This is a genomic window from Dysosmobacter sp. HCP28S3_G4, assembly GCF_052065175.1.
Lineage (GTDB): Bacteria > Bacillota > Clostridia > Oscillospirales > Oscillospiraceae > Oscillibacter.
In genome coordinates this window covers 1-98,528 of sequence record NZ_JBQHUP010000003.1, presented here as the reverse complement: position 1 = coordinate 98,528, position 98,528 = coordinate 1, and the positions used below count along the sequence as shown (strand labels likewise).

The 98,528-nt window shown below is 62.2% G+C and carries 83 protein-coding genes and 3 pseudogenes; 22 read left to right on the top strand and 64 right to left on the bottom strand.

The window, feature by feature from the left end:
* Positions 1-98: 98 nt before the first annotated feature.
* The 22 genes from ispG to ACTNBU_RS01720 form a co-directional block, all read right to left on the bottom strand.
* Positions 99-1,136: a flavodoxin-dependent (E)-4-hydroxy-3-methylbut-2-enyl-diphosphate synthase gene (ispG, locus tag ACTNBU_RS01825; RefSeq protein WP_441030129.1), complete on the bottom strand. Its 1,038-nt coding sequence runs from the start codon at positions 1,134-1,136 to the stop codon at positions 99-101.
* A gap of 27 nt (positions 1,137-1,163) precedes the next feature.
* Positions 1,164-2,231 carry a M50 family metallopeptidase gene (locus tag ACTNBU_RS01820; protein ID WP_441030128.1) on the bottom strand — a complete coding sequence of 356 codons (1,068 nt, stop codon included), beginning with the start codon at positions 2,229-2,231 and terminating at the stop codon, positions 1,164-1,166.
* A gap of 15 nt (positions 2,232-2,246) precedes the next feature.
* Entirely contained in the window at positions 2,247-3,395 is a 1,149-nt protein-coding gene (locus ACTNBU_RS01815) for a 1-deoxy-D-xylulose-5-phosphate reductoisomerase (protein WP_441030126.1), read from the bottom strand.
* 14 nt (positions 3,396-3,409) lie between these two features.
* Positions 3,410-4,270: a phosphatidate cytidylyltransferase gene (locus tag ACTNBU_RS01810; RefSeq protein WP_441030124.1), complete on the bottom strand. Its 861-nt coding sequence runs from the start codon at positions 4,268-4,270 to the stop codon at positions 3,410-3,412.
* Positions 4,271-4,459: 189 nt separating this feature from the next.
* Entirely contained in the window at positions 4,460-5,140 is a 681-nt protein-coding gene (gene uppS, locus ACTNBU_RS01805) for a polyprenyl diphosphate synthase (protein WP_441030122.1), read from the bottom strand.
* Positions 5,141-5,214: 74 nt separating this feature from the next.
* Positions 5,215-5,772, bottom strand: a complete 558-nt coding sequence (gene frr / locus ACTNBU_RS01800) for a ribosome recycling factor (RefSeq protein WP_441030120.1) — start codon at positions 5,770-5,772, stop codon at positions 5,215-5,217.
* A gap of 5 nt (positions 5,773-5,777) precedes the next feature.
* Positions 5,778-6,494 carry a UMP kinase gene (gene pyrH, locus ACTNBU_RS01795; protein ID WP_441030118.1) on the bottom strand — a complete coding sequence of 239 codons (717 nt, stop codon included), beginning with the start codon at positions 6,492-6,494 and terminating at the stop codon, positions 5,778-5,780.
* A gap of 183 nt (positions 6,495-6,677) precedes the next feature.
* The gene (gene yihA / locus ACTNBU_RS01790) at positions 6,678-7,271 is read right to left on the bottom strand and encodes a ribosome biogenesis GTP-binding protein YihA/YsxC (RefSeq protein ID WP_441030115.1); all 594 of its coding nucleotides are present in this window, start codon (positions 7,269-7,271) and stop codon (positions 6,678-6,680) included.
* Positions 7,272-7,292: 21 nt separating this feature from the next.
* Entirely contained in the window at positions 7,293-9,725 is a 2,433-nt protein-coding gene (lon, locus tag ACTNBU_RS01785; protein WP_441030113.1) for an endopeptidase La, read from the bottom strand.
* 110 nt (positions 9,726-9,835) lie between these two features.
* A complete protein-coding gene (gene clpX, locus ACTNBU_RS01780; RefSeq protein WP_441030111.1) occupies positions 9,836-11,149 on the bottom strand; it encodes an ATP-dependent Clp protease ATP-binding subunit ClpX in 1,314 nt (437 codons plus the stop codon).
* A 57-nt stretch (positions 11,150-11,206) separates the two neighbouring features.
* Positions 11,207-11,788 (bottom strand): ATP-dependent Clp protease proteolytic subunit, encoded by a 582-nt coding sequence (locus tag ACTNBU_RS01775; protein WP_441030109.1) that lies wholly within the window; start codon positions 11,786-11,788, stop codon positions 11,207-11,209.
* Positions 11,789-12,043: 255 nt separating this feature from the next.
* Positions 12,044-13,435: a trigger factor gene (tig, locus tag ACTNBU_RS01770; RefSeq protein WP_441030107.1), complete on the bottom strand. Its 1,392-nt coding sequence runs from the start codon at positions 13,433-13,435 to the stop codon at positions 12,044-12,046.
* Positions 13,436-13,525: 90 nt separating this feature from the next.
* Complete coding sequence (locus ACTNBU_RS01765; RefSeq protein ID WP_441030105.1) at positions 13,526-14,212, bottom strand: metallophosphoesterase; 687 nt, start codon at positions 14,210-14,212, stop codon at positions 13,526-13,528.
* 785 nt (positions 14,213-14,997) lie between these two features.
* Positions 14,998-16,485: a threonine synthase gene (gene thrC, locus ACTNBU_RS01760; RefSeq protein ID WP_441030103.1), complete on the bottom strand. Its 1,488-nt coding sequence runs from the start codon at positions 16,483-16,485 to the stop codon at positions 14,998-15,000.
* Positions 16,486-16,557: 72 nt separating this feature from the next.
* Positions 16,558-16,920, bottom strand: coding sequence for a YraN family protein (locus ACTNBU_RS01755; protein ID WP_441030101.1), 363 nt, complete (start codon positions 16,918-16,920; stop codon positions 16,558-16,560).
* Complete coding sequence (locus tag ACTNBU_RS01750; RefSeq protein ID WP_441030099.1) at positions 16,917-17,564, bottom strand: ribonuclease HII; 648 nt, start codon at positions 17,562-17,564, stop codon at positions 16,917-16,919. The genes ACTNBU_RS01755 and ACTNBU_RS01750 overlap by 4 nt, the downstream gene beginning before the upstream one ends.
* A gap of 15 nt (positions 17,565-17,579) precedes the next feature.
* On the bottom strand, positions 17,580-17,825 hold the full coding sequence (locus tag ACTNBU_RS01745) for a PF20097 family protein (protein ID WP_441030098.1): 246 nt from the start codon (positions 17,823-17,825) through the stop codon (positions 17,580-17,582).
* Positions 17,822-18,709 (bottom strand): ribosome biogenesis GTPase YlqF, encoded by an 888-nt coding sequence (ylqF, locus tag ACTNBU_RS01740; protein ID WP_441030096.1) that lies wholly within the window; start codon positions 18,707-18,709, stop codon positions 17,822-17,824. Before ylqF ends, ACTNBU_RS01745 begins: the two co-directional genes overlap by 4 nt.
* Positions 18,706-19,374, bottom strand: a complete 669-nt coding sequence (gene lepB, locus ACTNBU_RS01735; RefSeq protein ID WP_441030094.1) for a signal peptidase I — start codon at positions 19,372-19,374, stop codon at positions 18,706-18,708. Before lepB ends, ylqF begins: the two co-directional genes overlap by 4 nt.
* Positions 19,375-19,772: 398 nt before the next feature.
* Positions 19,773-20,114, bottom strand: coding sequence for a 50S ribosomal protein L19 (gene rplS / locus ACTNBU_RS01730; protein WP_441030092.1), 342 nt, complete (start codon positions 20,112-20,114; stop codon positions 19,773-19,775).
* Positions 20,115-20,424: 310 nt separating this feature from the next.
* A complete protein-coding gene (locus ACTNBU_RS01725) occupies positions 20,425-21,516 on the bottom strand; it encodes a PucR family transcriptional regulator (RefSeq protein ID WP_441030090.1) in 1,092 nt (363 codons plus the stop codon).
* A 159-nt stretch (positions 21,517-21,675) separates the two neighbouring features.
* Positions 21,676-22,395, bottom strand: coding sequence for a pseudouridine synthase (locus ACTNBU_RS01720; protein WP_441030088.1), 720 nt, complete (start codon positions 22,393-22,395; stop codon positions 21,676-21,678).
* A 150-nt stretch (positions 22,396-22,545) separates the two neighbouring features.
* On the opposite strand from ACTNBU_RS01720, the gene ACTNBU_RS01715 reads away from it, so the two are divergent.
* Complete coding sequence (locus tag ACTNBU_RS01715) at positions 22,546-23,013, top strand: DUF4830 domain-containing protein (RefSeq protein ID WP_441030086.1); 468 nt, start codon at positions 22,546-22,548, stop codon at positions 23,011-23,013.
* A gap of 305 nt (positions 23,014-23,318) precedes the next feature.
* Here ACTNBU_RS01715 and tuf read toward each other — a convergent pair whose 3' ends face one another.
* The 13 genes from tuf to ACTNBU_RS01650 form a co-directional block, all read right to left on the bottom strand.
* Positions 23,319-24,521, bottom strand: coding sequence for an elongation factor Tu (gene tuf, locus ACTNBU_RS01710; RefSeq protein ID WP_441030084.1), 1,203 nt, complete (start codon positions 24,519-24,521; stop codon positions 23,319-23,321).
* A gap of 102 nt (positions 24,522-24,623) precedes the next feature.
* Positions 24,624-26,744 (bottom strand): elongation factor G, encoded by a 2,121-nt coding sequence (gene fusA / locus ACTNBU_RS01705; RefSeq protein ID WP_441030082.1) that lies wholly within the window; start codon positions 26,742-26,744, stop codon positions 24,624-24,626.
* A 17-nt stretch (positions 26,745-26,761) separates the two neighbouring features.
* Positions 26,762-27,232: a 30S ribosomal protein S7 gene (rpsG, locus tag ACTNBU_RS01700; protein WP_441030080.1), complete on the bottom strand. Its 471-nt coding sequence runs from the start codon at positions 27,230-27,232 to the stop codon at positions 26,762-26,764.
* Between the two features lie 145 nt (positions 27,233-27,377).
* A complete protein-coding gene (gene rpsL, locus ACTNBU_RS01695) occupies positions 27,378-27,794 on the bottom strand; it encodes a 30S ribosomal protein S12 (protein WP_441030078.1) in 417 nt (138 codons plus the stop codon).
* Between the two features lie 98 nt (positions 27,795-27,892).
* A complete protein-coding gene (locus ACTNBU_RS01690) occupies positions 27,893-28,141 on the bottom strand; it encodes a ribosomal L7Ae/L30e/S12e/Gadd45 family protein (RefSeq protein ID WP_441030076.1) in 249 nt (82 codons plus the stop codon).
* A 250-nt stretch (positions 28,142-28,391) separates the two neighbouring features.
* On the bottom strand, positions 28,392-32,141 hold the full coding sequence (gene rpoC / locus ACTNBU_RS01685; RefSeq protein ID WP_441030074.1) for a DNA-directed RNA polymerase subunit beta': 3,750 nt from the start codon (positions 32,139-32,141) through the stop codon (positions 28,392-28,394).
* Positions 32,142-32,195: 54 nt separating this feature from the next.
* Positions 32,196-35,936 (bottom strand): DNA-directed RNA polymerase subunit beta, encoded by a 3,741-nt coding sequence (gene rpoB, locus ACTNBU_RS01680; RefSeq protein WP_441030073.1) that lies wholly within the window; start codon positions 35,934-35,936, stop codon positions 32,196-32,198.
* Between the two features lie 332 nt (positions 35,937-36,268).
* Entirely contained in the window at positions 36,269-36,454 is a 186-nt protein-coding gene (locus tag ACTNBU_RS01675; RefSeq protein WP_441030071.1) for a hypothetical protein, read from the bottom strand.
* Positions 36,455-36,658: 204 nt separating this feature from the next.
* Positions 36,659-37,795 (bottom strand): acryloyl-CoA reductase electron transfer subunit beta, encoded by a 1,137-nt coding sequence (acrA, locus tag ACTNBU_RS01670; protein WP_441030069.1) that lies wholly within the window; start codon positions 37,793-37,795, stop codon positions 36,659-36,661.
* Positions 37,796-37,817: 22 nt separating this feature from the next.
* The gene (gene acrB / locus ACTNBU_RS01665) at positions 37,818-38,621 is read right to left on the bottom strand and encodes an acryloyl-CoA reductase electron transfer subunit gamma (protein WP_441030067.1); all 804 of its coding nucleotides are present in this window, start codon (positions 38,619-38,621) and stop codon (positions 37,818-37,820) included.
* A gap of 22 nt (positions 38,622-38,643) precedes the next feature.
* Complete coding sequence (locus ACTNBU_RS01660) at positions 38,644-39,783, bottom strand: acyl-CoA dehydrogenase (RefSeq protein ID WP_441030065.1); 1,140 nt, start codon at positions 39,781-39,783, stop codon at positions 38,644-38,646.
* 24 nt (positions 39,784-39,807) lie between these two features.
* Positions 39,808-40,647, bottom strand: coding sequence for a 3-hydroxyacyl-CoA dehydrogenase family protein (locus ACTNBU_RS01655; protein WP_441030063.1), 840 nt, complete (start codon positions 40,645-40,647; stop codon positions 39,808-39,810).
* A gap of 57 nt (positions 40,648-40,704) precedes the next feature.
* A complete protein-coding gene (locus tag ACTNBU_RS01650; RefSeq protein ID WP_441030061.1) occupies positions 40,705-41,481 on the bottom strand; it encodes an enoyl-CoA hydratase-related protein in 777 nt (258 codons plus the stop codon).
* 379 nt (positions 41,482-41,860) lie between these two features.
* On the opposite strand from ACTNBU_RS01650, the gene trmB reads away from it, so the two are divergent.
* Complete coding sequence (trmB, locus tag ACTNBU_RS01645) at positions 41,861-42,550, top strand: tRNA (guanosine(46)-N7)-methyltransferase TrmB (RefSeq protein ID WP_441030059.1); 690 nt, start codon at positions 41,861-41,863, stop codon at positions 42,548-42,550.
* A 108-nt stretch (positions 42,551-42,658) separates the two neighbouring features.
* Here the strand turns inward: trmB and ACTNBU_RS01640 are convergent, their stop codons facing one another.
* Entirely contained in the window at positions 42,659-43,573 is a 915-nt protein-coding gene (locus ACTNBU_RS01640) for an NAD(P)-dependent oxidoreductase (protein ID WP_441030057.1), read from the bottom strand.
* Between the two features lie 378 nt (positions 43,574-43,951).
* Positions 43,952-45,040 (bottom strand): 3-phosphoserine/phosphohydroxythreonine transaminase, encoded by a 1,089-nt coding sequence (gene serC, locus ACTNBU_RS01635; RefSeq protein ID WP_441030055.1) that lies wholly within the window; start codon positions 45,038-45,040, stop codon positions 43,952-43,954.
* Positions 45,041-45,322: 282 nt separating this feature from the next.
* Between serC and ACTNBU_RS01630 the strand changes: the two genes are divergently transcribed.
* From ACTNBU_RS01630 to ACTNBU_RS01620, 3 genes are read left to right on the top strand one after another with little or no spacing between them, the layout of a single operon-like run.
* Complete coding sequence (locus ACTNBU_RS01630) at positions 45,323-46,636, top strand: chloride channel protein (protein ID WP_441030053.1); 1,314 nt, start codon at positions 45,323-45,325, stop codon at positions 46,634-46,636.
* A gap of 51 nt (positions 46,637-46,687) precedes the next feature.
* Complete coding sequence (locus ACTNBU_RS01625) at positions 46,688-47,752, top strand: acyltransferase (protein ID WP_441030051.1); 1,065 nt, start codon at positions 46,688-46,690, stop codon at positions 47,750-47,752.
* A 60-nt stretch (positions 47,753-47,812) separates the two neighbouring features.
* Positions 47,813-48,517, top strand: a complete 705-nt coding sequence (locus ACTNBU_RS01620; protein ID WP_441030049.1) for a DUF421 domain-containing protein — start codon at positions 47,813-47,815, stop codon at positions 48,515-48,517.
* Positions 48,518-48,599: 82 nt separating this feature from the next.
* Here ACTNBU_RS01620 and ACTNBU_RS01615 read toward each other — a convergent pair whose 3' ends face one another.
* The 7 genes from ACTNBU_RS01615 to ACTNBU_RS01585 form a co-directional block, all read right to left on the bottom strand.
* A complete protein-coding gene (locus ACTNBU_RS01615; RefSeq protein WP_441030047.1) occupies positions 48,600-48,812 on the bottom strand; it encodes a DUF6774 domain-containing protein in 213 nt (70 codons plus the stop codon).
* Between the two features lie 90 nt (positions 48,813-48,902).
* Positions 48,903-50,114: a 5-bromo-4-chloroindolyl phosphate hydrolysis family protein gene (locus ACTNBU_RS01610; protein ID WP_441030045.1), complete on the bottom strand. Its 1,212-nt coding sequence runs from the start codon at positions 50,112-50,114 to the stop codon at positions 48,903-48,905.
* Entirely contained in the window at positions 50,111-50,320 is a 210-nt protein-coding gene (locus tag ACTNBU_RS01605; RefSeq protein ID WP_441030043.1) for a DUF896 domain-containing protein, read from the bottom strand. Before ACTNBU_RS01605 ends, ACTNBU_RS01610 begins: the two co-directional genes overlap by 4 nt.
* 12 nt (positions 50,321-50,332) lie before the next feature.
* Entirely contained in the window at positions 50,333-50,569 is a 237-nt protein-coding gene (locus ACTNBU_RS01600) for a DUF4177 domain-containing protein (protein ID WP_441030041.1), read from the bottom strand.
* Entirely contained in the window at positions 50,566-51,360 is a 795-nt protein-coding gene (locus tag ACTNBU_RS01595) for an RNA-binding protein (protein ID WP_441030039.1), read from the bottom strand. The genes ACTNBU_RS01600 and ACTNBU_RS01595 overlap by 4 nt, the downstream gene beginning before the upstream one ends.
* 29 nt (positions 51,361-51,389) lie before the next feature.
* A complete protein-coding gene (locus ACTNBU_RS01590; protein WP_441030037.1) occupies positions 51,390-53,138 on the bottom strand; it encodes an ABC transporter ATP-binding protein in 1,749 nt (582 codons plus the stop codon).
* A gap of 239 nt (positions 53,139-53,377) precedes the next feature.
* On the bottom strand, positions 53,378-54,283 hold the full coding sequence (locus tag ACTNBU_RS01585) for an Ig-like domain-containing protein (protein ID WP_441030035.1): 906 nt from the start codon (positions 54,281-54,283) through the stop codon (positions 53,378-53,380).
* Positions 54,284-54,516: 233 nt separating this feature from the next.
* On the opposite strand from ACTNBU_RS01585, the gene udk reads away from it, so the two are divergent.
* Both udk and ACTNBU_RS01575 read left to right on the top strand, forming a co-directional pair.
* Entirely contained in the window at positions 54,517-55,134 is a 618-nt protein-coding gene (gene udk, locus ACTNBU_RS01580) for a uridine kinase (RefSeq protein WP_441030033.1), read from the top strand.
* A gap of 227 nt (positions 55,135-55,361) precedes the next feature.
* Positions 55,362-55,919, top strand: coding sequence for a GNAT family N-acetyltransferase (locus ACTNBU_RS01575; RefSeq protein WP_441030031.1), 558 nt, complete (start codon positions 55,362-55,364; stop codon positions 55,917-55,919).
* A gap of 81 nt (positions 55,920-56,000) precedes the next feature.
* Here the strand turns inward: ACTNBU_RS01575 and ACTNBU_RS01570 are convergent, their stop codons facing one another.
* From ACTNBU_RS01570 to ACTNBU_RS01560, 3 genes are all read right to left on the bottom strand, one after another.
* Positions 56,001-57,242, bottom strand: a complete 1,242-nt coding sequence (locus ACTNBU_RS01570) for a threonine synthase (protein ID WP_441030029.1) — start codon at positions 57,240-57,242, stop codon at positions 56,001-56,003.
* Positions 57,243-57,313: 71 nt separating this feature from the next.
* Positions 57,314-58,789, bottom strand: coding sequence for a pyridoxal-phosphate dependent enzyme (locus tag ACTNBU_RS01565; protein ID WP_441030027.1), 1,476 nt, complete (start codon positions 58,787-58,789; stop codon positions 57,314-57,316).
* Entirely contained in the window at positions 58,786-59,433 is a 648-nt protein-coding gene (locus ACTNBU_RS01560) for a helix-turn-helix transcriptional regulator (RefSeq protein ID WP_441030130.1), read from the bottom strand. Before ACTNBU_RS01560 ends, ACTNBU_RS01565 begins: the two co-directional genes overlap by 4 nt.
* A 275-nt stretch (positions 59,434-59,708) precedes the next feature.
* Here ACTNBU_RS01560 and ACTNBU_RS01555 point away from each other — a divergent pair, with 275 nt between their 5' ends.
* The 6 genes from ACTNBU_RS01555 (at position 59,709) to ACTNBU_RS01530 (ending at position 68,718) form a co-directional block, all read left to right on the top strand.
* Positions 59,709-61,073 (top strand): YgeY family selenium metabolism-linked hydrolase, encoded by a 1,365-nt coding sequence (locus ACTNBU_RS01555; RefSeq protein WP_441030025.1) that lies wholly within the window; start codon positions 59,709-59,711, stop codon positions 61,071-61,073.
* A 78-nt stretch (positions 61,074-61,151) separates the two neighbouring features.
* Positions 61,152-62,342 carry a knotted carbamoyltransferase YgeW gene (ygeW, locus tag ACTNBU_RS01550; protein ID WP_441030023.1) on the top strand — a complete coding sequence of 397 codons (1,191 nt, stop codon included), beginning with the start codon at positions 61,152-61,154 and terminating at the stop codon, positions 62,340-62,342.
* 267 nt (positions 62,343-62,609) lie between these two features.
* Positions 62,610-63,545 carry a carbamate kinase gene (gene arcC / locus ACTNBU_RS01545; RefSeq protein WP_441030021.1) on the top strand — a complete coding sequence of 312 codons (936 nt, stop codon included), beginning with the start codon at positions 62,610-62,612 and terminating at the stop codon, positions 63,543-63,545.
* Positions 63,546-63,787: 242 nt separating this feature from the next.
* A complete protein-coding gene (locus ACTNBU_RS01540) occupies positions 63,788-65,047 on the top strand; it encodes a BMP family ABC transporter substrate-binding protein (RefSeq protein WP_441030019.1) in 1,260 nt (419 codons plus the stop codon).
* Between the two features lie 206 nt (positions 65,048-65,253).
* A complete protein-coding gene (locus ACTNBU_RS01535; RefSeq protein ID WP_441030017.1) occupies positions 65,254-66,621 on the top strand; it encodes a sodium-dependent transporter in 1,368 nt (455 codons plus the stop codon).
* Positions 66,622-66,846: 225 nt separating this feature from the next.
* Entirely contained in the window at positions 66,847-68,718 is a 1,872-nt protein-coding gene (locus tag ACTNBU_RS01530; RefSeq protein WP_441030015.1) for a hypothetical protein, read from the top strand.
* A gap of 64 nt (positions 68,719-68,782) precedes the next feature.
* Here ACTNBU_RS01530 and ACTNBU_RS01525 read toward each other — a convergent pair whose 3' ends face one another.
* Positions 68,783-69,367, bottom strand: coding sequence for a TetR/AcrR family transcriptional regulator (locus ACTNBU_RS01525; protein WP_441030013.1), 585 nt, complete (start codon positions 69,365-69,367; stop codon positions 68,783-68,785).
* A 191-nt stretch (positions 69,368-69,558) separates the two neighbouring features.
* Here ACTNBU_RS01525 and ACTNBU_RS01520 point away from each other — a divergent pair, with 191 nt between their 5' ends.
* From ACTNBU_RS01520 to ACTNBU_RS01500, 5 genes are all read left to right on the top strand, one after another.
* Positions 69,559-72,093, top strand: coding sequence for a hypothetical protein (locus tag ACTNBU_RS01520; RefSeq protein ID WP_441030011.1), 2,535 nt, complete (start codon positions 69,559-69,561; stop codon positions 72,091-72,093).
* A gap of 15 nt (positions 72,094-72,108) precedes the next feature.
* Complete coding sequence (locus tag ACTNBU_RS01515; RefSeq protein ID WP_441030009.1) at positions 72,109-74,244, top strand: efflux RND transporter permease subunit; 2,136 nt, start codon at positions 72,109-72,111, stop codon at positions 74,242-74,244.
* 121 nt (positions 74,245-74,365) lie between these two features.
* Entirely contained in the window at positions 74,366-75,727 is a 1,362-nt protein-coding gene (locus ACTNBU_RS01510; RefSeq protein WP_441030007.1) for an 8-oxoguanine deaminase, read from the top strand.
* A 206-nt stretch (positions 75,728-75,933) separates the two neighbouring features.
* Entirely contained in the window at positions 75,934-76,557 is a 624-nt protein-coding gene (locus tag ACTNBU_RS01505; protein ID WP_441030005.1) for a TetR/AcrR family transcriptional regulator, read from the top strand.
* Positions 76,550-77,941 carry an MATE family efflux transporter gene (locus ACTNBU_RS01500; protein WP_441030003.1) on the top strand — a complete coding sequence of 464 codons (1,392 nt, stop codon included), beginning with the start codon at positions 76,550-76,552 and terminating at the stop codon, positions 77,939-77,941. The genes ACTNBU_RS01505 and ACTNBU_RS01500 overlap by 8 nt, the downstream gene beginning before the upstream one ends.
* 98 nt (positions 77,942-78,039) lie before the next feature.
* Here the strand turns inward: ACTNBU_RS01500 and ACTNBU_RS01495 are convergent, their stop codons facing one another.
* The 4 genes from ACTNBU_RS01495 to ACTNBU_RS01480 all read right to left on the bottom strand — a co-directional run bounded on the left by ACTNBU_RS01495 (position 78,040) and on the right by ACTNBU_RS01480 (position 81,529).
* Positions 78,040-79,116 carry a hypothetical protein gene (locus tag ACTNBU_RS01495; RefSeq protein WP_441030001.1) on the bottom strand — a complete coding sequence of 359 codons (1,077 nt, stop codon included), beginning with the start codon at positions 79,114-79,116 and terminating at the stop codon, positions 78,040-78,042.
* Between the two features lie 136 nt (positions 79,117-79,252).
* Entirely contained in the window at positions 79,253-79,534 is a 282-nt protein-coding gene (locus tag ACTNBU_RS01490) for a Dabb family protein (RefSeq protein ID WP_441029999.1), read from the bottom strand.
* On the bottom strand, positions 79,531-80,733 hold the full coding sequence (locus ACTNBU_RS01485; RefSeq protein WP_441029997.1) for a pyridoxal phosphate-dependent aminotransferase: 1,203 nt from the start codon (positions 80,731-80,733) through the stop codon (positions 79,531-79,533). The genes ACTNBU_RS01490 and ACTNBU_RS01485 overlap by 4 nt, the downstream gene beginning before the upstream one ends.
* Positions 80,734-81,166: 433 nt before the next feature.
* On the bottom strand, positions 81,167-81,529 hold the full coding sequence (locus ACTNBU_RS01480) for a winged helix-turn-helix transcriptional regulator (RefSeq protein WP_441029995.1): 363 nt from the start codon (positions 81,527-81,529) through the stop codon (positions 81,167-81,169).
* 111 nt (positions 81,530-81,640) lie between these two features.
* Between ACTNBU_RS01480 and ACTNBU_RS01475 the strand changes: the two genes are divergently transcribed.
* The gene (locus ACTNBU_RS01475; protein WP_441029993.1) at positions 81,641-82,147 is read left to right on the top strand and encodes a flavodoxin family protein; all 507 of its coding nucleotides are present in this window, start codon (positions 81,641-81,643) and stop codon (positions 82,145-82,147) included.
* Between the two features lie 216 nt (positions 82,148-82,363).
* Here ACTNBU_RS01475 and ACTNBU_RS01470 read toward each other — a convergent pair whose 3' ends face one another.
* The 7 genes from ACTNBU_RS01470 to ACTNBU_RS01440 all read right to left on the bottom strand — a co-directional run bounded on the left by ACTNBU_RS01470 (position 82,364) and on the right by ACTNBU_RS01440 (position 90,092).
* Positions 82,364-85,006, bottom strand: coding sequence for a DNA translocase FtsK (locus tag ACTNBU_RS01470; RefSeq protein ID WP_441029991.1), 2,643 nt, complete (start codon positions 85,004-85,006; stop codon positions 82,364-82,366).
* A gap of 250 nt (positions 85,007-85,256) precedes the next feature.
* Complete coding sequence (locus ACTNBU_RS01465) at positions 85,257-86,090, bottom strand: undecaprenyl-diphosphate phosphatase (protein ID WP_441029989.1); 834 nt, start codon at positions 86,088-86,090, stop codon at positions 85,257-85,259.
* Between the two features lie 151 nt (positions 86,091-86,241).
* Entirely contained in the window at positions 86,242-86,928 is a 687-nt protein-coding gene (gene rnc / locus ACTNBU_RS01460) for a ribonuclease III (RefSeq protein WP_441029987.1), read from the bottom strand.
* Positions 86,929-87,171: 243 nt separating this feature from the next.
* The gene (gene acpP, locus ACTNBU_RS01455) at positions 87,172-87,420 is read right to left on the bottom strand and encodes an acyl carrier protein (RefSeq protein ID WP_441029985.1); all 249 of its coding nucleotides are present in this window, start codon (positions 87,418-87,420) and stop codon (positions 87,172-87,174) included.
* A 113-nt stretch (positions 87,421-87,533) separates the two neighbouring features.
* Complete coding sequence (plsX, locus tag ACTNBU_RS01450) at positions 87,534-88,568, bottom strand: phosphate acyltransferase PlsX (RefSeq protein WP_441029983.1); 1,035 nt, start codon at positions 88,566-88,568, stop codon at positions 87,534-87,536.
* A complete protein-coding gene (trmFO, locus tag ACTNBU_RS01445; protein ID WP_441029981.1) occupies positions 88,565-89,875 on the bottom strand; it encodes a methylenetetrahydrofolate--tRNA-(uracil(54)-C(5))-methyltransferase (FADH(2)-oxidizing) TrmFO in 1,311 nt (436 codons plus the stop codon). Before trmFO ends, plsX begins: the two co-directional genes overlap by 4 nt.
* 4 nt (positions 89,876-89,879) lie before the next feature.
* Complete coding sequence (locus tag ACTNBU_RS01440; protein ID WP_441029979.1) at positions 89,880-90,092, bottom strand: helix-turn-helix domain-containing protein; 213 nt, start codon at positions 90,090-90,092, stop codon at positions 89,880-89,882.
* A 77-nt stretch (positions 90,093-90,169) separates the two neighbouring features.
* Between ACTNBU_RS01440 and ACTNBU_RS01435 the strand changes: the two genes are divergently transcribed.
* Positions 90,170-90,415, top strand: coding sequence for a hypothetical protein (locus ACTNBU_RS01435; RefSeq protein WP_441029977.1), 246 nt, complete (start codon positions 90,170-90,172; stop codon positions 90,413-90,415).
* Here ACTNBU_RS01435 and topA read toward each other — a convergent pair.
* The 5 genes and pseudogenes from topA to ACTNBU_RS01410 form a co-directional block, all read right to left on the bottom strand.
* Positions 90,412-92,808 carry a type I DNA topoisomerase gene (topA, locus tag ACTNBU_RS01430; RefSeq protein WP_441029975.1) on the bottom strand — a complete coding sequence of 799 codons (2,397 nt, stop codon included), beginning with the start codon at positions 92,806-92,808 and terminating at the stop codon, positions 90,412-90,414. The two genes, ACTNBU_RS01435 and topA, sit on opposite strands and share 4 nt — an antisense overlap.
* A gap of 57 nt (positions 92,809-92,865) precedes the next feature.
* Entirely contained in the window at positions 92,866-94,056 is a 1,191-nt protein-coding gene (gene dprA, locus ACTNBU_RS01425) for a DNA-processing protein DprA (RefSeq protein WP_441029973.1), read from the bottom strand.
* A 28-nt stretch (positions 94,057-94,084) separates the two neighbouring features.
* Positions 94,085-94,867, bottom strand: coding sequence for a TrmH family RNA methyltransferase (locus tag ACTNBU_RS01420; RefSeq protein ID WP_441029971.1), 783 nt, complete (start codon positions 94,865-94,867; stop codon positions 94,085-94,087).
* A 336-nt stretch (positions 94,868-95,203) separates the two neighbouring features.
* Positions 95,204-97,375, bottom strand: a complete 2,172-nt coding sequence (locus tag ACTNBU_RS01415; protein WP_441029969.1) for an S-layer homology domain-containing protein — start codon at positions 97,373-97,375, stop codon at positions 95,204-95,206.
* 398 nt (positions 97,376-97,773) lie between these two features.
* Positions 97,774-97,941: pseudogene (locus ACTNBU_RS01410) on the bottom strand (site-specific integrase); the annotation flags it as partial.
* Between the two features lie 256 nt (positions 97,942-98,197).
* Here ACTNBU_RS01410 and ACTNBU_RS01405 point away from each other — a divergent pair.
* A pseudogene (locus ACTNBU_RS01405) lies at positions 98,198-98,362 on the top strand (phage antirepressor KilAC domain-containing protein); the annotation flags it as partial.
* 42 nt (positions 98,363-98,404) lie between these two features.
* Positions 98,405-98,528 (top strand): annotated as a pseudogene (locus ACTNBU_RS01400) (transposase); the annotation flags it as partial.

The window sequence follows — 98,528 nt, the reverse complement described above, 5'->3', positions numbered from 1 at the left end:
GTGTTAAACCCCTTGAAAAAAAGATCTTGTTTCGTAAAAAAAGAGTTTTTTCGACAAGGGGCGGGGCGCCGGACCCCGCCCCGCCATTCTGAATGTCCTTACAGCTTTTCGATCTCCGCCATCAGCGCGTCCACCAGCTGCTCCTGGGGCACCTTATAGAGGATCTCGCCCTTGCGGAACAACAGGCCCTCACCCTTACCGCCGGCAATGCCGATGTCGGCGGCGGAGGCCTCGCCGGGGCCGTTGACGGCGCAGCCCATCACCGCCACGGTGATGTTCTTGTCGCAGTTCTGAAGCCGCCGCTCCACCTCCTCGGCAATGGGGATCAGGTCGATGCGGGTGCGGCCGCAGGTGGGGCAGGCGATGAGGTTCACGCCGGTCTTCCGCAGTCCCGCCGCCCGCAGAATCTTCTGCCCCGCGTAAACCTCCTCCACCGGGTCCGCCGTCAGCGTCACCCGGATGGTGTCGCCGATGCCCAGGCACAGCAGTCCGCCGATGCCCATGGCGGATTTGATGATGCCCATGGAGGGCGTCCCCGCCTCGGTGACGCCCAGGTGCAGCGGATAATCCGTCCGCTCATGGAGCAGCCGGTAGGCCGCCATGGTCAGGGGCACGTCGGAGCATTTAACGGAGATGCAGATGTCGTCAAAGTCGAACTTATTCAGCAGGCGGACGTGGCCCATGGCGCTCTCCACCAGCGCCTCCGCTGTGACGCCGCCGTATTTGGCCCGCAGCTCCTTTTCCAGGGAACCGCCGTTGACGCCGATGCGGATAGGGATGCTCCGGCTGCGGCAGGCGTCCGCCACGGCCTTCACGTTCTCCTCCGCACCGATGTTGCCGGGGTTGATGCGGATGGCGTCGATGCCCCGCTCCGCACACATCAGGGCGTATTTGTAGTTGAAATGGATGTCGGCGATGAGGGGGATGTGGATCTGCTCCTTGATTTTGTCCACCGCCTTCGCCGCCGCCTCATCCGGAATGGCCACCCGGATGATCTCGCATCCGGCGTGCTCCAGCTTTCTGATCTGGGCCACGGTGGCGGCCACATCGTCGGTCTTTGTATTGCACATGGACTGGATGGACACCGGGGCGCCGCCGCCCACGGGCACCTGGCCCACGAAGATTCGCTTTGTCATGGGAAAATGCCTCCCTTGTTCTCCTGTCTATTGAAAGAGTTTGAATACGTCATGGAACGTCACCAGCAGCATGAAGCCCATCAGCAGGGCGAAGCAGGCGCTGTTCAGGGCGTTCTCATACCGGTCGGGGATCTTCCGCCGGAACAGCCGGATGGCCAGAGTGTCCAGAATCAGGAAAAAGATATGGCCGCCGTCCAGCGCCGGGATGGGCAGCAGGTTCATCACCGCCAGGTTCACGGCGATGAGGGCCGCGAAATACAGGATGTTGTCCAGTGCCTGCCGGGCGGTCTCCGACTGCTGGCCCACCTCCGTGATGGTGGAGACGATGCCCACCGGTCCGCTGACGTCGTTCAGCCCCGCCTCGCCGGTGACCAGCATCCGCAGGCTCAGCCAGACAATGCGGGCAAAGTCCACGGTGTTCCGCCAGCTGTACGTCAGCTTGTTCAGCACCGTGGCCGGTTCCGTCCGGGCATTGCGGTAAATGCCGTAGCCGGTGTAGGTTTCCCCGTCCATGGCGGTAAACGTATCCCACGCCAGATCGCTGTACGTGATCTTCTCACCGTCCCGCAGGACCACCAGGTCCAGCGGCGCGCCCTGGTTGAGGCCCAGCAGCAGGCTGACGTCGCTGTAGACGTAGACCCGCTGGCCGTTGATGGCGTAGAACTCGTCGCCCTCCTGGAGCGTGACGCCGTTTTTCTCCTGAAACTCCGGGGCCACCCCCGCGACCTGGGCCACCAGAAACTGCTGGGCGCCGCTGTACAAAATCAGGACGATGACAAAGCCGGTGAGGAAATTCATAAACGCCCCGGCGGCAAAGATGCCGAACTTCTTCCAGAAGCCCTGATTGTTCAGCGCCCGGGGGTTGTCGGACTGCTCCTCCTCCCCCTCCATGGCACAGAAGCCGCCGATGGGCAGCAGACGCAGGGAGTACTGGGTCTCCCCTCTCTTCCGGTCGTACAGGCAGGGACCCATGCCGATGGAAAACTCGTTGACCTGCACGCCGCAGGCCTTCGCCGCCAGAAAATGGCCCAGCTCATGCACCGCGATCAGCAGGCCGAACATCAGGATGGCCGCCAGGATATAAACGATGGTCATACGCAGAAAAACTCCTTATAAATTGCCCTCCAGCACGATCTCGCGGGCCTGCCGGTCCGCCTCCAGGATTGCCTCCAGATCCCCGGCCTGCCGGACAGGCACCGCCTCCCGCGCAGATGCCACCAGTCCGGGGATGTCGTTGAAGCCAATTTGGTCCCGCAGGAACAGGCCCACCGCCGCCTCGTTGGCGCCGTTCAGCACGGCGCAGGCGGTGCCGCCCTCCGTGACGGCCTCCATGGCCAGCCGCAGGCAGGGAAACGCTTCCAGATCCGGCGCGGCGAAGGTCAGCGGCGGACAGGACAGCAAATCCAGGGGTTCCAGCGGACTGTCCGCCCGGTACGGATAGGTCAGAGCGTACCGGATGGGCAGACGCATATCCGGCGTGCCCAGCTGGGCCATCACCGCGCCGTCCCGGAACTCCACCATAGAGTGGACGATGCTCTGGCGATGGATCACCACGGAGACCTGTTCCAGCGGCAGACGGTACAGCCGCATGGCTTCGATGACCTCCAGGCCCTTGTTCATCAGCGTGGCACAGTCCACGGTGATCTTGGGACCCATCTTCCAGTTGGGATGCTTCAGGGCGTCCGCCCTGGTCATGGCCGCCAGCTCCTCAAATTTCATGCCGTAGAACGGCCCGCCGGAGCAGGTCAGCAGGATGCGCCGCACCTCGCTCCGGTCCCGGCTGCCCTGTAAGCACTGGAAAATGGCGGAGTGTTCCGAGTCCACCGGAATGATCTCTGCGCCGCAGCGGGCAGCCTCGGCCATCACCAGCTCTCCGGCGCAGACCAGCGTCTCCTTGTTGGCCAGGGCGATGCGCTTTCCCGCCTGAATGGCGGCCAGCGTGGGCCGCAGGCCGATCATGCCCACCACGGCGGTGACCACGGTGTCCGCCTCCGGCAGCGACGCGGCCTCCAGCAGGCCCTCCATGCCGGAGGATACCCGGATATCCGTGTCCGACAGGCGGCTTTTCAGTTCCTTCGCCGCCGCCGGATCGTACATCACCGCCAAAGCGGGATGGAACTTCCGGGCCTGCTCCTCCGCGCGGTCCACGTTGGAGTTGGCGGTGATGGCCGCCACCCGGGTTCCCAGCTGCTCCGCCACGTCCAGGGTCTGACGGCCGATGGAGCCGGTGGAGCCCAGTATCGAAATCACTTTACTCATAGCAGATCATATCCTCACAGGAACGGAAGTATGCTGATCGTCAGCCACACGAAGGGCGCGACGAAGGTCACGCTGTCAAACCGGTCCAGAATGCCGCCGTGGCCCGGCAGCAGCTTGCCGTAGTCCTTGACGCCGAACTCCCGCTTGATGACGGAGAAGCTCAGATCGCCGATCTGGCTGACAAAGCTGCCGATGATGCCGAACAGCAGGATATGCACCGGCCCCATGAAAGCGTCACGGATGATATGGGTGACGATCACGGTCAGCAGCAGCGCGCCGAACACGCCGCCCACCAGACCGCCGATGGCGCCCTCCACCGTTTTTTTGGGGCTGACATGGGGGGCCAGCTTGTGCTTGCCGAACAGCATCCCGGCAAACAGGGCAAAGGTATCGCTGCCAAAGGCGATGCACAGGGGCAGGAACACCAGCGCCTTGCCGATGACGCCCCCTGTCAACCGCAGCCGCAGCAGGCAGCTGAGCATCAGCGGGAACACCAGTCCTCCAAAGATGGCGGCGGTGACGTCCGCGAAGGGGATGGCAGTCTCCTTGCCGTAGTGCAGGATGGCACAGACAAACAGCAGAAACACGAACACCATGGCCAGCGCCGCCGTCACCGGCAGCACCGGCATGGTCGTCAGTTTCGCGTTCCGCACGCTCTCCTCCAGATAGACGCACACAGGCACCAGCGCCGCCGCAGCCGCCGACAGGGGAATGAGACGCCTACCTTTCTCTCCGGCAGCGGCGTGCATCAGCTCATGGGAGCCGATGGCGCACATGGCCGCTACCAAGGCCATGGTAGCCCAGTCCGGCGCCCAGATCAGCACCAGCAGCAAAAACGGAATGCCCACCACGGCAACCATCACACGTTTGAACATAACACCAGTCCTCTTGTCAAATGGCTTAGAATCTGTATTCACAGCTGGGGGATGATGGGCAGGCGTGAATTTTTCTTGCCAGACAAGGAAATTTTCCGCAGCCATCCTGACGGATCGCAAGGAAAATTGACGCGGTATGGCGGGAAAAAGATCGCCTACGCAGCGTTCAGCGGCTGTGAATACAGGTTCTTATTTCTTTACACCGCCGAATCGCCGGTCTCTGGCCTGATAGGCCGCGATGGCCCGGTCCAGCTCCGCCTCGTCGAAGTCCGGCCACAGCACATCCGTGAAATAGAGCTCCGAATAGGCGCACTGCCACAGCAGGAAGTTGCTGAGCCGCAGCTCCCCGCTGGGGCGGATGATCAGCTCCGGGTCCGGGATTCCCCGGGAGTCCAGATAGGAGGAGAACAGGGCGTCGTCCAGCTCCTCCGGCTTCCGCTCCCCCGCCGTGCAGTCCGCGGCGAACTGCCGCACCGCCCGTAGGATCTCGTCCCGGCCGCCGTAGTTCAGGCACACGTTGGCCTGGAAGGCGTCCTTGGACAGATGCTCCGTGATCTCGTCGGTCTCATGGGCCAGGGCCCGCAGCTCCGGGGAGATGGGCGTCATGTCCCCGAAAAAGTGGAGCCGGATATTGTCCCGCTCCATGGTATCCACCGCTTCCAGCAGATACCGCTTCAGCAGCGCCATGATGGCGCTGACCTCATCGGCGGAACGCTTCCAGTTCTCCGTGGAGAAGGCATACACGGTGAGATACTGGACGCCGATGTTCTTGCAGTAGGTGGCAATGCGGCGGAAGGTCTCCGCCCCGGCCTTGTGGCCGGCGGTGCGGGGCAGTCCCCGGCGGGTGGCCCAGCGCCCGTTGCCATCCATAATAATCGCAATATGGCGAGGCAGGCGTGTCTGATCCACCTGCCCCGCCGTATCGTTTCGTTGGACGGCGGCCATCAGACTGCCATCAGTTCCTTTTCTTTTTTTGCCAGAAGTTCGTCCAGCTTCTTGCAGCTGTCGTCAGTCATCTTCTGGAGGTCCTTCTCAGCCTGCTTCCGGTCGTCCTCGGTGATCTCGGAGGCCTTCTCCTGCTTCTTGAAGGCTTCCATGGCGTCCCGGCGGATGTTCCGGATGGCCACCTTGCCGTTCTCGGCGTACTTGTGAATCTGCTTCACCAACTCCTTGCGGCGCTCCTCCGTCAGCTGGGGGAAAGCCAGCCGCAGGCAGCGGCCGTCGTCCTGGGGATTGATGCCCAGATCGGAGGTCTCAATGGCCTTCTTGATGAGCTTTACGGCTTTGGTGTCCCAGGGCTGGATCACCAGCGTCCGGGGATCCGGAGAGCTGATGGAGGCGATCTGCTGGATGGGGGTGGGGACGCCGTAATAGTCCACCATGATGCGGTCCAGCACGGCGGCGTTGGCACGGCCCGCGCGGACGGAGGCAAAATCCGCAGCCACGGAGTCGATGCTCTTGTTCATTTTCTGTTCGTAGACCTTGTAGGCTTCCTTCAACATGACGATTACTCCTTTACGATCGTTCCGATTTTCTCGCCCCGCAGTACGCGGAGGATGTTCTCAGGGTCTTTCAGGGCAAACAGCAGTACGGGGATGTGATTGTCCATGGACAGAGACGTGGCGGTGGAGTCCATGACCATCAGGTGCTGCGCCAGCACCTCGTCGTAGGTGATGGTGTCGTATTTCACGGCGGTGGGGTCCTTCACGGGGTCGGCGGAGTAGACGCCGTCCACATTCTTGGCCAGCAGAATCACGTCGGCGTTGATCTCCGCGGCCCGCAGCACGGCGGCGGTGTCCGTGGAGAAATAGGGGTTGCCGGTGCCGGCGCCGAAGATGACGACCCGGCCCTTCTCCAGATGCCGGATGGCCTTGGAGCGGATGTAGGGCTCCGCCACGGCCCGCATCTCCACGGCGGTCTGGACCCGGACGTCGATGCCCTTCTGCTCCATCACATCCGCCACGGCCAGGCAGTTCATGACGGTGGCCAGCATGCCCATGTGGTCGGCCCGGGTGCGCTCCATCTTGCCGCCGCTGTTCTTGGCCCCCCGCCAGAAGTTGCCGCCGCCGATGACGATGCCCACCTGGACACCCATGGCCTGGCACTCCTTGATGACGTCGCAGACCCTGCCGATGACGTCGAAATCCAGGCCGGTGTGCTTGTCTCCCGCCAAGGCCTCGCCGCTGATCTTCAGCAGGACCCGCTTGTAAACCGCTTTGTCCATTGGATATTCCCCTCCAGATGAATAGTTTCTCTCTCACCGCTCCTCCGCAGCTTCAGCAGCTCAGAGGGACGGCCATGTTCTTCCTGGTTATTGTACCGTATTTTCCCCTTTTTGCATAGGGGGGAATTGAAAACTTTTTTCCGAAAACAAGGGAGACGTCCGAAAACGCCTCCCTCATCTCGCTTATGAACAGGCCGCCAGCAGCGCCCGGATCAACTCCTCCCGGCCGGTGCCCTTTTCCGCGGAAAAGGGGATCAGCAGGGTGTCCTCCGGTAGCTCCAGCGTCTCCCGGATCAGGGCCAGCGCCGGTTCCACCTGACTCTTCTTCAGCTTGTCCAGCTTGTTGGCCACCACCACGGAGGGGCAGCCGCTGTCCCGGAACCAGCTGTACATGGTGACGTCGTCGGCGGTGGGCTTGTGGCGGATGTCCACAATCTGCACGCCCAGGGTGATGAGTCCGCCCTCGTCCTGGAAATAGGACTCCATCAGCCGGCCCCACCGCTCCTTCTCCGCCTTGGAGACCTTGGCGTAGCCGTAGCCCGGCAGGTCCACCAGATAGGCGCCGCCGTCCACCCGGAAGTAGTTGATCTGGGTGGTCTTTCCCGGGGACGCCCCTACATAGGCCAGGTTCTTCCGGTTCACGATCCGGTTGATGACGGAGGACTTCCCCACGTTGGACCGGCCCGCAAAAGCCAGCTGGGGCAGGCCGTCCCGCAGGAAATCCGACTGCCGGGCGGCAGCCCGGACGAATTCCGTTTTGTTAAAATTCAGAGCCATGGACTCCCTCTTTCTGTCTGATTACTGCCGTAGGACGGCGTCGCCGCCGCTCTGGGCCGCCGGGATGGGGGCGCAGGCCGCGGCGGCCTCCGGCGTCTCCTTCCGCAGGACGGGCAGCTTCGCCGTCTGGGGCACCAGGGCCTCGGAGAGCACCTCGTCCACCGTCTTCACCGGCACGAACCGCAGGGCGGAGCGCACCGTCTGATCGATCTCGTCCAGGTCCCGGACGTTGTCCCTGGGAATGATGACCGTCCGGACGCCGTTGCGCAGGGCGGCCATGGTCTTCTCTTTCAGACCGCCGATGGGCAGCACCCTGCCCCGCAGGGTGATTTCGCCCGTCATGGCCAGATGGGCGTTGATCTTCCGGTCCGTCAGGGCGGAGGTCAGGGCCGTGGCAATGGCGATGCCGGCGGAGGGACCGTCCTTGGGCACCGCGCCCTCCGGGAAGTGGACGTGGATGTCCTTCTTCTTGTAGAACTCCGGGTCGATGCCCAGCTGAACCGCCCGGCTCCGCAGGCAGCTGAGGGCCGCCTGGACGGACTCCTTCATCACGTCGCCCAGATTGCCGGTGAGCTCCAGCTTTCCGGTGCCGTCCATGACGTTGACCTCCACCTCCAGGATCTCGCCGCCGGCCTCGGTCCACGCCAGACCGTTGACCACGCCCACTTCCTCTGTCTCCGTGTGGAGGGCGGGAGGATAGGGGGCGGCGCCCAGGGCGTCGTGCAGGTCCTTTTCCGTCACGGTGATTCGCTTTACATCGCCGGTCAGCAGGCGCATATCCGCCTTCCGGCACACCTTAGCCAGCTGGCGCTCCAGCTGGCGGACGCCGGACTCCCGGGTGTAGTCCCGGATGATGGCCCGGATGGTGTCGTCTCCCAGCCGGAGCTGGGTCTTTTTCAGACCGTTCTCCTTCAGCTGTTTGGGCAGCAGATGCTGCTTTGCAATTTGAAGCTTCTCCTCGTCGGTGTAGCTGCCCAGCTCAATGACCTCCATCCGGTCCAGCAGAGGCCGGGGAATAGTGGAGGTGGTGTTGGCGGTAGTGATGAACATGACGTGGCTCAGATCCACCGGGATCTCCAGGAAGTGGTCCCGGAAAGAGCTGTTCTGCTCGCTGTCCAGCACTTCCAGCAGCGCCGAGGCAGGATCGCCCCGGTAGTCATTGCCCAGCTTGTCGATCTCGTCCAGCAGCATCAGGGGATTCATAGACCCGCAGCGGCTGATGGCCTCGATGACGCGGCCGGGCATGGAGCCTATGTACGTCTTCCGGTGGCCCCGGATGTCCGCCTCGTCCCGGACGCCGCCCAGGGACAGCCGGGCCAGCTTCCGGTTCAGGGCTTTGGCGATGGAGATGGCGATGGAGGTCTTACCCACACCGGGAGGGCCCGCCAGACAGATGATGGGCGCCCGGCCCTCCGGGTTCATCTGCCGCACCGCCAGCGTCTCCAGGATGCGCTCCTTCACCTTTTCCAGGCCGAAGTGATCCTTGTCCAGGGCCTTCCGCACCGCCTCCACGCTGAGCCGCTCCTTCGTCTCCGTGTTCCAGGGCATCTCCAGGCACACGTCCAGATAGTTCCGGATCACCGCGCCCTCGGCACTGCCGAAGGGCTGCTTGGACAGCTTCGTGACCTCCTTCAGCAGGTGATTTTCCGTGTCCTCCGACAGCTTCAGCTCCAGGATGCGGCTGCGGTAGTCCTCCAGCTCGTCGTCATCGTCGCCGGAGTCTCCCAGCTCGTTCTGCATGACCTTGATCTGGGTGCGGAGGATCTGCTCCCGCTGGGACTGCTCCAGATGGGCACGGACCTTTCCCTCCATCTCCCGCTCAAAGCTCAACACGTCGTTTTCGTGGGCCAGGATCCGGTTCAGCCGCTTCAGGCGCAGGTAGGGATTCAGCTCCTCCAGGATCTCCTGTTTGTCCTCCGCCCGGAGATTGATGTTCTGGGCGATGTAATCCGCCAGATAGCCCAGGTCCCGGCTGTCCAGGACCGTGGTCTGGACCTCCTCCGGCACGCCCCCCGCCTGCTGGGCGTACTCGCCGAACAGGTTGATGGTCTGGCGCAGCAGCGCCTCCGTCCGGGGGCTGCGGGTGAAAGACGGAGACTCTTCCTCCTCCGGGATGGCCTCCACGTTGGCCTGGAGATAGGGCGTGGTCTGCCACAGGCGCTTCAGCCGCGCCCGGGTCTCGCCCTCCGCCATAACCCGGACGGAGGTGGGGGAGGTCCGCAGAATCTGGGTGATGCGGGAGACCGTGCCGATCTCATAGAGATCCTGCTCCTGGGGCGCGGACACGCCGATCTCCCGCTGGGTCACCAGAAAAACCTTCTGGTCCGTCTCCATGGCGTGCTCCAGCGCCTGAATGGAGATAAGACGCTCCACCTCGAAGCTCAGGTTCATATGTGGGAAAACCGTCAGGCCCCGGAGGGCCAGAACGGGAATATTCAGGGTTATCGATTCCATGGTGCTCCTTTCCGCGGTGTCCGGCAGGGATGCGCTTGCGCTCCGGACACCCGCCGTATGGCAAAGGAGGGACGCCGCAGGGCGTCCCTCCTGTCATGCACTGGGGAAATTTAAGACGCCGAAGCGGGGGTGGAGGACTGCTTGGACGCCTCTCCCTTGCCGGTGTTCAGCTTTACCGCGTAGTTGATCTTGTTGGGATTGCGGGTTAGTTCGGGTTCTCCCGTGCCCTCCACGCACTCCTTGGTGATGACCGCCTTCTCCACCGTGGGGTCGGAGGGGATGTCATACATGATCTGGGTCAGCAGGCCCTCCATGACGGCCCGGAGGCCCCGGGCGCCGATGTTCCGGGCGATGGCCTTGTCTGCGATGGCCTCCAGCGCCTCGGGCTGGAACTCCAGATCCACATCGTCGTATTCCAGCAGCTTCTGATACTGCTTCACCAGGGCGTTCTTCGGCTCTGTCAGGATGCGGACCAGGTCCTCCCTGCTGAGGCTGTTCAGAGACGCCACCACAGGCAGACGGCCCACCAGCTCGGGGATGATGCCGAATTTCAGCAGATCGTGGGGCTGGACCTGTTTGAACAGCTGGCCCACGTCCTTGTTCTTCTTGCTGGCGATGGGGGCGTCGAAGCCGATGCTCTTCTCCTCCACCCGGCGCTCGATGATCTTGTCCAGACCGTCGAAGGCGCCGCCGCAGATGAACAGAATGTTCTTCGTGTTCACCTGGATAAACTCCTGATGGGGGTGCTTCCGGCCGCCCTGAGGCGGCACGTTGGCGACAGTCCCCTCCACGATCTTCAGCAGCGCCTGCTGCACGCCCTCGCCGGACACGTCCCGGGTGATGGAGGTGTTCTCGCTCTTCCGGGCGATCTTGTCGATCTCGTCCACGTAGATGATGCCCCGCTCCGCCTTCTCCACGTCGAAGTCGGCGGCCTGGAGCAGGCGCAGCAGGATGTTCTCCACGTCGTCGCCCACGTAGCCGGCCTCCGTCAGGGTGGTGGCGTCGGCGATGGCGAAGGGCACCTGCAGAATGCGGGCCAGGGTCTGGGCGAACAGCGTCTTGCCGGAGCCGGTGGGGCCGATGAGCAGGATGTTGCTCTTCTGCAGCTCCACGTCGTCTCCGCCGCCGAAATAGATCCGCTTATAATGGTTGTAGACTGCCACGGACAGGGCGATCTTCGCCTCCTCCTGCCCGATGACATACTGGTCCAGCACCTCCCGGATCTCTCTGGGGGTGGGCAGCTTGTCGGGAATATCGTCCAGATCGCTGCCGGTATCCTCGTAGCCGTCGTTCAGGATGCTCATGCACAGCTGGACGCACTCATCGCAGATGCGCACGCCCGGCCCCTGGATCATTCTGTGGACCTGCTGTTCGTGCTTTCCGCAGAAGGAACAGCGAAGGGACTTCTTACCGTCGTCATTCATGGTACTACCTCAGATTCAACAAGTATTTGCCGTTGGGGCCGCGCCCCTTGTTCCGTCTCAGCGGTGCTGGATGATCTTATCCACCAGGCCGAAGTCCAGCGCCTCCTGGGCGGTCATCCAGTGATCCCGCTCAGAGGCCGCCTTGATCTCCTCAGAGGTCTTTCCGGTATTCTCCGCCAGGATCTCATTCAACCGCTTCTTGATCCGCAGGAAGTGTTCCACGTCGATCTCCATATCCGTCACCTTGCCCTGGGTGCCGGCGGAGGGCTGGTGGATCATGACCTCCGCGTTGGGCAGCAGCAGACGCTTGCCCTTGGCGCCGGAGGACAGCAGGAACGCGCCCATGCTGGCCGCCATGCCCACGCAGATGGTGGACACGTCGCACTTAATATACTGCATGGTGTCATAGATGGCCATGCCGTCGGTGACAGAGCCGCCGGGGCTGTTGATATACAGCTGAATGTCCTTGTCCGGGTCCTGGGCCTCCAGATACAGCAACTGGGCCACCACCAGGCTGGCGGTAGTGGCGTTGACCTCCTCACCCAGGAAGATGATACGGTCGTTCAGCAGGCGGGAGAAGATGTCGTAGGACCGCTCTCCCCGGTTGGTCTGCTCTACCACGTAAGGGACTAAACTCATTAGTTGTGACCTCCTTGAATGAATGCTCTCCAGTTGTTCCTCTCCCGTCCCGGCCACACACGATGGATATGGCAACAGCGCCGCGGTCCCCGGAGGGAGGACTTCCGGCGCTGGAGCCATCCGGGCATCACAGACCGCTCCGGCACAGGACCGGTCCATGATACCACATTGCCTTGCGAGAATTTGTCGAACTCATGTAAAAGCATACCGCGCTTGTATGCCGTTCAGGCTCTCCCGGAATTAGTATGCCCGGAATTATTTGGATTCTTCCGTCTCCTCAGCCTTTTTTTCTTCCGGCTCCTCGGCCTTCTTCTCGGTCTTCTTGGCGGCCTTCTTCTTGGGCTTCTCCTCGCCCTCCTCAGGCTCCTCGGGCTTGGTGGCGATGGCACTCTCGGTGACCACGGCGATGGCCTTCTGGGTCTTCACCTGGTCCTCCACCACCTCGCGGGTCAGGTACTTCTTCACGGTCTCCACGTCCATGCCGTACTTCTCGGCCATGGAGGCGTACTCCTTCTCCACATCCTCGTCGGTGGCCTCAATGTTCTCCACCTTGATGATCTCCGTCAGGGCCACGTCCAGGCGCACCTGCCGCAGGGCGGGCTCCTTGGCGTCCTCGAACAGCTTGCTCTCCTCCATGCCAGTGATCTTCAGATACTGGTCATAGGGGATGCCCTGAGACTGAATCTGCATCTTGAAGTTGTCCACGAAGCGGTGAGCCTGGGTGTCCACCATAGCCTGGGGCACGTCGCAGGTGATGTTCTCCGCCACCTGACGCATCAGCTCGTCCTCAAAGGCCTGCTTGGCGGAGGCCTCCCGCTCCTCAGTGATCTTCTTCTTCAGGTCGGCCTTCAGTTCCTTCAGGGTGTCGAACTCGGACACGTCCTTGGCAAACTCGTCGTCCATGGCGGGGACGTCCTTGGCCTTGACCTCGTTGATCTTCACGTGGAACACCACGGCCTTGCCGGCCAGCTCGGCGTGATAGTCCTCGGGGAAGGTGATGTTGATGTCGTTCTCATCGCCGGCCTTCATGCCGATGAGCTGGTCCTCGAAGCCGGGGACAAAGGAGCCGGAGCCGATCTCCAGGCTGTAGTTCTCGGCGGAACCGCCGTCGAAGGGAACGCCGTTGTCAACACCCTTGTAATCGATGACGGCCACATCGCCGGTCTCGATGGGACGCTCCACGGACACCAGACGGGTATTGCGCTCGGCCAGCTCCTCCAGACGCTTGTTGACGTCGGCGGCGGTGACCTTCACTTCCGCCTTGGGGGCGGACAGGCCCTTGTACTGGCCCAGGGTGACCTCGGGATACACGGGAACGGTGGCCTTGAAGGTAAAGCCGTCCTTGGTGACCTGGCCGTCCAGCTCCACGCTGGGATCGCCCACCACCTGCAGCTTCTCCTCGGTCACTGCGTTTTTATATGCGTCGAACCAAACCAGGTCGATGGCGTCGGCATAGAACACCTCGGCGCCGTACATCTTCTCGATCAGCTGGCGGGGAGCCTTGCCGGGACGGAAACCGGGGACCCGGATATCCTTCCGCTTCTGGCGGTACGCCTTCTCGACGGCGGCCTCAAACTCCTCTGCGCCCACTTCAATGGTCAGAGCGACCTGATTCTTCTCCAGTTTTTCGCAGCTTTTCACACTCATTTTGTTTATTCCTCCGTTCATCATCGGCTCAGAACCGGTGCAACACCTGATTCTAACAGAAAATAATAAAAAAATCTATACTTATTTCGTTTATTCGCAAATTTTTTTTGGGGTAAATTCCAGATAGTCGGCGGAAATCAGGGAAAACATGGTATTGTGCCGCTCTCCCTCGAACCTCCGGCGGATGGCGGGGCCGTGGAGATGGCCGTAGCAGCAGGTCTCCACGTGGTATTTTTCCAGCACCGCCAGGATCTCCGGACACTGGTAGCCCTGGTACAGCGGCGGATAGTGGAGGAAGCACAGCTTCGGCCCCTCCCCCGCCGCCTGCAGGGACATCTCCAGCCGCAGGACCTCCCGGTTCAGGACCTTGGCGTTGTGGGGCTTCTGCTCCTCCTCCAAGAACCAGCCCCGGGTGCCGCAGAGGGCCAGATCTCCGTAAAAGAAGCAGTTGTTGTGGAGGAAGTCCAGGGTCCGGATGCCCTTTTCCTCGAAGAAACGCTTCATTTTGGACACCGTATTCCACCAGTAGTCGTGGTTGCCCTTTACCAGCAGCTTCCGGCCGGGAAACTGATCCAGGAAGCGGAAATCCGCCTCCGCCTCCTCCATGGACATCCCCCAGGAGGTGTCCCCCGCCAGAATGAGGGTGTCCTCCTCTGTCAGGACCGACAGGGACTCCCGGATGCGGTCCACGTAATTTTCCCACGCCGGTCCGAAGACCTCCATGGACTTGTCCGCCGTCAGGGAGAGGTGCAGGTCCCCGATGGCATAGAGGGCCATTTGACCACTCCCTTTCTTGTTTATCCGCTTACGCGGGGATTTTTGGATATGCGCCCCGTCCCGGGGCGTGGGGGCGCCGGGGAAGCCCGGCGGCTTCAAAACCTTTTCCCGTCAGGACGGGGGTGCCGGTGGAGACCAGCGGCTTCAAAACCCCCTTTCTCTTTTCGGTTGCGCCGAAAAGAGAAAGCGCTTTTTGATGGTGTCAAGAGAAAAGACGCTGGCGGCGGCATTTCAGGCTCCGCCTGAAATGCCTTTTTCCGCCTGTTTTACGGGGGTTTTTGTCTGGCAGCGATTCGATGGCTTGGATCACTCAACCATATATGGCAGTTTCGGAAGTTGGGGGAAGTTCCGGATGCTCCCTGCTCCTTTTTTGCTGCCGCACATTGGTGGTTGCGGAAGATTGGCGCTGGGGCGCTCCCGGAGGCTCCCTGCTTCTCTTTTGCTGACGCAGTCCGGTGGCTACGGAAGACTGCCAACTGACGTTTCCGGAGGCTTCCGCGAATGCCGGGGTGCGGCAGCAAAAAAGGAGCAGGGAGCCTCCGGGCGGGACCCGGAGTTCCGTTGATATCAAGGGCTGACGCAGGAGTCCAGGCCCCCGGCTACTACCAGGCCAAAGCCCCCGTAAACAGGGCGGAACAAGGCGTTCCGGGCGAAGCCCGGAATGCCGCCGCCCAAGCCTTTTTCTCTTACACCATCAAAAGGCGCATTCTCTTTTTCCTCTGGAAAAAGAGAATGGGGGTTTTGCCCCGCAGGGGGGACCTGCAATCTCCCGTCCCTGATCGTGATTATTTCAGGAAATCCAGCACCACGTCGTCCATGCCCGCCTTCTCGCAGGTCAGGTCGAACCGCCGGGCCTTGCCCTTCAGGGCCGCCAGACGCTTCGGGGCCGGGACGCCGGTGAGCTCCTGCATCTGGCCGATGCGGTCCAGGCTGTTCTCCGCCGGGGTCTCTCCGATGGCGGTAAGAACGCTGTCGCCGAACTTGTAGGGAGAGGCGGTGGAGACGAACACCGTCACAGTATCGTCGCCGGTGGCGACGCGGTACTGCTCCATGACGTTGGCCGCCACGGCGGTGTGGGTGTCGATGAGATAGCCGTACTCCTTATAATATTTGGCAATGGAGGCGGCGGTGCCCTCCTCGTCGCAGAAGCCGCCCCAGTACAGTTCCTTCAGCTTGCCCTTGATCTCCTCGGACACCTCGTACCTGCCGTCCTTGGACAGCGCGGCCATGTACTCCCGGATCTCGGCGTCGTTCTCCCCGGACAGGTCAAACAGCAGACGCTCCAGATTGGAGGAGATCAGGATGTCCATGGAGGGGCTCATGGTGGTGTGGAAGGGACGGTTCCGGTCGTAGACGCCGGTGCGCAGGAAGTCCGTCAGCACGTCGTTGCGGTTGGAGGCGCAGATCAGCTTGCCCACGGGCAGGCCCATGCGCTCCGCGTAATAGGCCGCCAGAATGTCGCCGAAGTTGCCGGTGGGCACGCAGAAATTCACCTTATCGCCCATGGCGATCTTTCCGTCCCGCAGGAGGTCGCAGTAGGCGGAGATATAGTATACCACCTGGGGCAGGATGCGGCCCCAGTTGATGGAGTTGGCGGAGGACAGGAAAAAGCCCCGGTCCGCCAGCTTCGCCCGGATGGCCTCGTCGGAGAAGATGCGCTTCACGCCGGTCTGGGCGTCGTCAAAGTTGCCCACCACGGCACAGACGCCCACGTTGGCGCCGTCCTGGGTCACCATCTGCAGCTCCTGGATGGCGGAGACGCCGTCCTTGGGATAGAAGACCATGATCTTCGTCTGGGGCACGTCGGCGAAGCCCTCCATGGCGGCCTTGCCGGTGTCGCCGGAGGTGGCCACCAGAATGCAGACGGTCTTGTCCTCGCCGGTCTTCCGCAGGGCGGCGGACAGCAGCTGGGGCAGCATCTGCAGGGCCATGTCCTTGAAGGCGGAGGTAGGGCCGTGCCACAGCTCCAGGCAGTAGGTGCGGTCGTCCACCTTCCGGACGGGGGCCACGGCGGCGGTGTCGAACTTGTCGGGACCGTAGGCGTTGTCCGCAAAGGACTTCAGCTCCGCCTCGGTGTAGTCCGTCAGGTACAGGGACATGATCTTCGCGGCCCGCTCCTGATAGGACGCGGGGACCAGGCTCTCCAGGAAGGCCCGGCCGATCTGGGGAATCTGGCAGGGGGTCAGCAGGCCGCCGTCACGGCTGAGTCCCATCTTGATGGCATCCGCCGCGTCATAGCGCAGGGATACGTCTCGGGTGCTGTAGTATTTCATATTGGGTTCCTCTCTTTCAGGAAGAATTTTCTTATATAATCTCCGCCGCGCCTGCCGCGGACGGTATTTTCCCTATTCAAAGGCAGCGGGCAGGTATTCCAGGCGGATCCCTCCGTCCCCGTCCTGCCAGACCTCCGCCACGTCAAAGCGGACCGGCTCATCCTCCCAGCCATGGGCGGTCAGATAGGCCATGGCCGTCTTCCGCAGCCGCTCCTGCTTGCGGGCGTCCACGAACTCCCGGGGCAGCGCCGCGGAGCGGCTGCTCCGGAGCTTCACCTCCACAAGGCAGAGGACGCCCTCCTTCGTCCGGGCCACCAGGTCCAATTCTCCGTACCGGCACCGCCACTGGCGGTCCAGCACTTCGCAGCCCCGATCCAAAAGATACCGGGCGGCTGCCGCCTCTCCCCGGTCTCCGGCGTCTTTGGTCCGGCTCATGTCCTCCGGTCCTCCCACTTTTTCAGGAAGGTCTGCCGGTGAGCTGGACAGGGGCCGTACTGGTCCAGCATCGCATAGTGGAGCTTCGTGCCGTATCCCTTGTGTTTGGCAAACTGGTACTGGGGATACTGGCAGTCCAGCTCGCCGGACACATACCGGTCCCGGCTGACCTTGGCCAGAATGGACGCCGCCGCGATGGACGCGCTCTTTCCGTCGCCCTTCACGATGGTGAGATGGGGCGTGGTGACGGCGGCGCTCTTTCCGTGGTCCCGGTTGCCGTCGATGAGGGCCAGATCCGGCTGGATGGCAAGACCGTCGATGGCCAGCTGCATGGCCTTCATCCGGGCGCTGAGGATGTCCGTGGCGTCGATCTCCTCCGCCTCCACCCGGGCCACGCTCCAGGCCTCCGCCATGCCGGTGATAACGTCGTAGAAGGCCTCCCGCTGCTTCTCCGTCAGCTGCTTGGAGTCGTTGAGGCCGGGGATGTCCGCCTCCCTGGGCAGGATCACCGCCGCAGCGTACACCGGCCCCGCCAGCGGACCGGCGCCCGCCTCGTCCACGCCGCAGAGGATCCGCACACCCTGCGCCCACTGTTCCCGCTCACAGGCCCATAGGTCCACGGTCTCCTGTTGCTTCCGTCTCATACCCGCCGTCTTCCTTTAATAATCCATGACGATCTTCCGGCAGGACTTGCAGACGTGAGCCGGGATCTCCGTGGTGTTCAGACGGAAGTTGCCGCCGCTGTAAGGGCCGTCCAGCACCAGGCCGCCCCGGTGCTCAATATTTTTGTGGGTGTTGAATATGCGATCCGGCTGCATCCCCTTGGGCATGAAAAACAGGCCGATGCTGTCCGCCGTGGTCACGTTGCCCTCCTCCATGGGATTTCCGCAGAATGGACAATTCATACCGTTTTCTCTCCTTCTCCCGGCAGTTCCAGCGTGAACCGCCCCAGTTTGCCTGCCCGGAACTCGTCCAGCAGGATCTTCGCCATGCGTTCCGTGTCCGTCTCGCCGCCGGAGATGAGAAAGCCCCGCTTTCTCCCCGCCGCCTCCAGCAGACGGTAGCCCCAGGCGATGTCGTTTTCCTCCGGCTGCCGCTCCGGCAGGACCGGCAGCTTATAGGCGCTCTCCAGCGCTGCGGGATACCGATCCCCCAGGTAGGCCATCAGATGGCAGCCCAGGGTCTCCACATCCAGGATGTCGTCCTTCACCGCGCCGGTGTAGGCCAGATTCAATCCCACGCTCTGGTCCTCGAATTTGGGCCACAGGATGCCCGGCGTGTCCAGCAGCTCCAGCCCCCGGTCGATGGGCACCCACTGCTTGGAGCGGGTGACGCCGGGCCGGTCCTCGGTGCGGGCGGTCTTGCGGCCCGCCACCTGATTGATAAAGGTGGATTTGCCCACGTTGGGGATGCCCAGGATCATCACCCGGAGCACTCGGTTCTGTCCCTTTTCCGCGTAGGCCCGCACCTTTTCCGCCAGCAGCTCCCGGACGGCGGCGGCGAACTGCTTCGTCCCCGCGCCGGCCTTGGCGTTGGACTCCAGCACCGCGTAGCCCTTGGCCCGGAACCAGTCCGCCCAGCGGCGGGTGGCGGCGGGATCCGCCTGATCCACCCGGTTCAACACCACCAGCCGGGGCTTTCCCGCCGTCAGTTCATCCACGTCCGGATTCCGGCTGGAGATGGGGATGCGGGCGTCCAGGATCTCGCACACCGCGTCCACGTTTTTCAGCTGCTCCGCAATCATCCGGCGGGTCTTGGTCATATGACCGGGATACCATTGAATATTCATGCCAACGCCCTCTGTGCTCTGGTCAGATCCACGTCCAGCTCATCCGTGCCGTGGATGGGGCCGATGCGGCCGTAGTCCCTCTCCTCTGTCACGCTGTCCGGTCCCGGATACAGCAGGAACACCGCCTTGCCGATGATATACCGGGTATCCACCGTGCCCAGACGGTAATCCCGGCTGTCGTTGGAGCCGTTGCGGTTGTCGCCCATGACAAAGATGGAGCCCTCCGGCACCGTCAGAGGGAATTCCGTTCCCTCCTGCTCGAAGGTCAGCTCCGCGATGTAGGGCTCGTCCAACTCCTCGCCGTCCACGTAGACGACGCCCGCGGTGAAGTCGATGTCCACCGTCTGGCCCTCCGTGGCGATGATCCGCTTGACGATGGGCTCGCTGGTGAAGGTCTGCTTCCGCAGGATCACGATGTCCCCGTACTGATAGTCCCGGTAGAACAGGGAGTTCAGCACCAGCAGCCGGTCCCCGTCCTGCAGCGTGTGCAGCATGGAGTGGCCGGAGACGCCGATGATGCGGATCACGAAGGTGAAGATCAGGACCACCGCCAGCACGGAACAGACCAGGGCCTGCATCCACTCATAGGTGCCCCGGTCCGGAATCTGCTTCTCCTCCCTGCCCGTCTCCGCAGGCTTCTCCTGCTTCTCTGTTTTCTTCCACATACCTTGATCCTCCAAGTGCCGGCGCAGTTCCTCTCCCGTCTCCGCAGCCATAACGGGGATATGGCGCGCCGGCAATCTATAATGACCTGATTTTATAGTATATCAAAAAAAATCCGGCAGAGCAAGGGTTCCCGCCGGAAATCTGATACGAAAACTGATGAAAACGGTTCCAACCGTTTGATAGCACGAAGCGCGTTCAGTTTTTATGATCAGTGAGACTCCAAATCTCTGATTTGGCTCATCGAACTGATGCACAGCAGACGCCGAATGGTGCCTCTGCACAATTCGCGCGTGCGCAGCACGCGGGATTCTTGATGAAACTTTTTCATCAAGAATCAGTAGCAAAAATCGGGCAAAAAGGAAAAAGGAGAGGCCAACGCCTCTCCTTTTCGAGCATTTTACAGCTTTTCCTTGACCTTGGCGCCCTTGCCCACGCGGGAACGCAGGTAGTACAGCTTCGCACGACGGACCTTACCGCCGCGGACCACCTCGATGGTGTCAATGGAGGGAGAATGCACGGGGAAAATCTTCTCCACGCCCACGCCGTAGGAAATGCGGCGGACGGTGATGGTCTCCTCGATGCCGCCGTGCTTCTTGGCGATGACGGTGCCCTCGAAGACCTGGATACGCTCGCGGGAGCCTTCCTTGACCTTCACGTGGACACGGACGGTGTCACCGATCTTGACCTCGGGCATCTCCTTGGCCAGCTGCTCTTTGTTCAGTTCCTTGATGAGATCCATGGATATATCCTCCTAATTAATAGGCGTTCATGACCGTTTTTCAGGCGGGATGGCACACTACAGCCCCCGCACGACAGAGGACCGCCCTTTTTCGCCCTGATAGGATACCATAGAATTCCGCGGAATGCAAGCGTTTTTTCAATTTTTCCCGGTCCCGCCGGTTTTTCTGCCGCGGCGGCGCAGCGCAGGCATTTCCACGGGGCAGTCCGAGGGCGGCGTGTTTGAAAACGCCCTTCTGCGCCCCCCTACTTCTGAAGAAACACGCCTCCGGCTGTGTGCCGGAGGCGTTGGATGTAGTTATGGGAAACGGTCAGGAGTCGATACCCCGTGAGGTCAGATACTTCTTGACCATCAGCGCCACCTTGAAGGTGATGGCGTCGTCGAACTCCCGCAGATCCAGACCTGTCAGCTTCTTGATCTTCTCCAGACGGTACACCAGAGTGTTCCGGTGGACGAACAGCTTCCGGGCGGTCTCAGATACGTTCAGATTGTTCTCGAAGAACTTGTGGATGGTGAACAGGGTCTCCTTGTCCAGGGCGTCGATGGGGTTCTTCTTGAACACCTCCTGGAGGAACATCTCGCAGAGGGTGGTGGGCAGCTGATAGATCAGACGGCCAATGCCCAGATTCTCATAGTTGATGACGTACTTTTCCGTGTCAAAGACCTTGCCCACCTCAATGGCGATATTGGCCTCCTTGTAGCTCTTGGCCAGATCCCGCAGGTGCAGGGCGACGGTGCCGATGCCCACCACCACAGAGCTCTCCGTGCCGTTGCGGAGGGACTCCTCAATGGAGGCGGCGATGCGGTTCAGCTCCTTGACGCCGGTGCCGTCGGCCATTTGGCGGATGAGGACCACGTCTCCCTCGCCCACGGAGAGCACAAAATCATTCTGCCGGTCCGGGAACAGGGACTGGATGGTGTCCGTAGGCACGGACTCTCCCTTTCGCAGAGAGCGGATGACAAAGACTCCCCGGGGCACATCGGCCACCACCCGGAGTTCCTTGGCGCGGATGTAAATATCGCCCAGCATGATATTGTCGGAGATGATGTCCTTGATGAAGGACCCCCGGTCATGCTTCTCCTCGTAATAGGACTTGGCGGCGTTCAGCGCCACCGTGGACATGGAGCAGACGGTCTTGCTGATCTCATTCTCTCCAAAGGCAAAAGCGGCGTAGTCGAACTGATTGCCCCAGCCGTTGAGGGCCTTGAAGGTCTTTCCATCGGAAGTCACCATGGCGCCAGCTGCGTTATTGATGATGCTGACGTGCTCTGCCCAGCGCTGTCCGATCATGGAAAGCTCGCTGCAGGCGATGACGATGCCCTCTCCATCGATCACGCCCACCGTGCGATCCGTGTTCTCCTTGAGTTGCAGGACTACATTTTGAAAAATTCTCCCAGACATAGTCGGCCTCCTCACTCGGAATTCATAAAAATTCTTTGTGCAAATTGTCAATGTCTATATTATATCGGGATTTTTGTCGGATTGCAAGATGTTTTTTCCCTTTTCAACAAAAAAATAGACTGCTTTTTGTCGAACATTTGAAAATCCGGAAAATGCTTTTCACACCTGTCGAAGCAATTCCAACTCCTCCTCTGTCAGGAATCTGTAGTCCCCCGGAGCCAGTTTTATATCCAATGGCAATTTGCCCATCTCCACCCGTTTCAGATAGAGAACGGGCTTTCCGAGAGCGGCCAGCATCCGCTTCACCTGATGGAATTTTCCCTCCCGGAGGGTCACATGGGCCTCGCTGTTCTCTCCTGCCGTCAGGATCTCCAGCTCCGCTGGCATGCAGTGCAGACCGTCTCCCAGGATCATGCCCTCCCGGAACGCCGCCTGGTCCGCCGCCGTCAGCCGTCCGGCGACCCGGACGAAGTACACCTTGTCCACATGGTGCCGGGGAGACAGCAGGTGGTGCGCCAGATCACCGTCGTTGGTCAGAAGCAGCAGACCCTCCGTGTCCTTGTCCAGCCGCCCCACGGGAAAAAGTCCGATGCGCCGCAGCTCCGGCGACAGCAAATCCAGCACCGTCGTGCCCTGCCCGTCCTCCGTGGCGGACAGCACGCCACCGGGCTTGTTCATCATCAGCCATGTGACATCCCGGTAGCCGATATCCTCCCCATCCACGGTCAGTGCCGTGACCGCCGGGTCGTACTTCTCCTCCGGAGATGCGGCGGGCCGTCCGTCCGCCAGCACCCGGCCCTGCCGGACCAGCAGCTTCACCTCCCGGCGGGACCACCGTCCGGTGGACGCTAAGATCTTATCCAGGCGCTGCACAGCCATGGACGCTCTCCCCTCTCCTATTTGAATCGTATCCATCCTATCATAATTCCCGCGGAATTGGAATAAAAACCTTTAGGACATCGTGCAAAACCGCTGCCTGTCTGCCTCCCCGTGCCGGGAACGCTCCATAAGGAAAGGAATGATCCCTCTATGGTCATTTTTACCGCGAAATTCTCCAGAAAAAAGCTCCTGCTGGTCCTGCTGGCCGCTGCGGCAGTCCTTGCGCTGGCCGCCGTCCTGTTCTCCGGCGGCAGAGATGAATCGGAGACGCCCCAGCTCCTCTCCAATGAGGATCGGGTCTCTTATCTGGCGTCCTGGGGCTGGGAGGTAGACAGCGAGCCGCTGGAGACCTTCCAGCTTCTCTTCCCGGACCGTCTGCCAGAGGACTACGCGGAGTACAACGTCCTCCAGAAGTCTCAGGGCATGGACCTGGAGCAGTGTCTGGGCAAACCGGTCACCCGGTATACCTACGCTGTGCGGAACTATCCGGACCGGCCCGACGGCGTCCAGATCAACCTGTACGTATACGAGGAGCATCCCGCCGCAGGAGATCTGGTGGTCTCCGGCGCCGGCGGCTTCCGGGCGGGACTGGCGTTTCCGGAAACGGAGGGCGAATAGACGCAAAAAGGACCGGCTTTGCAGCCGGTCCTCAGGCAGTTGAAAAAGTCCGATGGACTTTTTCAACTGCCTGCATAATGCCTCGCTTTTCTGACCGCGCAGCGGCCCGAAAAGCTGCCGCTGCGCGGCGCAAACGCCTGCTGACGCAGGCTTTTTGCAGGCATTCGATCTCATTCGAGGCGGGCTTCGCCCCCTCGAGCTCCCCCTGCTGTTTCGGAAGTACTTTCCTCTGAAAAAAGGTTTTTCGACAAGCAAAAAGGACCGGCTTTGCAGCCGGTCCTTTTTTATGCAGTTACGATTCGGGATTACTCCTCGATGTCGATAACAACGCCGGAACCAACGGTACGGCCACCCTCACGGATAGCGAAACGCAGGCCCTTCTCGATGGCGATGGGGGTGATCAGCTCGACCTTCATGTCCACGTTATCGCCGGGCATGCACATCTCGGTGCCCTCGGGCAGAGTGATGACGCCGGTAACGTCGGTGGTACGGAAGTAGAACTGGGGACGATAGTTGTTGAAGAAGGGGGTGTGACGGCCGCCCTCGTCCTTGGTCAGAACGTAGACCTGGCCAACGAACTTGGTGTGGGGATGAATGGAGCCGGGCTTAGCCAGAACCTGGCCGCGCTCAACACCGGTACGGTCGATACCACGCAGCAGAACGCCGATGTTGTCGCCGGCCTCAGCGTAGTCCAGCAGCTTGTGGAACATCTCGATGCCGGTGACGACGGTCTTCTTCTTCTCGTCGGACAGACCAACGATCTCGACTTCCTCGGACATCTTCAGGATACCACGCTCCACACGGCCGGTAGCAACGGTACCACGGCCGGAGATGGTGAACACGTCCTCGACGGGCATCAGGAAGGGCTGATCCTCCTTACGGTCGGGAGTGGGGATATAATCGTCAACAGCGTCCATCAGCTCCTTGATGCAGGCATACTCGGGAGCGTTGGGATCGGTGGAGTCGGACACCAGAGCGTTCAGAGCGGAACCACGGATGATGGGGATGTCGTCGCCGGGGAACTCGTACTTGCTCAGCAGCTCACGGACCTCCATCTCGACCAGCTCGATCAGCTCCTCGTCGTCGACCTGATCGCACTTGTTCAGGAACACAACAATGGCGGGCACGCCGACCTGACGGGCCAGCAGGATGTGCTCGCGGGTCTGAGCCATGGGGCCGTCGGAAGCAGCGATGACCAGGATGGCGCCATCCATCTGGGCAGCACCGGTGATCATGTTCTTGATATAGTCGGCGTGGCCCGGGCAGTCAACGTGAGCATAGTGACGCTTCTCGGTCTCATACTCAACGTGAGCGGTGTTGATGGTGATGCCGCGCTCCTTCTCCTCGGGAGCCTTATCGATGCTGTCATAAGCCTCGAACTGAGCCTTGCCCTGCAAGGACAGCCACTTGGTGATAGCGGCGGTCAGAGTGGTCTTGCCATGGTCGACGTGACCGATGGTGCCGATGTTAACATGGGGCTTGGTTCTTTCAAATTTCTGCTTCGCCATTTGAAAATCCTCCTATCAATTTCAATGGATTCGATTTGTGCAGCGCATATCATTCAGCACTGCTTATTTTACCGTAAATGAAACGGAAAATCAATACCCGAATTAGTCCTGGGGCTTGGAGCGCTCAGCCACGATCTTCTCCCGGATGTTCTTGGGCAGCTCAGAGTAGCTGTGGGGCTCCATGGTGTACTGACCACGGCCCTGAGTGCTGGAACGCAGGTCGGTGGCGTAGCCAAACATGTTGGCCAGAGGCACCAGTGCGTCCACCTGCTGTGCACCGGGACGGGCCTCCTGGCCCAGGATCTGACCGCGGCGTGCGGTCAGGTCGCCGATGACGGTGCCCAGATAATCATCGGGAGCGATAACGCTGACCTTCATGATGGGCTCCAGCAGGACGGGATCCGCCTTCCGCATGGCCTCCTTGAAGGCCATGGAGCCGGCGATCTTGAACGCCATTTCAGAGGAGTCGACCTCGTGATAAGAGCCGTCGTACAGGGTGACCTTCACGTCCACCACGGGGAAGCCGGCCACAACACCGGCCTGCAGGGCGCCGCGGATACCGGCGTCGACAGCGGGGATGAATTCCTTGGGAATCGCACCGCCCACAACGGCGTTGACAAACTCGTAACCCTTGCCGGATTCGTTGGGCTCCACCTTGATCTTGACGTGGCCGTACTGACCGGAGCCGCCGCTCTGGCGCTTGTACTTGGTCTCCTGATCCACAGCCTTCTTGATGGTCTCCTTGTAGGCGACCTGAGGGGCGCCCACATTGGCCTCCACCTTGAATTCGCGGAGCAGACGGTCGACGATGATCTCCAGATGCAGCTCGCCCATGCCAGCGATGATGGTCTGACCAGTCTCCTCGTCGGTGTAGGTCTTGAAAGTGGGATCCTCCTCGGCCAGCTTCACCAGCGCCAGACCCATCTTCTCCTGACCAGCCTTGGTCTTGGGCTCGATGGCGACACGGATAACGGGCTCGGGGAAGTCCATGGACTCCAGAATGATTGGGTGCTTCTCATCGCACAGGGTGTCGCCAGTGGTGGTGTTCTTCAGACCCACGGCGGCCTCGATATCGCCGGAGTAGACCTCCTCGATATCCTCCCGGTGGTTGGCGTGCATCTGCAGGATACGGCCAATGCGCTCCTTGATGTTCTTGGTGCTGTTCAGCACGGTGGAACCGGTGGTCAGATGGCCGGAGTACACGCGGAAGAAGCTCAGACGGCCCACATAGGGGTCGGTCATGATCTTAAATGCCAGGGCAGAGAAGGGAGCATTATCGTCGGAGGGACGATCCTCCTCCTCGTCGGTCTTGGGGTTGACGCCCTTGATGGCCGGCACGTCCAGGGGAGACGGCATATAGTCCACAATGGCGTCCAGCATCTTCTGCACGCCCTTGTTGCGGTAGGAAGTACCGCAGACAACGGGGACCATCTCGTTGGCGATGGTGGCCTTACGGATGGCAGCGCGGATCTTCTCCTGAGGAACATCCTCACCGCCCAGATAGGCCTCCATGATCTCGTCGTCGAACATGGAGACGGCGTCCATGAGCTTCTCATGGTACTCGTTGGCCAGGTCCACCATGTCCTCGGGGATGGGCTCCACGCGCATATCCTTGCCCATCTCGTCATAATAGACATCAGCGTCCATTTCGATCAGGTCGATGATACCCTTGAAGGTATCCTCGCTGCCGATGGGCAGCTGGATGGGCACGGCGTTGCACTTTAGACGCTCGTCGATCATGTGCAGCACGTTATAGAAGTCGGCGCCCATGATGTCCATCTTGTTGACGTAGATCATGCGGGGCACCTTGTAGTTATCAGCCTGGCGCCACACAGTCTCAGACTGGGGCTCCACGCCGCCCTTGGCGCACAGCACGGTCACAGAGCCGTCCAGTACGCGCAGGGAACGCTGGACCTCAACGGTGAAGTCCACGTGGCCCGGAGTATCAATGATGTTGATGCGGGTCTTGGGGAACTTGCGTCCCTTGCCGCCAACATTGGAGCCCTCCCAGTAGCAGGTGGTGGCGGCGGAGGTGATGGTGATGCCGCGCTCCTGCTCCTGAGCCATCCAGTCCATGGTGGCAGTGCCGTCATGGGTCTCGCCGATCTTGTAGTTCACGCCGGTGTAGTACAGGATACGCTCCGTCGTGGTGGTCTTGCCGGCGTCGATGTGGGCCATGATACCGATATTGCGGGTGTTTTCCAGAGGTGTTTTTCTCGGCATACTCTGTTTCTCCTAACTTACCAGCGGAAGTGCGCGAATGCCTTGTTGGCCTCGGCAGCCTTGTGGACTTCCTCGCGCTTCTTCACGGCGGCGCCGGTGTTGTTAGCGGCGTCCATGATCTCGCCGGCCAGCTTCTCAGCCATGGTCCGCTCGCTGCGGGCACGGGAGTAAGCCGTCAGCCACCGCAGAGCCAGAGTCTGACGGCGAGCGGGGCGAACTTCCATGGGGACCTGGTAGTTGGCACCGCCGACACGGCGGGCCTTGACCTCCAGGCTGGGCATGATGTTTTCCATAGCCTGGGTGAACACTTCAATGGGGTCCTTGCCGGTCTTCTCCTTGATCTGGTCGAAAGCCGCGTAGACCACCTTCTGCGCCACACCCTTCTTGCCATCCAGCATGACGCTGTTGGTCAGCTTCGTCACCAGGACGGAGCCGTAGATCGGATCGGGCAGAACCTCTCTCTTGGGAACATTACCTCTTCTGGGCACTATGCTTCCCTCCTTCATAATATTCTATGATCTCATAGGTACTCAAAAGGCATATTTCAGCCTTCCGTGAATGCCTGCCAAAGAGGTCTGTATCATACATTTATATATAAACCTATTCGGCAAAGCTTTCAGAATTTTGCAGAACTTACTTCTGCTTGGGACGCTTGGCACCGTACTTGGAACGGGCCTGCATACGGCCGGAAACGCCCTGGGCATCCAGCTTACCACGGATGATGTGATAACGAACGCCGGGGAGGTCCTTGACACGGCCGCCGCGGATCATGACCACGGAGTGCTCCTGCAGGGAGTGGCCCACGCCGGGAATATAGGCGGTGACCTCATAGCCGTTGGTCAGCTTCACACGGGCGATCTTACGAAGCGCGGAGTTGGGCTTCTTGGGAGTGGCCGTTCTCACTGCGGTGCAGACGCCTCTCTTCTGGGGAGAAGGCAGATCGGTGGTCTTGTTCTTCAGGGAGTTCAGACCGCTCTGCAGTGCGGGAGAAGTGGACTTGTAGGTTGCCTGCTGGCGTCCCTTCCGGACCAGTTGGTTAAAAGTAGGCATATGGTTCTCCTTTCTTTGAAAATCTTGGGAGATCGTCTGAGACGTTTCCCTCTATTTTTTGCGGAAAACCTCGCGGTTATTCCGAAAAAACCAAATTCTTACTGCTCATTCAGCAGTACCGCCACAGCGGCGCCCACCGTGATACGGCAGGCCTTTCCGATCTGGGCCATGGTGTGTTCGCTCTCCATGGGGATGCCCCGCGCAGCGCAGTCTTCCTCAATAGGGCCGGTGACAGCAGGGTCGGCATCCGCCGCCAGAAAGACCTTGGCGGCCCGTCCCTCCCGGATGGCCTTGCGGGACTGCTTCACGCCCACGACTCTGTTGGATGAAGCCAATTCCGATACCACGGGAGTCCCTCCTGAAACGCATAGCAAAATTCGCGGGAACAGACCCACGCAGTTGTAGATTATAGCATGAGGGTCCCCCGCCGTCAAGCATTTTTCCCAGGTTTTTTCAAAACTTAACCCGTTTTTCTCTGATTTTTTCGGCGAAAAGAGTCAAAATGGACGTTTCCCATCCCCGCAGGCCGTTTGTCCTCCGAAAGAAGACACAAGGCCGCCCGTCCGGGCGGCCTTGCCTGTTCGTCACGTATCTCTCTCAGTCGTCAAAGCTGGGGATGATGTCCTCGTCAGCCGTCTGCTCCTGCTCGGGGACCAGCTCCTCCGCGAACTCCTTGTAGGCGGTGAGGCCGGTGCCGGCGGGGATCAGCTTGCCGATGATGACGTTCTCCTTCAGGCCCACCAGATGGTCCACCTTGCCCTTGATGGCGGCCTCGGTCAGGACCTTGGTGGTCTCCTGGAAGGAGGCGGCGGACAGGAAGGAGTCGGTGGCCAGAGAGGCCTTGGTGATACCCATCAGCAGACGGGTGCCCTTGGCTTCCCGCAGAGGCTCGCCGTTCTCCTGCCGCTCTCCGGCATCGTTGCGGCGGCGGATCTCCTCGTTGGCGTCCTCCAGCTCCAGAACATCCACCATGGAGCCGTCCAGCAGGTTGGTGTCGCCGGCGTCCTCCAGGCGGGCCTTGCGCATCATCTGGCGGACGATGATCTCGATGTGCTTATCGTTGATGTCCACGCCCTGCTGACGGTACACACGCAGGACTTCCTGGATTAGGTAGTTGTACACCGCGTCCTCGCCGCGGATGCGCAGGACATCGTGGGGGTTCAGCGCGCCGTAGGTCAGGACGGCGCCCTTCTCCACCACGTCACCCTCCTTCACCAGCAGGCCGGTGTGGGGCACGGCGTAGATGCGGGTGTCGCCGTCGTCGGCGGTGATGATGGCGTTCAGCAGGCTCTTGCTGGTCTCCTCAAAGTGGACCTTTCCGCCGATCTCCGCCATCTGGGCCATACGCTTGGGCTTCCGGGCCTCGAACAGCTCCTCGACTCGGGGAAGACCCTGGGTGATGTCGCCGCCGGCCAGACCGCCGGTGTGGAACGTACGCATGGTCAGCTGGGTGCCGGGCTCGCCGATGGACTGGGCGGCGATGATGCCGACCGCCTCGCCGGGACCCACGGGCTGGCGGGTGGCCAGGTTCATGCCGTAGCACTTGGCGCAGACGCCGCTGTGAGCCTTGCAGGTCAGGACGGTGCGGATCTCCAGGCTGGTGATGCCGGCGTCCTCGATCTTCTTGACCTCGGCCTCGCCGATCATCTGGCTGCTGGACACCAGCAGCTCTCCGGTGGCGGGATCCACCACGTCATGGACGGGATAGCGGCCGAAAATGCGGTCAGAGAACTTCTCGATGACCTGGCCGTTCTCGCTGATCTCGGAGACCTTGATGCCGTGTGTGACGCCGCAGTCCTGCTCCCGGATGATAACGTCCTGGGAGACGTCCACCATTCGGCGGGTCAGATAACCGGAGTCGGCGGTACGCAGAGCGGTATCGGCCAGGCCCTTACGGGCGCCGCGGCTGGAGATGAAGTATTCCAGAGCGGTCAGGCCCTCGCGGTAGTTGGCCTTGATGGGGATCTCGATGGTCTTGCCGGCGGTGTTGGCGATCAGGCCGCGCATACCGGCCAGCTGACGGATCTGCTTCATGGAGCCTCGGGCGCCGGAGTCCGCCATCATGAAGATGGGGTTGTAGCGGTCCAGGTTCTTCTGCAGGGCGTTGGAGACGTCGTCCGTGGTCTTCTCCCACTCCTGGACCACCTGCTTGTAGCGCTCCTGATCGGTCATGAAGCCCATCTTGTAGTGGTTCTCGATCTCCAGAACCCGCTCCTCGGTCTTGTGGACCAGCTCGTACTTCTGGGGAGGAACCGTCATGTCCGCGATGGACACGGTGATGGCGGCCAGGGTGGAGTGCTTGTAGCCGGTGGCCTTGATGGCGTCCAGCACTTCGGCGGCCTCGGTGAAGCCATGGTGGCGGATGGTCTTGTCGACGATCTTGCCCAGCTCCTTCTTGCCGCAGGTGAAGGTGATCTCGTAGTCAAAGGCGTGGGCGGGATCGCTGCGGTCCACAAAGCCCAGGTCCTGGAGAATGTTGGCGTTGAAGATGATACGGCCCGGCGTGGTCTCCACCACGCGGGTGGGCTCGTTGGGCGTACGGGGCACGCGGCGGCCGTCCTCGCCCACCCGGGTCACCCGGACGCCGATGGGGCAGTGGGGGCCGATGACGTGGTCGGAGTAGGCCATCATGGCCTCCTCCTCGCTGGCGTAGTAGTGGAGGGGCTTGTAGGTGGGCAGCTTCTTGCCCTCCGCCTTGGCCCGGTCCCGGGCGGCCACGAAGTCGTCGCCGTCCACGATGGACTGGGCGGGCAGGTCGGTGTCGCCGGGGTCCTCGCACCAGATGGTCTCGGCGCCCTTCTCCGCCTTGCCCATGCGCTCCATGGTCAGGTAGTAGGAGCCCAGCACCATGTCCTGGGTGGGGACGGTGACGGGGCCGCCGTCCTGGGGACGCAGCAGGTTGTTGGCGGACAGCATCAGGATGCGGGCCTCCGCCTGGGCCTCAGCGGACAGAGGCACGTGAATGGCCATCTGGTCGCCGTCGAAGTCGGCGTTGAAGGCGGTGCAGTTCAGAGGGTGCAGCTTCAGGGCGCGGCCGTCCACCAGCACCGGCTCGAAGGCCTGGATGCCCAGACGGTGCAGCGTGGGGGCGCGGTTCAGCATAACGGGGTGGTCCTTGATGATGACGTCCAGGGCGTCCCACACGGCGGTGTCGCCCTTATCCACCATCTTCTTGGCGGACTTGATGTTGTTGGCGGTGCCGTCCTCCACCAGCTTCTTCATGATGAAGGGACGGAACAGTTCCACGGCCATCTCCTTGGGCACGCCGCACTGATAGATCTTCAGCTCGGGGCCGACTACGATAACGCTTCGGCCGGAGTAGTCGACACGCTTGCCCAGCAGGTTCTGACGGAACCGGCCCTGCTTGCCCTTCAGCAGATCGCTGAGGGACTTCAGCGCACGGTTGTTGGCGCCGGTGACGGCGCGGCCACGGCGGCCGTTGTCGATCAGGGCGTCCACGGCCTCCTGGAGCATCCGCTTCTCGTTCCGGACGATGATGTCCGGGGCGTTCAGCTGGATCAGGCGCTTCAGACGGTTGTTGCGGTTGATGACCCGGCGGTACAGGTCGTTCAGGTCAGAGGTGGCGAACCGGCCGCCGTCCAGCTGGACCATGGGCCTCAGCTCGGGGGGGATGACGGGCAGCACGTCGATGACCATCCACTCCGGCTTGTTGCCGGAGATGCGGAAGGCGTCCACCACTTCCAGACGCTTGACGATGCGGGCCTTCTTCTGGCCGGAGGCGTCCTTCAGCTCCTTGTGGAGCTGTGCGGACAGGGCCTCCAGATCCACGTCCTGGAGCAGCTTCTTCACGGCCTCGGCGCCCATGCCGGCCTGGAAGTCGTCCTCGTATTTCTCGCGGTAGTCCCGGTATTCCTTCTCGGACAGGATCTGGTTCTTGGACAGGGGCGTCTCACCGGGATCGGTGACGATATAGCTGGCGAAGTACAGGACCTTCTCCAGGATCCGGGGGCTGATGTCCAGCAGCAGGCCCATCCGGGAGGGAATGCCCTTGAAATACCAGATGTGGGACACGGGGGTGGCCAGCTCGATGTGGCCCATGCGCTCGCGGCGCACCTTGGCGCGGGTGACTTCCACACCGCAGCGGTCGCAGATCTTGCCCTTGTAGCGGATCTTCTTGTACTTGCCGCAGTGGCACTCCCAGTCCTTGGTGGGTCCAAAGATGCGCTCGCAGAACAGGCCGTCCTTCTCCGGCTTCAGAGTCCGGTAGTTGATGGTCTCCGGCTTCTTGACCTCGCCGTAGGACCACTCGCGGATCTGCTCCGGAGATGCCATGCCGATCTTGATGGAGTCAAACGCGATGTTGTTGCCGGTATTGTTATCAGTCATTTGGCTGTATCCTCCTTACATGATTCAGAATGTGTCTTTGTCGGCGATTCCAAATCACTCGTCGTCAAAATCCGCGCCGTCGTCGCCCTCGTCGCCCAGGTCGTCCATGCCCACTTCACTGCCGGCATCGTCGGGAGCGTCCTCGATATCGAAGCCGGACTCCTGGAATTCGTTGTCCTCCGCGAAGGCGCGGTGACGGTCGTCCGCGTCCATCCGGGCCAGGTTGAAGGTATCCATGGCGTCCTCGTCTTCCTTCAGCTCGATGGGGTTGCCCTCCACATCCAGCACCTGGATGTCCAGGCACAGGGACTGCAGCTCCTTCACCAGCACCTTGAAGGACTCGGGCACGCCGGGCTGAGGCACGTTGTGGCCCTTGACGATGGACTCGTAGGTCCGGACACGGCCCGTCACATCGTCGGATTTGACGGTCAGGATCTCCTGCAGGGTATAGGCGGCACCGTAAGCCTCCAGGGCCCAGACTTCCATCTCGCCGAAGCGCTGGCCGCCGAACTGGGCCTTGCCGCCCAGCGGCTGCTGGGTGACCAGGGAGTAGGGGCCGGTGGAACGGGCATGGATCTTATCATCCACCAGATGATGCAGCTTCAGGAAGTAGACGTAGCCAACCGTGACCTTGTTATCGAAGGGCTCACCGGTGCGGCCGTCGTACAGCACGCTCTTGCCCTCGGGATCCAGACCAGCCAGACGCAGGGCGTCCTGAATGTCCTCGTAGGTGGCGCCGTCGAAGATGGGGGTGGCCACCTTCCAGCCCAGCTTCTGGGCGGCATAGCCCAGGTGGACCTCCAGCACCTGACCGATGTTCATACGGGAGGGCACGCCCAGGGGGTTCAGCACGATGTCCAGCGGCGTACCGTCGGGCAGGAAGGGCATATCCTCCTGGGGCAGGATGCGGGACACGACGCCCTTGTTGCCGTGACGGCCTGCCATCTTGTCGCCGGGCTGGATCTTCCGGCGCTGGGCGATATACACCCGGACAACCTGGTTGACGCCCGGGCCCAGCTCGTCGCCGCCCTCGCGGGTGAAGACCTTGGCGTCCACCACGATACCGGCCTCGCCGTGGGGCACCTTCAGAGAGGTGTCGCGGACCTCGCGGGCCTTCTCACCGAAGATGGCGCGCAACAGGCGCTCCTCGGCGGTGAGATCGGTCTCGCCCTTGGGCGTGACCTTACCCACCAGGATATCACCGGAGCGGACCTCCGCGCCGATGCGGATGATGCCGTTCTCGTCCAGATCCTTCAGGGCGTCCTCGCCCACGTTGGGGATGTCACGGGTGATCTCCTCGGGGCCCAGCTTGGTGTCACGGGAGTCGATCTCGAACTCCTCGATGTGGACGGAGGTGTAGTAGTCCTCCCGGACCAGGCGCTCGTTCAGCAGAACGGCGTCCTCGTAGTTGTAGCCCTCCCAGGTCATGAAGCCAACCAGGATGTTCCGGCCCAGGGCGATCTCGCCCTGATCGGTGGCGGGGCCGTCGGCCAGGACCGTGGGATCCTCCACCTCGCCGGCGGCGTTGACGCGCTTGCCGTGGACCCGCTCGCCCACGGACACGATGGGCCGCTGGTTGATGCAGGTGCCGTGATTGGAGCGCAGGAACTTGGTCAGCTTGTAGTCCTTGGTATGGCCGTCGTCGTACTTGACGGTGACGTGACGGGCGTCCACAGAGGTGACTTCACCGTCGCCCTCCGCCAGCACCACCACTTCGGAGTCGATGCAGATCTTGTGCTCCATGCCGGTGCCCACGATGGGGGCCTCGGGCCGCAGCAGAGGCACGGCCTGACGCTGCATGTTGGCGCCCATCAGGGCGCGGTTGGCGTCGTCGTTGGGCAGGAAAGGGATCATGGCGGTGGCGATGGACACCATCATGCGGGGGCTGACGTCGATATAGTCCACCAGCTCCTTATCCACCTCCACGATCTCGTCGCGGTGGCGGGCAATGATACGCTGGTTGATCAGGCACCCGTTCTCGTCCACAGGCTCGGCGGCCTGGCCGACGATATAGTTGTCCTCCTCGTCGGCGGTCATATAGGTGATGTCGTTGGCCACACGGAAGGTCTCCTTATCCACCTTGCGGTAGGGAGCCTCGATGAAGCCGTACTCGTTGACACGGGCATAGGTGGCCAGATAGGAGATCAGGCCGATGTTGGGACCTTCGGGGGTCTCGATGGGGCACATGCGGCCGTAGTGGCTGTAGTGGACGTCACGGACCTCCATGTTGGCGCGCTCACGGCTCAGACCGCCGGGGCCCAGTGCGGACAGACGCCGCTTGTGGGTCAGCTCCGCCAGGGGGTTGGTCTGGTCCATGAACTGGCTCAGGGGGCTGGAGCCGAAGAACTCCTTGATGGCGGCGGTGACGGGCCGGATGTTGATAAGGCTCTGGGGCGTGACCACATCCAGGTCCTGGATGGTCATGCGCTCCCGGATGACGCGCTCCATGCGGGAGAAGCCGATGCGGAACTGGTTTTGCAGCAGCTCGCCCACGCAGCGCAGGCGGCGGTTGCCCAGGTGATCGATGTCGTCCTTGTTGGAGATGCCCCGGGCCAGACCGTTCATATAGTTGATGGAGCAGAGGATATCGTCCACGACGATGTGCTTAGGCACCAGCTCATCCTTGTGCAGGCGGATCTGATCCTTCAGGTCCTCCCCACTGTACTGGTTCAGCAGCTCCTGCAGCACCTCGAAGCGGACCCGCTCCTTGATGCCGCACTCCTTCAGGGGGTCGAAGTCCACATAGTGCTTCAGGTCGCACATTTTGTTGGACATGACCTTCAGGGACTCGCCCTCCACGTCAACGAGGACCTCGCCCACGCCCACGGCGTCCAGCAGCTTGGCATCCTCGTTAGAGAGCAGATGGCCCTCGTCGAACAGGATCTCGCCGGTGGCAGGATCCGCCACGGGCTGCAGCAGCTTGTAGCCGGCGATCCGGGCCCACAGGGACAGCTTCTTGTTGAACTTGTACCGGCCCACGGTGGACAGGTCATACCGGCGGGGATCGAAGAACAGGTTGTTCATCAGGGTCTCGCAGGCCTCCACTGTGGGGGGCTCGCCGGGACGCAGCTTCCGGTAGATCTCCAGCATGGCGTCCTCGTAGGACTTGCAGGGATCCTTCTCCAGGGTGGTCATGATGCGGGGATCGTCGCCGAACAGCTCCTTGATCTCCGCGTCGGTCTTGATGCCAAGGGCCCGGATCAGGCAGGTGATGGGCAGCTTCCGGTTCTTGTCGATACGGACCCAGAACATCTCATTGGCATCCGTCTCATACTCCAGCCAGGCGCCCCGGTAGGGAATGACCGTGGAGGAGAGGATGGGCAGATCGGTCTTCAGGTCCAGTTCCTTGCCGAAGTAGACGCCGGGGCTGCGGACGATCTGGGAGACCACCACGCGCTCGGCGCCGTTGATGACAAACGTGCCGGAGTGGGTCATCAGCGGGAAATCGCCCATGAAGATCTCCTGCTCCTTGATCTCCTTGATGGCGCCGTCCTGCTTGGTGTACAGCCGCACCTTCACCTTCAGGGGGGCGGCATACGTGGCGTCCCGGGCCTTGCACTCCTCCACGTCGTACTTGGGAGGCTCATCCATCTTGTAGTCGATGAAGCTCAGCTCCAGGTTGCCCTGGTAGTCGTTGATGGTCCCCACGTCCGCGAAGACCTCACGCAGGCCCGTATCCCAGAACCACTGATAGGACTTCTTCTGGATCTCCAGAAGGTTGGGCATGGGGACGACTTCCTCATGCCGGGCAAAGCACTTGCGGAGAGTGTTTCCGTAATACTTGTCTTTTGCCATCTGTTTTTTCACGCAGCCTTTCTTTTGCCCTTCCGGAGAGACCGACCTCCCTCCGGCAGGCAGAGTATTTTCATCCAACGCGCTCCGGCGCCGCCTGCATTTTTTGACACACGCGGCTTTGTTGTTACATTCCATTCGCTCTGGTATTGCTTTTTCTCGTCAGATGTGCTATCTTGAATGTAGTAAAAAGGATGGATAACTATCATCCCGTCATTAAAAGCGATTAATTATACCATGTTTCAATTGTTCTGTCAATAGATATTGGTGTGCTTTCTGAATAAGCGCACATAAAAAGGGCCGTCCCGTCGGGACGGCCCTTTTGTTATCCTGTTTTATTCGTACAGCTCCTCGTCGTCGTAGTCGTCATACTCAGAGCTGAACTTGCGGCTGAGGCTCTTCTTGATGCCGCTGCCCGCCACGGACAGATCATGCCAGCCGCCGATCAGCAGGCAGACAACCGCGGCGAACGCCAGGCTCGCGCCGATGATTTTCATCACCATACGTGCTGTTTTGCTCATGCTGCGGACCTCCTTGTTCCATATTCTCAATGTGCTGCCACTTCCGCGGACCGTTCGCGGTCCCGTGAGCTTTTGATTATGGAACCTATCATACACTGTTTTTTCCGATTTTACAACTGTTTCATGGGATTCTTTTTCTCCTTGGGCGGAAAAAGCAGAGGGCTGTCCTTTCGGACAGCCCTCTGAAGCACTCAGAGAATATGCTTACTTCGCAGCCTTGGCGGCGCGGATGGCCTCGGTCAGCAGCGGAGTCACCTTGAACAGGTCGCCCACGATGCCGTAATCGGCGATCTCGAAGATGGGAGCGGTCTCGTTCTTGTTGACAGCGATGATGCACTCGGAATCCTGCATGCCAGCCTTGTGCTGAATGGCGCCGGAGATGCCCAGAGCCACGTACACCTTGGGATGCACGGTCTTGCCGGTCTGGCCGACCTGATGGTCGGCGGTCATCCAGCCGGAGTCGATGACGGCACGGGAGCCGCCCACGACGCCGCCCAGCTCGGCAGCCAGTTCCTCAGCCAGCTGAATGCCGCGCTCGACATCCTTGCTGATGCCACGGCCGCAGGACACGATGAAGTCGGCGCCGATCAGGTCGACCAGCTTCTTGGCGGCCTTGACGGTCTCAACGACCTCGGTCTGGATGTCGTCCTCGGTCAAGGTGAAAGCGGGTTTCTCAATGACGCAGGCGTCAGCCTTGGCCTGATCGAAGGGAGCCTTCTTCATAACGCCGGGACGGACGGTAGCCATGGTGGGACGGAAACGGGGGCAGATGATGGTGGCCATCAGGTGACCGCCGAAAGCGGGACGGGTCATCTTCAGGTCACGGGAAACATCGTGCTTCTCGCCCAGAACCATGGCGGAGTTCAGGCCGTCGATCTTGGCCTCGGGCAGAGTGGAAGCCTCCTTCAGGAAGCCCTTGTAGATGCCCATGTCCACGTCCAGATGGGTGCAGTCAGCGCACAGGCCGGTGTGCAGACGGGCAGCGCAGCGGGGGCCCAGGTCACGGCCGATGTTGGTGGCGCCGATCAGGAAGGCCTCGGGCTTCAGCTCCTCGATGACCTGGCAGATGACGTGGGCATAAGCGTCGGTGGTGTAGTCCTTCAGCAGGGGATGCTCGCAGACATAGACCTTGTCGGCGCCATAGCCGCCCAGCTCCTTGGCCAGACCCTCAACGTTGTCGCCCAGCAGCAGGCCGCACAGGTTGACGCCCAGCTCGTTGGCCAGACGACGGCCCTCGGAGATCAGCTCAAAGTCGGTGGGCATCAGCTTGCCCTGACGCTGCTCGCAGAAGACCCACACATCCTTGAAAGCAGCAAGATCAGTGTTATTAAAAGTAGCCATAGTCTTATCTTTCTCCTTTCGATCAGATGATGTGCTTCTTAGCCAGCAGGCTGGCCAGCTTATCGCAGTTCGCCTTGTCGTCGCCCTCGTCCAGCATCATGCCGGCACCCTTCTGGGGAGGAGTAAAGGAGGTCAGGATGTTGGTGGGAGAGCCCTTCAGACCGATGGTGGTGGGATCGATCAGGGGATCGTCCTTCAGAGCGTTGTAGTCGAACACTTCCATGGGCTTGCTGTAAGCCTCGAAGACGCCGCCGACGCTCATGTAACGGGGCTCGTTCAGCTCCTTGATGCAGGTCAGCAGGCAGGGAGTCTGGACCTTGATGGTCATGTAGCCGTCTTCCAGCATACGCTTGACGGTGATGGTGTCGCCTTCCTTATGGATGTCGGCGGCATAGGTCACCTGGGGCAGGTGCAGCTTCTCAGCGATCTGGGGACCGACCTGGGCGGTATCGCCGTCGATGGCCTGACGGCCGCACATGACGATGTCGTCCTGCTCCACGCCGATGCGGTTGATGGCAGCGGCCAGGATCTGAGAGGTAGCGTAAGTATCGGAACCGCCGAACTCACGGCCGGAGACCAGAACGGCCTCGTCAGCGCCGCGGGCCAGGATCTCACGCAGCATGCCCTCCGCGGGAGGAGGACCCATGGTGACAACGATGACCTTGCAACCGGTCTCGTCCTTCAGCTTCAGAGCGGCCTCGACGGCGTTCAGGTCGTCGGGGTTGGTGATGGTCTGCATGGAAGCGCGGTCCAGCGTACCATCGGGGTTCACGGCCACCTTACCGGAGGTATCGGGAACCTGCTTGACACAAACGATAATTTTCATTTCGACCTAAACCTCCTCTTAATTACAGACCCAGGTGCTTGGCGATGACCATGCGCTGGACCTCAGAAGTACCTTCGTAGATCTCGGTGATCTTGGCGTCGCGCATCATGCGCTCCACGGGATACTCACGGGTGTAGCCATAGCCGCCGAACAGCTGAACGGCGCGGCGGGTGACGTCAGAAGCGGTCTCAGCAGCGAACAGCTTGGCCATGGCGGCGGCGTCGCTGTAAGGCTCGTGGTTCTGCTTCTTCATAGCCGCAGCGTACACAACGTACTGGGCAGCCTGAGCGCGGCAGGCCATGTCGGCCAGCTGGAACTGGGTGTTCTGGAACTTGCTCAGGGGACGGCCGAACTGGACACGCTCCTTGGTGTACTTGACAGCCTCGTCAATGGCGCCCTCAGCCAGACCCAGAGCCTGGGAGGCGATGCCGATACGGCCGCCGTCCAGGGTCTGCATGGCGATCTTGAAGCCCTTGCCTTCCTTGCCCAGCAGGTTCTCCTTGGGAACGATGCAGTCCTCAAAGATCAGGTCGCAGGTGGAGGAGCCGCGGATACCCATCTTCTTCTCATGCTTGCCCTGAGAGAAGCCGGGGAAGTCCTTCTCCACGATGAAGGCGGAGATGCCGTGGTTGCCGGCCTTCTTGTCGGTCATAGCGAAGACCACGAAGGTGTCGGCCACGTTGCCGTTGGTGATGAAGCACTTGGAGCCGTTCAGCACATAGTGGTCACCCTCCAGGACGGCGGTGGTCTGCTGGCCGGAGGCGTCGGTACCGGCGCCGGGCTCGGTCAGACCGAAGGCGCCGATCTTACGACCGGAGCACAGATCGGGCAGATACTTCTTCTTCTGCTCCTCGGTGCCGTGCTCAAAGATGGGGGCGCAGCACAGGGAAGTGTGAGCGGAGACGATGACGGCGGTGGTGCCGCAGACCTTGGCCAGTTCCTCCACGCACATGGCATAGGAGAGGACGTCGCCGCCGGCGCCGCCGTACTCCTTGGGGAAGTAAATGCCCATCATCCCCAGCTTGGCCATCTTCTCGACGGTCTCCATGGGGAACCGCTCTTCTTCGTCGATTTCCTGGGCCAGGGGCTTGACTTCATTCTCGGCGAACTCGCGGTACATCTTACGGAGCATCTGCTGCTCTCTAGTCAGATGAAAATCCATACCTTTTACTCCTTCACTATAAAATTACTTCTTGGAATAATCATAGAAGCCCTTGCCGCTCTTTTTGCCCAGGAGGCCGCCGCGGACCATCTTGCGCAGGAGCAGGGCGGGACGGTACTTGGGATCGCCCGTCTCGCTGTACAGGGTCTCCATGATGGCCAGGCACACGTCCAGGCCGATGAAATCACCCAGGGCAAGGGGGCCCATGGGGTGATTAGCACCCAACATCATTGCCTTGTCGATGTCCTCGACAGAGGCGACACCCGTCTCCACCAGGCCGATGGCCTCGTTGATCATGGGGATCAGGATCTTGTTGACCACAAAGCCGGGAGCCTCGGCCACTTCCACGGGATCCTTGCCGATCTCCTTGGACAGGTTGTAGACGAAGTCGAAGGTCTCCTGGGTGGTGTTGGCGCCGCGGATGACCTCCACCAGCTTCATGCTGGGAACGGGGTTGAAGAAGTGCATGCCGATGACAGGATGCTTCAGGCCATTGCCCATCTCCGTCACGGACAGAGAAGATGTATTGGAGGCAAACACGGTCTCCGGCTTGCAGATGGCATCCAGCTCACCCAAAAGCTCCTTCTTCGTGGCCATGTCCTCCTTGACGCACTCGATGACCAGATCGGCATCGGCGGCGGCGGACTTCTCCTCCACCAGGATGTTGTTCAGGATGGCCTGCTTGGCCTCCTCGGTCATCTTGCCCTTCTGAACGCGCTTGTCCAGAGAGGCGGCCAGCTTATCCTTGTGCCGCTGGGCGGACGCGGGGCTGCTGGCATACATGAGGGCGGTGTGGCCCTTCGCTGCGAAGACCTGAGCGATGCCGGAACCCATCGTTCCCGCACCAAAGACTGCTACCTTCATTGCGATTCCTCCTGTGATTAGAATTTAAGGGATGTTTATTTTATAAATGCCGAGAATTCAGCAATTTACAAACGGGTCGTGCTTCCGCTTCTCCACGAAAGCGGTCATGGCATTGCGCTGGTCCTGAGTCTCGAAGCAGGAGCCGAACAGCCCCTCCTCCATGGCGATGCCCTCGTCGATGTCCACCTGGAGGCCGTCGTTGATGGCCTGCTTGCAGGCGCGGACGGCGATGGGGGCGTTGCCGGCGATGCGCAGGGCCATCTTCTCCGCCTGGGCCATCAGCTCCTCGGCGGGATACACAGCCTGGACCAGGCCGCAGGCCAGCGCCTCAGGCGCCTTGATGTTCCGGGCGGTATAGATCAGTTCCTTGGCCTTGCCCATGCCGACCAGGCGGGCCATCCGCTGGGTGCCGCCGAAGCCCGGGGTGATACCCAGGCCCACTTCCGGCTGGCCGAAGACGGCGTTCTCAGAGGCAAGACGGATATCGCAACTCATGGCCAGCTCACAGCCGCCGCCCAGCGCAAAGCCGTTCACCGCGGCGATAGTGGGGATGGGCAGCGTCTCCAGCTTGCGGAACACGTCGTTGCCCAGCTTGCCGAAGGCCTGACCGGCCATCTTGTCCAGATCCTTCATCTGCGCGATGTCCGCGCCGGCCACGAAGGCCTTCTGTCCCGCGCCGGTGACGATGACGCAGCGCACCTCGTTGAGGTCGATGCCGTCCAGCACCTTGTCCAGTTGGGAGATCACCTGGTCGTTCAGCGCGTTCAGCGCCTCCGGACGGTTGATGGTCAGCAGGCCGATCTGGCCCTTGACTTCGAATTCCACAAACGCCATGGGAAGTTCCTCCTCATCGGAAAGATTCACAGAGATCCGGCGCCCGCTTCAGGCTCCGGAGCCATCCCTCCCGCGCCGGTCCCGGCGCGTTTCCCTTATGCCAAAACGGCATGGAATGGCCCTATATACTCACAGAGTTATTATAGTTTTTCGACGCCCAATTATCAAGTCCCATTTCTCTCCCTTTTCGAGGATTTTCTGTTTTTTTACACTTCATACAAAATATCGTTAAAATTTTTGCTATTATGTTAAGGGCTTAACATTCTGTGCTCTCCCGGCATCCGACGGCCCTCCGGAAAAAATCGGCATTTACACGATTCCGAAGCTATGATAAAATAGAGCAGTCGTGAATTTTCAGCAATTATGGGAGGATATCCGAATGCGAATGCGGAAAAAGAAAAATCTGGTGCCCCGGATGGAGCGCTGCGCGGCCTGTCTCATCCAGGAACCCTATGAGATGCCGGGCAAATGGCGGGAGCTGATGCCGGAGGCCCGGGAGCTGCGGGTGGAGCTGGGCTGCGGCAAGGGCCGGTTCACCGCCGGCACCGCCCAGGCGGAGCCGGACGTGCTGTTCATCGCCGTAGAGATGATCCCCGACGCCATGGTGGTGGCCATGGAGCGCTGCACAGCGGCGGAGCTGCACAATGTCTTCTTCGTCAGCGCCAACGCCGATCAGCTGCCCCTGTTCTTCCGGCCCGGTGAGGTGGACCGCATCTATATCAACTTCTGCGATCCCTGGCCCACCAAGCGCCACGCCAAGCGCCGCCTGACCCACGGCAACTTCCTGAAGCTCTACCGGAAGGTGCTGCAGCCCGGCGGAGAGATCCACTTCAAGACGGACAACATGGGGTTGTTCGATTTCTCCCTGGAGGAGTTCCCCCAGTTCGGCTTCACCCTGTCCGAGGTCACCCGGAACCTCCACGAGAACGGTCCCGTGGGCGTGATGACGGACTATGAGGCCAAGTTCCATGAGCTTGGCCAGCCCATCTATCGTCTGGTGGCCACCATGACGGATTGGGAGGAGCCTGCGCAGCCGGCGCCGGAGGAGGCCGGTCCGGAGGAGGCCTGATCCGCTCCCCGGTCCGGAAAATACCACATCATTTATTATAAGGTATAAAGCCCCCGGCGCGGTCCTCCTTTGGACCGTGCCGGGGGCTTCTCTGTTGTATCAGATGTATCAGAAACTGAAATGCTCCACGATGTCCACCAGCTCCGCGCCGATACGCTTCTGGGCCTCTTTGGTGCCCGCGCCGATGTGGGGCGTGCAGCTCACCGCCGGATGGGAGGCCAGTGCCCAGTTGGGATGCTTCTCGTCCATCCAGACGTCCAGACCGGCGGCCCGGAGCTTTCCGCTCTCCAGAGCCTCCAGCAGGGCGGCCTCGTCCACATTGGAGCCCCGGGACACGTTGATGACCACCGCGCCGTCCTTCATTTTGGTGATGGCGTTCTGGTCGATGATGGGCTTTTCGCCGCTGGGAGCGCAGAGGATCACCACATCGGATTGGGAGAGCAGTTCCTCCATGGAAACGAAGTGCATGGTCTCGCACTCACATCCCTCCGGCTTGTTCCGGTGGACGGTGGACAGGACGTTCATCCCCAGGGCCTGGCACTTCTCCCCGGTAAGACGGCCGATGCGGCCGTAGCCGATGATGCCGGCGGTGCTGCCCCGCAGCTCGAACCCCTTGGAATAGGCTTTCTTCTCCCACTTCTCCTGCCGCATGGTGTGTCCGGCGATAGAGATGTTCCGGGCGCAGGAGAACAGCAGCGCCAACGCCAGCTCCGACACGGCGTTGGAGGACGCTCTGGGCGTGTTGCGGCAGGTGATCCCGGCGGCCTCGGCATAGGGAATGTCAATGTTGTCCATGCCCACGCCCGCCCGGATGATGAGCTTCAGCCGTCCGCCCCGGGCGGCGTCGATCTGGGGCGCCTTGATCTTGGTGGCGCTGCGGATGATGACGGCGTCAAACTCCCGGAGGGCTTCGCCCAGCGTGTCGGGCTCGTAGAACTGCTCCACCACCTCATATCCATCGAGCCGGAGCTGTTCCATGGCGGCAGCGTCGCAGCCGTCGGTGACCAGAATGCGGATTGCCATATTCAGTTACCCCTTTCCAAATTTCCCGGCACACCCCAGGGGTGCCAATTGTCGGAAAACGCGGCGTCCGTTGGGGGACAGACGCTTCGCCGCCCTGTGCAGGACGGCGGGGACGGCGGGGCATGCGCCCCGCCCTGCCGTGGATAAATGCCGGCCTCCGTCAGGGCCGGCGGGCCGCAGCCAGGGCCGACGGGCGGATGATATCCACCCCCGCGACCCATTACGGCCCCACGGGCCGTAATTTGCCGGAATCATTTTTCCGGCGACATGCGCGGCGGAAAAATACTTTGACTCAGCCGCCGTGGGCGGCGTCACCAGTGACCGATGTCACTGGTGGTGGGGGATTCTCAAGGGGGAGCCTGCTCCCCCTTGAAGCCGTCAGGCGTGCTCCTCCTCGTACTTCTTCAAAAACTCCACCAGCGCCTCCACGCCCTCCTTGGGCATGGCGTTGTAGATGGAAGCCCGCAGGCCGCCCACGCTCTTGTGGCCCTTCAGGTTGTCGAAGCCCGCGGCCTTGCTGGCAGCCACCACGTCGGCGTCCTGCTCCTTGCTGGGCGTCACGAAGGGCACGTTCATCAGGGACCGGTCCTCTTTGCGGACGGCGGCGGTAAAGAACTTGCTCTGGTCCAGGAAGTCATACAGGATGGCGGCCTTCTCCCGGTTCCGCTGATCCATAGCCTCCAGGCCGCCGTTCTTCAGCAGATACTTGAACACCTTGCCGCAGCAGTAGATAGCCCAGCAGTTGGGAGTGTTGTACAGGGAGTCGGCGTCGGCGTGGGTCTTGTAGTTCAGATAGGTGGGGACGGAGGCGGGCAGATCGTCCCGGATCAGGTCCTCCCGGATGATGACGATGGCCATGCCGGCGGGGCCTACGTTCTTCTGGACGCCGCCCCAGATGACGCCGTACTTGCTGACGTCGCAGGGACGGGACAGGAACATGGAGGACTGGTCGCTGACCAGGATCTTCCCCTTGGTATTGGGCAGGTTGTAATAGGTGGTGCCGTTGATGGTCTCGTTCTCGCAGATGTAGACGTAATCCGCGTTGTCGGGGATGTCCAGATCGGAGCAGTCGGGGATGTAGGAGTAATTCTTGTCCCCAGAGGACGCCACTACCTTGACCTCGCCGAACTTCTGGGCCTCCTTCAGGGCCTTCTTGGACCAGCTGCCGGTGTCGATGTAGCAGGCAACGCCGTTCTTCATCAGGTTCATGGGCACCATGGCGAACTGGACCGTGCCGCCGCCCTGGATGAACAGCACCTTGTAGTTGTCGGGAATGCCCATCAGCTTCCGGAGATCCGCCTCAGCCTCGTCCCGGATCTGCTGGAACACCTTGGACCGGTGGCTCATCTCCATGACGCACATGCCGCTGCCCTGATAGTTCATCATCTCGGCGGCGATCTCCTCCAGGACCTCCTCGGGCATCATGGCGGGGCCGGCGGAGAAGTTATAAGTACGACCGTATTTCATTTCCAATTCCTCCTGTACGTGCAGAATTTTGGTCCGATCAGTTTTCTTCTTCGTTTAGTATACGCCATTGCGCTGTCAGAATCAACCTGGATTTAAAAAATCATTGAGACGAACTAAAAATTTGTCAGGACTTTGTGCAATTCAGCTATAAAATTTCCAAATCCTAGAGAAATCTTGTGCGATATGTGCTTTTCTCCTTAAAAAAGGTGTCAGACTGGCCGTTGCATTTTCTGTCGAATATTCGTATAATCAGAGAAAACGCGGTCACTGGGAGGAACTGGTATGGAATCGGTGCGGAAATTCTTTCACAAGATCTGGCTGTACACGGCGGCCCTGGGCAAATGGCTGATCCTGGCGGCCATCACCGGTGAGATCTGCGGCTTTATCGGCTCGGCGTTCCACATCGGCGTGGGCTATGCTACGGAGCTGCGGGAAGCCCATCCCTGGCTGCTGTACTGCCTGCCGCTGGCGGGTCTGGCGGTGACGGCTGTCTACAAGCTCCTTCGGACGGAGGGGCAGGGCACCAACGACATCATCGACGCGGTGCATCTGGGCAAACCCCTGTCCATTCTGCTGCTGCCCTCCATCTTCATCGGGACGGTACTGACTCACCTGTGCGGCGGCTCCGCCGGACGAGAGGGCGCCGCCCTCCAGATGGGCGGAACCATCGGCTACTGGTCCAGCAAGCTGTTCCATCTGGACGACCGGGACACCCGGACCGCCACCCTCTGCGGCATGGCCGCCTTCTTCTCCGCCCTGTTCGGCACGCCGCTGGCTGCCACCATGTTCGCCATCATGGTCATCAGCGTGGGCAGCTTCTACCACTCCGCCTTCATTCCCTGCTTCGCCGCCTCCCTGGTGGCCTACGGCATATCCCTGTGGATGGGCGTCACCCCCACCCGGTTCACTGTTGCCGTACCGGAAGTGGTGGTGCCGGTGATGCTGAAGGTGGCAGTGCTGGCGGCTCTGTGCGCCTGGGTGTCCGTCCTGTTCTGCAATGTCCTCCACTTCACGGAGCATCAGATGGCGAAGCGCATCCCCAACCCCTGGGTCCGGGCCGTCACCGGCGGCTGCGCCGTCATCGTTCTGACGCTGCTGTGCGGCACCACGGACTACAACGGCGCGGGCATGAGCGTCATCACCGCCGCCGTGGAACAGGGAACGGCCCGGCCCGAGGCGTTTCTGCTGAAGATCCTGTTCACCGCTGTCACCCTTGCCGCCGGATTCAAGGGCGGCGAGGTGGTGCCCTCCTTCTTCATCGGCGCCACCTTCGGCTGCGCCGCCGCTCCCCTGCTGGGACTGCCCGCCGGATTCGGCGCGGCGCTGGGACTGGTCAGCGTGTTCTGCGGCGCCACCAACTGCCCCGTGGCCTCCATCTTTCTGGCCATCGAGCTGTTCGGCGGGGACGGCGTGCTGTACTTCGCCCTGGCCTGCGGCGTCAGCTACATGCTCTCCGGCTACAACGGCCTGTACTCCAGCCAGACCATCCTGTACTCCAAGCTGAAGGCCCAGTACATCAACGTCCACACCAACGCCCACCACGCCGGAGAGAACGGCGAGGACCGTCCCCGGGTCATGGGCAGTCTGAAGAACTGACGGCCCCCCGTTCGGCAGCACGGCCGGGCACCTCTGTGAAAGGAAGCACTCATGGGAAAAGAACCTCTGTCCTCTCGCGGGTCCGGGCGGAACCGGGCCGTGGATCTGGTCAAAACCATCGCCATCTGCGACGTCGTCGTCAGCCACGTGGATGTCCCCGCCTTTTCCGCCGGCACCGTAGGCTCCCCGGCGTGGCTGTGCGCCCTGTTCTGGGCCAGCATCTCCCATGTCAGCGTCTCTCTGTTCCTGATGGCCAGCGGCACCCTTCTGCTGGACCCCGGACGGCCCATGACGCTGAAAAAGCTGTACACGAAAAACTTCCCCCGTCTGCTGGCGGCCCTGCTGTTCTGGGCCTTTTGCTATCATCTGGCGGGCCTGCTGGCCGCCGGACAGCTGTCCGCCGCCAGACTGGCCCAAGCGGTGCGGGATACCCTGCTGTTCCGCCATGAGGAGCATCTGTACTACCTCCACATCATGCTGCTGGTGTACGCCTTCCTGCCGGTCACCCGCCTCATCGCGCAGCACACGGACAGGCGGCAGCTCCGGTACCTGCTGGGGCTGTGGTTCCTGCTGGGCATCGTCTATCCCACGGTGAGGCCCTTCCCGCCCTTCACAGAACTGGCGGGCATCCCCACCCAATGGCTGATGAACATGACCTACGCCTCCATCGGCTACACGCTGCTGGGGTATGACCTGTCCGCCTACGGAAAGACCGTCCGGCGATGGGTCTGGGCGGCAATGATGGCGGCGGGCTTCCTGCTGGCCTTCGGCGGCAGCTGGGCCATGTCCGCCGCGGAGGGCACCCTGAACACCCACTTCCTGGAGGGCATGAGCGTGGGCATCTGCCTTGCCGCCGCGGGCATTTACGGGCTGTGTCTCTCCGCTCCCGTCCCGGAGCGGGCGGGCCGGGGCGCGGCGCTGGTCTCCAGAGCCTCCTTCTGCGTGTTTCTGGTCCACATCTTCTTCCTGAAGTTCTTTGCCCGTTTGGGTCTGACGGCGCTGGCGGGACCCGCCATCGTCTCCGTGCCTCTGGTGTCCCTGCTGCTCCTGCTGTGCGGCGTCGGGACGTGGTGCGTCCTCTCCCGGATCCCCGTCGTAAAAAACTGGCTGGTCTGAAATAAAACGGCGTCTCCCGCGGCATACTGATGGGCAGTATACTGCGGGAGGCTTTTCGTCATGATGAAAACTCTGTCCGAGGCGGGTCTGGTCTGCCTCACTACCCTGCTGAGCATCGCCGCGCTGTTCCTGCTGACCAAGCTCATGGGCGCCAAGCAGGTGTCCCAGATGACCATGTTCGACTACGTGGTGGGCATCACCATCGGCTCCGTGGCGGCGGAGCTGGCCACGGAGCTGGAGAGCCCCGTCCAGCCCCTGACCGCCCTGATCCTCTATGGCGTCGTCGCGTGGCTCATCTCCCTGCTGACCAGCAAATCCGTCAGGGCCCGGGGAATGATCACCGGTAAGCCCCTGGTGCTGCTGGACAACGGCGTCATCTCCAAAAAGAATCTGAAAAAGGCACGGCTGGATCTCAGCGAGTTTCTGACCTACTGCCGCATGAGCGGCTGGTTCGATCTCAGCCAGATCCAGACGGCAGTACTGGAACACAACGGCGTGGTCAGCTTCCTGCCCAGGGAGAAGGACCGCCCCGCCACGCCGTCGGACCTGGATCTGAAGCCCCAACAGTCCCAGGTGCAGGTGCCGTTCATCATGGACGGCAAGCTGCTGACGGACAACATCCGGCAGGCCGGAAAGGAGGACACCTGGGTCCGCCGCGCCCTGCTCCGTCAGGGCTACCGGGACGAGGGCGATGTCTTCCTGGCCCTGTGGGACGGCGGCGAGAAGCTGACGGTGTTTCCCATGGAGCCGCTGCCCAAGAGCTGAGGCGCATCCTCTTTGAAGCCGTCAGGGCCCGGTCCTCCCAAAAGAGGGACCGGGCCCTGACGCCGTTCTGCCGGAACGGTCCTCATCTGATTCGCTCCGTTGATTCCGCCTTCCCGGGAAGGCACTCCCGCCCGCACAGCTGGCGCTGGGCGGCGATGGTGGCCAGGGTATCCCCCAGCTGGGTCAGTGCCGCCGCGGCCAGGTTCAGATCGTCGTCATTCAGCTGGGCGGCGATGGCCGCCGCCAGCGTGTTCAGAGCCGTGGTGAAGGCCAGCGGATCACATCGGCAGTCCATGGCATCCCCTCCCTGCCATTCTATGCGGCGGGGTTCGGTGCGGAACGGAGAGGAAACGTCCCCGGAGCATACGCTCCGGGGACTGCTGCGTCATTCCTCTCTCTGGGCCGCCATGCCGCCCAGATCCACGTCCTGCGCACCGGCGGAGGACGTCTTTTTCTGCTTCCTCAGGCCGAAGTCCTGCTCCACAGTGGCGGTATCCCGGTGGAGCATGGACTCCATCACCCGGATATCGCTGTCCACGTCCATGGCGTCGGCCTTGTACAGCTCGTCCAGCTGATGCTCGAAGCCCGCCACGATGGAGTCCATGGTCCGCTCAATGCGGGCCTTGGCCTGTCTGAGATTCTCCCCCTCCACGCCGGCGGCTTCAAACTGGGCGTAGGAGTCCAGCAGCTTCTGTGTGGTGGGCAGATAGTAGTTCAGGAAGGTGCCGATCTTGTCCCGCTTCTTCGGGTCCTCTCGCACGGCCTTGAAGATCCGGGCGGTGATGTCCTCCAGCCGGTCGATCTTCGCCGACAGCAACGGGTCCGCGATGGCATCGTTGGCCCGGCGGATGTTCCGCAGGATGACGGTGTACTCGTCCGCCGTGTCCTGGGCCGCGGCCTGCTGGGCGGTCTGTTGGGCCTTCCGCTCCCGCTCCGCACGGGCACGCTGGAAGTCCGCGTCCGCCTGGCCGCTGCGGAACAGATACCCCAGCTCCACGTTGAGATAGGCCTTTCCGCCGAAGTAGCCCTTGTCCACCATCTTCTGCAGGTCCTTCTCCACCCGGTTCTCCGGATAGCCCAGGGTCCGGGCCAGCTCCGCGATGGAGACGGCTTCCCGGTCCCCCATGACAGACAGATACTTCCCGTAGCGCTTCACCGCTTTGTCCATGGAGACCCCGGCGCAGAGCATCCCGCCGCCCGCCGCGGCGATGGACAGTGCCTGGAGGAAGTCCAGCAGCCACAGTCCCAGCCAGTCCGAGGACCAGAACAGCGCGTCCAGAGGATCGCCCAGCATCATCAGGCCCAGCACCGCCAGGATGACGCCGATAATCTTCAGCTTCCGGGCGTTGGACTTTTTCACAGTGGGAGACTGGACCACTTTCCGTGCCGCGGCTTTGGCCCTGCTGTCCTCCGTCGGAGCGGTCCGCTGGTTCTCCGTCCGGAGGGGCGGCGCCTGCTCCGTCTGCTTCTTGTCTCTGCCGAACAACTTGAAAAACAGTAAAATCAGGCCGATGGGCCACAGGTCAATGAGAAACAGGAATACGATCAGCGCCCAGGAGCCCCAGTCGCTGTCCTTCTTCTTTCCGGCCACGCTCATTCCCCTTTCGGCTTCAGTTTCCGCTTGTTGCCCTTCTCGTCCATAATATAGGTGTTGTCCAGCTGGCCCCGGAGGCTCCCCAGCACGGAGTCGATATACTCCCGGCGGAGGGCCGCCCGTTCCTCCTCCTCCCACTGAGTCAGTCCCTCGGGGGATTTGGCCTTCCGGGCCAGCTCATTGATGCGGTCGATCTGCTTCTGATCCATATGCTCCTCCTGTCAGGTGCCGGGCGTCTCCCGCTCAAACACCAGGTCTATTGTCTCAATAAATCCGCCGGCCCGCTGTGTCCTGGGGATCCAGCCCACGTACCGCCAGCCCTCCACCGCCCGGCGGAGAATGGTCTCCCGATGCGCGCCGGTCTCCAGTCCCACGCCGCCGAACAAACGGTATCCGGAGGCGTTGTCACAGTCTACCGTCTCAAACTCGTATTCCAGCACGGCGCTTCTCCTCTTCACACGTACCGCTCCACCACAATGGGGATACGGCCCTTCTTCGTGGGAGCACCCACCTCTTTCAGGCGGAACTTGCCCAGTCCCCGGGCGGTGACGGTGTCCCCGGCGGACAGGGGCTTGTCTGGCTTCACGCACTCCCGCCAGTTCACCTGTACCTTTCCGCTCTCAATGAGGGCGGCGGCCTTTCCCCGGGACAGCCGGAAGCCCGTGGACGCCACGGCGTCCAGCCGCACGGTGGCCACGGTGTCCCGGATCTCCTGCACTTGCAGCTTCGGGATGTGCAGCACCTCCGGCCCGATCTCCGTCACGGTGAGCCGGGCCCGTCCGGCGGTGTCCCAGCTCTGCATCAGGAACTCCGCCACGCTGTCCAGCACCACCAGGTCCGCGCTGTCCGGCGTCACCAGAATGTCCCCCACCTTCTCCCGGACGATGCCCAGGCCCATCAGGCTCCCCAGCAGGTCCCGGTGGGTCAGGCTGTACTCCGGCCGGTAGGACGCCCGGAGATACCGCAGGGGCAGCTGGTCCCCGGCGTCCTCCGGTTCCAGCCAGTCCGGCAGGAACAGCAATATCTGCCGCTCCGCGCCGTCGTAGCCACCGAAGGCCAGATAGTCCGCCGGTGACGCTCCGGCCTGACGCAGGATGTCCTCCGCCGCCGTCCGCTGGACGGGAGTCAGAAAATCCGTGGCCGCCGGGATGTTCCGGCTCCGGGCCTGCTCCCACTTGTCCAGCACATGGGCCAGCGTCAGCCGGTCCTCCGGCGAGGCGGCCTTATCCAACAGTTTGCTCTTATCCATACTCCTCCATGCCGCACCGCGGCATTTTCTCAGCTTTTCAGCTCCTGGGTCCGCACCAGGGCCGCGTATTCGCCGTTCTTCTCCATCAGCTCCGTGTGGGTGCCGATCTCCGTGATGCGGCCGTTCTGAATGACGGCGATACGGTCGGCGTTCCGCACGGTGGACAGCCGGTGGGCGATGATGATGGTGGTCCGGCCCTGGGACAGCTTTTCAAAGGTCTCCTGGAGCTTGGCCTCCGTGACGCTGTCCAGGGCGGAGGTGGCCTCGTCCAGGATCAGCACCGGCGGGTTTTTCAGGAAGATGCGGGCAATGGAGATGCGCTGCTTCTGTCCGCCGGACAGAAGGGTGCCCCGCTCTCCCACGTTGGTCCGGAAGCCGTCTGGCATGGCCACGATGTCGTCGTAGATCTCTGCCAGCTTTGCCGCCCGGGCCACCTCCTCGTCAGAGGCGCCGGGCCTGCCGTAGCGGATGTTCTCCAGCACGCTGTCCGCGAACAGGAACACCTCCTGCTGCACCACGCCCACGTTCTGACGCAGGGACTCCTGGGTCACCTCCCGGACGTCCTGCCCGTCGATGCGGACCGCGCCGGAGGTAACGTCGTAGAATCGGGGGATCAGTTGACATAATGTGGACTTTCCGCCGCCGGAGGGGCCTACCAGGGCCACCGTCTCGCCGGGGCGGATGTGGAGGTCGATGTCCCGCAGCACCGCCAGATCCTGCTGATAGGCAAAGCTGACGCTGTCCACATCGATGCGGCCCTGCACATGGGACAGCTCTCTGGCGTCCGGGGCGTCCTGCAGGGACGGCTCCGTCCGCATCATCTCAATGAACCGCTGGAGGCCGGCGGTGCCGTTGGCGAACAGCTCCGCGAAGTTGGACAGCTTCCGCACCGGGTTCACGAAGGCGGTGATATACAGGCTGAAGGTGATGAGGTCGATGGTGTTCAGCTCCCCCTCCATGATGAGCCAGCCGCCCACGGCGATGACCGCGGCGGACAGGGAACACAGGAAGAACTCCATGGAGGCGTTGAACCGGCCCATGGCCCGGTGGAACGCCCGCTTGGAGGTCTTGAAGCTGTCGTTGGAGGAGTCGAATTTCTCAATTTCCGCCCGCTCGTTGGCGAAGGCCTTGGCGGTGCGGATGCCGGACAGGCCGGACTCGATGTCCGCGTTGATGACGGCGGTCTTCTGCTTCACCTGGGCGGAGGCCTGGCTCATGGACCGGCGGCACTTCCAAACAACCAGAACGAACACCGGCAGAATCAGGGTGATGACCAGGGCCAGCCGCCACTGGATGGAGTACATGACCCCCAGCGAGCCGATGATGGTGACGCAGGAGATGAAGATGTCCTCCGGGCCGTGGTGAGCCAGCTCCGTGATGTCGAACAGGTCTGCCGTCAGGCGGCTCATCAGCTGGCCGGTGCGGTTGTGGTCGAAGTAGTTGAAGCTCAGCTCCTGCATGTGGCGGAACAGGTCCCGGCGGATGTCCGCCTCCACCAGGATGCCGAAGGTGTGGCCGTAGTAGCAGATGACATACGTCAGCGCCGCCCGGAAGGCGAAGGCGGCGAACACCACCGCCATGACGGCAAAAAACGTCCGGTAGGCGCTTTCCGGCAGCAGCTCGTACATGCACCATCGGGACACGGCGGGAAATGCCAGGTCGATGAGGGAAATGAGCAGTGCGCAGGTCAGATCCAGAAAGAACAGCTTCCGGTGGGGTCTGAAGTAGGACAGAAAGATCTGGAGAGACGACTTCTCCTGGAATTCCCGTGTGGTCATGGCAGCCTCCATGCGCCCTTTGGCGCGAAATAGATTCAGGGCCTCCTTGGGGAGGGCCGCAGCGGCCGGAGACGGCGCTGACGCCAGACACGCGCGGGATCACTTCAGCGGATCTTGCTCCCAGTGGGCAAGGGTATCATAGCACAAGTTTTTCCGTCCCGCAACACCGCGCGGCAGCTTTTTGCCGGAAACAAACACCGCGCCCCATGGCTTCCCATGGGGCGCGGCAGGACCGGTATTTATCCGGGAACACGGACGATGCAGGTGAGGGACTGGCCGTTGAAGGTGGCGGTGATGGTGGCGTTGCCGGCGCCCACCGCCCGGACGACGCCATCGGCGTCCACCGTTGCCACGCTGGTGTTGGAGCTGGACCATGTGACGCCGCTGGAAACACCCGATACCTTCAGCTGGAAGGGAGGATCGCTCTTGGGCAGGGTAAAGTCCTCCCGGTTCAGGGTGTGGGTGCCGGAGCCGCTGGCGGAGGCCACAGAGCTGCCGGTGTTGGGTACGCCGGTGCCGGCCTTCACGCGGACGACGCACTCGCCCTTACCGTTGCCGTCGGTGACGGTGATGGTGGCGGTGCCCGCCGAGATGGCCACCACCTTACCGGTGTCATCCACGGAGGCGATGCCCTCGTCGCTGCTGGTCCAGGTATACTGTCCGGAGCCGCCGGAGACGGTGAGCTTCACCGGGGGATCGCCCACGGGAATGGTGAAGTCCGTCTTGCTCACGGTCAGGGTATTGGGCAGGCTGGACACGTCCGCAGGCGCCGTGGTCTGGCCGCCGGAGGACGGTGCGGCGGAAGATGCCCCCGCCGGAGAAGACGTGCTGCCGGAGCCAGATACAGTGGGCTTCTCGGCACTGACGCTGCTCTGCTGGGAGGACGCCGACGCGCTTCCGTCGGGCTGCTTGCTCCCGCCGATGGCGTCGCCGAACAGCAGCCACAGCAGGAGTCCCGCCAGGGCGATGATGACCACGATCAGAATGGGGCTCAGCATGCTGGGGCTTTTCTGGGAGCTTCTGTAGCCGCCCCTCTGGCGGCGGCTGGGCGTGTCCCGCAGGGCCGCCTCCTCCTCGCAGAAGGGACAGCGTTTGTATGTATCGGAATATTTCTCCCCGCAGACGGGGCAGCGCTTCATTGCCATGATGTTCCTCCTTGTCCGGAGACCAGTTCAAGTTTATACATTGACATAATACCGGTTTTCCACGCCGCCGTCAATACCGGAACCGTGGATTTTCATGAATTTTCGACACCGCCGCCTTGCTTTTCCGGAAGGTCCCTCCTATAATAGTGATATCCGCTGAATAAACCGCAAAGCGGTTATTTCCGCGGCGGCAGCCGCGCTATTCCACAAAAACAGGTTGGGGAGGTCTCCCAATGAATACGCTTTTCATCGGCATCGCCGGCGGCACCGGCAGCGGCAAGACCACGCTGACACAGCATCTCAAGGACCACTTCGGCGGCGCGGTCACCGTCATCAGCCACGACAGCTACTACAAGCACTACGCGGATATGCCCTTTGAAGAGCGGGTCAAACAGAATTACGACCACCCCAGTGCTTTCGACACGGACCTGCTCATCCGGCATCTCAACGCACTGAAAAACGGCGAGAGCATCCAGCGGCCCGTCTATTCCTTTTCCGACTACAACCGCACCGGCGAGACCGTGACGGTGGAGCCCTCCAGCGTCATCATCGTGGAAGGCGTGCTGATCTTCCAGAATCCCGCCCTGCGGAGCATGTTCGACATCAAGATCTTCGTGGAGGCCGACGCCGACGTCCGCATCCTCCGCCGCTGCCTCCGGGACGTGGAGGAGCGGGGCCGGACCCTCCAGTCCGTGGTGGACCAGTATCTCACCACCGTGAAGCCCATGCATGAGCAGTTCGTGGAGCCCTCCCGGAAGTACGCGGACATCGTGGTCTTGCAGGGCGGGCAGAATCTGGTGGCCCTGGACATGATCATGCAGCGCATCCAGAGCCACATCGACGGAAAGTGAGGGCATATCCCTTACCCAGCGCCGCAGCGCCGTCTCCGCGTCCGAACGCAGAGACGGCGCTTTTGATCTGTTCCCGTTTTTCTTTTCCCGCAGATACTGAAAAGTTTTTCTCCTTGACAGTTTCTCCTTCCTGTGCTATGCTGTATCCATAATTTCATATAAAAGAACCGTCGATGCGGAAAAACGCATAGAAGGGCTTTTAAATATCATTACTGTGAGGTAAGCGTATGGACAAAGCCGCTTCTATTTTTTTACGCGCCGATATCCATCCCGATGATCTCCGCGCCATGGCACACTGGCTCCGTAGCCGCCGCGTCACCCGTTATCTGAATGAAGATGTCTCCGCGCCGGAACAGCTGGAGCAGCTCCTGTTCTCCACCCCCGCTCCCCTTCTGACCTGCCGGATGAATCAGCACGGCCGGTTTTTCCTGGTCTGCCGGGACTGGGACGTCCCCATCGGTTTCGTCAAGCTGACGGAGCAGGGCGCGGGCGTCCATGAGATCGTATTCGCCATCGGCGACGAATCCCTCTGGGGACTGGGATATGGTTCCCGCGCCGTCCGGGCCGCGCTGGATACGGCTTTTCTCTCCCTGCGGGCAAGGAAGCTGGTGGCGCGCATCTACCACGGCAACCAACGCTCCGTCAACACCGTGCTGGGCTGCGGCTTTTCCCTGGAAAAGCGGGGCCGTGGTCTGGACGCCTACAGCATCTCCATGGCGGACTATCTGGAGATGATGAGCGCACCGGAGCAGAACGTCAGGAAACCCTCCGGCTCTCTGGCCTGATCCCGGGCCGGCCAACGAAAACACAGGACCTCCGGCTGAAAGCCGGAGGTCCTGTTCGTTTTTTCGCCGGAAAGCGGCGCTTTACTCCACCGTGATGCCCCGCTCATCGAAGGCCTTCAGCAGCAGGTCCATGCTGCCGGGAATGGAGATCGGCTCGCCGCAGGCTTTAATGGCGTTGGCCACGTCCTTCAGGCCGTTGCCCGTCACCACACTGACTACGGTATCATCCTTTCCGATGATTCCCTGTTCGCACAGCTTCTTCACGCCCGCCGTGCCGGTGACGCCCGCGGGCTCGCCGAACACGCCGCAGGTCTGTCCCAGCAGCTTCTGGGCCGCCATGATCTCCTCGTCGGAGACGTTCACCACCAAGCCGTTGGACTCCCGGATGGCCATCAACGCCTTGTCCGCGTTCCGGGGCACACCCACGGCGATGGAGTCCGCCAGGGTGTTCTCGTCCATGGGATGCCAGGGCTTGTTCTCCGCGATGGCCCGGTTCAGGGGGCAGCAGCCCTCCGCCTGGGCGGAGATCAGCCGGGGCAGACGGTCGATGAAGCCGATGGCGTACAGGTCCTTCAGGCCCTTCCACAGGCCCGCGATGGTACAGCCGTCGCCCACGCTGATGGCGATGTAGTCCGGCACCTGCCAGTCCAGCTGCTCCATGATCTCCAATGCCACGGTCTTCTTGCCCTCGGACAGATAGGGATTGATGGCCGCGTTGCGGTTGTACCAGCCCCACTTGTCGATGGCCGCCTTGCTCAGTTCGAAGGTGTCCTCATAGCTGCCCTGGACGGAGATGACGGTGGCGCCGAAGGTCATCAGCTGGGCCACCTTTCCCTTGGGTGCCCGGGAGGGCACGAAGATGTAGGTCTTCAGCCCCGCCGCAGCAGCGTTGCCCGCCAGGGACGACGCGGCGTTGCCGGTGGAGGAGCAGGCGATGACCTTTGCCCCCGCCTCCCGGGCCTTGGCAACAGCCATGGCGCTGGCCCGGTCCTTCAGGGACGCGGTGGGATTCTGGCCGTCGTCCTTTACCCAGAGCCGCTTCAATCCCAGCTGTGCCGCCAGACGGGGCTCCTCGTACAGCGGGGACCAGCCCACCCGCAGAGGCGTGGGCTCCGTGGCGTCCTCGATGGGCAGCAGTTCCCGGTAGCGCCACATGGTGCGCTCCCCCCGGGCTGCCAGCTTCTCCTTGGTCAGTTGAGATTTGATGTAGTCGTAGTCATAAGTGATATCCAGAATGCCGCCGCACTCGCAGGTGGTCAGGTCCGGCGTGGCCTCGTAAGTCCTGCCGCATTTGACGCACTTGCCGTATAAGACGTGTTTCATTTGGCTCCCTCCCAAGCGGAACAGGGGGCGGGCGAACCGCCCGCCCCCTGTGGATCGTGATGTATTGGATATTACAGTGCTTTCAGTACGCCGGACTCCTCGTTGAACTGGTCGATCAGCGCATCCAAGTCCTTCGCCTGGGCATGGACCGCGTCCCAGGTGCCCTCGGTGTCGTACCACAGGGCGTTCAGCTCCTCGCTGGTCTTGCCCTGCTGCTCCACCCAGGTGTAGTACTTCAGGTTGTGGACCCGCTTGCGGTCCTGATAGGTCAGCTCCAGCATACTGTCGGTCTTCAGGCCCAGCATGTGCAGGTTGTGGTCCAACTCCGCGGCCTGGACGCTGTAGGCGCCGTACATCTCGTTCAGCTCGGCGATGCGGCTGCCGTACATGACGGCGGAGTCCGTCAGGACGGTGCCCACCACGTCGCGGTCCGTGAACTCATAATACTTGGCCATCTTGATGCAGCACAGCAGATTGGCGATGCCGCTGATGCCCAGCCAGGTCAGCTTCTCAATGAGGGCGTCATCCAGATGCAGTTCTTCCTTCAGATACTTCTGTCCCTCGGAGGTGTTGAACAGCCGCAGCAGGCGCTGGGAGTCCTCGTCGTCGATGGCGATGGCCATGTCGGTGTTCTTCACGTTGTGGATCCAGGGGATGTGCTTGTCGCCGATGCCCTCGATGCGGTGACCGCCAAAGCCGTTGTTCAGGATGGTGGGGCACTGGAGCGCCTCGCCCACGCCCAGCTTCAGCCGGGGATACAGCTCCTTCAGACGGTCGCCGGTGGACATGGTGCCGGCGGAGCCGGAGGTGAAGCAGGCGCCGGCAAACCGGTCGCCGGGGCGCTTCACGGCCTCGAACACATCCGCCAGGGCGTTGCCGGTGACGTTATAGTGCCACAGGGGGTTGCCCATCTCCTCAAACTGGTTGAAGATCATGTACTGGGGGTCCTGCTTCAGCTCATTGGTCTTGTCGAAGATCTCCTTCACGTTGGACTCGCAGCCGGGGGTGGCGATGACCTCCGCGCCGATCTCATGGAGCCAGTCGAACCGCTCGCGGCTCATCTCGGCGGGCAGAATGGCCACGCCCTGGGCGCCCAGCAGACGGGAGTTGAAAGCGCCGCCCCGGCAGTAGTTGCCGGTGGAGGGCCACACTGCCTTGTGGACGTCCACGTCGAACTGGCCCGTCACCAGACGGGGGGCCAGGCAGCCGAAGGAGGCGCCGACTTTATGGCAGCCGGTGGGGAACCACTTGCCCACCATGGCCACGATGCGGCAGGGCACGCCGGTGAGTTCGGAGGGGAACTCGATGTAATTGGGCACCGTCTGGAACAATCCGCCGCTCTCCTTGGCCTCGTTCTTCCAGGTGATGCGGAACAGGTTCAGAGGATTCACGTCCCACAGGCCCACGGCCTTCAGCCGCTCCTGGATCTTCTCCGGGATCGTCTCCGGATGCTGCATCTGGGCGATGGTGGGGATGACGATTTTGTTCTCGCGGGCTTTCTGGATATTATGGGCCAGGCCAGTTTTGTTGATAGTCAGATCGATCATGTTGACTGCTTACCCTCCTGTTGTTTATTGTCCTGTTTCGTGTCGATGTACGAATACAGCGTATACTTGGAGATGCCGAAGTATTTGGCGACCTTGTCGCCGGATTTCGTCACCAGAAACGCGCCGTTCTGGTTCAGGAACCGGATGGCCCGCACCTTGTCCTCCTTGTTCATCATGGCCACCGGCTTTCCCACCAGGGCCACCGACTGCTGGATCAGATCCTCCAGCATGTCGCTGATGTTGATGATCTTCTCCGGCTCCGCCGTCTGGGGGTCCTCCGTGGCCACCAGCTCCCGGACCGCCCCCTCCACCATCAGCAGCTTGGAGATGTCATAATTGATGGACAGGATGGCGCTGACCTTCCCCCGGGAGTTGCGGACGTAGATGCTGGAGGATTTCAGGATCTTGCCGTCCGGCGTCTTCGTCAGATAGCGCAGGTGGTCCGAGGGCTGCTGGTCCTGGTGCTCCATCTGCTCCAGGACCACCCGGGACGCGCCGTCCCCCACCTTCCGTCCGGTGACGTGTCCGTTCTCGATGGCCACGATGCACCGGTCGGGGTGCCGGCTCAGGTCGTGGACCACCACTTCACAGTCGCTTCCGAACTGCGCGGCGATGCCCGCCGCGATCTGCTTGAGCAGCTCCAGTTTTCCGGCTTCCGTGTGGTATCCCTCCTCCCGGAGATCTTCCGCGCAGACAGCCGCTCTCCTGGCGTTGTCTGGGAAAATCACCTGAATTTACGTCTCTATCATACCATAAATTCGTGAAAAATCAATCTGTTTTCAAAAGAATTTTTAGTGCTTCAAATTTTTTGTTTGACATCCTTCGTTCTTATGTTATGATAGGAGCAGATCCGTGCGTCCCGCTGACGGACCGGCACGGCAAAAGCATTGTGATAAAATGTTTTTAGGAGGCAATGGATATGGATTTTGAAGCGATCAAAGCTGCCGCCAAGGGCTATGAGGCGGATATGACCCGGTTTCTGCGGGACCTGATCGCCATCCCCAGCGAGAGCTGCGGCGAGGAGGGCGTCATCCGGCGCATTGCCGCCGAGATGGAAAAGGTGGGTTTCGACAAGGTGGAGATCGACCCGGAGGGCAACGTTCTGGGCTGGATGGGCCACGGCCCCCGTATCATTGCCTACGATGGCCATATCGACACCGTGGGTATCGGCAACAAGGACAACTGGAGCTTCGACCCCTACGTGGGCTATGAGACCGACACAGAGATCGGCGGTCGGGGCGGCTCCGATCAGGAGGGCGGTCTGGTGTCCTCCGTCTACGGCGCGAAGATCATGAAGGACCTGGGCCTCATCCCCGAGGACGTCACCATCCTGGTCACCGGCACCGTCCAGGAGGAGGACTGCGACGGCCTGTGCTGGCAGTACATCCACAATGAGGACCACGTGACGCCGGAGTTCGTCATCTCCACGGAGCCCACCGACGGCGGCATCTACCGGGGCCACCGGGGCCGCATGGAGATCCGGGTGGACGTCCACGGCGTGTCCTGCCACGGCTCCGCTCCCCAGCGGGGCGACAACGCCATCTACAAGATGGCCGACATTCTTCAGGACGTCCGTGCCCTCAACGAGAACGGCGACGGCGACTCCTACGCCGTCCGGGGCCTTGTGAAGATGCTGAATCCCGCATTCAACCCCGATCACTACGAGGACGCCCAGTTCCTGGGCCGGGGCACCTGCACCGTGTCCGAGATCTTCTTCACCTCTCCCTCCCGCTGCGCCGTGGCGGACAGCTGCTCCATCTCCATCGACCGCCGCATGACCGCCGGCGAGACCTGGGAGTCCTGCCTGGAGGAGATCCGGAACCTGCCCAGCGTCAAGAAGTACGGCGACGACGTGAAGGTCTCCATGTACCGCTACGACCGTCCCGCCTGGACCGGCCTGAAGTACGAGACCGAGTGCTACTTCCCCACCTGGATCAACAAGGAGAGCGCCCCCCACGTCCAGGCGCTGGTGGACGCCCACAAGGCCCTGTACGGCGAGCAGCGGGTAGGCACGCCCTCCGCGCCGGAGGCTGCCCGCCGCCGGAAGGCGCCCCTCATCGACAAGTGGACCTTCTCCACCAACGGCGTGGCCATCCAGGGCCGGGCCGGTATCCCCTGCGTGGGCTTCGGCCCCGGCGCCGAGTCCCAGGCCCACGCCCCCAACGAGATTACCTGGAAGGAAGATCTGGTGACCTGCGCTGCCGTCTACGCCGCCGTCCCCTCCTTCTACAAGGGCATGGGCGGCGAGGATGTGTGTGAGTACCGGGCCGGCGACGTCCAGTAAACGGTTCCGCCGCTGACGGCGCTTCGTCATTCTTTTGTAAAGAGAGCTTCCATTTCGGAAAGGAGATAACAAATCATCATGTCCAAGACCATTGAACTGGCGCGGCATCTGGAGACGCTGCACATCAACAATATGTACAAGTCCGACTTCTACTGGACCTGGGACAAGACCGACGAGGAACTGGACGCCATCTTCACCGTGGCCGACGCCCTCCGGGACCTGCGGGAGCGGAACAAGTCCACCCGGATCTTCGACTCCGGCCTGGGCATCTCCATCTTCCGGGACAACTCCACCCGGACCCGGTTCTCCTTCGCCTCCGCCTGCAATCTGCTGGGCCTGACCTGTCAGGATCTGGATGAGAAGAAGTCCCAGATCGCCCACGGAGAGACCGTCCGGGAGACCGCCAACATGGTGTCCTTCATGGCCGAGGTCATCGGCATCCGGGACGACATGTTCATCGGTGAGGGCCACAAGTATCAGAAGACCTTCATGGACGCCGTGAAGGAGGGCTACCGGGACGGCATTCTGGAGCAGCAGCCCACCCTGGTGAACCTCCAGTGCGACGTGGACCATCCCACCCAGTGCATGGCGGACATGCTCCACATCATCCACCACTTCGGCGGCGTGGAGAACCTGAAGGGCAAGAAGATCGCCATGACCTGGGCCTATTCCCCCTCCTACGGCAAGCCCCTGTCCGTGCCCCAGGGCGTCATCGGCCTGATGACCCGGTTCGGCATGGACGTGGTGTTGGCCCACCCCGAGGGCTATGACGTGATGCCCGAGGTGGAGGAGATCGCCCGGAAGAACGCCGCGGCCACCGGCGGCTCCTACAAGAAGGTCGCCACCATGGAGGAGGCCTTCGACGGAGCCGACATCGTGTATCCCAAGAGCTGGGCGCCCTTCGCCGCCATGGAGCAGCGGACGAAGCTGTATCAGGCCGGCGACCAGGCGGGCATCAATGCCCTGGAGCAGCAGCTCCTGGCCCAGAACGCCCAGCACAAGGACTGGACCTGCTCCGAGGACATGATGAAGCGCACCAAGGACGGCAAGGCCCTGTACCTCCACTGCCTGCCCGCCGACATCTCCGGTCTCAGCTGCCCGGAGGGCGAGGTGGACCGCTCCGTGTTCGACCGCTATCTGGTGCCGCTTTACAAGCAGGCCAGCTTCAAGCCCTACATCATCGCCGCCATGATCCTTATGTCCAAGGTGAAAGACCCCGTCAGCGCCCTGATGGCTCTGGACGCCGGCGGAAAGCGGAAGCTGTTCTGAGCACCCGGGCCGTTCCATTTATACAGTTTTTCTGTTTTGGCGGGAATATCCTCGGATTTCCCGCCAAAACTATCGGGTAGTCTCCGCGATCCTATCATATCAAAACCTGATCAGACGCCTGAACGATTTCTGACAGCGCAAAGCGCCTCAGGTTTTTATGAGACGGCGCGGCGTGCGCTGCGCACGACGCGGGCGCACAAAGCGCGCGGGATTTCAAATGAAGGCAATTCATTTGAAATTAGTATCAGAAAAGGGGTTACACCGATTATGGGTAAACGCATCGTCATCGCCCTGGGCGGCAACGCGCTGGGGAACAATCTGCCGGAGCAGATGGCCGCCGTCCGTCACACGGCCAAGGCCATCGTGGATCTGATCGAGGAGGGCCATCAGGTGGTGGTGGCCCACGGCAATGGCCCCCAGGTGGGCATGATCAACGCCGCCATGACCACCCTGTCCCGGGAAGACCACCGGCATCCCCTGGCTCCCATGTCCGTCTGCACCGCCATGAGCCAGGGCTATATCGGCTACGATCTTCAGAATTCCCTGCGGGAGGAGCTGCTGGACCGGGGGATCCCCAGACCCGTGGCCACTATCCTCACCCAGGTGGAAGTGGACCCCAAAGATCCGGCGTTCCAGAATCCCTCCAAGCCCATCGGCACGTTCATGACCGAGGCGGAGGCCGAGGAGCTGCGCCGCCGGGGCGACTGCGTCATGGAGGACGCCGGCCGGGGCTGGCGGCGCTGCGTGGCCTCTCCCAAGCCCAAGGCCATCGTGGAGATCGAGACCATCCGGACTCTGGTGGACGCCGGGCAGGTTGCCATCGCCTGCGGCGGCGGAGGCATCCCCGTCTATCCCGACCAGGGCAACCACCTGAAGGGCGCCGGGGCCGTCATCGACAAGGACTTTGCCTCCGAGCTGCTGGCAGAGGAGTTGGACGCGGACACCCTCATCATCCTCACCGCCGTGGAGAAGGTGGCCATTCACTTCGGCAAGCCGGACCAGCAGTGGCTGGATCATCTGACGCCGGAGGAGGCCCGGAAATACGCGGCGGAGGGCGAGTTCGCCCCCGGCTCCATGCTGCCCAAGGTCCAGGCCGCCGTGAAGTTCGCCGAGTCCAAGCCCGGCCGCACCGCCCTCATCACCCTGCTGGAAAAGGCCCGGGACGGCATCGACGGCAAAACCGGCACCGCCGTCCATCTGTGAACATCGGATCGAAGGGGAACGCCGCGCGTTCCCCTTTTTTACAGCTATGTTCCGTGTATTTCCCTTGGATTTGTGGGACTTCCCCAAAAACCTCAAAATTTTCCCTTATAAAATTCTTCATGTAAAGTTACGCAAAATTTAATTTTGCAGTTGAATTTTCATATGGGAACCTGTATGATGTGGATAGACAAGGTCTTCCCTTGTCCATTCTTTGTCTCAAAATTTTAAAGGAGGAAAACAGAATGAAGAAGTTTCTTGCATTGTTGCTGGCCGGCCTGATGACCATGAGCCTGGCCGCCTGCGGCAGCTCCAGCTCCGGTTCTTCCGCCGCTTCCAGTGCCCCCGCAGCCTCCGGCTCCGCTTCCAGCGCCGCCGCCAGCACTGCCGATCCCGCCGCTGACGTGAAGGTCGGTCTCATCTGCGTCCATGATATCCAGTCCGGCTATGACGCCGCTCACATTGAGGGTCTCACCGAGGCCTGCAAGGAGCTGGGCATCGACGTTGACAGCCAGGTGGTGTTCAAGTACAATATCGGCGAGGACGAGACCTGCTACGACATGGCCGTCGAGCTGGCCGAGGACGGTTGCGGCATCATCTTCTCCGACTCCTACGGTCATCAGACCTACATGCAGCAGGCCGCTGAGGACTATCCCGACGTCACCTTCGTCGCCTGCACTGGCGACCAGGCCGCCGGCTCCGGCCTGGACAACTTGAAGAACATCTTCACCAACGTCTATGAGTCCCGCTACGTGTCCGGTATCGTGGCCGGCATGAAGCTGAAGGAGCTGATGGACGCCGGTACCGTCACCGATCCCTACATCGGCTACGTCGGCGCTTATCCCTACGCCGAGGTGGTCTCCGGCTACACCGCCTTCTTCCTGGGCGTCCAGTCCATCGTCCCCGAGGCTCACATGGACGTTCAGTACACCGGCTCCTGGTATGACCCCGTGGCTGAGAACGAGACCGCCAAGGCTCTGATGGCCAAGGGCTGCGTCATCATCGGCCAGCACGCCGACTCCACCGGCGCTCCCAGCGCCGTGCAGGAGGCCTTCGACGGCGGCGCCGTGGTCTACTCCGTGGGCTACAACATCGACATGCTCTCCGTGGCTCCCCAGGCCGCTCTGACCTCCGCTCAGAACAACTGGTCCGTCCTGTACAAGGCCACTCTGGAGAAGTTCATCAACGGTGAGGAGATCCCCGCTGACTACGCCACCGGCGCGAAGGACGGCGCTGTCATGATCTCCGCTCTGGGCGAGAGCTGCGCCGAGGGCACCCAGGAGGCCGTTGACGCCGCTTGGGCCGGCATCAAGGACGGCAGCCTGAACGTGTTCGACTGCGCCAACTTCACCGTTGGCGGCGAGCATCTCACCAGCTACACCGACTCCTACGGCATGAACGGCGCCGAGTGCATTAAGGACGGCATCTTCGAGGAGTCCGTCATCCGTTCCGCTCCTTACTTTGATCTCCGCATCGACGGCATCACCGAGCTGAACAACAACTAACTCTCCGCGTGATAAACGGGGCTGTCCTTTGACAGCCCCGTTTTTTCGCGTTTTGTGCACATTTCGAGAAAAAATTTGCTTCAGTGGAAAACATAGTTCTTTTCAAGCACAGCGGAATATGATACAATAATTAAACTTCTCGTCTCTCCCACTGACGTGCCCCGTGGGAAGCGCGAACATCACAACATCAACAACTGGAGGACATCATGGAGCAAAGAGAAAAGCTGGGTTCCCGGCTGGGATTCATCCTGCTGTCGGCGGGATGTGCCATCGGGATCGGCAATGTGTGGAAATTCCCCTATATCACCGGACAGTACGGCGGCGGCGCCTTTGTGGTGCTCTACCTCTTCTTCCTCATCGCCATGGGCGTGCCCATGGTGACAGTGGAATTCGCCATCGGCCGGGCCAGCCGTAGAAGCCCTCTGATGGCCTGTCAGGTGCTGGAAAAGCCGGGACAGAAGTGGCATCTCCACGGCTGGATGGCCATGGCGGGCAACTATCTGCTGATGATGTTCTACACCACCGTGGCCGGCTGGATGCTCCACTACTTCTATCTCACCGCCGCCGGCGCCTTCGCCGGGGCCTCCACCGCTGAGACGGAGGCCGTCTTCGGCGAGATGCTGGCCAGTCCCGGCGTCATGACCTTCTGGATGGTGCTGGTGGTGGTCATCGGCTTTTTCATCTGTTCCACCGGCGTACAGAACGGCGTGGAGAAGGTCACCAAGGTGATGATGCTGGCCCTGCTGGCCCTGATCGCGGTGCTGGCCGTCCACAGTGTGCTGCTGGAGGGCGGCGGCGAGGGCCTGCGGTTCTATCTGGTGCCGGACATCCGGCGGATGCGGGACATCGGCTTCGGCACCGTGGCCGTGGCGGCCATGAACCAGTCCTTCTTCACCCTGAGCCTGGGCATCGGCGCCATGGCCATCTTCGGCAGCTACATCGGCAAGGAACACGCCCTGTGCGGCGAGGCGGTGCGGGTGGCGGCGCTGGACACCTTTGTGGCCTTCGTCTCCGGCCTCATCATCTTCCCTGCCTGTTCCGCCTTCGGCGTGGACGCCGGCAGCGGACCCCGGCTGATCTTCATCACCCTGCCCAACATCTTCAGCCACATGGCCGGCGGACGGCTGTGGGGCAGCCTGTTCTTCCTGTTCATGTCCTTCGCCGCCTTCTCCACCGTGCTGGCCGTGTTTGAGAACATTCTGGCCTGCTGCATGGATCTCACCGGCTGCTCCCGCCGGAAGGCTTCGGCGGTGAACGCGGTGCTGATGATCCTGCTGTCTCTGCCCTGCGTGCTGGGCTTCAACGTCCTCTCCGGCGTGGAGATCCTGGGCGGGAACATCATGGATCTGGAGGACTTCCTGGTCAGCAACATCCTGCTGCCTCTGGGCTCCCTGCTCTATCTGCTGTTCTGCGTGTCCCGCAGGGGCTGGGGCTGGAACAGCTTCATTCAGGAGGCCAACACCGGCCGGGGCCTTCGCATCTCCAACGGCCTGCGGTTCTACATGACCTACATCCTGCCCTGCGTCATCCTGCTGATCTTCCTGCTGGGAATGTGGGATAAGTTCTTCGCGTGACCGGCAGTCCGCTTCGCCGGACCATCCAAACGGCGTCCCGGCAGCGGGACGCCGTTCCTTCTGTCGCTTTCCAGCGAGTGTCCCGTCCCGGAAAGGCGGGCTTCGGCAGGGAAAATTTTTCAGAAAAACCGGACGGGCCGGAACTTTTTTGCTCCGTTCTCCGTCTGAAGTATTATCAAGACCGCCGTCGCTGACAGGCGGACAAACATCAGGAGGTTTCCCCCAATGAGACGAATCGGAAAACAACTTTGCAGCCTTATGCTGGCCCTGACGCTGGCGGTGTCCTGCGCCCTCCCCGCCCTGGCGGCGGATACCGGCGACGCCCAGCGGCAGGCGGAGGCGCTGAAGGAGCTGAATCTGTTCCGGGGCACCGCCCAGGGCTTTGAGCTGGACCGGACGCCCACCCGGATGGAGGCCCTGGTGATGCTGCTGCGGCTGTCCGGCAAAGAATGGGAGGCCATCTACAGCGGCAGCGACGAGGAGGCGGAAACGCGGCACCCCTTCACCGACGTGCCGTCGGGCTGGGAGAACGCCGACGCCATCCTGGGCTACGCCTATGAGAACGGCCTGACCAAGGGCCGCACCGCCGCCACCTTCGATCCCTACGGACGGGCTACCGCCGCCATGTACGTCACCTTCGTTCTCCGGACCCTGGGTTATACCGACGGCGCGGAGGGCGCCGTCTACGACAACTGGAAGACGCTGGGCAAGCAGGCCGGCATCCTGCCGGAGGGCGTCAACACCGGGGACTTCCTCCGGAGGGACGTGGTTCTGGTGTCCTACGCCGCCCTTGGCGCCCAGCTGCGGGATGGCAGCGGCACTCTGGCCGACGCCCTGCTGGAAAGCGGCATGATCTCCGCCGTGTCCCTGTCCACCGCCCGGGCCATGGCCGGAAGCACTGTCACTCCGGACAGCTCCCTGGTGGATATTCTGGGCGCCGTCTACGCCGGGACCGGGACCCGTACCACCGGCCTCATGACCACGGAGCTGACGGAGGAAAACCTGTCCTTCTTCCTGGGCGTGGAGAAGCTGGACTTCATCGAGGGCGTCGCCTGCGAGCCCATGATGTCCTCCCGTGCCCACTCCGTCTGCCTGGTCCGTCTGAAGGACGGCACGGACGTGGAGCAGGTCAAGCGGGACATCGCCGCCAACGTCAATCCCCAGAGGTGGATCTGCGTGGGCGTGGACCCGGAGAACGTCCGGGTGGAGAACATCGGCGAGCTGGTGCTGCTGGTGATGGACAACACCAGCGCCGACGCCCTCACCGCCAACTTCCGCTCCCTGGGAGAAGCCGGTGACAGTCAGACCGGCGGCTACATCCCGGCGGGCGAGGCCGTGGACGCCAAGTCCGTGACCCGTCTGGCGGAGAAGCTGAAGTCCCTGAAGGCGGATTACTTCCCGGACAGCGAAGCCGTGTACTACGCCGCCATCCCCGACAAGAGCTGGTACGCCGGGACGGCGGACCGTCTGGACCACGGGGCCATCACCGGCCAGCTGAAGGCGGAGCTGCCGGGCTGGAACGCCATCGATCTCACGGACTGCCTGACCCTGGCGGACTACTACTCCACCGATCCCCATTGGCGGCAGGAGTCCCTGCTGCCTGTGGCGGACGCCATCGGCGCGGCCATGGGCTTCACCGTGGACCATGACGCCTTCACCATCCATGCGCAGGACGGCTTCTCCGGCACCTACCGTCTGACGGACGCCTCCCTGCTCACGGAGACCGTCCGCTGGCTTACCAGTGCCTGGACGGAGACCGCTCAGGTGGCGGACATCCAGCATCCCGACGCCCCCGGCGTCTATGACACGTCCCTCATTGACACGGACAGCTCCTACGACCTGTTCCTCTCCGGCCCCACCCCCCTGGTGACCATCGAGAACCCCAACGCCGCCGGAGACCGGGAGCTGGTGATCTTCCGGGACTCCTACGCCAGCAGCCTGGCGCCCCTGCTGTTGGAGGCCTACTCCAAGGTCACGCTGGTGGACCTGCGGTACATGGTCTCCTCCCTGCTGCCCCAGTACGTGGACTTCGAGGGCGCCGACGTGCTGTTCCTGTACGCCGACCGTCTCATCAACAACAGCGCCCTGCTGAAATAACACACGGCAACACATATGACAGGACCGCCGCGAAACAGGTTTGTTTCGCGGCGGTCTTTTCCGTTCATCCCCGTTTGAACCGGGCGCGGCAGATGGTGTTGACGATCTGATCCGCCATGTCCAGCAGCTGCTCCTTGTCCATGCGCATGTCCTCGTCGAACCACTTCTTGATGAGGCCGATGAGGCCGAAGGAGATGAAGCTCAGCACGTACTCCAGCTCCTCCTCCGGCGCGCCGGGATACCGTCCCCGGATGATGCCGGAGCCGTTGCGGTCGATGAGCTCGTTGACCCGGCCCGCAAAGTTGCTGCTGGCGTTGTTGACGAACAGGGAGGTGCACAGCTCCCGGTTCTCCACGATGTAGTCCAGAATGGGGCCGAAGATGGGCCGGAGGGTGGTGTCCTCCAGGACCTCCCCCCGGTGCTGGTCCACCATCTTCTGGGCCTCCTCCATCACGTCGTCCTCCAGGCTCTGGAGCAGGGCGTAGGTGTCCGGATAGTGGAGATAGAACGTGCCCCGGTTCAGATCCATGCGGTCCGTGATGTCCCGGACACTGATGTCGGAGAACTGCTTCTCCAGCAGCAGCTCCTGCAGTCCCTGCTTCAAAAGGCGGCGGCTGCGCTTGGCCCGCCGGTCGTCAGAATTTGTCATATCGGTTCCTCTCTGTCCTCCCCGTCTGGCAGCGTTGCCGCCCGGGAGATAGACATTTTTCAACAAGTGTCTAATTTTGAACAAAGGTCGCTTGATTTTTCTGTTCTCTCATATTATAATCAACCCTGATTGATAAATCAACAACTATTTTTTATAGGACATTTGTTGATAAAATTCAGGAGGCTGATCTTATGAGACAATCCGGCCCGCGCAGGACGCTGCTCCGGGGGATGGCGCTGACCATGGCCGGGGCGCTGGCGATGACCCTCGTCCCCTCCGCCGCCGCGGCGGAACCCATCGGCGACGGCGTCTCCCCCACCTTTGACGAGGCGTATTACGCCACCCTGGACTACTACGGCAACCTGACGGAGGGCAGCGTGGTCAAGAGCTACACCCTCAACGGCGCTTCGTCCATCACCGACTACGGTACTTACGACGCCGTCAACAACCTGACGGACGGCACGGAGCCTGTCACCGGCGGCGACACCACTACCTTCGACTTCGGCGGCGACGCCCCGGACCACTTCTACTTTGAGGGCAAGACCACCCGGCCTTTCCAGGACCTGCCCTGGACGCTGTCCCTCCACTACGCCCTCAACGGCGTCCCCACCAGGGCGGAGGATCTGGCGGGAAAGACCGGCGTGGTGGAGATCTCCCTGGACATCGTGCCCAATGAGAACGCCAGCGAGTACGCCCGGAACAACTACACCCTGGAAGCCATGGCCATGTTCAATCAGGACAACATCCTCTCGTTGAAGGCGGATGGCGCCCAGGTCCAGCTCATCGGCAACCTGCGGGTGGTGCTGTTCCTGGCCCTGCCCGGCGAGGAGCAGCACTTCACCATCGAGGTGGGCACCGACAGCTTTGAGTTCGCGGGCATGACCTTCCTGATGGTGCCCGCCACCCTGTCCCAGTTGGAGCAAATCGCCGATATCAGTCAGAGCAAAGAGGAGCTGGAGGACGACTATCACAAGCTCTCCGGCAGCTTCGACTCCCTCCTGTCCGCCATGAACAACCTCACCGGCAGTCTCAACGCCTCCGCCAGCGGTTTGGATCAGCTGAACCAGGCTCGGGACACCTTCTCCAGCGGCAAGGGTTCCCTCTACGACGGCGCGGACGCCCTGCGGGAGGATCTCAGCAATATCGGCCAGCTGCTGGAGCCGGTAACGGGGCAGCTGGAATCTCTGAGCCGGACCATCACGGACGCCAAGGGCACCCTCAACGAGATGACGGACATCGCCGTCAGCCTGAAGGGCCAGCTGCGGGACGTGGAGAACGCCATGGAGGATCTGGAGGACAACGCGGACGACATCGAGCGTCTGGTTCAATCCCTGGCCGACATGGAGCACAGTTTCCGCAGGCTGGAGGAGGCCCTGGACGGTCTCAGCGGCGGCACCGGCGGCAGCTCCGGCACGGACACCTCCAGCCGGGAGCTGGTGAAGAAGGTCAAGGCCGTCCACGCCGCCTATGAGGAGACGGACCTGGAGCGGTTCATGAGCCGGATGCTGGTCATCAACGGCACCGCCGCGTCTGCCGCCCAGGGCGACGCCATGGCCGCCCAGCTGATGCAGCTGGCGGACGTCCCCGCCGAGGCCGTGGGGACGCTGCCGCCGGAGCAGCAGGCTTACTGGCAGTCTGCCCAGCAGCTGAAGGCCCTCTACGGATACGCCCGGTCCGGTGCCTCCTTCCAGTCCTTCTGCGAGCAGCTGCCCGGTGTCAGCAAGACCGAGGCCAAGCAGATGAACGACCTGTGGATCGTCTACAGCAGTGGTCAGCTGGACACGGAGGGGGGGCAGGCCCTGTACACCTCCCTTCTGCTGAACGATCCCGCCGACAGTACGGGCAGCGGCTCCGACGTGCCCGACGCCGGAGACCAGGCGCCGGAGACCCCGGAGACGCCGGAAGCCGGTGACGGCGAAGACGGCGAGAGTTCCTCCGTGGGCGGCGCCGCCGTGGACCTGATCACCAGCGGTCTGGACAGCGCCTCCGGAAAGATCAGCGAGCTTCAGAAGCAGCTGAACAGCACACTGAAAAACGTGGCCGGTCCCACCGCCGACGTGGTGGGAGAGCTGGCGGACCTGTGCGAACAGCTGGACGATCTGGTGGATCTGCTGGACGACGCGGACGATCTCGCCGCCGTCCTGCGGCGGTCCTCACAGAAGCTCCAGAACATTCTGGACCTGGCCGACACGCTGCGGAATACCCTCAACGACTACGAGCCCCGTTTGCAGGAGAGCCTGACCACCGTCAGCGATCTCAGCACCGCCGCGGCCAAGACCACCCGGGATCTGGAGACGCTGGTCAGCAATACGGAGATGCTGCTGAAAAACACCGGCGCCGATCTGGACCCCGGCACCCGGCAGACGCTGGAAGGGCTGGCGTCCACCCTGCGGAGGACCGCCGACGTCATGGCCACCTCTCGGGACATCCAGAGCTCCAAAAACGCCATGACCGATATCATTGAGGACCTGTGGAACGACCACACCGGCGACGTGGACCGTCTGCTGATGATGGATGCCACCGCCGAGGCGGAGTCCCTCACCGACGCCCGGAACGGCACGCCCCAGAGCGTTCAGGTGCTGATCCGCTCCCAGGAGATCCAGATCCCCGACGGGGACGAGGAGACGGAGACGGTAAAACAGGCGGAGTCCACCACCTTCTGGGGCCGGGTGGCGCAGATGTTCCGGGACTTCTGGAACGCCGTCACCGGCGTTTTCCGGAGATAAGCGGGGTGTTTGCGGATGCTGATTCAGAAAGTTGCCCACAGACTTACCAGAAAACCCAAGCTGGTGGCCCTCATCGCCCTGCTGATGCTGATTCCGGCGGGACTGGGCTTCGTGGCCACCCGCATCAACTATGATATCCTGTCCTATCTGCCCCAGGATCTGCCCTCCTCCCAGGGAGAACAGCTGCTGGAGGAGCCCTTCAAAATGGCCGCCACCAGTATGCTGGTGGTGGAGGATATGCCCGCCGGGTACACCAACGACCTGCTGAACGCCATCCAGGAGATCGACGGCGTCTCCAACGCCGTGTGGCTCAGCAACATGGTGGGCATCCAGATCCCCACGGACATGATCCCCGCCAGCCTGCGGGACATCTTCTTCTCCGACGGCTCTACCATGATGATCATTCAGTACGACCACCCCGGCGCCTCCGACGAGACCATGGAGGCCATCGACCAGGTGCGGAAGGTCTGCAATGAGAAGTGCTTCCTGGCAGGCTTCTCCGTGGTCATCCGGGACACCCGTGCCCTGATGGACAAGGAACTGCCGGTGTTCGTGGGGCTGGCGGTGGTGCTGGCCCTCGTCGCCATGAGCCTGACCCTGGAGTCCACCGTGCTGCCCTTCGTGTTCATCGTCAGCATCGGACTGGCCATCATCTACAATTTCGGCAGCAATGTCTTTCTGGGGGAGATTTCCTACATCACCAAGGCCATCGCCGCCGTCTTGCAGCTGGGCGTCACCATGGACTACTCCATCTTCCTCTACCGCCGGTACGAGGAGGAGCGGCAGAACTACGATGACGAGCGGGACGCCATGGCCCAGGCCATTGTGGCGGCCTTCACGTCCCTCTCCGGCAGCTCCCTCACCACCATCGCCGGTTTTCTGGCCCTGTGCTTCATGCGCCTGACCCTGGGGCGGGACATCGGCATCGTCATGGCCAAGGGCGTGGTGCTGGGCGTGGCCACCGTCATTCTGGTGCTGCCCTCCCTGCTGCTGATCTTCGACAAACAGATCACCCGTCATCAGCACCGGACCCTGCTGCCCAATCTGGACAGAGCCAACAGTTTCATCATCCGCCACAGCCGGGCTTTTCTGGTGCTGTTCCTGGCGCTGTTCCTCCCCGCCTTCTACGCCCAGGACCACGCGCCCATCTACTACAAGCTGGATGAGTCCCTGCCCCGGGATCTGGACTCCATCGTGTCCAACGAGAAGCTGAAGGACGACTTCGACATGGCCACGTCCCACTTCATCATCCTCCGGGACGACATCACCTCCACGGACATGAACGAATTGGAAAGCGCCGTCAAGGACGTAAAGGGCGTCACCTCCGTGCTGTCCTACCACTCCATGCTGGGCACCGGCATCCCCGATTTCTTCATCCCCAGCGCGCTGAAGGATATGCTGAAGCAGGGCGGCTATCAGCTGATGATGGTGAACTCCAGCTATGAGACCGCCTCCGATCAGGTGGCGAATCAGCTGGTGGAACTGAACGCCATCCTGAAGCAGTACGACCCCGACGCCATGATCACCGGCGAGGCCGCCATGACCAACGACCTCATCGAGACCTCCGCCGTGGACTTCCAGGTCACTAACTACATCTCCATCGCCGCCATCTTCCTGATCATCGCCCTGACCTTCCAGTCCGTCTCCGTGCCGCTGGTGCTGGTGGCCACCATTGAGCTGGCCATCTTCATCAACCAGGGCATCCCCTATTTCACCGATACCTCCACGCCTTTCATCGCCCCCACCATCATCAGCTGCGTCCAGCTGGGCGCCACCGTGGACTACGCCATTCTCATGACCACCCGCTTCCGGGAGGAGATCCGCATCGGACGCAGCCGGCGGGAGGCCATCCGCATCGCCGCCGACTCCGCCGACGCCTCCATCATCACCAGCGCCCTGGTGCTGTTCTGCGCCACGCTGGGCGTGTCCTTCGTGTCGGAGATCGACCTCATCGGCGCCATCTGCGTCATGCTGGCCCGGGGCTCCATCATCTCCGCCGTCATCAGCATCTTCGTCATGCCCGCCACGCTGTACCTCTGCGAGCCGGTCTTCGCCAAAACCAGCCGGTACTGGCGCCATGTGAAGCCGCAAAAGGCCATCGGCGGCGGGACGCCGGAGGGACAGACGCCTGTCTCCACCGGGAAAAAGTGATCGTCCGTCAGCCCCGCGCCGTCCACAGACCGGCACGGGGCTTTTCCAACGGCTTTCCGTTGCTTTTTCCCGCCGCATCTCTTATACTGGTATCAACAAAACCACGAAAGGAGCATTGCACATGCCCTCTCTTCTGATCCGGAACATCCAGACACTGGTCACCTGCGGCGACGATACGCCGGTACTTCACGGCGCGGATCTCTACGCCGAGGACGGCGTCATCCGGGCCATCGCCCCCGCCCTGCCCCATGAGACGGCGGACACCGTGCTGGACGGCAGCCATTTCGCCTGCTATCCCGGCCTTGTCAACACCCATCACCACCTGTATCAGGTGTTCTCCCGGAATCTGGCCCAGGTCCAGAACATGGAGCTGTTCGACTGGCTCACTACCCTGTACGAGATCTGGAAGGGCCTGGACGCAGAGACCGTCCGGCTGTCCACCCTGACCGGCTGCGGGGAGCTGCTGAAATACGGCTGCACCACCTGCTTCGACCACCACTACGTCTTCCCCGCCGGGGCCGGGGATCTGCTGGGCGCCCAGTTCGCCGCCGCGGAGGAGTTGGGCATCCGGTTCCACGCCTCCCGGGGCAGCATGGACCTGTCCAGAAAGGACGGCGGCCTGCCGCCGGATAGCGTGGTCCAGACGGTGGACGAGATCCTGCGGGACTCCGTCCACGCCATCGAGACGTATCACGATCCCTCCTTCGGCTCCATGCGGCAGGTGGCCCTGGCCCCCTGCTCCCCCTTCTCCGTGTCCGGTGAGCTGCTGCGGCAGAGCGCCATCCTGGCCCGGCAGTACGGCGTCCGGCTTCACACCCATGTGGCGGAGACGAAGGACGAAGAGCGCTATACCTTGGAGCACCACCACATGCGGCCCCTGGAATATATGGCCTCTCTGGGCTGGACGGGACCGGACGTGTGGTACGCCCACGGCATCCACTTCAACGACGGGGAGCTGCGGGAGCTGGCCCGCACCGGCACCGGCGTGGCCCACTGTCCCATCTCCAACATGAAACTGGCCTCCGGCGTGGCACGGATCCCGGAGATGCTGCGGCTGGGCGTCCCCGTGGGGCTGGCGGTGGACGGCTCCGCCTCCAACGACGGCTCCTCCCTGCTGGAGGAACTGCGGGTGTGCTTCCTGCTCCACCGGCTCCACTCCAGCGCCGATGCCCCCAGCGGCTATGACGTGCTGAAGATGGCCACCCGGGGCAGCGCCCGGCTTCTGGGCCGGGACGACATCGGCCAGCTGGCCGTGGGCAAGTGCGCGGACCTGTTCCTAGTGGACACCCAGCGGCTGGAGCTCACCGGCGCCATGGACGATCCCGGCGCCGTGCTGGCCACGGTGGGCCTCCGGGGCCCGGTGGACTACACCGTTGTGGGCGGCAAGGTCGTGGTGAAGGAGGGCCGTCTGGTGAACGTGGACGAGGCGGCGCTGGCCGAAGCGGCGGGCCGCTGCTGCGCCGACTATCTGGCCAGGGCGTGATGTCTCCTTTTCTGTAAAGTTTCAGGACCCCCGCGGGCATCCGGCGCGATGTCCGCGGGGGTCTTTCACCGTCCCGCCGCCCCCGCCGGTCCCGTGCCGCCCGTCATCTGACATCCACGGAAACCGGGCAGAAAAATATTGACCACCCAGTCAATTTGTGCTATTATCATAAATCGACCGGGTGGTCAATATTTAGAGGTGATGGAATGAAACGGGAAGAAAAGAATCAGCAGACGCGGCGGCGGATCATGGACAGCGCTCTGGCGGAATTCTCCGCCCAGGGGTACGGCGCCAGCTCCATCAACCATGTCTGCACCGACGATCTCTCAAAAGGGATCATTTACCACTATTTTGACACCAAGGACGATCTGTTTCTGGCCTGCGTGGGGGAGTGCTTCGATCTGCTCACCGGCTTTATCCGGACCCATATGCAGCCGGAGCAGGGCACCGCTGAGGAACAGCTGGAGCGGTATTTCACGGCCCGCATGGTGTTTTTCCGGGAGCATCCGGTCTATCAGCGGATCTTCTGCGAGGCGGTCATCACGCCGCCCGCCCATCTGCGCACCGGGATCCAGAAGCGAAAACAGGAATTTGACGCCCTGAACGCGCAGATCCTGGAGCGTCTGCTGGCCCCCGTCTCCCTGCGTCCCAATATCACGAAAGCGGACGTCATCGAGACCTTCCGGCAGTTTCAGGATTTCATTAACGCCCGCCATCAGATGACGGGGACCGACCCATTGGAATTTGAAGCCAGAGAACAGAGCTGCCGTCAGGCATTGAACATCCTGCTCTATGGCGTGATCGCAGGAGAGGAGCATGGAAATGTCTGAGAAAGAAACCAAAACGCAATCCATTCTGGGGGACATGCGTCCCTCCAAGGCCATCGTCCGGCTGGCCGTTCCGGCCACGCTGGCGCTGCTGGCCAAGGCCGTCTACAACCTGGTGGACACCGCGTACATCGGGATGCTGGACTCCGACATCGCCCTGACGGCGGTGGGCGTCACCGTCCCCCTGCTGCTGATCATGGTGTCCATCGAAAACATCTTTGCCGCCGGCGCCGCCGTTCTGGCGGGCCGTCAGCTGGGGGCCAAGGACCCTGAGGGCGCCAGCCGCACCATTACCACCATCATCGGCATCTCCATGCTCATCGGCATTCTGCTGTGCGTGGGCGGCATCGTCTTCATGGAACCGCTGATGCGGGCCTTCGGCGCCTCGGACGCCTCCCTGCCCCTGGCGGAGGACTACGCTTTCTGGATGTTCGTGGCCGCCCTGGCCAATCTGCCCGCCCAGAGCATGAACTGCGCCGCCAGAGCCGAGTCCTCCGTGCGGATCTCCTCTATCGCGGTCATCACCGGCGCCCTGCTGAACATCGCCCTGGACCCTGTATTCATGTTCAGCTGGGGCTTGAACATGGGCGTGGCAGGCGCCTCCCTGGCCACCACTGTCTCCCAGTTCGTCACCTTCTTCATTCTGGTCTGGTTCTATGCCAGCGGCCGGTCCATTATCAAGATCCGGGTCCGGGCGTTCCGGCCCAGCTGGGATCTGATGAAGACCGTCACCCTCATCGGCATCCCCACAGCGGTCATCCAGATCTGCCTGTCGGTGGCCTCCTCCCTCACCAACATCGCCGCCGCGTCCCTCCCTCAGTCCGATGAGATCATCGCCGCCTACGGCGTGGTCCAGCGGCTGGTCCTCATCGGCTGCTATGTGGTCATGGGCTTTATGCAGGGCTATCAGCCGGTGGCCTCCTACGCCTTCGGCGCCAGGGACGAGGACCGGTTCCATCAGTCGGTGCGCTTCGCGCTGAAGGGCTCTCTGCTGCTGACGGTGCTGGTTGCAGCGGTCTATATCCTGCTGTCGAAGCCGCTGATCCTGCTGTTCAACCGCAATCCGGTCATCGTGGACTACGGCAGACGGCTGCTGATCTCCCAGATGATCCTGTATCCCGCCTTCGGTCTGTGCTACATGATGACCATCACCTATCAGACCATCGGCTCCTCCCGGTACGGACTGTTCCTGTCCCTGATCCGGCAGGGCCTGTTCTACGTTCCCTTCATCATGACGCTGCCCAAACTGCTGGGCGTCACCGGCATCTATTTCTCCCAGCCCGCCGCCGATATCCTGACGGTCCTTGTGTGCGTGCTGTCCGTCAGGTCCATGAAGGCCACGGCGTCGAAAAACATGAACGCCCTCCCGAAAGACGGGCGGGGATAAGGCGCTTCCGTGCCGATTCGCATGAAAAGGGTCCGCCCTCCGGCGGACCCTTTTCGGCATTCTTTCTTCTTCCAAGCAACAAGGAATCCGTACCCGTGCTACCGCATACTGCTCTGCCACGCCAGCAGCCGGGCCGTCTCTAGGGCCGCCAGTGTCCGGACGCCGTCGAAGTCCACGTAGGGATGGTACAGCGCCTCCAGGGCGTCGTGGGCCTCCTTGGCCTCCCCCAGTGCTGCCACGGCCTCCTGCCGCAGCAGCCGGGCCATACGGCTCTCGAACCGGACCCGGGCACGGTTCTCCGGCTGGGCCATGGCGTCCAGCCGCAGGCGGCGGTACGCCTTGCCGGGCCACTCCATGCCGGGGTGGGACGTGACAAAGGCCAGCCCCAATCCGGGGATCAGCAGGTGTTCCAGACGGTCCGGCTCCTCCGGTGCCGGACAGGCCACCGTGTTCCAGCCCCGCTCCGCCGCCGTCTCCCGCAGATATTCCAGCGTACCTCCCGCCAGACCGCAGCTGTCCGCCAGCTCGTAGACCCGGGGACATAGGGCCTCCACCGTGTCGAAGCGCCAGACGGGCCCTTGATGGGTCATGGTGCCCAGGAACCGCAGGGCGGTGGTTCCCGCTTCCGTTCCCCGCTGCCGCAGCTCCCGGCGGGCGATGCCCTCCACCCGCCGCTCCAGCCGCGCCCAGTCCACGGTCCGGCGGACAGCGGACGCCGTGTCCAGTTCCACCTGCCGGGCGGCCTTCAGGGCGTGGAAGGCCCGGCCATAGGCCGACGCCTCGCCGTCCGTGAGACGGATGACCTCGTCCCTGGCGGCTTTCGCGGCAGTGATGTCGCACAGCCGCCCCAGATCCAGACACCGCTGCACCGCCAGGGGGTACCGGGGCTCCAGGAGGTGGGGCGCCGTACCGTCCGTCAGGGCGCAGCGCAGCTCCGGCAGGAAGACGCCGTCCAGTGACTCCGGCGCGCCGGCGCAGTGGATGTACTCCACTGCCGTGCCCACAGCCTCCATGGCCTCCCCCACCAGCTTCAGGAACGTGGACTTCCCTGTTCCCGGCGGCCCCTTCAGAATCACCATGTCGTACAGCGTCCGATCCTCCGTCAGCTGTCCGAACAGGCTCTGGTATCCATTGCCGCTGTTGGCGCCCAAAAAGAAATGTACCGTGTTTGTCATACGGACCCCTCCGCTTTCAATTTTCACTATCAAACTATGTGGAAAGGGCCTGACCGGTCCGGAAAGTTTTCTGTTTTCCGTGAAAACGCCCCGGAGCCATGCGGCTCCGGGGCGTCTGTTATATTCTGGTCTGATCTTAAAACTCGTAGTCCACGGCCACCCGGTCCTCCCGGATGGACTTGCACAGGGCGGAGACCGCCTTGTGGCGGGGATCGTTCTTGTAGGCGTCCAGGTCCTCCAGAGACGCGAACTCCGACACCAGCACGGCGTCATAGTTGCCGGGGGCCACGTTGACAGCCACCTCGGACTTCAGCAGCTGGGGAATGACCCCCTGCAAATTCCGGAGGCCCGTCAGGAACTCCTCCTGCTCCTTTTCCGTGCCGGGACGGAACTTCCACATGACGATATGACGAATCATTTTCCAAAACTCCTTCCTTGATATGCCCGGATACCCAGGGCCAGCAGGTCCATGGCCCGCTCCAGGTCGGCCTGCTTCAATACGTACGCGATGCGGATCTCATCCTTTCCCTTGCCGGGGGTGCCGTAGAACTGCTCGCCGGGGGCAAACATCACGGTGTCGCCGTTGTCCTCGAAGTCCGTCAGCAGCCACTTCTGGAAGTCGTCGGCGTTGTCCACGGGGATCTTGGCCATCAGATAGAAGGCGCCCTCCGGACACTTGCACACCACGCCGGGGATCTGGGCCAGCTTCTCCATCACCGTATCGCGGCGGCGATGATACTCCTCCTTCTGGGCGGCGAAATAGGCCGGTCCCGCGGAGTACAGGGCGGCGGCGCCCAGCTGATCCAGGGTGGAGCAGCACAGACGGCCCTGGCAGACCTTCATGGCCTGGCCCATCAGCTCCTTGTTTCGGGAGATCAGGGCGCCGATGCGGGCGCCGCAGGCGGAGAAGCGCTTGGAGATGGAGTCGATGATGACCACGTTCTGGGCCACATCCGGGAACTCCGCCAGGCTGACGATCTTCTCATCGCCGTAGACGAACTCCCGGTACACCTCGTCGGCGATGACAAACAGATCATGGTCCCGGGCCACGTCGGCGATCATCCGGGTGGATTCCGGCGACAGGATGGCGCCGGTGGGGTTGCCGGGATTGGTGATGAGGATGGCCTTGGTCCTGGGGGTGATCTCCGCCTCGATGCGGTCCCGGTCGCCATAGAAGAAGCCCTCCTCGGCGGAGGTGGGGATGGGGTGGACCACGCCGCCCGCCAGACGGGTAAAGGTGTTGTAGTTGGGGTAGAAGGGCTCGGGGATCAACACCTCGTCCCCCTCGTCCAGAATGCACTGAAGGACGATCTGCAGGGCCTCGCTGCCGCCGTTGGTGGCCAGGATGTCCCCGGTGTCCAGTTCGATGCCCAGGCTCCTGTAATACCCCCGGACAGACTCCACGTAGGCCGGGATGCCCGCGGAGGGCGCGTAGGCCAGCACGGGGTCCTTGAAATTCTGGATGGCCGTGAAGAACTCCTTGGGCGTCTCAATGTCCGGCTGTCCGATGTTCAGGTGATAGATCTTCCGGCCGCGGGCCTCTGCCTCCACGGCATAGGGATGGAATTTACGGATGGGAGACAGGTTGCAGCTCTCGATCTTTCTGGAAAAGCGCATGGAAATAACCTCCTTGATGGATTGTGAATGCCCCGTGACCGGCGGCCACCGCGGGGCAGAACAGCAGTATCAAAATTCGTCCGCAGAGGGATAAAAAACCGCCCCTGACCTGTGTCAGGGGCGGAAAATACTTTCTCCACGGTACCACCCTGATCTGTCCCTCCTCCCGGAAGGGACATCTCATGTCATCCGCTATCGGGGATGAACCGTCCCGCTCGTCGCGGGCCGCTCAAAAGTGGCTGCTCTCTGGCGTGGGCTGAGGGCTTGCACCAATCCCCTCTCGCTGGAGCCGGTTTCAGAAAGCTGGCTTTGTCACTGCGTTGATTAGTTCTATTATACGGATTTGGCCGGATTTGTCAAGACGGGAATCTGTCGGAGTACGCCGTCTCTCCGCCGGTGAAAAAACATGCTCCGGTCCCGCGGGAACAGGCAGTCATTCCTTCAGGTATGCCTCCCCCCACCTGGCCAGTTCAAAAAACACCGGCAGCAGCGCCCTGCCCTGCTCTGCCAGCGAATACTCCACGTGGGGCGGGATCTCATTGAACTGTTCCCGGCGGACGATCCCCAGGTCCTCCAGCTTCCGCAGCGTTTTGGTCAGCATGGTATTCGTAATGCGGGGAAGCGCCTTTTTCAGCTCTCCGAACCGGCAGGACGGTTTTTTGCACAGTTCGTATATGATATGGGTCCTCCACTTCCCGCTGAGCAGCTCCAGGGTGCGCCGCATGGGGCAGTCGTCCCGCACATCATCCGACAGCACTCTGTGCAGATATTCCTCCGCTGTCATGTCCTTTTTCATAGGCCTCTCCAGTACACTCAAACATACCAAGTACATTCAAATTGCGTACTTGTACATGGTTTTCAGATACAGTATATTGGATATATGATGATAAAGCAAGGAGAAATCAGTATGAAAACAGCAGTGATCTATTACTCCGCCCACCATGGCAATACAAAAAAAGTACTGGACGCCATTGCCCGGCGCTTCCACATCACCCTCATCGACGCAGTCAAAACCGACACCGCCGACCTTGCGGGATATGACCTGATCGGTTTCGCCTCCGGCATCTATTACTCCAAATTCCACAAGTGCGTCCTGCAGTTCGCGGAGAGAAACCTCCCTGCCGGAAAGAAGGTCTTCTTCCTCTACACCTGCGGCGTTGAGAAAAAAGGGTACACCGAGGCCATCGCAAAAGCCGTCAAAGACAAAAAGGCCGTCATTCTGGGGAAATACGGCTGTCTGGGCTTCAACACCTTCGGCCCCTTCAAACTCATCGGCGGCATCGCCAAGGGACGGCCCGATGAGGAGGATCTCGACAATGCGGTCCGGTTCTACGCAGACATCGCTGCAGCGACGGATCCGGGAAAACCATATGGCAGAGCCCCGCGGGATCTCCCGCGGGGCTCTGTTTCGTGATCTTCCGGTTTTTCAGCCGTCTGATACGGCTCTTTTATCCTGCGTGGCCTCCGCTTTTTCACTGGAGTGCCGCCCCTTTCCAATATATTTCAGCCTGCCGGAAAGCCAGACTTTTCGGCAGGCTGTTCGATGGGTTCAGACGGATGGGAGCGGAAAAAATTTTCCCGTCTCCGCAATGTTTCCGGGGCGGGACGATTCCCGGAGCCGCTTCCCCGCTTATTCCCCGTCCATTCCGGCGTCGGCAGGGGGCTGAGCAGACATGATGTCGCCCATCTTCATCTCCTCCCACTTCTCCTTGGTGATGAGGAGCTGCCTGGGCTTGGAGCCCTCAAAGGGTCCTACGATGCCCCGCTCCTCCATCTGGTCCACCAGACGGGCGGCCCGGGAGTAGCCCAGCTTCAGGCGCCGCTGGAGCATGGACACGGAGGCCTGTCCCGTCTCCAGCACCACATCCACGGCGGCGGGCAGCAGCTCGTCGCCCTCGTCGGCGGAGACATCCTGGGACGCGGCAGCTGCGCCGCCGCCCTTTCCGCCCTTTTCCTTCTCCTGGACGGATTCCTCGATCTTGGCGATGACCTCGTCGTCGTACTGCGTCTCGCCGTTCTGCTTGACGAAAGCCACCACCTGCTCGATCTCCTCCGGGGAGATGAAGCAGCCCTGGACGCGGATGGGCTTTCCGGCGCCCAGCGGGGCGTAGAGCATGTCGCCCTTGCCCACCAGCTTCTCCGCGCCGGTGGTATCCAGAATGATGCGGGACTCCAGAGAAGACGCCACGGCGAAGGCGATGCGGGAGGGGATGTTGGCCTTCATCAGGCCGGTGATCACGTCGGAAGAGGGCCGCTGGGTGGCGATGACCAGATGGACGCCGGCGGCGCGGCCCATCTGGGCCACCCGGCAGATGGACTCCTCCACCTCTTTCGCCGCCACCAGCATCAGGTCCGCCAGCTCGTCGATGACCACCACCACGGAGGGCATGTGCTCCAACTCGTCGGTGGTCTTGGCCAGGGCGTTGTAGCCCGCCAGGTCCTTGACGTTGTGTTCCGAGAACAGCTTATAGCGCTTCATCATCTCGTACACCGCCCACTGGAGGGCGCCGGCAGCTTTTTTCGGGTCCGTCACCACCGGGATCAGCAGGTGGGGGATGCCGTTATAGGGCGCCAGCTCTACCATTTTGGGGTCCACCATGATGAACCGCACGTCCTCCGGGGAGGACTTGTAGATCAGGCTGACGATGAGGGAGTTGGTACAGACAGATTTGCCGGAGCCGGTGGTACCGGCGATGAGCACATGGGGAAGCTTGCCGATGTTGCCCACCACGCAGCTGCCGCTGATGTCCTTGCCCACGGCGAAGGCCACGTTGGACTTGTGCTCCGTGAAGGCCCGGGACTCGATGACGTCCCGGATCAGCACCGGCGTCACCTGCTTGTTGGGCACCTCAATGCCCACCACGGAGATCTTGTCCGGAATGGGGGCGATGCGGACGCCGGTGGCGCCCAGCGCCAGGGCGATGTCGTCTGCCAGATTGGTGATCTTGCTGAGTTTGACGCCCTGGTCCAGCACGAACTCATACCGGGTGACGGAGGGGCCGTGGATCACCTCGCCCGCCGTGGCGTCCACGCCGAAGCTGGCCAGCGTCTCCGCCAGACGGCGGGAGTTGTTCCGCAGTTCAGCCCCCGCCTCAGCGTAGTTGCCGCCCCGGTTCTCGCTCAGCAGCGTGATGGGGGGATACTGATAGACCTCGTCCCCTTCCATGGCCGCCTTCTGTTCGATCTCCTCCGTGACGGCGGCGGTGGCGGCCGCCAGCTCGGCGGCGTTCTTCTTTTTGCTCTCGGCAGGTGCCTGAACAGCAGGCGCTGCCGCCGGGATGGCCGGTGCCGGTGCCGGTGTGCGCTGCTCCATGGCTGGGACAGGCTCCTCCGCCGCGGTGGGCGGCGCCTTCGTGATGGTGGACGCCCGGACCACAATGGGCGCTTCCTCAGCCGGAGCGGCCGGTGCAGCAGGAGCGGTGACAGGAGGCACCGCCGGCGTCTCCGACAGGACCTGATCCGGAGTGCGCATCTGCTCGGATTTATGGCGGAAGAAGCCGGTGAACAGGCCCGGCTTTTTGGCAGGCGCTGCGGGCTCCTCCCCGTCCAGGGGGATGTCGATGACGGGCTTGGGCTTGTTGGTCTGGGCGGGCCGCTTGGGCTCCTCAATGGGCACCATGCGGATGGCGGGCTCGGCGGGATAGTCCGGCTCCTCCTCATAACGGGGACGGTTCCGGCTCTTTTCGATGATGGCCCCCACCGTCAGCCGCAGCGCCACCATAGCCAGCACCGCGAACAGCGCCGTGAAGAGGATGATGGAGGCGATCTTGGAGAACACCGCCACGGAGCCCTCCGCCAGAAGCCCGGCCAGTGCGCCGCCGCTCTCCATGGCGACGCCGTCGGACCACAGGTATGTCAGGATGGTGGGCGAGGCAGAGTAGGTCTCTCCGCACAGTACCATGTGTCCCAGTGCGCCGAACAGCACCGGCAGCATCAGGGAGCAGGTCACCCGCAGCGTCACAGGCCGTCCGTGGTGGAACAGCAGGATCATGGCCGACAGCAGCAGCGCTGGCCCCGCCAGCCAATAGCCGTAGCCCAGAAGCCCCTTCAGCAGCATGGCGAACCAGTCGATGAACAGCGCGGAAATCCCAAAGTAACTCACGCCCACGCAGAGGGTCAGCACCAGTAGCACAATGCCCCATACCTCCCGGCGGATGGGCCGCTTCTCCGGCTGGGTATTCTTCCCGCTCCGGGAGCCGCCGCGGCTGGAACCTTTGGCGGATGTGGATGTGGTCTTTTTCGTTGTGGTCTTTTTGGAAGTGGTCGTTGCCACAGTGATACCTCCATCTTCAGTGATGCGTTGTGGATGTTATCCGGAGCGCAGATCCGGCAGGAAAATCCGGCCCGCGTCTCAGCCCAGGATGTTCAGGACCAGCGTCAGTGCGCCGATGGCCCAGCAGTAATACGCGAACCAGCCGAATTTCTTCGCGTGGACCTTCGGTCCATGGGAAGCGCCGGATTCTGTCACGCCGCTGCCGCGGTGGGCACGCCTTTGGCGTGCCTGGGAAAATCCGGCCCGTGTCTCAGCCCAGGATGTTCAATCCCAGCGTCAGCGCGCCGATGGCCCAGCAGTAATACGCGAACCAGCCGAATTTTCCCTTGTCCGCGATCATCTTCAGCAGGCGGATGCAGAAGTAGCCGGAGACGGCCGCTACCACAACGCCCACGATGTAAACAGGCACGTCGGCCCAGATGATGCCCGTCTCCACCGCGTCCTTCAGGCTCAGGATGTTGGCGCCCAGAACGGCGGGAATGGACATCAGGAAGGAGTAGCGCACGGCGAATTTGCGGTCAAAGCCGCGGAAGCAGCCGGCGGTGATGGTGGTGCCGGAGCGGGAGATGCCGGGGCAGGTGGCCACGGCCTGTGCCACGCCCACCAGCAGAACGTCCAGCATGGTGGCGTTCCGCTCCGTCTTGCGTCCCTTCCGGACCCGGTCGCTGGCATACAGCAGGCAGCCGGTGAACAGCAGCGCCGCGCCCACAAACAGCAGATTGTCGGACAGGCCCTCGATGGTGTCCTTGATGGGCAGGATGGCAAACAGCGGCAGCGTGCCCACGATAATCAGCAGGATCAGCCGCCGGGCCGGAGGCACCGGCGCAGGGGTGGTTCCGTGGATCAGATCGCCCACGCCCCGGAAGAACTCCACGATCATATCCCGGATCTCTCCCCAATAGGCGATGAACACCGCCACCAGCGTGCCCAGATGCAGCAGCACGTCGAAAAACGCCGGGATATCCGCCGCGTGGAAGGAGCTCAGCAGACGCTCCGCGATGGCCAGATGGCCGGAGCTGGAGATGGGCAGAAATTCGGCCAGTCCCTGGACCAGCCCTAAAACAATGGATGACAACAGAGACACAGTCTCACGCTCCTAATTTCGTATACTTGCTCCCGGCAGGCCAAGAGTAGTTTCAGTATAGCACGGTTCCATGTCAAATTCCAGTGCTATTTCCGCGGACGCCCAGGACGGCAAAAAAAGAGGGCCGCCCCAAGGACGGTCCTCCTCTTTGTCAATTCTTTCCCGTCAGCTTTGCCAGCGCCGCACCGGCGGCGTCCTGCTCCGCTTCCTTCTTACTGTGACCGGTGCCGGTGCCAATGAGCTCGCCGTTCAGCAGCACCTCCGCCACGAAAGTCTTGTTGTGATCCGGACCGGTCTCCCCCGCCATGCGGTAGGTCAGGTCCTGGTTGGCCTGGCGCTGGACCAGCTCCTGCAGCGCCGTCTTGTAGTCCTTCCGGCGCTCCTCCACGGTCTCCTCCTTCTCCGCCTCCAGCAGGACGCGGTGGATCAGGGACGACGCGGCGGCCATGCCGCCATCCAGATACACGGCGGCGAACACCGCCTCCGTGGCGTCCGCCAGGATGGATGTCCGGGTGCGGCCGCCGCCGGCCTCTTCGCCCTTGCCCAGCTTCAGGTATTTGCCCAGCTCCAGCTTCTGCGCCACCTCATAGAGGCTCTGTTCGCACACCAGCGCCGCCCGGATGCGGGTCAGGTCGCCCTCCGGCAGGTCCGGATGCTGGATGAACAGAAATTCCGCTGTCACAAAGCCCAGTACGGAGTCCCCCAGAAACTCCAGCCGCTCGTTGCTCCTGATGTGAGCGTTCCGGTGCTCGTTGGCATAGGAGCTGTGATTCAGCGCCTCGCTGAGCAGCTGCCTGTCCCGAAACGTATAATTCAGTTTTTGTTCCAGACCCTCCATGATGCGTCCTTTCTGACAAGGCGCCCCGCGGATGGCGGGACGCCTCTGCAATACCAATTTTTCTCCGGCCCCGGAAAATGCCGGAACATCCGGCGGAGAGGACCGTGCGATCTCGGACATTGCGCCTTTGACAGCAGGCATGATATGCTTCGCCGTCTGTTCCGATGCCCTGTCACGTCCTCCACAGCGGAGGGCAAAACAGAAGGACGCTTCGCCGGCGGCGAAGCGTCCTCCGCCCATAATTCACTCGCTGATCTTTCCGGCAATGCAGCGCACGGCATCGCCCACGGTCCGGATGCCCGACAGTTCCTCTTCCTGGAGTTCACCCACATCGAACTCCTCCTCCATGGCCATGACCAACTCCACCAAGTCCACGGAATCTGCGCCCAGATCATCCTCGAACGAGGTGCTCATGGTGACTTCCTCCGGCTCCTTGGCGAACTGCTCCGCCACCAGTTCCTGCATTGTCTGAAATACTTCCTCGATTGACATGTGCTCTGTTCACTCCTTAACGGGATCATTGGATTTCTCAGGGGCATTTTCCAATGCCGCCTTCCCTATTGACGGTATCATACGGCAATCTCCGCCGCGCTGTCAATAGGGAATCAGGCTTTTTCCGAAGAAGTCGTCACTTTCATGTATTCGATATTGGCCTCGATGTCCTGGATGAAGCCGCTGGCCGCAAAGTTCCGGGCCTGCCGGACGGCGTTGTAAATGGCTCTGGCGTCCGAGGAGCCGTGGGCCTTGATCACCGGCTTGGAGATGCCCAGGAAGGGCGTGCCGCCGATCTCGCTGGGGTCCATCAGCTTCTTGAAATCATCCAGATCGTTCTTCACCAGCAGCGCCGCCAGTTTGGTCTTCGTGCCGGACAGGAACAGCTTCTTCAGTTCCTTGCTCAGGAACTTGGCGGTGCCCTCCATGCTCTTGAGCATGACGTTTCCGGTGAAGCCGTCGGCCACCACCACGTCCGCGCCGCCCAGCATGGCGTCCGTGGCCTCGATGTTGCCGGTGAAATTCACCCGTCCCGCCTCACCGGCGGCCTTCAGCACGGCGTAGGCCTCATGGCGCAGGGCGTCGCCCTTCTCTTCCTCGGCGCCGATGTTCAGCAGTGCCACCCGGGGATTCTCAATGCCCATCATCCGCTTGGCGTAGAAGCTGCCCAGATAGGCGAACTGCAGCAGATACTCCGCCGTACACTCGGCGTTGGCGCCGCAGTCGCACAGCACGAAGTGGCCGTCCAGGCAGGGCACCTGGGGGGCCATGGCCGCCCGGCGGATGCCCCGGATGCGCTTGGCCACCAGCGTGGCGCCGGACAGCAGCGCGCCGGTGGAACCGGCGGAGACGAAGGCGTCTCCAGCGCCGTCCCGCAGCAGGTTCAGGCCCACCGTCAGGGAGGAGTCCTTCTTCTGCTTGAAGGCGAAGGCCGGATCATCGGCGATCTCCACCACCTGCGTGGCGTTGTGGATCTCCACACCGGCGGGCAGCGTCTTCTCGCCGCAGGCCTCCACGGCCCGGAGGATCTCCTCCGTCCGGCCCACCAGCAGGACATTCACGCCCAGACCCTTGGCCGCGTCCAGCGCGCCCTGTACGATAGCCTGGGGGGCGTTGTCGCCGCCCATGGCATCTACGATGATCTTCATGGCAGTATTTCCTCCTTCAATCCGTCGATGATAGCCAGCGCCCGGGCCGACAGCTCGGCGTTTTTATTTCTCTTTCCCTTCACCCGGTGATCCAGAGGCGGGATGATGCCGAAGTTGATGTTCATGGGCTGGAACACCGTCACCGACCGGTTGGAGATATACAGCCCGAGAGCGCCGATGGCCGTCTCCCGGGGGAAGTCCACCGGCGGCCGGCCCAGCAGCCGCCGGGCCGTCTCCACGCCCACCAGGAAGCCGCTGGCGGCGGACTCCACGTAGCCCTCCACGCCGGTCATCTGCCCGGCGAAGGAGATGCGGGGGTCGCTTTTCAGCCGGTAGTACCGGTCCAGCAGCCGGGGGGAGTCCAGGAAGGTGTTGCGGTGCATGACGCCGTAGCGCAGGAACTCCGCGTCGTGGAGGGCGGGGATCATGGAGAACACCCGCCGCTGCTCCGGGAACCGCAGATGGGTCTGGAAGCCCACCAGATTGTACACGGTGCCGTCGGAATTGTCCCGGCGGAGCTGCACCACGGCGTAGGGCTCCTTCCCCGTCCGGGGGTCCTTCAATCCCCGGGGCTTCAGGGGGCCGTAGCACAGGGTGTCGTGGCCACGGCGGGCCATCACCTCCACGGGCATGCAGCCCTCGAAGACCATCTTGTCCTCAAAGCCGTGGACCTCCGCCTCCTGGGCGGTGGTCAGGGCGTTCCAGAAGGCGTCGTACTCCGCCTCCGTCATGGGGCAGTTGACATAATCCGCCGTCCCACGGTCGTAGCGGGAGCCCATCCACGCCTTGTCCATGTCCACGCTGGCGGCGGACACCAGAGGCGCCGCCGCGTCGTAGAAGTGGAGGGCCGTCTCCTCTCCCAGCAGGGACTGGAGCCTGTCCGCCAGGGCGTCGGAGGTCAGGGGGCCGGAGGCCACCACCACGTCGCCCTCCGCCGGGATGTCCGTCACCTCGCCCTCCGTCACGGTGATGTTGGGATGGGAGCGGATCTTCTCCGTCACCATTCTGGCAAAGCCGTGGCGGTCCACCGCCAGGGCGCCGCCGGCCTCCACGCGGGTGGCGTCGGCGCAGGACAGGATCAGACTGTCCAGACGGCGCAGCTCCTCCTTCAGCAGCCCCACGGCGTTCTCCAGCTGGTCGGAGCGCAGGGAGTTGGAGCAGCACAGCTCCGCGAAGTCGTCGGTGACATGGGCGGGCGTGCGCTTCCGGGGCTTCATCTCCCGCAGATCCACCTGAATGCCCCGCTGTGCCAGCTGCCAGGCGCATTCGCTGCCCGCCAATCCGGCGCCGATCACTGTCACTTTCATCCCTTCAATCCCTCCTGTCGCTGCGTCCCAGCAGATAGTCCGTGGTCACGCCGAAGTAGTCCGCGATTCTGATGAGTCCGGCCACGTCGGGATAGTTGATCCCGCCCTCGTAATTCTGATACTGCCGGACACTGATCTCAAAAATCGCGGCTATTTCCACTTGTGTCTTCTTTTTCTCTTTGCGCAGTTCCTTGATCCGTTGTGCAAAAATTTTCATACGGCTCCTCTTGACACGCAGTTTAACTTCGTGTATCATAAACACGAAGTTAAACTGCGATATTTGGAGATGGTTTTATGACCGGCACCATGCAGGCCCTCTACAATTATACCCTGGAAAACCGCTTTACCGCCTTTCTGACGGGCCGCGATTACGCTGAGGCGGACTCCCTGGCGGAGGCGCTTCTGAACGCCCTCCAGGGGGAGCTGCCCCAGCCCCAGCGGGAACGGCTGGACAGGCTCTCCGACGCCCTGATGGAGCAGCGGGACCTGGAGCTGGAGGCCATGTTTCAGGCCGCCTGGTCCGTGGCCCGGGAGGTTTAGCTCTCCGTCTTCTCCGCAGCCTTCTTGGCGGCGGTCTTCTTTACGGCCACGGTCTTTTTGACAGTTGTTGCTTTTTTGGCATCGGTCGTCTTTTTCGCCGCAGACGTTGCAGACGTTTTGGTCGCCGTCTTTTTGGCCGCGGTCTTCTTTGCCGTGGGCTTTTTGGCCTGCTTCGGCTCCTCCGCTGTCTCCTCCGCCGGGGCGGCCGCCTGTTCCGCGGGGGCCTCTCCCTGATCCTCCGCCGTCTTCCGGGGCGGATAGCCCCGTTTGTCCTCCGGCAGGAAGTTGGCGCACTCCGGATTGATGCAGAAGGGCTTCTTGAAGCCCTTGCCCGCCCGCTTGAACATGGTGTGGCCGCAGACGGGGCAGTCGTCCTTGGTGGGGACGTCCCAGCTGAGGAAGTCGCACTTGGTCTCCTCGTTCCGGCTGCTGCGGTTCTCACAGCAGTAGTAGGCGTACTGCTTGCCGGTCTTCTTGCTGGTGCCGGTGCGCTTCATGATCCGTCCGCCGCACTTGGGGCAGCGGCCCGGCATCTCCACCACCAGCGGCATGGTGAAGCTGCACTCCGGATAGCCGGGGCAGGCCAGGAAGCGGCCGAACCGGCCGGACTTCACCACCAGATTCCGCCCGCACTCCGGGCAGATCTCCTCGCTGACCTCGTCGGGCACCTTGATGCGGACGCCCTCCAGATCCTTCTCCGCCTGCTTGAGATCCCGGTCGAACTCCCCGTAGAAGTCCCGCAGGACCTCCTTCCAGGGGGTGTCTCCCGTCTCCACGGCGTCCAGGCGGCCCTCCATGTTGGCGGTGAACTTCATGTCCGCGATGTCCGGGAATTTGTCCCGCATCAGGGACGTGACCACACGGCCCAGGTTGGTGATCTTCAGGTATTTGCCCTCTTTGAGGACGTACTCCCGGTCCAGAATGGTGGACACGGTGGGGGCGTAGGTGGAGGGGCGGCCGATGCCCTGCTCCTCCATGGCGCGGATGAGGGTGGCGTCGGTATAGTGAGCGGGGGGCTGGGTGAAGTGCTGGTCCCGGCTGAATTCCCGGAGGGTCAGCACCTCGCCCTCCTGGAGATTGGGCAGCGGGGACTCCTTCTCCTCCTTCTCCTCGTCCTTTCCCTCCTCATAGACGGCGGTGTAGCCGGCGAATTTCAGGCTGGAGGAGCTGGCCCGGAAGCTGTGGCCCGCGGCGTCGATCTCCACGGAGACGCTGTCGTACACGGCGTTGGCCATCTGGCAGGCCACAAAGCGGCTCCATACCAGCCGGTACAGGCGGTACTGCTCGCCGGTGAGGGACTTCTTCACCATCTCCGGTGTCAGCTCCACGTTGCTGGGGCGGATGGCCTCGTGGGCGTCCTGGGCGTTGGCCTTGGCCTTGTAGTGATGGGGCTGGGCCGGGCAGTAGCCCTGGCCGTAGCGGCTGGAGATGAAGCTCCGGGCGGCGGCGATGGCCTCCTCGCTGAGGCGCAGCGAGTCGGTACGCATATAGGTGATCAGGCCCACGGTGCCCTCGCCCTCGATGTCCACGCCCTCGTACAGCTGCTGGGCGATGGCCATGGTGCGCCGGGGCGTCATGCTCAGCTTTCTGGACGCCTCCTGCTGCATGGTGGAGGTGGTGAAGGGCGGAGAGGGGCTGCGCTGCTTATCCGTCCGCTTTACGGACTTGACGGCGAACACGGCGTTCTCCGTCTCCCGGACCACGGCGTCCACGTCCTCCGCGGACTTCAGCTCCGCCTTTTTGCCGTCCTTTCCGTGGTAGTGGGCGGAGAACACGGACTTTTTGGCGTCGTCGCCCTGAAGGCTGGCGTCCAGCGTCCAGTACTCCTGGGGCTGGAACTCCTCGATCTCCCGCTCCCGGTCGTCCACCATGCGGGTGGCCACGGACTGGACCCGTCCGGCGGACAGGCCCCGGCGGATCTTCTTCCACAGCAGCGGGGACAGCTCGTAGCCCACGATGCGGTCCAGGATGCGCCGGGCCTGCTGGGCGTCCACCAGGTTCTGGTCGATGGCACGGGGCTCCTGGATGCTCTCCTGCACCACCTTCTTGGTGATCTCGTTGAAGGTCACCCGGCGGCACTTCTCATCCGGCAGATCCAGCAGGGCCTTCAGGTGCCAGGAAATGGCCTCTCCCTCCCGGTCCGGGTCGGTGGCCAGATAGACGATGTCGGCGGACTTGGCGGACTTCTTCAGATCGCTGATGATGTCCTCCTTGCCCTTGATGGGCTTGTAGACCGGCTCGAAATCGTGTTCCAGATCCACGCCCAGCGTGCTTTTCGGCAGATCCCGCAGGTGGCCCATGCAGGCCTTCACCTCAAAGTCCTTCCCCAGATACTTCCCGATGGTTTTGGCTTTCGCGGGAGACTCCACGATCACCAAACTGTGCTTTGCCATAGTTACCTCCAAAGTCAGAAGGGAGACCGGGGTCTCCCTCTGATACTAATCTGATTCTCAGTCTGCCAGTTCCACGTTCCGGATATACCGTCCGCCGGGGAGCTGGGTCACATAGCCCTCGATCTCCAGGATGGTCAGGGCCGACAGCATCCGCCGGGCGGTGATGCCCGCGGCGTCGGTGAGATCGTCCGTCAGCATGGGCTCCTCTGTCAGCGTCCGCAGAACGGCGATCTGATCGTCCGTCAGGCCCGCGCCGTCGCCGGACAGGCTCAGCAGCGGCGGCAGCTTCTTCGCCGGAGCCTGTTCCTCCCGGCCCCGGTAGCCCCGGACCGTCTCCGGCTCCCGCCGGGCGGGATCCCGGCGCAGTTTGCCCGGATAACGGCCCTCGTAGTCCCGCAGGATATCCCAGCCCTCGGCGGCAAGGCCCGCGCCGTCCCGCAGCAGCCGGTTGCAGCCCACGCTGTTTGGCGCGTCGATGGGGCCGGGGACGGCGTAGACGTCTCTCCCCTGCTCCAGCGCCGTGGAGGCGGTGATGAGGGCGCCGCTCTCCTCCGGGGCCTCCACCACCAGCGTGGCCAGGGACAGTCCGGAGATGATGCGGTTGCGGACGGGAAAATGCTGCCGCTCCGGCTCCGTGCCGGGGGGATACTCGGAGATCAGGGCGCCGGCCGCCGCCACGTCCTCATAGAGATAGCCGTTCTCCTTCGGATAGACCACGTCCACTCCGCAGCCCAGCACGCCGATGACCCGTCCTCCGGCGCGGAGGGCGCCCTTGGCCGCCGCGGAGTCGATGCCCCGGGCCAGACCCGTCACCACCAGTGCGCCGCCTGCGGCCAGCTGTCCGCTGAGCTTGTTGGCAGCAGACATGCCGTAGGGCGTGCACTTCCGGGTGCCCACCACCGCCACGGCCACTTCCTCATCCACCACGGGCAGCTGCCCACGGACGTAGAGGACGGCGGGCGGATCATAAATGTTCTTCAGGCGATGGGGATAGTCCGCGTCCTGAATGGTGAGGATGCGGATGTGCAGGCGGCGGCAGTCCTCCAGGATCTGCTCCGCCCGTTCCAGGCTTTTGTCCTTCAGGCAGCCGGCCTGCTCCCGGGTGATGCCCCTGGTCAGCAGTACCTCCTCCGGCGCGGCGAAATACGCCTTCTCCGGGGAGCCGAAGGACTCCAGCAGCGCCGTGCGGGTCTGACGCCGCAGGCCCGGCAGCTCCGCCAGCCACAGCCAGTATTTCAGTGACGCCATTGTCTCCCCCGCCTCTCTGATAATGTTCTCAGCTTCTGCTGAGGGCGTCTCCCCGGGCCATCTCCCACAGCAGCGCCGCCGCGGCAGCCGCCGCGTTCAGCGACTCGCAGTGGACGCTCATGGGGATCTTCACTGTCCGGGTACACACGTCCAGCAACGCCTGGGACAGGCCCTGTCCCTCGCTGCCGATGGCCACGGCGGCCCGGCTGTAATCCACGTCCCGGGCATCCCGGGTGTCCTCCCGCAGGGCCGCGCCGTACAGGGGGATATCGCTGGCCTCCAGCAGTTCCTTCAGCCGCTTTGGCTCGCAGGTCCACACCGGGCAGCGGAACACCGCGCCCATGGAGGCCCGCACCGTCTTGGGGCCGTAGATGTCCGCGCAGGCGTTCAGCAGAAACACGCCGTCCGCCCAGAAGGCGTCCGCCGTCCGCAGGATGGTCCCCACATTGCCCGGGTCCTGCACGCCGTCCAGCACCACATAGTGCTTGCCGTCCAGCCGTTCCGGCAGCTCCGCCGGCGGCATGGCGCACACCGTCAGCACCCCCTGGGGGGTCTTGGCCGGGGACACGGACTCCATGACGGACACCGGCACCTCTACCAGCCGGATGCCCTCCGGCAGCTCCCCCGGAAGCTCCGCGTCCTCTGTAAAGACCACCGTCCGCAGCGAGTCCGCCTTCCACAGTAGGGCCTCCCGCAGCAGCTTCGGGCTGTCGCACAAAAATTCTCCGCACTGGCGGCGGTATGACGCCGAAGCGGCCAGCCTGCGTAGATGGGTACACAGGGAATTCTGCCGGCTGGTAATTCGCTCCATTCCAATTTCTCCCTTATGTCTTTCTTCTCTCTGATTTCTCTCATGTCCACCCTTCCCGCTCAATGGACGGCGAAGGGCATTCCAGCCGTCCCCCCGACGGATGGCGGAGAGACGGCGGAAGATACTTTCTTATAATAAGTGTATCCCTGCGTCTTGTCAAGCCGAAGGTTTTGATTTTTATGTCGGCTGTACGGAGACAATCCGAAAACAGGGACCGGGCCCGGAGGTTGGAAGGGATCTCCTTCCGCCGCCCGCACTGCGCTCGGGAAGACCGGACAGCATAAATGCCGCCCGGTCTTCCCGAGTTTTCCGCAGAACGGTATTTGAAGTCGGCCGTCAGCGGCTCATCAGATTGCAGAGCATCACCGCTGCCTGGGCCCGGGTGGCACTGGCGTTGGGCCGGAACCGGCCCGCGGTGTCGCCGGACACCACGCCCAGTCCCTGGGCCAGGGCCACATAGCCGTAATCCGCTCTGGGGATGCTGGCGTCGTCGGTGAACTTCGTGCGGAAGATGCCCTCCAGCCGGGCGATGGGACCGTAGCCCACGGCGTCCAGAATGCAGCGCACCGTCTCCGTGCGGGTCAGGACCCGGCCGTCCGCCCGGTCCTCCCGTCGCAGCAGGCCCAGACTGATGGCGTACTCGTACAGCTCATCCGCCGCGCCCTCCCGGGTGCCGTCGTACAGGTAGCCCTCCGTGCTGGCCAGCAGGGCCATCAGGTCCAGCTGGGTCAGGGCCTTGTCGGGCTGGAAGCTGCCGCCGGTGTAGCCCACGCCGTATTTCGCCAGCTTCCCGATCTTCTCCCCAGCCCAGTGACCGGAGAGGTCATCGTAGGTGATGCCCTGGTCCTCCGGTGTCCAGCGGGGCCGGACGGGCTGTCCGGTCTTGGCGTCGATGCCCAGCAGATAGTCCTGCCGCTCCAGCCGGTAGCCCAACACCAGCTTATAGAGATAGGAGACGCCGTAATCCGCCAGCGGCTGGTACTCCGGCTTGGAGTAGTCCACCGCCGCGGGGACCATCACGTATTCCAGCTGCACGGTATACGTATCCAGCCACGCGTCCAGCGCCTGGTCCGCCGTGAGGATGCCCGCCGGGCTGTCGAAGGTCACGGCGTCATCGAACTGCTTTTCATACAGGCTGATGGAGCCGTCGGTGGCGTCCACCCCCACCTGGATGCTGTTCTCCGGGAAGAAGTACCCGTTGACCTTCTGTGCAAAAGTAAAGGAGTGGGAGACGGTGCGCTGTCCCTCCAGCGCGTCGTTGTCTCCGTAGAGTGCCGTCCCGCCGAACTGCCGGCCGCACTGATCCTTCAAAAACGCCTGGGCGGTAGTCAGGGCGGTGTCCCGGGAAACAGTGCGCTCCACGGCTTCCTCCGGCATCCACGCGGAGCTGTAGACCCGGATCAGCTCGCCGGTCCTGGCGTCCAGCGTCACCGTGCGCCGCCAGGAGGTGCCGTTCACCTGCCGTCCATAGCGCAGCGCGGCGGTCACCTGGGTCTCTCCGCTCTCATCGCTGTCCCGCGCCACGGTGTAGTCCGCGCCGGAGAGGGTGTACTGCTCCAGTCCCAGGGCGGAGATGGCCCGGGCCCTGGCGTCCAGATCGTCCCGGCTCAGGACGCCCTTCAGCTTCTCCGCCCCCTGCTGCTCCGCCTGGGACAGGGAGCCCGCCGCGGGAGCCTCTCCGGCATCCTCCGCGGCCGCCGCGGCGTTCGCGCCGTACGTGCCTCCCTTTTCCACATCCCGGGACAGCTCCGTCAGGTTCACCAGCTCGCCGGTGGCGGCGTCCACGTAGTATTCGTCGTCGGACTCCGGCAGATACCGCAGCACCGCCTGCTTGCCGCCGTCCTGGGGCAGCACGTACTCCAGACGCAGCGTCAGGGTGTCCCGCAGGGCCGTGCGGGCCTGCGCCTGGGTGATCTTGGCTTTGGCCGAGGGCACGCCGCCCATGACGGTGCCGTTGAGATCGTCCCGGGAGAAGGAGGTGACCACGTTGTCCTCACACCGGACGGCGATGGAATAGGACAGCCCGGCGGGCAGTCCATTCAGCAGGATCTCCCCGTAAAAGCGGTAGGAGGACGCCCCCAGACGCACTGTCCGCTCCTTCATGGTGGCAGTCTCGCCGCCGGTCAGCACCCGGTCCAGGAACCGCTGTGCCGCCGCTTTGGCCGCGGCCTGATCCCCCGCCGGGAAGGAGGGCGCGAAGGCGCCGGTCCCCCAGGTCTGCGCCTCCTCATTATATAAATGGTAGCTGAGGATCTTTCCGTCCTCCGACGCGGAGATGGACAGGGCGCCGTCATCCCCGGTCCACTCCAGATACCAGGAGGGCGCCAGAATATCCTCTGACAGGTCGCCGTAGAACGTTGGATACTTCTCCGTGTCCAGGTCCAGTGTCTCCTTCACCTTCGCGGTGACGGCGGCCAGCCGGTCGTCCGCCGACTGGGCGGCGGCAGGCACCGTCAAAGCGCAGAGCAGCGCCATCGACAGGAACAGGGCGAGCAGTCTTTTCTTCATGTTGCAGGAACCCCTTTCGTTTGATCTCGCACGGCGGTCTTCATATTCCTTTAGACGGAAAGCAAGACAAAAAGTTCCGGTGTTTCCATTTTATTTCAAAAATTTTCTTATGTCAAAGCCCGCGTTCCCGGGGGTACATTGGCCGGAGACGGGAGAAAAAGCGGACCCGTGATCCGCAGATCACGGGTCCGTCTGCACTTTGACAGAAACGCCAGGTCCTATCGCTCAGTCCAAAGGCTTCATGGTGGGGAAATCCTCCCTTTTAGTATATAACTCATTATAACCCTACATAACCCTATTTTCAAAAGGTTTAATTCTCTTCGGATTTATGTAAGCCTACCCCACTCTACAAAAATCTACGATACTAGTCGTAAATTTGTCGTAACCAGTCGTAACCTTCAAACGGCATTATACAGATGATGGAAATAGGAGTCAAGAGAATTCATTTCGGAGCATTTCAATTCACGAGTCGCATCTGCATAAATGTTCATAGTGGTCTCTGCATCAGCATGACCTAAGATGTCTTGCATTGCCTTAACATTTATATCCGCTTCGCACATTTGAGTGGCAAACGTATGCCCTTACGGTATAATTACGACAAACCGGAAAAGCCCCGTAGAATCAAGGGTTTTGAGGTTTTCAGTCTGGTTTTTTCATCCTTTTCCAAACCGAAAAATCATACTGAAATAAGTGGCCACTTCCCCGGAGACGCTGCTGAAGCTCTGCTCCGAACTGTTAGCTGAGCGTGAAGAAAATGCGGTGCTGCGGGAGGAAAACGCTCTGTTGGAAGGCAAGGCCGCCTTTTTTGACCTGTTCATCGACATGAAGCAGAGCACCAATCTCCGCACCACCGCCAAAGAGCTGGTTGTGCCGGAGCGCCGTTTTGTCCGGTTCCTGCTGGAACAGCGGTTTGTCTATCGCACGGCATCCGGGAATGTACTTCCCTATGCAAAGCCCTCCAACGACGGCCTGTTCTGTGTCAAAGACTACTGCAACCACGGACACATCGGCTCCTACACGCTGGTAACGCCCCAGGGCAAGCTGTATCCGTTTGTGTTTATGGATGCCATTCACTACAAAGTGCGGGAGGACCGGCGGTACGTGACCAAAGCAGCCTATGTGGTGCTGGGTGTCACCATGGATGGAAGGAAGG

Bases quoted from the DNA above. Each gene is read 5' to 3' on its own strand.
- ACTNBU_RS01525 (WP_441030013.1), bottom strand. From the start codon at position 69,367: ATGACAAATTCTGACGACCGGCGGGCCAAGCGCAGCCGCCGCCTTTTG.
- ACTNBU_RS01745 (WP_441030098.1), bottom strand. From the start codon at position 17,825: ATGAATTGTCCATTCTGCGGAAATCCCATGGAGGAGGGCAACGTGACC.
- ACTNBU_RS01610 (WP_441030045.1), bottom strand. From the start codon at position 50,114: ATGAGCGTGGCCGGAAAGAAGAAGGACAGCGACTGGGGCTCCTGGGCG.
- thrC (WP_441030103.1), bottom strand. From the start codon at position 16,485: ATGAAATACTACAGCACCCGAGACGTATCCCTGCGCTATGACGCGGCG.
- ACTNBU_RS01520 (WP_441030011.1), top strand. From the start codon at position 69,559: ATGAGACAATCCGGCCCGCGCAGGACGCTGCTCCGGGGGATGGCGCTG.
- tig (WP_441030107.1), bottom strand. From the start codon at position 13,435: ATGAGTGTGAAAAGCTGCGAAAAACTGGAGAAGAATCAGGTCGCTCTG.
- trmFO (WP_441029981.1), bottom strand. From the start codon at position 89,875: ATGAAAGTGACAGTGATCGGCGCCGGATTGGCGGGCAGCGAATGCGCC.
- ACTNBU_RS01490 (WP_441029999.1), bottom strand. From the start codon at position 79,534: ATGATTCGTCATATCGTCATGTGGAAGTTCCGTCCCGGCACGGAAAAG.
- ACTNBU_RS01615 (WP_441030047.1), bottom strand. From the start codon at position 48,812: ATGGACTGCCGATGTGATCCGCTGGCCTTCACCACGGCTCTGAACACG.
- ACTNBU_RS01585 (WP_441030035.1), bottom strand. From the start codon at position 54,283: ATGGCAATGAAGCGCTGCCCCGTCTGCGGGGAGAAATATTCCGATACA.
- trmB (WP_441030059.1), top strand. From the start codon at position 41,861: ATGCGAATGCGGAAAAAGAAAAATCTGGTGCCCCGGATGGAGCGCTGC.
- arcC (WP_441030021.1), top strand. From the start codon at position 62,610: ATGGGTAAACGCATCGTCATCGCCCTGGGCGGCAACGCGCTGGGGAAC.
- ACTNBU_RS01500 (WP_441030003.1), top strand. From the start codon at position 76,550: ATGTCTGAGAAAGAAACCAAAACGCAATCCATTCTGGGGGACATGCGT.
- ACTNBU_RS01620 (WP_441030049.1), top strand. From the start codon at position 47,813: ATGATGAAAACTCTGTCCGAGGCGGGTCTGGTCTGCCTCACTACCCTG.
- rnc (WP_441029987.1), bottom strand. From the start codon at position 86,928: ATGGAGGGTCTGGAACAAAAACTGAATTATACGTTTCGGGACAGGCAG.
- ACTNBU_RS01565 (WP_441030027.1), bottom strand. From the start codon at position 58,789: ATGATCGATCTGACTATCAACAAAACTGGCCTGGCCCATAATATCCAG.
- ACTNBU_RS01755 (WP_441030101.1), bottom strand. From the start codon at position 16,920: ATGAGCCGGACCAAAGACGCCGGAGACCGGGGAGAGGCGGCAGCCGCC.
- ACTNBU_RS01485 (WP_441029997.1), bottom strand. From the start codon at position 80,733: ATGCGCTTTTCCAGAAAGATCGAGAGCTGCAACCTGTCTCCCATCCGT.
- ACTNBU_RS01810 (WP_441030124.1), bottom strand. From the start codon at position 4,270: ATGTTCAAACGTGTGATGGTTGCCGTGGTGGGCATTCCGTTTTTGCTG.
- ACTNBU_RS01475 (WP_441029993.1), top strand. From the start codon at position 81,641: ATGAAAACAGCAGTGATCTATTACTCCGCCCACCATGGCAATACAAAA.
- rpsL (WP_441030078.1), bottom strand. From the start codon at position 27,794: ATGCCTACTTTTAACCAACTGGTCCGGAAGGGACGCCAGCAGGCAACC.
- ACTNBU_RS01595 (WP_441030039.1), bottom strand. From the start codon at position 51,360: ATGGATAAGAGCAAACTGTTGGATAAGGCCGCCTCGCCGGAGGACCGG.
- ACTNBU_RS01540 (WP_441030019.1), top strand. From the start codon at position 63,788: ATGAAGAAGTTTCTTGCATTGTTGCTGGCCGGCCTGATGACCATGAGC.
- ACTNBU_RS01815 (WP_441030126.1), bottom strand. From the start codon at position 3,395: ATGAGTAAAGTGATTTCGATACTGGGCTCCACCGGCTCCATCGGCCGT.
- pyrH (WP_441030118.1), bottom strand. From the start codon at position 6,494: ATGGACAAAGCGGTTTACAAGCGGGTCCTGCTGAAGATCAGCGGCGAG.
- ispG (WP_441030129.1), bottom strand. From the start codon at position 1,136: ATGACAAAGCGAATCTTCGTGGGCCAGGTGCCCGTGGGCGGCGGCGCC.
- ygeW (WP_441030023.1), top strand. From the start codon at position 61,152: ATGTCCAAGACCATTGAACTGGCGCGGCATCTGGAGACGCTGCACATC.
- ACTNBU_RS01775 (WP_441030109.1), bottom strand. From the start codon at position 11,788: ATGAGTTTAGTCCCTTACGTGGTAGAGCAGACCAACCGGGGAGAGCGG.
- ACTNBU_RS01820 (WP_441030128.1), bottom strand. From the start codon at position 2,231: ATGACCATCGTTTATATCCTGGCGGCCATCCTGATGTTCGGCCTGCTG.
- ACTNBU_RS01570 (WP_441030029.1), bottom strand. From the start codon at position 57,242: ATGAAACACGTCTTATACGGCAAGTGCGTCAAATGCGGCAGGACTTAC.
- lon (WP_441030113.1), bottom strand. From the start codon at position 9,725: ATGGAATCGATAACCCTGAATATTCCCGTTCTGGCCCTCCGGGGCCTG.
- topA (WP_441029975.1), bottom strand. From the start codon at position 92,808: ATGGCAAAGCACAGTTTGGTGATCGTGGAGTCTCCCGCGAAAGCCAAA.
- frr (WP_441030120.1), bottom strand. From the start codon at position 5,772: ATGTTGAAGGAAGCCTACAAGGTCTACGAACAGAAAATGAACAAGAGC.
- acpP (WP_441029985.1), bottom strand. From the start codon at position 87,420: ATGTCAATCGAGGAAGTATTTCAGACAATGCAGGAACTGGTGGCGGAG.
- rplS (WP_441030092.1), bottom strand. From the start codon at position 20,114: ATGGATCTCATCAAGGAACTGAACAAAGAGCAGCTGGCCAAGGAGATG.
- ACTNBU_RS01640 (WP_441030057.1), bottom strand. From the start codon at position 43,573: ATGGCAATCCGCATTCTGGTCACCGACGGCTGCGACGCTGCCGCCATG.
- ACTNBU_RS01725 (WP_441030090.1), bottom strand. From the start codon at position 21,516: ATGTCTGGGAGAATTTTTCAAAATGTAGTCCTGCAACTCAAGGAGAAC.
- ACTNBU_RS01555 (WP_441030025.1), top strand. From the start codon at position 59,709: ATGGATTTTGAAGCGATCAAAGCTGCCGCCAAGGGCTATGAGGCGGAT.
- ACTNBU_RS01415 (WP_441029969.1), bottom strand. From the start codon at position 97,375: ATGAAGAAAAGACTGCTCGCCCTGTTCCTGTCGATGGCGCTGCTCTGC.
- tuf (WP_441030084.1), bottom strand. From the start codon at position 24,521: ATGGCGAAGCAGAAATTTGAAAGAACCAAGCCCCATGTTAACATCGGC.
- udk (WP_441030033.1), top strand. From the start codon at position 54,517: ATGAATACGCTTTTCATCGGCATCGCCGGCGGCACCGGCAGCGGCAAG.
- acrB (WP_441030067.1), bottom strand. From the start codon at position 38,621: ATGAAAATTATCGTTTGTGTCAAGCAGGTTCCCGATACCTCCGGTAAG.
- rpoB (WP_441030073.1), bottom strand. From the start codon at position 35,936: ATGGCAAAAGACAAGTATTACGGAAACACTCTCCGCAAGTGCTTTGCC.
- acrA (WP_441030069.1), bottom strand. From the start codon at position 37,795: ATGGCTACTTTTAATAACACTGATCTTGCTGCTTTCAAGGATGTGTGG.
- ACTNBU_RS01605 (WP_441030043.1), bottom strand. From the start codon at position 50,320: ATGGATCAGAAGCAGATCGACCGCATCAATGAGCTGGCCCGGAAGGCC.
- fusA (WP_441030082.1), bottom strand. From the start codon at position 26,744: ATGCCGAGAAAAACACCTCTGGAAAACACCCGCAATATCGGTATCATG.
- ACTNBU_RS01655 (WP_441030063.1), bottom strand. From the start codon at position 40,647: ATGAAGGTAGCAGTCTTTGGTGCGGGAACGATGGGTTCCGGCATCGCT.
- ylqF (WP_441030096.1), bottom strand. From the start codon at position 18,709: ATGAATATTCAATGGTATCCCGGTCATATGACCAAGACCCGCCGGATG.
- plsX (WP_441029983.1), bottom strand. From the start codon at position 88,568: ATGAAGATCATCGTAGATGCCATGGGCGGCGACAACGCCCCCCAGGCT.
- ACTNBU_RS01590 (WP_441030037.1), bottom strand. From the start codon at position 53,138: ATGACCACACGGGAATTCCAGGAGAAGTCGTCTCTCCAGATCTTTCTG.
- ACTNBU_RS01630 (WP_441030053.1), top strand. From the start codon at position 45,323: ATGGAATCGGTGCGGAAATTCTTTCACAAGATCTGGCTGTACACGGCG.
- serC (WP_441030055.1), bottom strand. From the start codon at position 45,040: ATGAAATACGGTCGTACTTATAACTTCTCCGCCGGCCCCGCCATGATG.
- ACTNBU_RS01480 (WP_441029995.1), bottom strand. From the start codon at position 81,529: ATGAAAAAGGACATGACAGCGGAGGAATATCTGCACAGAGTGCTGTCG.
- ACTNBU_RS01625 (WP_441030051.1), top strand. From the start codon at position 46,688: ATGGGAAAAGAACCTCTGTCCTCTCGCGGGTCCGGGCGGAACCGGGCC.
- dprA (WP_441029973.1), bottom strand. From the start codon at position 94,056: ATGGCGTCACTGAAATACTGGCTGTGGCTGGCGGAGCTGCCGGGCCTG.
- ACTNBU_RS01750 (WP_441030099.1), bottom strand. From the start codon at position 17,564: ATGAGACGGAAGCAACAGGAGACCGTGGACCTATGGGCCTGTGAGCGG.
- ACTNBU_RS01650 (WP_441030061.1), bottom strand. From the start codon at position 41,481: ATGGCGTTTGTGGAATTCGAAGTCAAGGGCCAGATCGGCCTGCTGACC.
- ACTNBU_RS01495 (WP_441030001.1), bottom strand. From the start codon at position 79,116: ATGACAAACACGGTACATTTCTTTTTGGGCGCCAACAGCGGCAATGGA.
- rpoC (WP_441030074.1), bottom strand. From the start codon at position 32,141: ATGACTGATAACAATACCGGCAACAACATCGCGTTTGACTCCATCAAG.
- uppS (WP_441030122.1), bottom strand. From the start codon at position 5,140: ATGGATGGCAACGGGCGCTGGGCCACCCGCCGGGGACTGCCCCGCACC.
- yihA (WP_441030115.1), bottom strand. From the start codon at position 7,271: ATGGCTCTGAATTTTAACAAAACGGAATTCGTCCGGGCTGCCGCCCGG.
- ACTNBU_RS01505 (WP_441030005.1), top strand. From the start codon at position 75,934: ATGAAACGGGAAGAAAAGAATCAGCAGACGCGGCGGCGGATCATGGAC.
- ACTNBU_RS01575 (WP_441030031.1), top strand. From the start codon at position 55,362: ATGGACAAAGCCGCTTCTATTTTTTTACGCGCCGATATCCATCCCGAT.
- ACTNBU_RS01530 (WP_441030015.1), top strand. From the start codon at position 66,847: ATGAGACGAATCGGAAAACAACTTTGCAGCCTTATGCTGGCCCTGACG.
- ACTNBU_RS01535 (WP_441030017.1), top strand. From the start codon at position 65,254: ATGGAGCAAAGAGAAAAGCTGGGTTCCCGGCTGGGATTCATCCTGCTG.
- ACTNBU_RS01515 (WP_441030009.1), top strand. From the start codon at position 72,109: ATGCTGATTCAGAAAGTTGCCCACAGACTTACCAGAAAACCCAAGCTG.
- ACTNBU_RS01675 (WP_441030071.1), bottom strand. From the start codon at position 36,454: ATGAGCAAAACAGCACGTATGGTGATGAAAATCATCGGCGCGAGCCTG.
- lepB (WP_441030094.1), bottom strand. From the start codon at position 19,374: ATGTGGAAGAAAACAGAGAAGCAGGAGAAGCCTGCGGAGACGGGCAGG.
- ACTNBU_RS01720 (WP_441030088.1), bottom strand. From the start codon at position 22,395: ATGGCTGTGCAGCGCCTGGATAAGATCTTAGCGTCCACCGGACGGTGG.
- ACTNBU_RS01715 (WP_441030086.1), top strand. From the start codon at position 22,546: ATGGTCATTTTTACCGCGAAATTCTCCAGAAAAAAGCTCCTGCTGGTC.
- ACTNBU_RS01660 (WP_441030065.1), bottom strand. From the start codon at position 39,783: ATGGATTTTCATCTGACTAGAGAGCAGCAGATGCTCCGTAAGATGTAC.
- ACTNBU_RS01420 (WP_441029971.1), bottom strand. From the start codon at position 94,867: ATGGAGCGAATTACCAGCCGGCAGAATTCCCTGTGTACCCATCTACGC.
- ACTNBU_RS01440 (WP_441029979.1), bottom strand. From the start codon at position 90,092: ATGAAAATTTTTGCACAACGGATCAAGGAACTGCGCAAAGAGAAAAAG.
- ACTNBU_RS01510 (WP_441030007.1), top strand. From the start codon at position 74,366: ATGCCCTCTCTTCTGATCCGGAACATCCAGACACTGGTCACCTGCGGC.
- ACTNBU_RS01765 (WP_441030105.1), bottom strand. From the start codon at position 14,212: ATGGCCCTCTATGCCATCGGGGACCTGCACCTCTCCCTGACGGCGGAC.
- clpX (WP_441030111.1), bottom strand. From the start codon at position 11,149: ATGAATGACGACGGTAAGAAGTCCCTTCGCTGTTCCTTCTGCGGAAAG.
- ACTNBU_RS01435 (WP_441029977.1), top strand. From the start codon at position 90,170: ATGACCGGCACCATGCAGGCCCTCTACAATTATACCCTGGAAAACCGC.